At 66.7% G+C, this 114070-nt stretch carries 104 protein-coding genes and 1 riboswitch (2 of these 105 cut by a window edge); of the genes, 47 read left to right on the top strand and 57 right to left on the bottom strand.

Annotation, left to right across the window (positions count from 1 at the left end; genetic code table 11):
- The 3 genes from dcp to arfB form a co-directional block, all read right to left on the bottom strand.
- Positions 1–1060: the beginning of a peptidyl-dipeptidase Dcp gene (gene dcp, locus CR156_RS20780; protein WP_100554398.1), read on the bottom strand. 1097 nt of this gene lie to the left of the window's left edge; only the first 1060 of its 2157 coding nucleotides appear in the window; it begins with the start codon at positions 1058–1060; its stop codon lies off the left edge, out of view.
- Positions 1061–1171: 111 nt separating this feature from the next.
- Positions 1172–1774: a lysophospholipid acyltransferase family protein gene (locus CR156_RS20775; protein WP_100554397.1), complete on the bottom strand. Its 603-nt coding sequence runs from the start codon at positions 1772–1774 to the stop codon at positions 1172–1174.
- Between the two features lie 4 nt (positions 1775–1778).
- On the bottom strand, positions 1779–2210 hold the full coding sequence (gene arfB / locus CR156_RS20770; protein ID WP_089241560.1) for an alternative ribosome rescue aminoacyl-tRNA hydrolase ArfB: 432 nt from the start codon (positions 2208–2210) through the stop codon (positions 1779–1781).
- Between the two features lie 134 nt (positions 2211–2344).
- Here arfB and CR156_RS20765 point away from each other — a divergent pair, with 134 nt between their 5' ends.
- A complete protein-coding gene (locus CR156_RS20765) occupies positions 2345–2863 on the top strand; it encodes a DUF2059 domain-containing protein (protein ID WP_100554396.1) in 519 nt (172 codons plus the stop codon).
- Positions 2864–2947: 84 nt separating this feature from the next.
- Here the strand turns inward: CR156_RS20765 and CR156_RS20760 are convergent, their stop codons facing one another.
- From CR156_RS20760 to CR156_RS20745, 4 genes are all read right to left on the bottom strand, one after another.
- On the bottom strand, positions 2948–3685 hold the full coding sequence (locus CR156_RS20760; protein ID WP_100554395.1) for a pseudouridine synthase: 738 nt from the start codon (positions 3683–3685) through the stop codon (positions 2948–2950).
- Between the two features lie 146 nt (positions 3686–3831).
- Positions 3832–4419, bottom strand: a complete 588-nt coding sequence (locus CR156_RS20755) for an O-methyltransferase (RefSeq protein WP_100554522.1) — start codon at positions 4417–4419, stop codon at positions 3832–3834.
- Positions 4416–6071, bottom strand: a complete 1656-nt coding sequence (gene ubiB / locus CR156_RS20750) for a ubiquinone biosynthesis regulatory protein kinase UbiB (protein ID WP_100461861.1) — start codon at positions 6069–6071, stop codon at positions 4416–4418. Before ubiB ends, CR156_RS20755 begins: the two co-directional genes overlap by 4 nt.
- Positions 6068–6703, bottom strand: a complete 636-nt coding sequence (locus CR156_RS20745; protein WP_100554394.1) for a ubiquinone biosynthesis accessory factor UbiJ — start codon at positions 6701–6703, stop codon at positions 6068–6070. Before CR156_RS20745 ends, ubiB begins: the two co-directional genes overlap by 4 nt.
- Positions 6704–7105: 402 nt before the next feature.
- Between CR156_RS20745 and ddlA the strand changes: the two genes are divergently transcribed.
- The gene (ddlA, locus tag CR156_RS20740) at positions 7106–8203 is read left to right on the top strand and encodes a D-alanine--D-alanine ligase (RefSeq protein ID WP_100554393.1); all 1098 of its coding nucleotides are present in this window, start codon (positions 7106–7108) and stop codon (positions 8201–8203) included.
- Between the two features lie 85 nt (positions 8204–8288).
- Here the strand turns inward: ddlA and CR156_RS20735 are convergent, their stop codons facing one another.
- The 3 genes from CR156_RS20735 to oleC all read right to left on the bottom strand — a co-directional run bounded on the left by CR156_RS20735 (position 8289) and on the right by oleC (position 11207).
- A complete protein-coding gene (locus CR156_RS20735) occupies positions 8289–8444 on the bottom strand; it encodes a DUF1328 domain-containing protein (RefSeq protein ID WP_025875842.1) in 156 nt (51 codons plus the stop codon).
- Positions 8445–8565: 121 nt separating this feature from the next.
- Positions 8566–9552, bottom strand: coding sequence for a 2-alkyl-3-oxoalkanoate reductase (gene oleD / locus CR156_RS20730; protein ID WP_100554392.1), 987 nt, complete (start codon positions 9550–9552; stop codon positions 8566–8568).
- A complete protein-coding gene (gene oleC / locus CR156_RS20725; protein ID WP_100554391.1) occupies positions 9549–11207 on the bottom strand; it encodes an olefin beta-lactone synthetase in 1659 nt (552 codons plus the stop codon). The genes oleD and oleC overlap by 4 nt, the downstream gene beginning before the upstream one ends.
- Before the next feature lie 102 nt (positions 11208–11309).
- Between oleC and CR156_RS20720 the strand changes: the two genes are divergently transcribed.
- Positions 11310–11735: a YkgJ family cysteine cluster protein gene (locus tag CR156_RS20720; protein ID WP_004135417.1), complete on the top strand. Its 426-nt coding sequence runs from the start codon at positions 11310–11312 to the stop codon at positions 11733–11735.
- A gap of 76 nt (positions 11736–11811) precedes the next feature.
- Here CR156_RS20720 and CR156_RS20715 read toward each other — a convergent pair whose 3' ends face one another.
- The 4 genes from CR156_RS20715 to CR156_RS20700 form a co-directional block, all read right to left on the bottom strand.
- Positions 11812–12702 (bottom strand): alpha/beta fold hydrolase, encoded by an 891-nt coding sequence (locus CR156_RS20715; protein ID WP_100554390.1) that lies wholly within the window; start codon positions 12700–12702, stop codon positions 11812–11814.
- Positions 12703–12843: 141 nt separating this feature from the next.
- A complete protein-coding gene (locus tag CR156_RS20710) occupies positions 12844–13860 on the bottom strand; it encodes a 3-oxoacyl-ACP synthase III (RefSeq protein ID WP_100554389.1) in 1017 nt (338 codons plus the stop codon).
- 102 nt (positions 13861–13962) lie between these two features.
- Entirely contained in the window at positions 13963–14280 is a 318-nt protein-coding gene (locus CR156_RS20705; protein ID WP_025875855.1) for a DUF4156 domain-containing protein, read from the bottom strand.
- Between the two features lie 197 nt (positions 14281–14477).
- Positions 14478–17327 carry a M16 family metallopeptidase gene (locus CR156_RS20700; RefSeq protein WP_100554388.1) on the bottom strand — a complete coding sequence of 950 codons (2850 nt, stop codon included), beginning with the start codon at positions 17325–17327 and terminating at the stop codon, positions 14478–14480.
- Between the two features lie 404 nt (positions 17328–17731).
- On the opposite strand from CR156_RS20700, the gene CR156_RS20695 reads away from it, so the two are divergent.
- Together CR156_RS20695 and CR156_RS20690 are read left to right on the top strand one after the other, a co-directional pair.
- Positions 17732–18208 (top strand): XAC0231 family protein, encoded by a 477-nt coding sequence (locus CR156_RS20695; RefSeq protein ID WP_100554387.1) that lies wholly within the window; start codon positions 17732–17734, stop codon positions 18206–18208.
- A 70-nt stretch (positions 18209–18278) separates the two neighbouring features.
- The gene (locus CR156_RS20690) at positions 18279–18758 is read left to right on the top strand and encodes a tRNA (cytidine(34)-2'-O)-methyltransferase (protein WP_100554386.1); all 480 of its coding nucleotides are present in this window, start codon (positions 18279–18281) and stop codon (positions 18756–18758) included.
- Between the two features lie 118 nt (positions 18759–18876).
- On the opposite strand, the gene CR156_RS20685 is transcribed toward CR156_RS20690, so the two are convergent.
- The gene (locus CR156_RS20685) at positions 18877–20040 is read right to left on the bottom strand and encodes an acyl-CoA dehydrogenase family protein (RefSeq protein ID WP_099819554.1); all 1164 of its coding nucleotides are present in this window, start codon (positions 20038–20040) and stop codon (positions 18877–18879) included.
- Positions 20041–20343: 303 nt separating this feature from the next.
- Here CR156_RS20685 and CR156_RS20680 point away from each other — a divergent pair, with 303 nt between their 5' ends.
- On the top strand, positions 20344–22020 hold the full coding sequence (locus CR156_RS20680) for an electron transfer flavoprotein-ubiquinone oxidoreductase (RefSeq protein ID WP_100554385.1): 1677 nt from the start codon (positions 20344–20346) through the stop codon (positions 22018–22020).
- Positions 22021–22085: 65 nt separating this feature from the next.
- The gene (locus tag CR156_RS20675; RefSeq protein ID WP_100554521.1) at positions 22086–22487 is read left to right on the top strand and encodes a c-type cytochrome; all 402 of its coding nucleotides are present in this window, start codon (positions 22086–22088) and stop codon (positions 22485–22487) included.
- Here CR156_RS20675 and CR156_RS20670 read toward each other — a convergent pair.
- Positions 22481–26095 (bottom strand): ATP-binding protein, encoded by a 3615-nt coding sequence (locus tag CR156_RS20670; protein WP_100554384.1) that lies wholly within the window; start codon positions 26093–26095, stop codon positions 22481–22483. The genes CR156_RS20675 and CR156_RS20670 overlap by 7 nt on opposite strands.
- 75 nt (positions 26096–26170) lie before the next feature.
- On the opposite strand from CR156_RS20670, the gene CR156_RS20665 reads away from it, so the two are divergent.
- The 7 genes from CR156_RS20665 to pnuC all read left to right on the top strand — a co-directional run bounded on the left by CR156_RS20665 (position 26171) and on the right by pnuC (position 35076).
- Entirely contained in the window at positions 26171–26809 is a 639-nt protein-coding gene (locus CR156_RS20665) for a response regulator transcription factor (protein WP_100554383.1), read from the top strand.
- 204 nt (positions 26810–27013) lie between these two features.
- Complete coding sequence (locus tag CR156_RS20660; protein WP_191078487.1) at positions 27014–27949, top strand: hypothetical protein; 936 nt, start codon at positions 27014–27016, stop codon at positions 27947–27949.
- Positions 27950–28056: 107 nt separating this feature from the next.
- Positions 28057–30084 carry a peptidoglycan-binding protein gene (locus tag CR156_RS20655; protein WP_100554381.1) on the top strand — a complete coding sequence of 676 codons (2028 nt, stop codon included), beginning with the start codon at positions 28057–28059 and terminating at the stop codon, positions 30082–30084.
- A gap of 244 nt (positions 30085–30328) precedes the next feature.
- Positions 30329–30739, top strand: coding sequence for a glycine zipper 2TM domain-containing protein (locus tag CR156_RS20650; protein WP_059063181.1), 411 nt, complete (start codon positions 30329–30331; stop codon positions 30737–30739).
- Positions 30740–30868: 129 nt separating this feature from the next.
- Complete coding sequence (locus CR156_RS20645; protein ID WP_100554380.1) at positions 30869–31996, top strand: phosphotransferase enzyme family protein; 1128 nt, start codon at positions 30869–30871, stop codon at positions 31994–31996.
- Positions 31997–32151: 155 nt separating this feature from the next.
- Positions 32152–32247: riboswitch (TPP riboswitch) on the top strand.
- A 70-nt stretch (positions 32248–32317) separates the two neighbouring features.
- Positions 32318–34498 carry a TonB-dependent siderophore receptor gene (locus tag CR156_RS20640; RefSeq protein ID WP_100554379.1) on the top strand — a complete coding sequence of 727 codons (2181 nt, stop codon included), beginning with the start codon at positions 32318–32320 and terminating at the stop codon, positions 34496–34498.
- Entirely contained in the window at positions 34495–35076 is a 582-nt protein-coding gene (gene pnuC / locus CR156_RS20635; RefSeq protein WP_100554378.1) for a nicotinamide riboside transporter PnuC, read from the top strand. The genes CR156_RS20640 and pnuC overlap by 4 nt, the downstream gene beginning before the upstream one ends.
- 108 nt (positions 35077–35184) lie before the next feature.
- Here pnuC and CR156_RS20630 read toward each other — a convergent pair whose 3' ends face one another.
- Both CR156_RS20630 and CR156_RS20625 read right to left on the bottom strand, forming a co-directional pair.
- The gene (locus CR156_RS20630) at positions 35185–35604 is read right to left on the bottom strand and encodes an energy transducer TonB (RefSeq protein ID WP_100554520.1); all 420 of its coding nucleotides are present in this window, start codon (positions 35602–35604) and stop codon (positions 35185–35187) included.
- 159 nt (positions 35605–35763) lie between these two features.
- Positions 35764–36738, bottom strand: a complete 975-nt coding sequence (locus CR156_RS20625; protein ID WP_100554377.1) for a Dyp-type peroxidase — start codon at positions 36736–36738, stop codon at positions 35764–35766.
- A gap of 276 nt (positions 36739–37014) precedes the next feature.
- Here CR156_RS20625 and CR156_RS20620 point away from each other — a divergent pair, with 276 nt between their 5' ends.
- A complete protein-coding gene (locus CR156_RS20620) occupies positions 37015–37944 on the top strand; it encodes a DUF6624 domain-containing protein (protein WP_100554376.1) in 930 nt (309 codons plus the stop codon).
- Between the two features lie 18 nt (positions 37945–37962).
- Here CR156_RS20620 and CR156_RS20615 read toward each other — a convergent pair whose 3' ends face one another.
- The 3 genes from CR156_RS20615 to CR156_RS20605 form a co-directional block, all read right to left on the bottom strand.
- Positions 37963–38331 (bottom strand): VOC family protein, encoded by a 369-nt coding sequence (locus CR156_RS20615; protein WP_100554375.1) that lies wholly within the window; start codon positions 38329–38331, stop codon positions 37963–37965.
- A 69-nt stretch (positions 38332–38400) separates the two neighbouring features.
- A complete protein-coding gene (locus tag CR156_RS20610; RefSeq protein ID WP_100554374.1) occupies positions 38401–39168 on the bottom strand; it encodes a DUF6597 domain-containing transcriptional factor in 768 nt (255 codons plus the stop codon).
- Between the two features lie 115 nt (positions 39169–39283).
- Positions 39284–39856 (bottom strand): OmpO family porin, encoded by a 573-nt coding sequence (locus tag CR156_RS20605; RefSeq protein WP_176022450.1) that lies wholly within the window; start codon positions 39854–39856, stop codon positions 39284–39286.
- Positions 39857–40369: 513 nt separating this feature from the next.
- On the opposite strand from CR156_RS20605, the gene CR156_RS20600 reads away from it, so the two are divergent.
- Together CR156_RS20600 and CR156_RS20595 are read left to right on the top strand one after the other, a co-directional pair.
- Positions 40370–40639 carry a hypothetical protein gene (locus CR156_RS20600; protein ID WP_089241667.1) on the top strand — a complete coding sequence of 90 codons (270 nt, stop codon included), beginning with the start codon at positions 40370–40372 and terminating at the stop codon, positions 40637–40639.
- Positions 40640–40795: 156 nt separating this feature from the next.
- Positions 40796–41497: a hypothetical protein gene (locus CR156_RS20595; RefSeq protein WP_100554519.1), complete on the top strand. Its 702-nt coding sequence runs from the start codon at positions 40796–40798 to the stop codon at positions 41495–41497.
- Positions 41498–41552: 55 nt separating this feature from the next.
- On the opposite strand, the gene CR156_RS20590 is transcribed toward CR156_RS20595, so the two are convergent.
- Together CR156_RS20590 and CR156_RS20585 are read right to left on the bottom strand one after the other, a co-directional pair.
- Entirely contained in the window at positions 41553–42749 is a 1197-nt protein-coding gene (locus tag CR156_RS20590; protein WP_100554373.1) for a GAF domain-containing sensor histidine kinase, read from the bottom strand.
- Between the two features lie 243 nt (positions 42750–42992).
- The gene (locus CR156_RS20585; RefSeq protein ID WP_100554372.1) at positions 42993–44540 is read right to left on the bottom strand and encodes an MFS transporter; all 1548 of its coding nucleotides are present in this window, start codon (positions 44538–44540) and stop codon (positions 42993–42995) included.
- A gap of 151 nt (positions 44541–44691) precedes the next feature.
- Between CR156_RS20585 and CR156_RS20580 the strand changes: the two genes are divergently transcribed.
- The 3 genes from CR156_RS20580 to CR156_RS20570 all read left to right on the top strand — a co-directional run bounded on the left by CR156_RS20580 (position 44692) and on the right by CR156_RS20570 (position 46979).
- Positions 44692–45576: a LysR family transcriptional regulator gene (locus CR156_RS20580; protein WP_100554371.1), complete on the top strand. Its 885-nt coding sequence runs from the start codon at positions 44692–44694 to the stop codon at positions 45574–45576.
- 134 nt (positions 45577–45710) lie between these two features.
- Positions 45711–46142, top strand: coding sequence for an HVO_A0114 family putative DNA-binding protein (locus tag CR156_RS23330; RefSeq protein ID WP_207764224.1), 432 nt, complete (start codon positions 45711–45713; stop codon positions 46140–46142).
- 468 nt (positions 46143–46610) lie between these two features.
- Complete coding sequence (locus CR156_RS20570; protein ID WP_100554370.1) at positions 46611–46979, top strand: hypothetical protein; 369 nt, start codon at positions 46611–46613, stop codon at positions 46977–46979.
- Between the two features lie 30 nt (positions 46980–47009).
- Here CR156_RS20570 and CR156_RS20565 read toward each other — a convergent pair whose 3' ends face one another.
- Entirely contained in the window at positions 47010–47681 is a 672-nt protein-coding gene (locus tag CR156_RS20565; protein WP_100554369.1) for a hypothetical protein, read from the bottom strand.
- A gap of 108 nt (positions 47682–47789) precedes the next feature.
- On the opposite strand from CR156_RS20565, the gene CR156_RS20560 reads away from it, so the two are divergent.
- Positions 47790–48266, top strand: a complete 477-nt coding sequence (locus tag CR156_RS20560) for a YybH family protein (protein ID WP_165781030.1) — start codon at positions 47790–47792, stop codon at positions 48264–48266.
- A gap of 96 nt (positions 48267–48362) precedes the next feature.
- On the opposite strand, the gene CR156_RS20555 is transcribed toward CR156_RS20560, so the two are convergent.
- The 5 genes from CR156_RS20555 to CR156_RS20535 form a co-directional block, all read right to left on the bottom strand.
- Positions 48363–49388 carry an NAD(P)H-dependent glycerol-3-phosphate dehydrogenase gene (locus CR156_RS20555; protein ID WP_025875929.1) on the bottom strand — a complete coding sequence of 342 codons (1026 nt, stop codon included), beginning with the start codon at positions 49386–49388 and terminating at the stop codon, positions 48363–48365.
- A 20-nt stretch (positions 49389–49408) separates the two neighbouring features.
- A complete protein-coding gene (gene secB, locus CR156_RS20550) occupies positions 49409–49927 on the bottom strand; it encodes a protein-export chaperone SecB (RefSeq protein WP_025875931.1) in 519 nt (172 codons plus the stop codon).
- A 99-nt stretch (positions 49928–50026) separates the two neighbouring features.
- Positions 50027–50464, bottom strand: a complete 438-nt coding sequence (locus tag CR156_RS20545) for a rhodanese-like domain-containing protein (protein WP_025875933.1) — start codon at positions 50462–50464, stop codon at positions 50027–50029.
- 57 nt (positions 50465–50521) lie between these two features.
- Positions 50522–50953 carry a hypothetical protein gene (locus CR156_RS20540; RefSeq protein WP_100554367.1) on the bottom strand — a complete coding sequence of 144 codons (432 nt, stop codon included), beginning with the start codon at positions 50951–50953 and terminating at the stop codon, positions 50522–50524.
- Between the two features lie 32 nt (positions 50954–50985).
- A complete protein-coding gene (locus CR156_RS20535) occupies positions 50986–51453 on the bottom strand; it encodes a YiiD C-terminal domain-containing protein (RefSeq protein WP_089242022.1) in 468 nt (155 codons plus the stop codon).
- 33 nt (positions 51454–51486) lie between these two features.
- Here CR156_RS20535 and CR156_RS20530 point away from each other — a divergent pair, with 33 nt between their 5' ends.
- From CR156_RS20530 to CR156_RS20520, 3 genes are all read left to right on the top strand, one after another.
- Positions 51487–52275 carry a uroporphyrinogen-III synthase gene (locus CR156_RS20530; RefSeq protein ID WP_100554366.1) on the top strand — a complete coding sequence of 263 codons (789 nt, stop codon included), beginning with the start codon at positions 51487–51489 and terminating at the stop codon, positions 52273–52275.
- 104 nt (positions 52276–52379) lie between these two features.
- Positions 52380–53360: a uroporphyrinogen-III C-methyltransferase gene (locus CR156_RS20525; RefSeq protein WP_100554365.1), complete on the top strand. Its 981-nt coding sequence runs from the start codon at positions 52380–52382 to the stop codon at positions 53358–53360.
- A gap of 6 nt (positions 53361–53366) precedes the next feature.
- Entirely contained in the window at positions 53367–54674 is a 1308-nt protein-coding gene (locus tag CR156_RS20520) for a heme biosynthesis HemY N-terminal domain-containing protein (protein WP_100554364.1), read from the top strand.
- A 157-nt stretch (positions 54675–54831) separates the two neighbouring features.
- Here CR156_RS20520 and CR156_RS20515 read toward each other — a convergent pair whose 3' ends face one another.
- A complete protein-coding gene (locus tag CR156_RS20515; RefSeq protein ID WP_100461806.1) occupies positions 54832–56127 on the bottom strand; it encodes an acetyl-CoA C-acetyltransferase in 1296 nt (431 codons plus the stop codon).
- A gap of 93 nt (positions 56128–56220) precedes the next feature.
- Between CR156_RS20515 and CR156_RS20510 the strand changes: the two genes are divergently transcribed.
- Complete coding sequence (locus tag CR156_RS20510) at positions 56221–57108, top strand: hypothetical protein (protein ID WP_100554363.1); 888 nt, start codon at positions 56221–56223, stop codon at positions 57106–57108.
- Positions 57109–57249: 141 nt separating this feature from the next.
- Here CR156_RS20510 and CR156_RS20505 read toward each other — a convergent pair whose 3' ends face one another.
- The 4 genes from CR156_RS20505 to CR156_RS20490 all read right to left on the bottom strand — a co-directional run bounded on the left by CR156_RS20505 (position 57250) and on the right by CR156_RS20490 (position 61081).
- Positions 57250–57882 carry a superoxide dismutase family protein gene (locus CR156_RS20505; protein WP_100554362.1) on the bottom strand — a complete coding sequence of 211 codons (633 nt, stop codon included), beginning with the start codon at positions 57880–57882 and terminating at the stop codon, positions 57250–57252.
- A 33-nt stretch (positions 57883–57915) separates the two neighbouring features.
- Positions 57916–58485 carry a superoxide dismutase family protein gene (locus CR156_RS20500; RefSeq protein ID WP_100554361.1) on the bottom strand — a complete coding sequence of 190 codons (570 nt, stop codon included), beginning with the start codon at positions 58483–58485 and terminating at the stop codon, positions 57916–57918.
- A 93-nt stretch (positions 58486–58578) separates the two neighbouring features.
- Complete coding sequence (ntrC, locus tag CR156_RS20495; protein WP_100554360.1) at positions 58579–60027, bottom strand: nitrogen regulation protein NR(I); 1449 nt, start codon at positions 60025–60027, stop codon at positions 58579–58581.
- On the bottom strand, positions 60020–61081 hold the full coding sequence (locus CR156_RS20490; protein ID WP_100554517.1) for a two-component system sensor histidine kinase NtrB: 1062 nt from the start codon (positions 61079–61081) through the stop codon (positions 60020–60022). Before CR156_RS20490 ends, ntrC begins: the two co-directional genes overlap by 8 nt.
- 169 nt (positions 61082–61250) lie before the next feature.
- On the opposite strand from CR156_RS20490, the gene CR156_RS20485 reads away from it, so the two are divergent.
- The gene (locus CR156_RS20485) at positions 61251–61547 is read left to right on the top strand and encodes a HigA family addiction module antitoxin (protein ID WP_100554359.1); all 297 of its coding nucleotides are present in this window, start codon (positions 61251–61253) and stop codon (positions 61545–61547) included.
- Positions 61548–61590: 43 nt separating this feature from the next.
- Here CR156_RS20485 and CR156_RS20480 read toward each other — a convergent pair whose 3' ends face one another.
- The 4 genes from CR156_RS20480 to CR156_RS20465 all read right to left on the bottom strand — a co-directional run bounded on the left by CR156_RS20480 (position 61591) and on the right by CR156_RS20465 (position 66864).
- The gene (locus CR156_RS20480) at positions 61591–63636 is read right to left on the bottom strand and encodes a TonB-dependent receptor (protein ID WP_100554358.1); all 2046 of its coding nucleotides are present in this window, start codon (positions 63634–63636) and stop codon (positions 61591–61593) included.
- Between the two features lie 83 nt (positions 63637–63719).
- Complete coding sequence (locus tag CR156_RS20475; protein ID WP_089241703.1) at positions 63720–64022, bottom strand: hypothetical protein; 303 nt, start codon at positions 64020–64022, stop codon at positions 63720–63722.
- A gap of 108 nt (positions 64023–64130) precedes the next feature.
- Positions 64131–65288: a murein transglycosylase A gene (gene mltA, locus CR156_RS20470; RefSeq protein ID WP_100554357.1), complete on the bottom strand. Its 1158-nt coding sequence runs from the start codon at positions 65286–65288 to the stop codon at positions 64131–64133.
- Between the two features lie 67 nt (positions 65289–65355).
- Positions 65356–66864, bottom strand: a complete 1509-nt coding sequence (locus CR156_RS20465) for an alpha/beta hydrolase (RefSeq protein ID WP_100554516.1) — start codon at positions 66862–66864, stop codon at positions 65356–65358.
- Between the two features lie 127 nt (positions 66865–66991).
- Between CR156_RS20465 and CR156_RS20460 the strand changes: the two genes are divergently transcribed.
- On the top strand, positions 66992–68701 hold the full coding sequence (locus tag CR156_RS20460) for a histidine kinase (RefSeq protein WP_100554515.1): 1710 nt from the start codon (positions 66992–66994) through the stop codon (positions 68699–68701).
- Positions 68689–69390, top strand: a complete 702-nt coding sequence (locus tag CR156_RS20455) for a LytR/AlgR family response regulator transcription factor (protein WP_100554356.1) — start codon at positions 68689–68691, stop codon at positions 69388–69390. The genes CR156_RS20460 and CR156_RS20455 overlap by 13 nt, the downstream gene beginning before the upstream one ends.
- 72 nt (positions 69391–69462) lie before the next feature.
- Here the strand turns inward: CR156_RS20455 and CR156_RS20450 are convergent, their stop codons facing one another.
- The 5 genes from CR156_RS20450 to glnA all read right to left on the bottom strand — a co-directional run bounded on the left by CR156_RS20450 (position 69463) and on the right by glnA (position 74568).
- Positions 69463–69993, bottom strand: a complete 531-nt coding sequence (locus CR156_RS20450) for a cytochrome b (protein WP_207764223.1) — start codon at positions 69991–69993, stop codon at positions 69463–69465.
- A gap of 81 nt (positions 69994–70074) precedes the next feature.
- The gene (locus tag CR156_RS20445; RefSeq protein WP_100554354.1) at positions 70075–70821 is read right to left on the bottom strand and encodes an N-acetylmuramoyl-L-alanine amidase; all 747 of its coding nucleotides are present in this window, start codon (positions 70819–70821) and stop codon (positions 70075–70077) included.
- Positions 70822–71017: 196 nt separating this feature from the next.
- Positions 71018–72448: an ammonium transporter gene (locus CR156_RS20440; RefSeq protein WP_100554353.1), complete on the bottom strand. Its 1431-nt coding sequence runs from the start codon at positions 72446–72448 to the stop codon at positions 71018–71020.
- Between the two features lie 22 nt (positions 72449–72470).
- Positions 72471–72809 carry a P-II family nitrogen regulator gene (locus CR156_RS20435; protein ID WP_004134334.1) on the bottom strand — a complete coding sequence of 113 codons (339 nt, stop codon included), beginning with the start codon at positions 72807–72809 and terminating at the stop codon, positions 72471–72473.
- Between the two features lie 349 nt (positions 72810–73158).
- A complete protein-coding gene (gene glnA, locus CR156_RS20430; protein ID WP_089241713.1) occupies positions 73159–74568 on the bottom strand; it encodes a type I glutamate--ammonia ligase in 1410 nt (469 codons plus the stop codon).
- Between the two features lie 219 nt (positions 74569–74787).
- Here glnA and CR156_RS20425 point away from each other — a divergent pair, with 219 nt between their 5' ends.
- From CR156_RS20425 to CR156_RS20415, 3 genes are all read left to right on the top strand, one after another.
- Positions 74788–75582 (top strand): undecaprenyl-diphosphate phosphatase, encoded by a 795-nt coding sequence (locus CR156_RS20425; protein ID WP_100554352.1) that lies wholly within the window; start codon positions 74788–74790, stop codon positions 75580–75582.
- Positions 75583–75655: 73 nt separating this feature from the next.
- Positions 75656–76480 carry an META and DUF4377 domain-containing protein gene (locus CR156_RS20420; RefSeq protein WP_100554351.1) on the top strand — a complete coding sequence of 275 codons (825 nt, stop codon included), beginning with the start codon at positions 75656–75658 and terminating at the stop codon, positions 76478–76480.
- 167 nt (positions 76481–76647) lie between these two features.
- On the top strand, positions 76648–77109 hold the full coding sequence (locus CR156_RS20415; protein WP_100554350.1) for an META domain-containing protein: 462 nt from the start codon (positions 76648–76650) through the stop codon (positions 77107–77109).
- Between the two features lie 110 nt (positions 77110–77219).
- Here the strand turns inward: CR156_RS20415 and CR156_RS20410 are convergent, their stop codons facing one another.
- The 9 genes from CR156_RS20410 to CR156_RS20370 all read right to left on the bottom strand — a co-directional run bounded on the left by CR156_RS20410 (position 77220) and on the right by CR156_RS20370 (position 86188).
- Positions 77220–77831, bottom strand: coding sequence for a YbhB/YbcL family Raf kinase inhibitor-like protein (locus tag CR156_RS20410; RefSeq protein WP_100554349.1), 612 nt, complete (start codon positions 77829–77831; stop codon positions 77220–77222).
- A gap of 10 nt (positions 77832–77841) precedes the next feature.
- Positions 77842–79920 (bottom strand): tetratricopeptide repeat protein, encoded by a 2079-nt coding sequence (locus tag CR156_RS20405; RefSeq protein ID WP_100554348.1) that lies wholly within the window; start codon positions 79918–79920, stop codon positions 77842–77844.
- A 56-nt stretch (positions 79921–79976) separates the two neighbouring features.
- Positions 79977–81011 carry a YheT family hydrolase gene (locus CR156_RS20400; RefSeq protein WP_100554514.1) on the bottom strand — a complete coding sequence of 345 codons (1035 nt, stop codon included), beginning with the start codon at positions 81009–81011 and terminating at the stop codon, positions 79977–79979.
- A 7-nt stretch (positions 81012–81018) separates the two neighbouring features.
- Entirely contained in the window at positions 81019–81810 is a 792-nt protein-coding gene (locus CR156_RS20395; RefSeq protein ID WP_089241724.1) for a lysophospholipid acyltransferase family protein, read from the bottom strand.
- Positions 81811–81929: 119 nt separating this feature from the next.
- Positions 81930–82364 carry a hotdog fold thioesterase gene (locus CR156_RS20390; RefSeq protein WP_100554347.1) on the bottom strand — a complete coding sequence of 145 codons (435 nt, stop codon included), beginning with the start codon at positions 82362–82364 and terminating at the stop codon, positions 81930–81932.
- Positions 82365–82374: 10 nt separating this feature from the next.
- A complete protein-coding gene (locus CR156_RS20385; RefSeq protein WP_100554346.1) occupies positions 82375–84426 on the bottom strand; it encodes a phospholipase D family protein in 2052 nt (683 codons plus the stop codon).
- The gene (locus tag CR156_RS20380; RefSeq protein WP_100554345.1) at positions 84423–85040 is read right to left on the bottom strand and encodes a YceI family protein; all 618 of its coding nucleotides are present in this window, start codon (positions 85038–85040) and stop codon (positions 84423–84425) included. Before CR156_RS20380 ends, CR156_RS20385 begins: the two co-directional genes overlap by 4 nt.
- Before the next feature lie 4 nt (positions 85041–85044).
- A complete protein-coding gene (locus CR156_RS20375; protein WP_032977995.1) occupies positions 85045–85521 on the bottom strand; it encodes a SixA phosphatase family protein in 477 nt (158 codons plus the stop codon).
- A 37-nt stretch (positions 85522–85558) separates the two neighbouring features.
- Positions 85559–86188, bottom strand: a complete 630-nt coding sequence (locus tag CR156_RS20370) for a ParA family protein (RefSeq protein ID WP_100554344.1) — start codon at positions 86186–86188, stop codon at positions 85559–85561.
- A gap of 123 nt (positions 86189–86311) precedes the next feature.
- On the opposite strand from CR156_RS20370, the gene CR156_RS20365 reads away from it, so the two are divergent.
- Positions 86312–87796, top strand: a complete 1485-nt coding sequence (locus CR156_RS20365; protein WP_100554343.1) for an AAA family ATPase — start codon at positions 86312–86314, stop codon at positions 87794–87796.
- Positions 87797–88362: 566 nt separating this feature from the next.
- Here CR156_RS20365 and CR156_RS20360 read toward each other — a convergent pair.
- Positions 88363–88998 carry a tetratricopeptide repeat protein gene (locus CR156_RS20360; RefSeq protein ID WP_100554342.1) on the bottom strand — a complete coding sequence of 212 codons (636 nt, stop codon included), beginning with the start codon at positions 88996–88998 and terminating at the stop codon, positions 88363–88365.
- A gap of 171 nt (positions 88999–89169) precedes the next feature.
- Between CR156_RS20360 and CR156_RS20355 the strand changes: the two genes are divergently transcribed.
- From CR156_RS20355 to CR156_RS20345, 3 genes are all read left to right on the top strand, one after another.
- Positions 89170–92856: an indolepyruvate ferredoxin oxidoreductase family protein gene (locus CR156_RS20355; RefSeq protein WP_100554341.1), complete on the top strand. Its 3687-nt coding sequence runs from the start codon at positions 89170–89172 to the stop codon at positions 92854–92856.
- A gap of 154 nt (positions 92857–93010) precedes the next feature.
- Complete coding sequence (locus CR156_RS20350; protein ID WP_089241740.1) at positions 93011–93268, top strand: helix-turn-helix domain-containing protein; 258 nt, start codon at positions 93011–93013, stop codon at positions 93266–93268.
- Between the two features lie 3 nt (positions 93269–93271).
- Positions 93272–94594: a type II toxin-antitoxin system HipA family toxin gene (locus CR156_RS20345; RefSeq protein WP_100554340.1), complete on the top strand. Its 1323-nt coding sequence runs from the start codon at positions 93272–93274 to the stop codon at positions 94592–94594.
- Here CR156_RS20345 and CR156_RS20340 read toward each other — a convergent pair whose 3' ends face one another.
- Positions 94595–95209, bottom strand: a complete 615-nt coding sequence (locus CR156_RS20340; protein WP_100554339.1) for a DUF938 domain-containing protein — start codon at positions 95207–95209, stop codon at positions 94595–94597.
- Positions 95210–95858: 649 nt separating this feature from the next.
- Here CR156_RS20340 and CR156_RS20335 point away from each other — a divergent pair.
- From CR156_RS20335 to CR156_RS20295, 9 genes are read left to right on the top strand one after another with little or no spacing between them, the layout of a single operon-like run.
- Positions 95859–97490 carry a TldD/PmbA family protein gene (locus tag CR156_RS20335; protein ID WP_165781029.1) on the top strand — a complete coding sequence of 544 codons (1632 nt, stop codon included), beginning with the start codon at positions 95859–95861 and terminating at the stop codon, positions 97488–97490.
- A gap of 27 nt (positions 97491–97517) precedes the next feature.
- Complete coding sequence (locus CR156_RS20330; RefSeq protein ID WP_100554338.1) at positions 97518–99152, top strand: TldD/PmbA family protein; 1635 nt, start codon at positions 97518–97520, stop codon at positions 99150–99152.
- Positions 99153–99173: 21 nt separating this feature from the next.
- A complete protein-coding gene (locus CR156_RS20325) occupies positions 99174–100508 on the top strand; it encodes a TldD/PmbA family protein (protein WP_100554337.1) in 1335 nt (444 codons plus the stop codon).
- Positions 100508–101215 (top strand): DUF4159 domain-containing protein, encoded by a 708-nt coding sequence (locus CR156_RS20320; RefSeq protein WP_025876014.1) that lies wholly within the window; start codon positions 100508–100510, stop codon positions 101213–101215. The genes CR156_RS20325 and CR156_RS20320 overlap by 1 nt, the downstream gene beginning before the upstream one ends.
- A 13-nt stretch (positions 101216–101228) precedes the next feature.
- A complete protein-coding gene (locus CR156_RS20315; protein WP_100554336.1) occupies positions 101229–102212 on the top strand; it encodes an AAA family ATPase in 984 nt (327 codons plus the stop codon).
- Positions 102213–102219: 7 nt separating this feature from the next.
- On the top strand, positions 102220–103116 hold the full coding sequence (locus CR156_RS20310) for a DUF58 domain-containing protein (protein WP_100554335.1): 897 nt from the start codon (positions 102220–102222) through the stop codon (positions 103114–103116).
- Positions 103113–104234 (top strand): BatA domain-containing protein, encoded by a 1122-nt coding sequence (locus CR156_RS20305; RefSeq protein ID WP_100554334.1) that lies wholly within the window; start codon positions 103113–103115, stop codon positions 104232–104234. Before CR156_RS20310 ends, CR156_RS20305 begins: the two co-directional genes overlap by 4 nt.
- Positions 104231–106396 (top strand): hypothetical protein, encoded by a 2166-nt coding sequence (locus CR156_RS20300; protein ID WP_100554333.1) that lies wholly within the window; start codon positions 104231–104233, stop codon positions 106394–106396. Before CR156_RS20305 ends, CR156_RS20300 begins: the two co-directional genes overlap by 4 nt.
- Entirely contained in the window at positions 106393–108198 is a 1806-nt protein-coding gene (locus tag CR156_RS20295) for a hypothetical protein (RefSeq protein ID WP_100554332.1), read from the top strand. Before CR156_RS20300 ends, CR156_RS20295 begins: the two co-directional genes overlap by 4 nt.
- A gap of 72 nt (positions 108199–108270) precedes the next feature.
- On the opposite strand, the gene CR156_RS20290 is transcribed toward CR156_RS20295, so the two are convergent.
- Together CR156_RS20290 and CR156_RS20285 are read right to left on the bottom strand one after the other, a co-directional pair.
- Entirely contained in the window at positions 108271–108945 is a 675-nt protein-coding gene (locus CR156_RS20290) for a hypothetical protein (RefSeq protein ID WP_100554331.1), read from the bottom strand.
- A 37-nt stretch (positions 108946–108982) separates the two neighbouring features.
- Positions 108983–109504 carry a hypothetical protein gene (locus CR156_RS20285; RefSeq protein ID WP_089241765.1) on the bottom strand — a complete coding sequence of 174 codons (522 nt, stop codon included), beginning with the start codon at positions 109502–109504 and terminating at the stop codon, positions 108983–108985.
- 182 nt (positions 109505–109686) lie between these two features.
- On the opposite strand from CR156_RS20285, the gene CR156_RS20280 reads away from it, so the two are divergent.
- Complete coding sequence (locus CR156_RS20280) at positions 109687–112176, top strand: DEAD/DEAH box helicase (protein WP_100554330.1); 2490 nt, start codon at positions 109687–109689, stop codon at positions 112174–112176.
- A complete protein-coding gene (locus tag CR156_RS20275) occupies positions 112173–113192 on the top strand; it encodes a ribonuclease H-like domain-containing protein (protein WP_100554329.1) in 1020 nt (339 codons plus the stop codon). Before CR156_RS20280 ends, CR156_RS20275 begins: the two co-directional genes overlap by 4 nt.
- Before the next feature lie 51 nt (positions 113193–113243).
- On the opposite strand, the gene CR156_RS23075 is transcribed toward CR156_RS20275, so the two are convergent.
- Entirely contained in the window at positions 113244–113798 is a 555-nt protein-coding gene (locus CR156_RS23075) for a hypothetical protein (RefSeq protein ID WP_176429897.1), read from the bottom strand.
- A 191-nt stretch (positions 113799–113989) separates the two neighbouring features.
- Between CR156_RS23075 and CR156_RS20265 the strand changes: the two genes are divergently transcribed.
- A protein-coding gene (locus CR156_RS20265; protein WP_099819484.1) for an I78 family peptidase inhibitor crosses the window boundary here: on the top strand, positions 113990–114070 show its 5' end (the start). The gene runs 243 nt beyond the window's last position; only the first 81 of its 324 coding nucleotides appear in the window; it begins with the start codon at positions 113990–113992; the stop codon falls past the right edge of the window.

The following is a 114070-nucleotide window of genomic DNA, read 5'->3' as shown; positions in this document are numbered from 1 at the left end:
CCTCGGCACGCGCCTTGGCGGTGGCGGCCGGCACGGTGTCGGTCAGCAGCTTCAGCGCGGCCGCCGGGGTCTTGGCCATCTGGTCGCCCAGCTGGTAGTCGGCGAAGGTGTCGAAGCCGAGCAGCTTGGCCTTCTGCGCACGCAGCTGGGCCAGGCGCTGCACGGTCTGCCGGGTGTCATTGGCATCGCCGCGCTCGGCACGGGTTTCCGAAGCCTTCAGCACGGCCGCACGCTGGTCGCGGTCGGTCAGCGAACCGAGCACCGGCTGCTGGGTGGTGTTCTGCAGCGGCAGCAGGAACTTGCCGTCCAGCTTGCGGTCCTTGGCGGCGGCGGCGGCATTGTTGACCGCATCGTCGTCCAGGCCGGCCAGCTTGGCCTTGTCGTCCACCACCACCGCGGCAGCGGCGGTTGCAGCCACCAGACGGGTGTGGAACTGCGTGGACAGCGTGGTTTCTTCCACGTTGAGCTTGCGCAGGCTTGCCTTGTCAGCATCGGACAGCTGTGCGCCCGAGCGCACCAGACCGTCGTAGTAATGCTCGACCAGGCGCTTCTGCACCGGATCCAGGCCCAGCGTCTCGCGCTGGTCGTACAGCGACTTCACGCGCGCGAACAGCTTCGGATCGAGGTTGATCTCGTCCTGGTGCGCGGCCAGCTTCGGTGCCACTTCTTCCTGGATCTTCTGGCGGGCATCGTTGGTATCGGCCTGGACCAGGCCGAAGAAGATGCGCGACACGCGGGTCAGGGTCTCGCCGCTGCGCTCCATCGCCACGATGGTGTTGTCGAAGGTGGCCGGCTCGGCGCTGTCGGCGATCTTGCGCACGTCGGCCAGATGCAGGCGCATGCCTTCTTCGAAGGCCGGCAGGTAATCGCTGTCCTTGATCTTGTCGAACGGCGGTGCCTGGAACGGCAGGCTGCTGGCGGTCAGCAGCGGGTTGGTGGAGGCTTCGGCCGGCTGCTGGGCCGGTGCATTCTGGGCTTCGGACACGGGGGTGGACTCCTTGCCGGAACAGGCCGCCAGCGCCAGGCTAATGGCGGCGGCCAGGACTACGGTACGCGACATGTAAAACGCTCCTTGGGCAGACGGTACGGGATGGCAGCCGTCCACCCTACTCCTGTCACGGGCGCCCGGCATGTGCCGGACGTGGCGTCTACGCTGCCGGCAGCGATCGGCTCAGACCGTGCCGCGGGTCTTGCCGATCCAGGGCCGGTAGAACTCGCGGATGGTCGCCATGTCGGCGACATCATCGCCGGTCGGCATGAACAGCGGACCGATGCCGATGATCTTCTCCGGGTAATGGAAATAGGCCGCCAGGATCGGCACGTCCGCCATCCGCGCGATCTTCAGGAAGCCGGCCTTCCATTCCTTGACGGCCTTGCGGGTGCCTTCCGGAGTGATCGCGAACCACATCTTCTCGTTGTTGCGCAGCAGGTCCACGGCCTGGCCCACGGTGCCCTGCGGCGAGCTGCGGTCCAGCGGGATCACGCCGAGCCTGTGCAGCAGCGGGCCCAGTGGCCACCAGAACAGCGAGGCCTTGCCCAGCACCTTCACTTTCATGCCCAGTGCGATCTTCGCGGCCATGCCCCACAGCCCGTCCCAGTTGGACGAATGCGGGGCGATGATGAAGACCACTTTCGGCACATCCGGCAGGGTGCCGGTCACTTTCCAGCCGCCCATGCGCAGCGTGCAGCGCGCCAGCCAGCGCAGGAAACGGTTGGGCTTGACCTGCGGCATGTTCGGCGGAATGGCCGGCAGCAACGGCGTCGGGTTGTTCAAGCAATCACTCCCAGTCACGTGATGAGCGCCCGCGCTTGATCTGCGCGCGCCCGCGTTTGGCGTCCAGACGACGCAGTTTCGACCCGAAGGTCGGCTTGGTGGCCTTGCGTGGTTTGGGCACGCTCAGCCCGGCCTGGATGAAGGCCGCCAGCCGCTCGCGCGCATCCTCGCGATTGCGATCCTGGGTCCGGAAACGTTGCGCGTCGATGACAAGCACGCCTTCGCCGGTCATGCGCCGGTCGCGCCGCGCCAGCAGGCGCTCGCGCAACGGTTCGGGCAACGAGGGCGAACCGGCCACGTCGAAACGCAGTTCCACCGCGGTGGACACCTTGTTGACGTTCTGGCCGCCGGCGCCACTGGCACGCACGAAACGCTCGACGATCTCGCCGTCGGGGATTTCAAGCTGCGCGCTGATGGTGACCGGTCCGTTGCCCATCCGCGCATTGTAGCGGCAGCCGCGTTGCCGTGGCTGCCATCGCGCACCGTATGCCGCCGATCAGGCACCGAACACGCCGCCTTCGCCTTTGCCGGGGGTATGCTTGCCGTCCCGTGTACTGCAGGACGCTCCGCATGATCCGCTTCGTTCCCTCCGTGTTGCGCCGCGCAACCCTGCTGCTGGTGCTGGCCGCAGCAAGCGCGCCGGTGCTGGCCGCAGCGCCCACCGATGGCGACATCAACCGCCTGCTGTCGGCCTCGCGTGCGCAGAGCATGATCGACACCATGCTGCCGCAGATCGAATCGATGCAGCAGCAGCAGTTCCAGCAGGTGGCCGCACAGCGCCAGCTCAACGCCCAGCAGCAGGAACAGCTGCAGCGCATCCAGGCCCGTACCAGCCAGACCCTGCGCCAGGCACTGTCGTGGCAGCAGCTGCGGCCGATGTACGTGGACCTGTACAAGAAGACCTTCAGCAAGGAAGACGTGCTGGCCATGGCCGAGTTCTACGAGAGCCCGGCTGGCCAGAGCCTGCTCGACAAGACTCCGGCGCTGATGCAGAACGTGATGGTGGCGATCCAGACACGCATGCAGCCGCTGTTCGCCGATCTGCAGAAGGATCTGGAAGCGATCGTCAACGAGCCTGAAAAAAAATGAGGCGGTAGCGCCGGGCCATGCCCGGCGAGCGCGAAGCGCGGCCGTTTCATCGCAGAAGCCGCCGGGCATGGCCCGGCGCTACCGCTACGGCACCTGCCAGCCGAACAGGTCCAGCGCCTTCTGGAACTCACCGTCGACCGGGGCGCGCACGTCCACCATGCCGCCATCCGGATGCGGGAAGCGCAGCCGCTCCGCATGCAGCAGCATGCGGTGCACGCCCTGCATGCGGAAGTTGCGGTTGTGCCGGCCATCACCATGGCTGGTATCGCCGATCAGGTGATGTGACAGGTGCTTCAGATGCCGGCGGATCTGCCGGAAGCGACCCGTCAGCGGCTGGCAGCGCAGCAGCGCATAGCGCGAACTGGCGAACTCCCCCACTGGCACCGACAGTTCGCCGGCCGCCAGGCGCTGGAAGTCGGTCACCGCTGGCTTCTTTACCGGCTTGCCCGGGCCACCATCCAAGTCATGATCGACCTGCCAGGCGTCCTCGGCAGGCCAGCCGCGGCAGATCGCCAGATAGTCCTTGCTCACTTCGCCGCCCATCAGCGCCTTGCCCAGCATGCTGGCAGCGTCGCGGTCGAAGGCCAGCAGCAGGCAGCCACTGGTGGCGCGATCCAGGCGATGGACCAGGAAGATCGGCCGACCCAGCTGCTCGCGCAGGCGATCGGCGAGGAAATCATCTTCGCCACGGGCCAGCTTGCTGTCGTGGACCATCAGCCCGGCCGGCTTGTTGACCACGGCCAGGCGTTCATCCAGGTGCAGCAGCTGCAGGGGCGCGGTTTCAATCTCGACCGCAGCGAGGGTGTCGGGTTCGGTGCTCACCGCGCGATTATCCGGATGACACGCTGAATAGGGTAGTGCCGGCCGCTGGCCGGCAACGTTGAGGTCGCCCGATGAAAGTGGTTGCCGGCCAGCGGCCGGCACTACCGGAGCAGACCAGCGACCGGCGTTGCCGGGGCGACGCCCGGTCAGGCGTTGCGCAGCGCCAGCAGTTCGCCATTGCCCACCGGCACCAGGCTGGTGGTGAACGCCGCGTCGGCGGCCAGCAGGGCGCGCAGCGGCTCCATCTCAGCGGCATGCGAGGTGGCGTTGTCGACCACCAGCAGACCGCCGGGGCGCAGTACACGGCGCAGCTGCGGCCACCAGCCTGCGTACTGCCCGCGATCCGAATCCAGGAACAGCAGGTCGATGCAGCCATCGGCCGCCTGCGCCAGCCACTGCCCGGCATCACCGTGGACCTGTTCGATGCGCTCACCCAATCCACTGCGCGCGAAATTCGCACGGGCCATCGCCACCTTGTCGGCGGCGAACTCCAGCGTGGTCACCCTGCCATCAATGGCAGCGGCGGCCTCGGCCAGCCACAGCGTGGAATAGCCATTGGACGTGCCGATCTCCAGCACGCGACGGGCATTGCCGAACCGCACCAGCACCGACAGCAGTTCACCGGTGTCGGCAGTGATGTTGAGCATGCGCCGGCCACGATCGGTTTCGCGCGCATCGTTGTCACTGCCAAACTGCGCCAGCTCGTGTTTGAGCGCGCTCAGCGCATCACTCATCGCCACCACGCACGCGCCAGTGCGAACACGCCGACGGTACCGGACACCCAGCTCCATGCCGGCACGTCGCCCCAGTACCAGCCCGGCGGCTGCAGCACGTACATCAATGCGGCAATCGCCAGTAGACCAACGCCAGTGATCGCTCCGACCGCGCGCTTCTGCAGCCGCTGCAGGCTGGCATCGAGCGCAACCAAGTCGCGCGAACGCATCGCCAGTTCATGCCGGCCTTCCACCTGCTGGGTCAGCCAGGCATGCACCAGGCGAGGCATGTCCGGCGCATGGGTCATGATTTCCGGCAGGCGCTTGCCGATCTCGCGCACCACGCGGCGCGGGCTGTAGCGCTCGCGCAGGATCTTCGCCAGCACCGGCTTGGCCACCGCCCAGATGTCGATCTGCGGATCGAGCTGGCGGCCGACGCCTTCGATGTTGAGCAGGGTCTTCTGCAGCAGGATCAGCTGCGGCTGCAGGGTCAGCTGGTAACGCTGGGCCACGCGGAACAGCTTCATCAGCACTTCGGCCAGCGAGATCTGCGACAGCGGGCGGGTGAAGTACGGCTCGCACACCGAGCGCACCGCCGCTTCCAGATCATCGATGCGCACGTTGTCGGGCATCCAGCGCGCCTGCACGTGCAGTTCGGCGATGCGGCGGTAGTCGCGGTTGAAGATGGCCATGAAATTCTCGGCCAGGTAGTACTGATCTTCCTGCGAGAGCTGGCCCATGATGCCGAAGTCCAGCGCGATGAAGCGCGGGTTGTCGCGGCGCATCGGATCGATGTCGACCCAGATGTTGCCGGCGTGCGCGTCGGCATGGAAGAAGTTGTCGCGGAACACCTGGGTGTAGAACACCCGCACCCCCTTGGCGGCCAGCGCCTTGCGGTCGATGCCGGCCTTGTCCAGTGCCGCGATGTCATCGGAGGGAATGCCCCATACGCGCTCCAGGGTCAGCGCGCGCTCGGCGGTATGGCTCCAGATCACTTCCGGCACGTACAGGTCGTCGGAGTTCTCCCAGAAACGGCGCAGCACGCTGGCGTTGGCGCCTTCGCGCTGCAGGTCCAGCTCGGCGGCCAAGGTGTTTTCGACCTCGGCCACCACTTCGCGCGGACGGATCTTGTCGGCACGCGGATGGGTGCGCTCGACCAGCGTTGCCAGCGAGTTGAGCAGGGCGATGTCGGCGTCGATCTGCTTCTCGATGCCCGGGCGCAGCACCTTGACCACCACCTGGCGGCCATCGGCCAGGGTGGCCGCGTGTACCTGCGCGATCGACGCCGAGGCCAGCGGTTCGGTATCGAAACTGGCGAAGGCTTCGCTGACCGGCAGGCCGAGCGCTTCCTCGACGATGCGGCGCGCGGCGTCGCCGTCGAAGGGCTTGACCCGGTCCTGCAGCAGGGTCAGCTCATTGGCCACATCCGGCGGCACCAGATCGCGGCGGGTCGACAGGATCTGCCCGAACTTGACGAAGATCGGTCCCAGGTCCTGCAGCGCCAGGCGCAGGCGCGCACCGCGCGACTGTGCGGCGATGTCGGCCGAAGCGCGCGGCACGAACGGCTTGGCCAGGCGCAGCCAGCGCTCTGCAGGCGTGTCCTGCAGCAGGTCGTCAAGGCGGTAACGCAGGATCACCCGGCCGATGCGGCTGGCCCGCAGCAGCGCCTTCATGCGGCACCCCGCAGGCGCTGCACGCGTGCGCCGAGGCGCTCGACATCATCGCGCAGTACGTCCACGTCGTCGTGGAAGGCATCCAGTTCGGCACGTGGCACCACGTCGCGCGATTCCTCGGTGATGAATTCAGCGGCACTGTGGGCCAGGTCGATCGCGCCCTGGCGGGCGTGCTGCAGGGCACTGCGCAGGGTGTTGGCCACCTGCACGCCCAGCACTTCACCGAACACGCTGACGAACGGCTGCTGCCAGTCCGGATCGAAGCCCTTGGCCAGTTGCTGCAGGCGGCGCGCCAGCTCGGCATCGCCGGCCACGCGCACGCGGCCCTTGCCGTTGTCAGCACCTTGGCGGGCGCGCGCCAGCAGCGGCAGCTGCGCCAGCACACCGGCCAGGCTGCTGCGCACGGCCAGGTCGGCTTCCTGCGCATCCACCGGGCCCACCCGCAACTGGGTGCCGTCGACGCTGATGCGCATCGCCAGCGGCGGTGCGTCCAGGGTCAGGTCGATGTGGCGACCGTCGAGGCTGGCCAGTGCATGGCGGGTATCCGGATCCAGCGCCAGCGCGCGGTTCAGGGCGATCTGCAGAGCGCGGCCAGCGACCGGCTTGAGGGACTTGAGCAGGGAAAGAGCCATGTGCGCATTCTACCTGCGTGGGTGGTGAGCTTGGGCCGGGCTGCCGCCCGGCACCCGCAGATGCAAGGTCAACGTCAGAAGCAGTCTGCTGAGGGAGTCGGGGTGGGAGGGGCAGGCGGGACACGCCGTAAACCCATCCATGGGGGCTCGTAGGCGCCATCCATGGCGCCTGCGGTCCCGCCTGCCCCTCCCACCCCGACTTCGACAGTTCCCTGCGACCTGTCGGAACGGCACGGGGTCGGCTGCTGCTGTTGGTGGGTGTCGACCTTGGTCGACACGGTAGATCCAGGCCATGCGTGGATGACACGCGCGACTGGATTTCTGGTTCATCTGTGCCTCACGCGGAAGGCCGATGAAGGTTCATGCTATGCAGCCACGCAACGCACAGGACATCGCACTTCCATGGCACGGACCCGGGTTGGCATCATCTTCGGTGGCAGGTCTTCCGAACACGAAGTTTCGCTGCAGTCGGCGAAGAACATTCTCGATGCGCTGGATCGGGAGCGCTTCGAGCCGGTGCTGGTCGGCATCGACAAGCAGGGCCAGTGGCACCTCAGCCAGCCGGATACCTTCCTGCTCAATGCGGATGATCCGGCGCGCATCGCCCTGCATGCTTCCGGTACTGCGTTGGCGGTGCTGCCCGGCACCGAGCAGGCGCAGCTGCAACCGACCGATGCGGGCAGCGCGCTGGGGCAGATCGATGTGGTGTTGCCGATCGTGCACGGCCCGCTGGGCGAGGACGGTGCGCTGCAGGGGCTGCTGCGCATGGCCAACCTGCCCTTCGTCGGTTCGCCGGTGCTGGGCTCGGCGGTGGCCATGGACAAGGACGTGACCAAGCGCCTGCTGCGTGATGCGGGCCTGCAGGTGGCGCCCTGGGTGTGCATCCGTCGCCATGAAGCCGATGCGGTCGATGTCGCGGCACTGATCGAAGCGCTTGGCCTGCCGCTGTTCGTCAAGCCGGCCAACCAGGGCTCATCGGTGGGCGTGAGCAAGGTCAAGGATGCAGAGGGTTTCGCCGAGGCATTGCAGACCGCGCTGCGCTACGACCATAAGGTACTGGTGGAATCGGCCGTGGTCGGCCGCGAGATCGAATGTGCGGTGCTCGGCAACGAGCGGCCGCAGGCCAGCGTCTGTGGCGAGGTTGTACTGCACGACGAGTTCTACGCCTACGACACCAAGTACATCAACGAAGACGGTGCTGAAGTGGTGGTGCCGGCCGCAATCGATGCGGCAACGCAGGCACGTATCCAGCAGATCGCGTTGCAGGCCTATCAAGCGCTGGAGTGCGCTGGCATGGCGCGGGTCGATGTGTTCCTCGCCGCCGATGGCCAGATCGTCATCAACGAAGTGAACACCCTGCCCGGCTTCACCCGCATCAGCATGTATCCGAAGCTGTGGGGTGCCAGTGGCGTGGACTACACCACGCTGATCACGCGATTGATCGAACTGGCGCTGCAACGGCACGAAGCCGATCGCGGATTGCATAGCGCGGTGCGTTGACCGCGCTTCGGTAGTGCCAGCCGCTGGCCGGCAACCCCGGGTTGTCGAGGTTGCCGGCCAGCGGCCGGCACTACCATTCAAGCGGTCATGTGCGCTTGCGGAACATCGAGATCACGGCCAGCACCAGGAACACCACGAACAGGATCCAGGCAATGTTGCTGGCGGCACCGGCAATGCCGGAGAAGCCGAGCACGGCGGCGATGATGGCGATGACAAAGAAGATGACGGCGTAATGCAGCATGGTGCTCCTCGCAGGTGGTCGGCCGTGGGTGGCGTTGTGTCCATCCTGCGCATCTGCCGGTGTGCAACCGGTGATGGCGATCTCTGCGCGTAATGAAGGCTTCAGCGCGGTGATGCCGCCGTCATGATGCCGCCTTCAGCCGTCGCAGTCCTTCTTCGATGCTGACCTGCGGCACGTAGCCGAAATCACGACGTGCCGGCTCCATGCTGTACCAGTGCGGCGTGCACAGCTGCTCGGCCAGGAAGCGCGTCAGCGGCGGCTCGCCACGCAGGCGCAGCAGCGGCCACAGCCGCTCGCAGATCGCGCCGATGCGATACGCGGTCTTGAAGCTGATCGCCTTCTCCACGGTTGGAGCGCCCACCGCCTGCAGCAGCTTGTTGACCAGCTCGCGCATCGGCAGCGGCTCGCCATTGGAAATGAAGTACGCCTTGCCGGCGCACGCAGCACCCGGTGCCAGTGCCTCGAAGGCAAGGAAATGCGCCAGCGCGGCGTTGTCGATGTAGGTGGTATCGACCTTGTTGTTGCCGTCGCCCACCAGGCGCAGGCGGCCAGCGCGTGCACGCTCGGCCAGGCGCGGCACCAGCTGCTGGTCACCCGGGCCCCAGATCAACCGCGGGCGCAACGCCACCGTCGCCAGCGTGGCGTCATTGGCAGCCAGCACCCGCTGTTCGGCAATCGCCTTGGTCGCCGCATACGGCGCCTGGAAGTCCTCGCCATAGGGCACGTCGTCCGCACCCAGTCCTTCCACCGGGTGCGTGGCGCGATGGGTCACGCTGGGCGTTGAGGTGTAGACCAGCTTGCCGATGCCATGGGCGCGGCAGGCCGCGATGACATTGTCGGTGCCGACCACGTTGGCCTGGTGATAGCTGTCATAGCTGCCCCAGGCGCCGGCCTTGGCACCGTTGTGGAACACCGCATCGACGCCGGCCACCGCATGCAGCACCGCCTGCGGGTCGGCCAGGTCGCCGCGGATCTGGCCCACACCCAGCGCCTGCAGTTCCGGGTAATGGCTGCGGTTGAACGCCAGCACCTGGTGGCCACGTTCGACCAGGCCTCGGCACAGCGCCTGGCCAAGGAAACCACCACCACCGGTGACCAGGATCTTCATGCGCGCTTCTCCAGTTCGGCGCGTGCCCAGACGGCGAGCTTCTCGCGGCCGATCTTGGCGTTGTGACGGATATCGACGGGGAACGCCGGATGCATCAGCACGTGTTCCAGCTTCATCTCGGGCAGACGCGCAGCGGCCGTGGCATGCAGCGCCTCGCGCAAGGCAGGGCTGTCGGACTGGCCACGCTGCAGCTCCACGCACAGCACCGGCACCTGCGCACCGGCTGCGCCGACGCCGACCAGCGCCGTGCGTGCCACCCCGGCCACGGTGTTGAACACCGGCTCGACCTGTTCGGTGTACATCGGCCCGTGCGCGGTTTCCACGCGATGGGTCTTGCGGCCACAGAACCACAGCCGCCCCTGCGCATCGAAGTAGCCGACATCGCCCATGCGATGCACGATGCGGACGCTGCCATCGGCCAGGGTTTCGCTGATCTTCGCCGCTGCCGTCGCCTGCGGGCGGTTGAAATAACTGTCGGTGGCGGTCGGCCCGGCCACGGTGATCTCACCGACTTCGCCCACGGCCAGCACGCGCGCCTGCGACCAGTCCGGCAGCGGCGCGTCGTCGATGGCGATGATGCGCACTTCGTTCGGTGCGACCACACTGCCGACGCAGGTGCCGGCGCCGCCCTCGGTGGCTGCACGCGTACGCTCCAGCTCGCGCCCCTCGACCACTGCCACCGGCAGGCACTCGGTGGCGCCATACGGTGTCCAGAACTGGGCATCGGCCGGCAGCAGGCTGCGGATGGTGGCGACCACGTCCGGCGGCACCGGTGCACCGGCGGAGGTCACCCGGGTCACCGACGGCAGCGGCCGCCCGTGCCGTGCCAGCACCCGCATCAACGCAGGCGAGCCGAACAGCTGGGTCACGCCGAAACGCTGGATGGCGTCATGCAGGCGCGCCGGGTCGGCCTGTGCCGGCCGGGTCGGGTCCATGTCCGGAATCACCGAGGTCAGGCCAAGCGCGGGATCGAACAGCGCAAACGGCGGGAAGGTCGGCAGATCCACCCCGCCCGCCTCCATGCCGAAGGCGCTGCCCAGCAGCTCGATCTGGCCGACGAAGTGGCGGTGGCGGTAGACCACGCCCTTGGGCACGCCGGTGGAGCCACTGGTGAACAGGATTGCCGCGGTGTCCTCGCCATCGGTGTCGGCCAGCATCGCGCCGCTGTTGGCGCCGGCACGCTCCAGTGCGGCCAGGGTGGTGCCACCCCAGCCGAGCCGACGGCCCACCGTGACCAGACGGGTCGCCGAGGGCGCCCAGCGCAGCGCCAGCCGCGCCACGTGGGCCAGCGGGATGCCGATGAAGGCCTGTGGCTGAGCCTCGTCCAGGCACTGCTTCAGCGCGCGCTTGTCGATGCCCGGATCGACCAGCACCGGCACCGCGCCCAGCTTGAACAGGGCGAACATCAACAGGAAGAACTCCGGCGACGGCCGCACCATGACCACCGTACGCACCCCGCGGCCGATCCCGTAGCCGGCCAAGCCGGCCGCCATCGCGTCGCTGCGGGCGTCCAGCTGGCGGTAATCCAGGGTCACGTCGTAGGCCGCCATGCCGTTGCCGGCGCCGCGGCGGCCGGGGCAGCGGATGGCGATCTGGTCGGGGCGTTCACGCGCCAGCTCGGGCAGCCGCGCGGCGATATTGCAGGATCGGTTCATCCGTTCATTGTCGCCGCTTACGGAATTTCTTGCGCGGCGGCCGCCAGCGTGGAAAATCCGCATCCTCGTCCCTTCCCCGATGCCGCCCGAGGCGGCTTGCCCATGCAACATCCCTGCATGACCTGCGGCGCCTGCTGCACCCAATACCGCGTGGCCTTCCACTGGATGGAATCGGACGAGGTCACTCCCGGCGGCGTGCCGCACCAGCTCACCGAAGTGCTCGACCCGCACCGCCTGTGCATGCGCGGCACCCATTCCAAGCCGGTGCGCTGCGTGGCGCTGGACGCGCAGATCGGCGTCTATTCGCGCTGCACGATCCACCCCAACCGCCCCAGCGTGTGCCGCGAGGTGGACGCGTCGTGGGAGTACGGCAAGGCCAGCCCGCAGTGCGACAAGGCCCGTATCGCCTATGGCCTGGATCCGCTGACCCTGGCCGACTGGCGCTGGCGCGATGAAGCAGGCAACGACGACGACCACCCGGACGACAACGGCAACAGCCCCTCGCCACAGGCCCCGATCGCGGCGTAGTCCGGCGTGCCGACCAACGGTCGGCACCTACCCACTCCTTATCCCGGTGGGTGCCGACCGTTGGTCGGCACACCTCTCAGATCGGGTTCTTGTCCAGGAACGCCCGGATCTCCGGCACCAGCACTTCATGCCTGTCTTCCAGCACGTAGTGGCCGGCATCCTCGAAGGCATGTACCTGCGCCTTCGGCAACGCCGCCTGGAAACCCTTCAGGAAGTGGTGGTCGAACACGAAATCGCGCAGGCCCCAGCCGAGGAAGGCCGGCCGATCGGCGAAGGACGGCAGCGCCTTGCCGGCGCGCTCCAGCAGTGACCACGCCTTGTCGGCCGGCGACAGCGGAATGTCCTGCATGAAGCGGATGGTGCTGATGCGGTTGGCGTAGCTGTTGTACGGCGACACGTAGGCGCGACGCACATCGGCCAGCATCTTCCGCTCCACGCCCAGCCACGACGCGCCGGAGGAAAACGCATTGAAGGTGCGGATGATCCACTCGCCGATCTTCCAGTGCCGCCCCAGCGCGATCTGCCACGGCATCTTCTTCGCCGCCGGCATCGGGAACGCGGCGGTGTTGAGCACCACCAGGCGCTTGACCTGATCGTGGTGCGACAGCGCCCAGCCGAAGCCGATCATGCCGCCCCAGTCGTGCACGGCCAGGGTCACCGGGCCGGTGATGCCCAGATGCTTCAGCAGCGCATCCAGATCATCCACGCGCGACTGCAGCGTGTACTCGTAGCGGCTGTCGTCAGGCTTGTCCGACAGGCCCATGCCGATATGGTCCGGCACGATGCAACGGTACCGGTCCGACAGGCCGGCCACCAGCGTGCGCCAGTAATAGCTCCAAGACGGGTTGCCGTGCACCATCACCACCACCTCGCCGTCGCGCGGGCCTTCGTCGAGATAGTTCATCGACAGGCCGGGGCGAACCTCGAAACGCTGCGGGTGGGCGGGGTAACCGGGAAGATCGCGCATGCGGAGCACCTTGGAAGAATCGCGGCGCAGTGTAGAGCCGAGCCGATGCTCGGCTGCTCTCCGGTCAGGCCGCGGAAGAACCGCGCTGCGCGCGTGAGCCGAGCGTGGTCTCGGCTCTACAGGGAGTCTGGCAGAAGGGTCTTACCAGACCACTTCGGCCATCGAGCAGTTCAGGCCCGAACCGATGCCGAGAAGCGCGATGCGATCGCCCTTCTTCAGCTTGCCCAGCTGCTTGAGCTTGCTCAGCACGATCGGCACCGAGGCCGGACCGATGTTGCCGTGCTCGCCGAAGATGGTCATGACCTTCTTCGGGTCGATGCCGAAATTCTTGATGAACGCAGCGGTGTGCGGCTGGCTGACCTGGTGGATGACGAACTGGTCCAGCTCTTCCACCGCCCAGCCCAGTGCGATCTTGGCGGCGGCGAAGGTCTTCTGGGCCAGCTTGATGCCCTCGATCAGCAGCATGCGGGTGTCGGTGACCATGCGGTCCAGGTTGCCCAGGCACAGCTGGTTCCACTCGGTGGCCGAACGGGTCACGCCACCCTTGTAGCGCGGCGCGTCGGGCACCAGCTCCGAACGGGCCATCACCATCGCAGCCGCACCGGAACCGGTGGTCAGCGCCGCCAGCTCGTTGCGGAAGTCGTCGGCGGTGACGTCCGGCGCGGTCATCCGCTCCAGGGTCTTTTCGTACACCAGGTTGGCGGTCTCGCCATCCACCACCAGCGCGTAGTCGATCTCACCGCGCTCGAGCATGCGCGCCGCGATGTCCATGCCGTTGATGAAAGCGAGGCAGGCATTGGCGACGTCGAAGGTCATGCATTCGTCGCTGACACCGAGGTTGCCGGACACGATGGACGCGGTGGACGGTTCCAGGTAGTCACGGCTGACCGAGGTGTTGATCAACAGGCCCACCTGCGTCGCATCGATGCCTGCGTCTTCCAGTGCCTTGCGGCCGGCCATGGTGGCCGCGTCGGACGCCAGCACGCCGTTGTCCCACAGGCGGCGCGCGTGGATGCCGGCGATATCGCCGAGGACATCGGTACGGATACCAAGGCGATCCAGCGTCGGCTGCAGCCGTTCGTTGATTTCCTTGGTCGTCAGCGTGTGCGGCGCATCAACGTGAGCCAGGCCGGCAATCGAGACATTCTTGAAGAGCATCGAGGTTAGCGCCAAGGCTCAGGCAAAGGGGGCGCTATTCTATAACCCCCCGGGCCTTCACCGCATCTTTACGAATTCAGCCTTGGCCGTATGGTGAAGGATTCAGCGCGGCGGGCACTGGAAAGCGGCGAAGCGCTGGCTGCCATCGGCGGGGGCCGCAGCGGCCTGCACGGCGTTGGCGCCGGTGGTCGGAGCTTCATTGCGGGCCAGGGTTTCCAGCTCTTCCTGCACGCGCAGCGGGTTGCGGTTGTAGAAACCGACCTTGCTCTTCACGGTCACCACCACTTCGCCCTTGGAGATGCAGCCGGCCGGTACCGGGCCTGCCGGCAGCACGCGGGTCGCCTTGCCGGCCGGTTCGATCGGCACCCAGGTGCAGGCGGTGACGGTGAGCAACAGGGACGACAGCAGCAGAACGCGCATGGGCAGGATCCTGGAAGGGAATGTCAGGAGTGTGCCTGAACCGTCTGAATCAGGGATAGCCGGGGCGGGGCTGCGGTAGCGCCGGGCCATGCCCGGCGGTTCTACGAAGACGTCCAGATGCCGCGCTACGCGCTCGCCGGGCATGGCCCGGCGCTACCCGCAGCAGGCCTGCCCGCCGGAGCGGGCAGGCCTGTCCCTTATTTCTTGACCGGGTTGCCTTCGGCATCGATCACGGTCACTTCGCCCAGGTTCAAGGAGCGTACGGCCGCTTCGGTCTGCTTGAGGTCACCCACCACCACCCAGGTCAGCGCCTGTGGCTTGATCTCCGCTGCTGCCTGCTGCACCTGTGCCGGGGTCATCGCTTCGATCTCGGCCTTGCGGCGCAGCACGTAGTCATCCGGACGCTTGAACTGCACGATCGTGCCGATGGTCGCGGCCACCGCGCTGGCGGTCTCGTAGGCACCGGGCAGGCTCAGGGTCTGGATGTTGCGGATGCGCGCCACTTCAGCGTCGGTCGCCGGCTTGCTGCCGTTGGCGAACTCGGCGATCTCCTTGCGCATTTCCGCCATGGCCGGGCCGGTCTTGTCGATCTGCACCGGCGCCATCGCCATCCACGGGCGCTGGCCCACGGTGTTGCTGGCGCTGGTGCGGGCGCCGTAGGACCAGTGCTTGTCCTCGCGCAGGTTCATGTTCAAGCGCGACGTGAAGTCGCCACCGATCACACCGTTGGCGATGTCGAAGCGGGTCGAGCTGGCATCGCTGGACGGCGGCACGACCTGGCCGGCGAACAGGTTGGCCTGCACCGCGCCCGGCTGGTCGATCAGGAACACGCGCGGGCTCTTCGGCAGCGCCACGGCGGTGGTGGCCTTGATCGTCGGCGCATCACCGGTGGCCTTCCAGTCACCCAGCTGCTTGTCCAGCAGCGGCACGATCTCGGCCAGGGTGGTATCGCCGACCACGATCAGGGTGCCGTCCTGCGGACGCAGCCAGTCGCGGTGGAAGTCGACCAGGTCCTCGCGACCCAGGCTGCTGATCGCCGCTTCATCACCGCTGCCGGTGAACGGAATCGCGTAGGGGTGGCCCTTGCCGTACAGCAGCGGCGGCAGCACGCGCATCGCCACCGCACCCGGATTGACCTTCTCCTGCTGGATGCCGGCGATCCAGGTCGCCTTGACCCGGTCGATCTCGCTCTGCTCGAAGCGCGGCTCGCGCAGCAGGCTGGCATACAGCGCCAGCGACGGCACCAGGTTCTCCTTCAGCGCGGACAGTTCAACGTCCACCGAATCCAGGCCGGCGGAAGCATCCAGGTCCGCACCCAGCGCATCGGCCGCATCGGCGAAGGCCAGCGAACCCAGCTTGCCGGCGCCTTCGGTCATCAGGCTCATGGTGAAGTTGGCGGTGCCCGGCTTGCGGCCCTGGTCAGCGGTGAAGCCGCCCGGGAACTGGTAGCTGAACTGCACCACCGGAATTTCATGGCGCTCGGCCAGCACCACCTGGGTGCCGTTCTTCAGCGTGGCGCGCTGCAGTGCCGGGAACTTCAACTGCGGGAACTCGCGGGTCTGCGGCACGCCGGCCTTGCGGTCCACCTGCTCGGGCAGGGTGCTGTACTTGCTGTCCACCGCCGGCACGTTGAACGGCTTCGGCGCCTGCGACGGATCTTCCTTCAGCGCAACGCGTTCACCCGGCTCGACCACCAGGGTGTGGCTGCCCTTGTCCAGCCACTGCGCGCCCAGGCGCTTGAGGTCGGCAGCGGTGGCCTTGTCGATGTTGGCCAGCGAGGTGCGGAAGCAACCCGGGTCGCCGGTGTACACCGTGCATTCGGCCAGCGCGTCGGCCTTGCCGCCGAAGCCGCCGATGCGCTCGATACCGCGGATGAAACCGGCACGGGAGCCGGTCTTGGCGCGTGCCAGTTCTTCGGCGGTCGGGCCATCCTTGAGCAGGCGCTCGATTTCCTCATCGATGATCTTTTCGACCTTGGCCGGATCCTGGCCCTGCTTCACCGTGGCCATCACCATGAAGTTGGAACCCAGCTGCGAGGCGTAGGCGCCGGCGCTGATGTTGTCCACCAGCTTGTCCTGGTGCTGCAGGCGCTGGCTCAGGCGCGAAGACTTGGCGCCGCCGAGCACATAGGCCAGCAGCTGCAGCTGGTCGACGTCGGTGGTGCCAACCTGGGCCACGTTCCAGGCGCGGTAGATGCGCGCCTGCGGCACCTTGTCGGTCATCACCTCGCGGGTGTCGGCCGGGCGCTTGGCAACGTCGACCTTCGGCTGCGCCATCGTCGGGCCAGCCGGGATGCTGCCGAAGTACTTGGCGGCCTTTTCCTTTGCCGTGGCCAGATCGATGTCACCGGCCAGCACCAGCACTGCGTTGTTCGGGCCATACCAGGTGCGGAACCAGGTCTTGACGTCATCCAGCGAGGCGGCGTTGAGATCGTTCATCGAGCCGATCACGCTGTGGTGGTACGGATGGCCCACCGCGTACAGCGCGCGGTTGAGCTGTTCCCACACCTGGCCATAGGGCTGGTTCTCGCCCTGGCGCTTCTCGTTCTGCACCACGCCACGCTGCTCATCCAGCGCGGCCTGGTCGATCGCGCCAACCAGATGGCCCATGCGGTCCGATTCCATCCACAGCGCCATGTCCAGCGCGGTGGTCGGCACGTTCTCGAAGTAATTGGTGCGGTCGGTATTGGTGGTGCCGTTCTGGCCGGTGGCGCCCACCTGCTTGAAGGGCTCGAAGTACTCGCCGTCGTGGTTCTCGCTGCTCTGGAACATCAGGTGTTCAAACAGATGCGCGAAGCCGGTACGGCCGGCGGGCTCGTCCTTGCTGCCGACGTGGTACCAGATGTTGACCGCGACGATCGGTGCCTTGCGATCGGTATGCACCACCACCCGCAGGCCGTTGGGCAGGGTGAACTGCTCGAACGGGATGTCGACCTTGCTGGTCGCGGCCGGCTTGGCCGCCAGCGCGTAGGTCGGCGCGAGCGTGCCGAGAGCAGTACTGAGAGCAACAGCGAGCAGCGCGGCGCGCGGGCGCAGGGTGAGCGACATATCCGGGTCCTTGGTCACATAGGTGAATCCCGATCCTAGCGCGGGCGTGCGGCCACCGGTATCGGCCACCAGTCACTGGGGGTGATCGGCCACATCGGCCATCGCGATCGGCTTTTCGGGGTCACGAACGGCGGTGATTCACGTCCGGACAGTGTCCGCGGCACCCCGAATGGACAGGTGTCCGCCCAGCGGACACTTTTCAGGCCACATAAAACCCTTATGAATCAATGAGTAAAAGTTGGCACGGGGATTGCTTTGTCTTTCCTGCGCCAGCAAGGGCTTCAGACAAAACCTGACTGAAGACTGAACAAAAGCAGGAAATCGAAAATTCCGCTTGCATCCCCAGAACTGGTGTTCTACCTTACTACCACACCACTGCTCACCAACACTAAACAGGCCCCGTCATGAACGCCAAGACCATTGCCATCGCCATCGCCCTGATCGCCGGCACCGCGGTTGTTTCGTCGGTGCAGGCCTCCGAATCCATCAAGACCCTGTCCACCGTGCAGGTCCGCCCGGCCGCCGACCAGCTGGTCCAGCAGGCCTGGGAACAGGCCAGCGGCATCCGCACCCTGGCCACCGTTGAAGTGCGCCCGAGCAGCGACCAGCTGGCCGAGCGCGACGGCTTCATCGCCACCCCGGTCGCCGCCGCGCTGCCGATCACCACCCTGGCCTCGGTTGAAGTGCGCCCGAGCCTGGAGCAGCGTGTCGCCTTGGCGGCCGAGCAGGAAGCCCAGCGCTACGCCGCCACCCTGGCCGCCGCCGCCACCAGCGTCGCCAACCAGGTGATCGTCAACCTGCCGGCCCTGCAGGTGCGTCCGAGCGCCGCCCAGCTGCAGGCCTTCGCTGCCGAAACCGCCCAGGTCCTGCTGCGCCCGTAAGCGACGTCCGCCTTGCCCAACGCAGGGCGTGCGTCGTAAAGGCGGCGGCCGTCGCAGGTACACTGCGCCGATGAATGCCGCGCCCCAGTTCCACGTGATCCTGTTCCAACCGGAAATCCCGCCCAACACGGGCAATGTGATCCGGCTCTGCGCCAACACCGGCGCGCAGCTGCACCTGGTCGAGCCGCTCGGCTTCGCACTGGAAGACAAGCAGCTCAAGCGCGCCGGCCTGGACTACCACGAGTACTCGCGCCTGCAGGTGCATCCCGACCTGGACACTGCGCTGGCACGGATCGCACCGAAGCGGTTGTTCGCCCTGAGTACGCGTGCCAGCGTCCGCTATGACAGCGTGGCGTTCGAAGACGGTGATGCCTTCCTGTTCGGCCCGGAAAGTCGTGGCCTGCCGCAGGACGTGCTCGATGCCCTGCCCGATGGTTGTCGCCTGCGCCTGCCGATGCGGCCGGACAATCGCAGCCTCAACCTGTCAAACACCGTTGCGGTGGTGATGTACGAAGCGTGGCGCCAGCGCGGGTTTGCCGGCGGCCAGTAGATCCACGCCACGCGTGGATGATCGTCTGGTAGATGCCGACCTTGGTCGGCACGGGAGCGCCAACCAAGGTTGGCGACTACCGCCATCCCGGTAGATCCACGCCATGCGTGGATCGCTTTCAGAACGCGTTGATGCCGGTCAGCTCGCGGCCGATCACCAGCTGGTGCACGGTCTCGGTGCCTTCATAGGTGATCACCGACTCCAGGTTCAGCGCATGGCGGATCGCCACGTGCTCGGTGGTGATGCCGGCGCCACCCAGCAGATCGCGACACTCGCGGGCGATGTCGATCGCCATGCGGCAGTTGTTCCACTTGGCCAGGCTGACCTGCTGCGGCTGCACCTGCCCGGCCTCCTTCAGTCGGCCGAGCTGCAGCGCCAGCAGCTGCGCCATGGTGATGCGCCGGGCCATCTCGGCCAGCTTGATCTGCGCGCTCTGCGTGGCGGCCAACGGACGGCCGAACAGCACGCGCTCCTTGGCATAACCCAGCGCTTCATCCAGGCAGGCGATGGCCGAGCCGATCGGGCCCCAGCTGATGCCGAAACGCGCCTGGGTCAGGCAGCCCAGCGGACCCTTCAGCCCCTTCACGTTCGGCAGGCGATGGCTGTCAGGCACGCGCACGTCGTCGAAGAACAGCGCACCGGTCAGCGACGCGCGCAGGCTCATCTTGTGCTTGATTTCCTGCGTGGTGAAGCCGGCCATGCCCTTTTCCAGCACGAAGCCCTGGATGCCGTCTTCGGTCTGCGCCCAGATGATGGCCAGGTCGGCCACCGGGCCGCTGGTGATCCACATCTTGCTGCCGCTGATGCGCCAGTCGCTGCCATCGCGCACCGCGCGGGTCTTCATGCTGGCCGGATCGGAACCGCCGTGCGCCTCGGTCAGGCCGAAGCAACCGATCAGTTCGCCGCGCGCCATTGCCGGCAGCCACTGCCGGCGCTGTTCTTCACTGCCGTACGCGTAGATGGGATACATGCACAGCGAGCTCTGCACCGACACGAAGCTGCGCAGGCCCGAATCACCGCGCTCCAGCTCCTGGCAGATCAGGCCGTAACTGACCGCGCCCAGATCGCCGCCGCCGTACTCGGCCGGCAGCGTGGCGCCGAGCAGGCCAAGCGAGGCGATCTCCGGCACCAGTTCCGACGGGAAGCGCGCCTGGTCGAAGGCATCGCCGATGATCGGCAGCACGCGCTCGTTGGTGAAGCGGGCCACGCTTTCCTGGACTGCGCGCTCTTCCTCGCTGAGCAGGGAACGGACATCGAACAGGTCGTACGGATCCAAAGCCATGGCACTCACACGCAGACGGGACCTGGCCATTGTCGGTCATCCGGGTGGGTTTGGTGTGCCGGTAGAGGCCGACCCTGGTCGGCGCTGGGGTTTCCGCAGACGCCAACCCAGGTGGGCGGCTACCGACGCTGCGTACGCTGCACTGCAGCAATCGCGGTGTGAACATCGGCGATCTAGCTCGATCACGCGCAGCCCGGTACCCTGACAACATTCAAACAACCGTTTCGCCCGTGGCTGCACGCGCGATTCCCAGGCAACCGCCGGTGGCCCCGATGCCGGCACTACCCACGAGTCATGCAATCGATGAGTGCTGAAGCCAACGCCCTGCCCCCGCGTGAAGTCATGGAATTCGACGTGGTCATCGTCGGTGCCGGCCCGGCCGGCCTGGCAACCGCGATCCGTCTGCGCCAACGCGCGATCGAAGCCGGTCGTGAACTGTCGGTCTGTGTGCTGGAGAAGGGTTCCGAGCCTGGCGCGCACGTGCTGTCCGGTGCGGTGATGGACCCGCGCGCGCTGACCGAACTGTTCCCGGACTGGGCCGAGCGCGGCGCACCGCTGAAGCAGAAGGTCACCCGCGACGAGTTCCTGTTCCTCAGCGAGACCGGCGCGCGCACCACCCCGCACGCGCTGCTGCCCAAGTGCTTCCACAACGAAGGCAACTACATCATCAGCCTGGGCGAGGTCACCCGCTGGCTGGCGCAGCAGGCCGAAGCGCTGGAAGTGGCGATCTTCCCGGGCTTCGCCGCCGCCGAAGTGCTGTACGGCGATGATGGCGCAGTGATCGGCGTCGCCACCGGCGACATGGGCATCGAAAAGGACGGCAGCATCGGCCCGGCGTTCGAACGCGGCATGGCGCTGCAGGCGAAGTACACGATCTTCGCCGAAGGCGCGCGCGGCCACCTCGGCCGCCAGCTGATCAGCCGTTTCAAGCTGGACGAAGGCAAGGATCCGCAGGCCTACGGCATCGGCATCAAGGAACTGTGGCAGATCGACCCGGCCAAGCATGAGCCGGGCCTGGTGGTGCACGCTGCCGGCTGGCCGTTGGACACCGATACTTACGGCGGTGCGTTCCTGTACCACGCCGACGGCGGCAAGGTCGCCATCGGCTACGTGGTCGGCCTGGATTACAGAAACCCGTGGCTGAGCCCGTTCGAGGAGTTCCAGCGCTTCAAGACCCATCCGTCGATCCGCAAGCACCTGGAAGGTGGCACCCGCATCGGCTACGGCGCGCGTGCGATCACCGCCGGCGGGCTGATGTCGCTGCCGAAGACCGTGTTCCCCGGCGGTGCACTGGTCGGCTGCGAGGCCGGCTACCTCAACGTCAGCCGCATCAAGGGCAGCCACGCGGCGATCAAGACCGGCATGCTGTGCGCCGATGCCGCCTTCGACGCGCTGGTGTCCGATCGCCAGCACGACGAACTCAGCGCCTACCCGGCCGCCTTTGAAACCAGCTGGCTGCACGACGAACTGAAGCTGTCGAAGAACTTCAAGCAGTGGTTCAAGAAGGGCCAGACCGTGGCCACGCTGATGACCGGCATCGAGCAGTGGCTGCTGCCGAAGCTGGGCGTGCGCAATCCGCCGTGGACCCTGCGCCACAGCATTCCGGACCATGCCTGCCTGGAGCCGGCTTCGAAGCACGCGCGCATTGCCTATCCCAAGCCCGATGGCGTGCTGACCTTCGACCGCCTCAGCTCGGTGTTCCTCAGCAGCACCAACCACGACGAGAACCAGCCCAGCCACCTGACATTGAAGGATGCGAGCATCCCGGTGAAGGTGAATCTGGCCGAGTACGCTGGCCCGGAAGCACGCTACTGCCCGGCGGGTGTGTACGAATTCGTCGGCGACGGCAACGATGCGCGGCTGCAGATCAACGCGCAGAACTGCGTGCACTGCAAGACCTGCGACATCAAGGACCCGACCCAGAACATCGTCTGGGTGACCCCGCAGGGCGGCGGCGGACCGAACTACTCCGGCATGTGACCGGTGATGGGGCTGCGACCGCCGGTCGCAGCTCCACGTGGCGTGCGACCGTTATCCTGCCCGCCATGCGCGCCTTTCATCTGCTTCTTGTTGTTGCCATGACCCTGGCCGCCAGCGCGTGCCAGCGCCAACCGGCTGTGCCCAGCACGCCGGAACAGGCACGCCAGCAGGCGATGCAGCAGGCATTCGAACTGTGTGCCGGCTGCCACACCGTCAAGGCCGGCGGCATCCACCGCTTCGGACCCAACCTGCATGGGGTGATCGGCCGTCGTGCGGGCAGCCTGCCCGACTACGGATACTCGCAAGGCATGCGCCGCGCCGACTTCGTGTGGAGTGCGCAGACTCTGGACACCTTCCTGCAGTCGCCCACCCATCTGGTGCCCGGCACGCGCATGTACAACGCCTTCCCGAGCGCGGAGCGTCGCGCACTGGTGATCGCCTACCTGCAGGAATACGCGGCTCAGTGAGCCAGGTGCTGCAGCTGGTGCTGCAGATGCTCCACGAACTGTCCGGCATCAGCGATCGCCGCTGCGATCTCGGCATCACCTGCGGCCTGCAACCGTTCCACCAGCACGTTGGCGCGATCGGCCAGGCCCCGTGCACCCACCGCGCCCAGCGCACCGGCCTGCCGGTGCAGATGCAGCGCGGCCGTCACCCGGTCGCCTTCCTGCAGCGCGCGCTGCAGGGTCGCGATGTCCTCGTTGCTGGCCTTGATCATGCTGTCGTGCAGCTGCTGGGCGATCTCGCGCGAACCGAAGCGCCGCTGCAGGGTCGCCAGGTCGGGCAGGCCCTCGTCGCCATCGGGTTCATCGTCGCTGTCCACTGCAGTCTGGTCATCCTCCACACCGTCCGCGCGCGGCAGCCAGCGCAGCAGCGCCTGTCGCAGCGTCGCCAACGACAACGGTTTGGCCAGCACGTCATCCATGCCGGCTTCGCGGCAGCGGCGTGCGTCGTCGTCAAGCACGCTGGCGGTCAGCGCCAGTACCGGCATCCGCGGCTGGCCGTTGCGGCCCTCGCGCTCGCGCAGCAGGCGGGTGAAGCCGAATCCATCCAACACCGGCATGCGGCAATCGGTGATGACCAGATCGAAGGATTCCGATTCCTCCGCCAGCCGGTCCAGGGCCTGCTGCCCGTCATCGACCAGCACATGCGGCACACCCAGCTGCTGCAGGCGCCAGGCCATCATCGCCTGGTTGGTGGGATGGTCTTCAATGACCATCACCCGTGCCTGGCGCAGATCAGGGGGCAGCAACGCGATCTGCTGATGCTCGGCCTGCAGCGCCATCACATCCTCGCTGCGCGCCTCCACCAGCGACAGCAGCACTTCCACCCGCGTCCCTTCGCCCAGCGTGCTTTCCAGCTTCATTTCGCCGTCCATCTTCTGCACCAAGCGCCGGCAGATGCTCAGGCCCAGCCCGGCACCACCATGGTCGCGCTGGATGTACGCGCCGGCCTGGGTGAAGGGTTCGAACAGGGTCGGCAACTGCTCCGGCGCAATGCCGATGCCGGTATCGGTGACACTCAGGCGCAGCGGCTGGCTGCCATCCTCCGCAGTGGGTCCCAGCACCTCCAGCTGCAGCCGCACCGAGCCCTTCACGGTGAACTTGATGGCATTGCTGACCAGGTTGAACACGATCTGTCGAAAACGCACGCCATCCACTTCATGGGCCTGGGCCAGCTGTTCGTCGATGTCCAGCTGCAGGTCCAGGCCGCGCGCCGTGGCCTGCGGCAACAACAATCGATGCACCCCTTCCAGCAGGGGCCGCACCGGCAGCGGTACCGGCTCCAGTCGCAGCGCGCCCGCTTCCATCCGCGAATAGTCGAGGATGTCGTCCAGGATCTGCCGCAGCATCTGCGCCGAGTCTTCGATCACGCCGAGGATGCGTTGCTGTTCGGCGTCCAACGGCGAATGCGCCAGCACTTCCAGCATGCCCAGCACACCACTCATCGGCGTGCGGATTTCATGGCTCATGGTGGCCAGGAAGCGCGACTTCGCTGCCGCCGCCTGTTCGGCTTCGACCATCGCCGCCGCCAGCGCGTCGGCCTGCGCGCGCGCCTGGCTCACGTCCACCCAGTAACCACTCCAGGTCACCGCGCCCGCTTCGGTTGAATACGGATGGGCCTGGCTGCGCACCCAGCAGGGCACGCCTCCGTCACGATGGATACGGAACTCGAAGGAAAGCGGCGCGAAATTGCGCGCCGCCAGTTCCATCGCACGCAACACCTTTTCACGGTCATCGGCATCGATGCACGCCAGCAACGCCTGCCCATCCGCTTCCGCCTGCTGCCGGCTGATGCCGAACATCGACTGCACATCGCCGGCAATGAAGGGAAAGCTCAAGGTGCCGTCCGCTTCGCGGCGGGCCTGGTAGACGATGGCAGGCAGGTTGTCGGTCACCTCGGCCAGGCGCTGCTCCAGCTCACGGCGGCCGGCCACTTCGCGGCGCAACCGCCAGTGCCCCAACCCGTGCACCGCCACCGCGGTGGCCAGCACCAGCAGCAGGGGAAGGCCCCAACGCAGGAGCGTGCGCCAGTCCACCCCATCGCGATATTCCACCGCCAGCCAATCGCCGCGCAGGGCCTCGCGCTGGCGTGGCCCCATCTGCAGCAGCAGGCGGTCGAAGGTGGTGGCCAAGGCCGCATGGCGGCGCTCCACCGCCAGCGCCAGCTGGTCGTTGAACCCGGCTGGCGCAGCCAGTTGCAGGCGCCCCGGAAAGCGGTTGCGCAGCAGCTGGTCGACCAGCGCCAGGTTGCCAACGTAGGCATCGGCCTCGCCATCCGCAAGACGTTGCAGGGCCTGCTCGGCACTGCGCGCGGCGACGATCTTCACCGACGGCGCCTGCTGCTGCACGTAGCCGCGGATGCGCTCCGGATCGGACAGCAGCACGCGTTTGCCGTCCAGGTCCGACAAGCCCAGCATCGACGGACCATCCGTGCGGGTGACGATCACGTTGGGCACGGTGATGAAGGGCTGGCTGAACACCCATTCCGGCCCCAGATAGCGCGAATCGGAAGGAATGCCGATCACCGCCTGCAGTTCCCCGCGACGCGCCTTCTCGCGCACCTCGTACCAGTCATGGCTGTTTTCAACCCGCAGGTTGGCGCCGGCCTGCAGCAGGCGCTGCAGGTATTCATTGGTCAGGCCACTGGGCTTGCCATTCCTGTCGGCGAACGACAGCGGTGCGGCGTTGGGCGCAAAGCCGATCTTCAATGGCTGCTGCAGCACGCGTTTCTCGGCCTGGCTCAATGCCAGCTGCGCCGACGCCGACCACTGCGGCGGTGGCAGCCAGCGCTGCGCGAGGGTGTCGCGCTGAGCTTCGCTGACAGCGGCAAGCGCCAGATCCAGTGCTTCGGACAACGGTTGTTTGCTGTTGGGCACACCGAAATGCAACTGCTCGGGGGGCAGATCGCTGGGCCGCAGCAACACCACACCCTTCAACTTGGCGGCGGCGATCAGTTCCGTTGCCACGTAGGCATTACCGATGAAAATGTCGGCTTTGTCGTCTCTGACCATATTCAAGGCGGTCAGCGTGTTGTCTGCGACAAGTTGTCGTGCCCGTGGGAATCGCGCACGCACCTGCGGCCCGGTCATGAAGTCCTGCTCGACCACAACGCGCAGGCCATCCAGATCGGGTGCCTCCGAAGCACGCAGGTCCTGGGGACGCCCGACCATGGCCAGCGGTGCTTCGGCATAGGCGGCGGTGTAGACCATGCAACGGGTGCGCTCGGCGCTGAGCGCGATGTTCATTACCACGTCGATCTCGCCGCGACATGCCGCATCCAGCACCGAGGGCCAGTCTGCAAAGCGGCGCGTCTCCACCTTCAGTCCAAGCTGACGGGCCGAAAGCGTCAGGTAGTCCGGGCCGAGGCCCACCTGCTTCCCGTCCTGGATCGACTCAAAAGGGGGCCAGCCACTGTCATACTGTCCAACAACGACAACAGGGTGTGCGGCCAGGTATTCGCGCTGCAGGGGACTGAGCGGCAACGGTCCCGGCGCGGACGCGGACTGGGCCAGCGCCGGCAGAGCCAGCAGGGTCGTCAACAGGATCAGTCCACGAGCCGCCCAGCTGCGCATCTGCAACGATCTCCTGGAAGTCCTGCCAAGGACCGCGATAGTCGCGGTCCGGCGTGCCGGTGGCCATACTAGAGCATGACCTTGCGCATCATCATCGCAGACGATCACCCCGTGGTCCGCATCGGTACCCGCGCCGTCATCGAGTCCAGCGGCGTTGGCAAAGTCGTTGGCGAGGCCGACAACGCCCAGGCGCTGATGACCCTGCTGACCACCCAGCCCTGCGACCTGCTGGTCACCGACTATTCGATGCCCGGCAGCCCCCAGGCCGATGGCTTCGCCATGATCGGCATGATCCGCCGCCGCCATCCCGACCTGCCGGTGCTCATGCTCAGCGTTTCCAACAACCTGGCGATCCTGCGCATGGTGCTCGACAGCGGCGTGCTCGGCCTGGTCGACAAGAGTTCGTCGATGGATGAACTGCCGCAGGCGATCCAGGCGGTCTATCGCGGCCAGTCCTACATCAGCCGCAGCCTGCGTGAGCGGGTGGAGGAAGCCGGCAGCTGGCGCATGCGCGAGGGCGATGGCAAGCCGTTGTCACCGCGCGAAGTGGAGGTGCTGCGCCTGCTCGGCACCGGCATGACGGTGAAGGAAATCTCGCTGCAGCTGCACAAGAGCGTCAGCACCATCAGCCGTCAGAAGGGCGATGCCATGCTCAAGCTGGGGCTGAAGGGCGACGCGGAACTGTTCGACTACCTGCGCGACGGCAGGATCTGAGACACCGTTCACAGCTCTTTGGGGGAGCCTCCCCCCTGCCCCCTGTGATCATCGTCGCATCTGTGCCATCATCGGCCCTGATGGGTTTTCCTATGCGAGGTCGAAGGAATCGACCGGCTCATCACGACGTTCCCCCCTCACTTGGGGTGGGGCGTGTTCTGCGTTGGCCTTCCTGCCCGACGCCCGCAAACCATGGAGAGGTGCATGAAGATCCTTCCGGAATCCCGCTTGGCCCGTGTCCGCCCACGTCTGTGTGCGACGTTCGCCGGCCTGCTCGTAGCGTTGCTTGCCAGCGCCTGCACCCCCTCGACTTCGACCGCGTCACCACAGGGCGCCACCGCGCCACGACAGGATGTTGCCCCGATGCAGAGCTCCGCCACACCCGCCACCACGGCCACCGCCACGCCCCCCGATGCCGGCAGCGTGCTGTATTTCATCTACGACGTCGACGGCGATGGCGCCGTTTCGTATGAAGTAGCCAATGGCAGTGTCGCCACCTTCTGGTTCGGCCATGCCTTCGAAGTGGCCGGCACCCGCTATTACACCGGCTTTGCCTGGAACACGCCGCAGAAGTACGGCAAGCCCGGCGAGGACGACGTCGGTCCGGACAGCCAGGTCACGCTCACCGAGGCCACCTTCACCCTGACCGGCGACAAGCCGGATCGGCCGTGGGTGTTCAAGGGCGCCGAACCGTGGATCGGCACCGTCGGCGCCAACGGCACCGCGCCGGACATCGACAGCAAGCGCAAGCCGCTGGAGTACCGCACCCCGGCCGGCAAGCTGGTACTGGCGGTGCCGACCAGCACCTTCGCCACCGGCACCAGCATCGAAAGCTACGCCGTGCTGGTGTTCAACCCGGACTACGAGAAATCCGAAGACGGCCAGGTCTGGGCAAGCCTGGGCACGGTGATCACCGGCGAAGACAATTCGGCCGCCTGCGACGACGGTCAGGTGATGCCGTGCGTCAGCAACCAGGGCGTTCTGGCCTTCAACGCCGTCGCCGGCAGCGACCTGCCCACCATCAGTGTCACCGCCACCGGCACCACCATTTCCGGCCCGGGCCAGACCCGTGCGCTGGGTGCGGCCGATGCACGCCAGTACCACTACGACGCCGCCCGCAAGGCCTACGTCGAAAAGTAAGACGCAACACCCCGCAGCACCTGTTGACCGACATGTTGAAGACTCACGGATGAGTCCGGTTGGCGTATCGCGGCAAAGGCCGCACCATCAACCCCAGAGGAAGTGTCATGGCACAACGTGACTACAGCAGAAAGGAAGTTCTCGACATCATCGAGCAGGTTGCACAGCGCAAGGGCATCGCCAGCGAAGACTTCCTGCGCTTTGCCCACATCGAGACCGGTGGCCGCTTCAACGAACGCGCGCACAACGACAAGACCGATGCCAAGGGCCTGTTCCAGTTCCTGCCGTCGTCGGCCAAGCAGTACGGCCTGACCGGCCACGAGTACGACCCGACCCGCAACACCGAAGCGGCAGCGGAGATGTTCAAGCGCAACCTGGTGGACATGGAAAAGCGCCATGACCGCACCGGCCACCCGTACCTGTCCGGTGATGACAAGCCGAGCGGCCTGGACCTGTATCTGGCACACCAGCAGGGTGCGGCCGGCTACGGTTCGATCCAGACCGCGATCGCCACCGGCACGTTCGGCCTGGTGCGTGATGGCCACGGCGATCCGATCAACATGCGCCCGCGCATCATGGGCCAGATCGGTGGCGACGTGGAAGCGCTGACCGGGCACACGCGCACCGAGATGCGCACGATGAATGATCGTGACCTGGCCAGCACCTTCGCCCAGTACTACGACCGCAAGTACGACGCGATCAGCATCCCGGAAAAGAACATCGCACCGATCACCGAGGCCCAGGCACGTCCCGCACCGGTGCAGGCCGCACCGACGCAGACCGTGACCCCGGCCGCGCAGGCCGCTGTTGCGGCCGGTGCCGCGACCATCGCTGCCACCGCCACGGCTGCCGCAGCCAAGCCGGATGCACCCGGCATTTCGCTGGATGCGGCCTACAACGCCGGCGTGAAGTACGACAACGTCAAGTACGCGATCAACATCGAATCCAGCCAGTACTACCGTGGCAAGGGTGTCACCGGCAAGAACGTCGAGCAGGGCTACATCGACTGCTCCGGCTGGGTCGGCACGATGCTCAACAAGACCCAGGACGAGATCAACCAGAAGGCCGGCCACGCGGTGTTCGCCGACGCCGACAAGATCAAGCTGGGCTTCGCCGGCTCCGGCGGGATCGTGCACGAGGCCTACAAGGACTCGGGCGTGCTGCTCAAGCGCGACGACATCCTCAAGCCGGGTGCGCTGAAGGAAGGCATGGTGATCGGCCTGGATACGGCCAAGACCAAGCACGAGCACTGGAATGGCATCGACCACATCGTGATGGTGGTGCGTGACCCGAACACCGACAAGCTGCTGATCAGCCAGTCCACCGGCAAGCTGGGTGTGCACACGATGCCGGTGGAGGATTACCTCAAGCAGGTGAAGGACCACCCGAACTGGAAGCTGTTCGCCTCTGATCCGCTGCACCAGGCACGCGACCTGCTGGAGAACCGCAGCCAGACGCATGAGCAGGCGCAGGCCAAGAGCGCGTCCGAGCCGAAGCCGGCAGCGCCGGAAAAGCCGCAGACCAGCAACGAAGTACATAAGCAGGGTGCGCACGGCGAAGGTGTGCGCAGGGCGCAGGAACAGCTGGGCCACCTGGGATATGTGGGCGCCGACGGCAAACCGCTGGTCGAAGATGGAAAGTTCGGTCGCAACACCGAGGCTGCCGTGCGCCAGCTGCAGAAGGACAACGGTCTGGCAGTGGACGGCATCATCGGCCCGAAGACGCTGGATGCGATCAAGGACGCGCGCGAGCGTCCGCTGCTCAATGACGAGCGCCATCCGCAGAACCCGATGTACAACCAGGCCGTGAAGGGCATGGAAGGCCTGCCGGCAGGCACCTTCAAGGACCGCCATGCACTGGAGGCCGCCGCCGCTGCACTGACCAAGGAAGCGCAGGCCAGCGGCATGCAGCGCATCGATTCGGTGGTGCCCAGCACCAACGGCGAGCGCATGTTTGCCGTACAGGGCACCGCCGGCGACCCGGCCGCCTGCCGCGCGGCGGTGGAAACCCGCGCTGCCAGCGAGCAGAGCATGGCGCTCAGCAGTGGTGCGGTGCACGGTGCACCGAATGTCCTGCAGCAGCAGGACGCCCAGCAGGAGCAGGTGAAGCAGGCCCAGCGCGCCATGGGCCACTGAGCCAGGCAGGCGGAGACCAGGGGAAGGGCCGCGTACTGCGGCCCTTTTCCTTTCTGGCAGCTGAGCGGCCGCAGCGCTTTCAGCCTCGCTTCATGCCGCCTGACGCTAGATGAATGCGCAAGCCGCACGGGGATCGCGCGCAATGTTCCGGCAATGTCCGGGCACCAGCGTGGTCCCTACGGCAGCCGGGGCGCCCAGCGCCCTCCCTGCCCACCGTGGCATGCACCTCACAGGAGAACCCAACATGCTCAGCACTTCCGCACTCAGCTTCCGTGGTCTGGCGATGGCCCTGGCACTTCTTGCCGGCGTGGCCGTGGTCAGTGATGCCAGCGCGATGTCGAGGAAGGACAAGCGCACCGTGGTCGGTGCCGTGGTCGGCGGCGTGGCGGGTCACCTGATCTCCAACGGCGACCCGGCCGCCACCGTCGGCGGCGCGGTTGCCGGCGGCGCCATCGGCAACCTGACCACCTCCGACCGCCATGATCGCCGCTACGACGGGCGCTATGACCGCCGTTACGACCGTGGCTACGACCGCCGTTATGACCGGGGCTACAACCGCGGCTATGGCTACGACCGCCGCGATGACCGTCGCTGGCAGCGCGAGCGCCATGACAACCGTTACTACCACGACCGCGGCCGCCATCGCGGCTGGTAAGCGCGCCGGCCACAGGCCGCACATGATGTCCCTGACGGGCGGGTCGATGACCCGCCCGTTTGCGTCTGTGGCGTCCATGGCGTTGAATGCGCAGCCTTGGATGTTCCTTTACTCACCAGCGGCCGTGGCATGACTTCTTCCCCCCATCGCGTGCAGGGCCTCAACAACGACGAGGTCGCCGCCGACTGGCCAGCGATCGACGCGCAGGAGATCACCTGGCTGCATGGCCACTTTCCGCAGCTGGGCGCGGACAGCACGCTGCGCTGGCACAGCCCGCGTCCGTTGTCGGCCGCGGCCATCGTCGACGGCACGGGCGGTCCGCTCTTCATCAAGCGCCACCATCACAGTGTGCGCAGCGCTGGAAGCCTGGAGGAAGAACACCGTTTCATCGCACATCTGGCGACTGCCGGCATGCCGGTGGTGCAGGTGCTGGCCAGCAACGATGGCCGCACCGCACTCGAACACGACCAGTGGACCTACGAACTGCATGCGGTGGGCACCGGCAAGGACCTGTATCGCGAACTGCCTTCGTGGTCGCCGTTGACCGACGTCGCCCAGGCCCGCGAGGCAGGGCGCATGCTGGCCACGCTGCACCGCGCCGCGGCCAGCTACCACGCCCCGCAACGCAGTACCCATCTGCTGGTGGCACGCGACGACCTGATCCGCGCCGATGACCCGATCGCCGCGCTGAAGGCCGACCTCGGCAACCGCCCCGGGTTGGCCCGCTACCTGGCGCGCATTCCCTGGGAAGAACAGCTGCACCGCGACGTCCTGCCCTGGCACCACGGCCTGGCCGCGCGCCTGCAGGACGAACCACGGCTGTGGGCGCACAACGACTGGCACGTCTCCAACCTGCTGTGGAACGACGACGGCACGATTGCCACGGTGCTCGATTTCGGTCTGGCCTCGCCGACCAGCGCGCTGTTCGACCTGGCCACCGCGATCGAACGCAACGCGGTGGCCTGGCTGCAGCTGGAGCGCGGCACCGACGCGGTACGCATCGATATCGCCCTGGCCCTGCTGGACGGCTACCGGCAGGAATTGCCGCTGTCGCCCACGCGCGTGCACCTGCTGGCCGACCTGCTGCCGATGGTGCATTTCGACTTCGCTCTGTCCGAAGTGGAGTACTTCGAGGGCGTCACCGGCTCCACCGCGAATGCCGACGTCGCCTGGCAGCCGTTCATGCTCGGGCATCCGGCCTGGTTCGCCACGGCCCCCGGCCAGGCCCTGCTGGCGGCCCTGCACGCCGCCGCGTAAGCCGCGAGCCACCCAACACGCTGGGTACCCGGTAGATCGACGCCATGCGTCGATGATGCGCTCGGCCGGGGTCAGATCCCTTTCCGCTGGAAAGGGATCTGACCGCGGCTGAAGGGAGGTAGCTCGCAAATCCGTACCATTTGTAGTGAAATGGTCACCTGAAGCGGGGGTGCCTGGATCTGCCAGGCTGAGAGAGTCCCTTGGAACCTGATCCGGTTTGCACCGGCGTAGGGAGCTTTGAGCCGCAGCCACACCCCCGTCATGGGCCGGTGCACCTGCGCGCCGTCGCTTCGTCTCCCTTGTTGTCTGAAGACGAATCGAATGAACCGCTGCCTGCGCCCCACCCTGCTCGCCCTTGCCCTCTGCGCTGCCCTGCCGCTGTACGCCAGCGAGGCAGGCGCCGACGCCGTTGATGCTCCGCCGTCCTCGCCCACCGAACTGGCGGCAGTGCGCGTGCAGGCCGGCAAACCGAAGGCCGATACCTCGCGCGTCAACGCATTCGGCGGCGGCTCCTGGAAGGACACGCCCGCCTCGGTCAACGTGCTGGAGCGCGACTACCTCGACCGTCGCCAGGTACGTTCGCTGTCCGAGCTGGCCAGCAATGACGCCTCACTGGGCGATGCCTATGCGCCGGTGGGCTACTACCAGAGCATCGCCATCCGCGGCTTCGCGCTGGATGCGGCCACCGGCTACCGCTTCAACGGCATGTCCATCGCCGGCGAACAGCGCCTGGCGCTGGAGAACATCCAGGAAGTGCAGATCCTGAAGGGCGAAGCCGGCTTGGCGGCTGGCGTGATGGCGCCCGGCGGCATCATCAACTACGTGGGCAAGCGCCCGGCCGAAGTACGCACGGTCACCCTGGGCACCGATTCGGAGGGCTCGCGCTATGCCGCCGTGGATGTCGGCCACTGGCTGACCCCGCGCTTCGGCGTCCGTTTCAATGCCGCCTGGGATGCCAGTGATTCCTACGTCGAGCATGCCGACGGTCGCCGCAACTTCTATTCGCTGGCCACCGACTGGCTGATCGGCGAACACGGCAAGCTGGAAGTGGATGCCAACTACCAGACCAGCTCGCAGCGCTCGGTGTCCGGCTTCCAGCTGCTGGGCGCGCGCGAGCTGCCGCGCGGCGTCGACCGCGAGCGCCTGCTCGGCTACCAGCCGTGGCAGCGGCCGGTGGACATCGCCAGCACCAACATCACCGCCCTGCACACCTACGACTTCAACGACGCCTGGCAGTCGCGGCTGTCGATCGGTCACAGCCGCTCGGTGATCGATGACAACGTCGCCTTCGCCTACGGCTGCTACTACACCGCAGGGTGCGCAGACGGCAGCGTGCCGGGCAACTATTTCGCCCCCAACGGCGACTACGACATCTACGACTACCGCAGCCCGGATGACACCCGCCGTAACCAGCAGGCGCGTGCCGAACTGCGCGGCAGCTTCGACACCGGCAGCGTCGGCCACCAGCTGAGCATCGGCGCCGACTACTTCCGCCGCACCGTCGACAAGCGCCCGAGCGTCAACGAGTACGTCGGCACCAGCAACATCCACGATGCGCAGGTGCCGGTGTTCGAGCCCTCGCCGAAGATGCCGGGTGCATCGGCACGGCGCCTGGACAGCCGCCAGACCGCGTTCTTCGCGCTGGACCGGATGAGCTTCGGCGATGACTGGCAGTGGCTGGCGGGCGGCCGCTTCGTGCGCCTCGACGAGCGCGCCTACGACAAGCGCGGCACGCCGCAGCGCCACAGCCGCCTGTCGCGCTTCCTGCCGCAGACCGCGCTGGTGTGGAAGGCCACCGACCAGCTCAACGCCTACGCCAGCTACGTGCGCGGCATTTCGCTGGGCCAGGAAGCACCGTTCTGGACGTCCAACGCCGATACCTTCCTGCCGTCGATGCAGTCACGGCAGCTGGAAGTGGGTGTGAAGTACGTGCCGGTGGACGCCCTCACCCTGGGCGCCGCGGTGTTCCGCACTACCCAGCCCTACCAGTACGCAAAGCCGGACGGCAGTGATGCCGGCTACACCTTCGTCGAAGAAGGCAAGCAGACCCATACCGGCCTGGAACTGACCGCCAACGGCCAGCTGACCGACGCCCTGCAGATCGTCGCCAGCGCCAGCGTGCTGCAGGCGCGCGCACGCGACAGCGGTACTCCGGCCTACGAAGGCCATCAGCTGGTGAACGTGCCGAAGGTGCGCGCCAGCGTGCATCTGGCCTATGCACTGCCGTTCGCCGAGGGCTTGGACGTGACCGGTGGTTGGCGCTATGCCGCCGCCAACGTCGCCCGCGCCGATGGCGGTGTACGCGCACCGGACTACTCGGTGTTCGACGCTGGCCTGCGCTTCCAGCACCGCCTGCACGAGCGTGCCGTGACCTGGAACCTGTCGGTGGACAACCTGTTCAACCGCTTCTACTGGCGCGACACCGGCAGCAGCGGCGGTGACTACTACCTGTTCCCGGGCGCACCGCGACAGGCACGCCTGTCGGTGACGTTCGCGCTGTGAGCGGCGTCGCGCTCGAGTGGACTGCAGCCCTCTTCAGCATCCTCGGGGTGTGGCTGATGGCGAAGCGACGGCTGGCCGCGTGGCCGGTCGGCCTGCTGTCGGTCGCGCTGTACGGCGCGGTGTTCGCCGAGGCCAAGCTGTACTCGGACACGCTGCTGCAGGTCGCCTTCGGTGGTTTCCTGGTCTACGGCTGGATCAACTGGCGCCAGCACGCGGCCGATGAGGGCAGCATCCGCATCGTGCCGCTGGCGCGCGGCACGCTGCTGCGCGACCTCGCCATCGGCCTGTGCGCCGGCGTCGCGCTTGGCGCCGGCATGCACACCTTCACCGATGCGGCGCTGCCATGGCTGGACGCGATGCTGACCGCGTTGAGCCTGGTCGGGCAGTGGTGGCAGGCACGCCGACACGCCGCCTGCTGGTGGGTGTGGATCGTGGTGGACGTGGTCTACGTGGGCGCGTACCTGTTCAAGTCGCTGCACGTGACTGCTGCGTTGTACGTGTTCTTCCTGGGCCTGGCATTGTTCGGGCTGCGGGCGTGGCGTGCAGCCGCACGTGAACCGCAGCTGGCAACGCGGTAGAGCCACGCCATGCGTGGCTGGCGGGCACCGGTAGACGCCAACCTTGGTTGGCGCTCACGTGCCGACCAAGGTCGGCATCTACCAAACGCAGCCACGCATGGCGCGGCTCTACCTGGGTTGCAGCACCAGCCCCAACCGCAGCGGCTGGCGCATGTCCTTCGGCGGCGCCGCCGGCAACGCCGTGGCCTGCAGCGTCGCACGCAGATCGGCATCCACCTGGGCATCACCCAAGCTGTCGAATTCCAGTTTGGAGATCGCGCCATCGCGGGCGATCCACACGCTCACCACCAGCGGTGTCGGCGTATCGGGATACTCCTGCAGCCAGGCCAGCAGGCGCTGGGCGCGTGGATCCTGTTCCTGCTGGAGGCGCTGCTGCAGTTCGCCGCTGACGGAGGCGGCATAGGCCATCCAATGCGCAGGCGCGTCCTGTGCGGACACGCTGGCGCTGCCCAGCGCCAGCAGGCCCAGCAACCATGCCAACGGGCGCCAGCCACGGCGCGTGGTGCGCCTGTTGCCTGCAGAATTCATCACCCACGCCTCCACTGCCGTCCAACGCGCCATGGTCGGTGCTGCAGATGACAGGCAGATGGCGGCGCAGTAGAGCCACGCCATGCGTGGCTGTTCTGGGCAACCGGTTGATCCATCCACGCATGGCGTGGATCTACCTGGCTGCCCCACCCGGCGTGATCAGTCGCCCAGGTCGGCCAGCACCTTGCGCGAGGGGGCGAAGAAGGTGACGCCGGTGGTCGCGGTGGAGAAATCGAGAATGCGATCGTGCAGCGGCGCGGGATTGCCGATGAACATCCGCTCCAGCATCTTCTCGATCACCCACAGCCGACGCGTGTAGCCGATGAAGTAGGTGCCGTACTCGCCGCGCCCCGGATTGGCGAACGGCATGTTGTCGCGCAGGATCTCGTGCTCGCCGTCGGCATCCTCGATGGTGCACAGCGTCTTGTGCGACTTCTGCGCGTCGGCCGGCGCGTCATCCAGCTCGATGTTGTCGTGCTTGGTGCGGCCGATGATTGCTTCCTGCGCTTCGGTCTTCTGCGCACGCCAGGCATCGAGGTTGTGCAGGTACTTCTGCACCACCACGTAGCTGCCACCGGCATGGTCGGGATCTTCGTCGCCGACGATGGTCGCCTCCGGCAGCGACAGCCCCTCCGGGTTGGCGGTACCGTCGACGAAATCGAGCAGGTCGCGGCCGTCGAAGTAACGGAAACCGGCCACGTCATCCACCGCTTCCACGGCATCGCCGAAGGCCAGCAGAAGATTCTTCTCGAACGCCACGATCAGGTCCATCGTGCGTGCACGGATGTGGTACAGCAGGTCGCCCGGCGTGGACACGGCAGTGTGGGCAGCACCCTTCACTTCCTGGAACGGCTTCAACTCGCGCGGCGGCGTGCTGCCCACCAGCGGCGCCCACACGCGGTGGCCGATGGCCACGTTGCAGGTGAAGGTGCGCTCGATCTCGCGGATGGCGGTGTTCTTGATCAGGTCATCGGTGCTGGCCAGCACCTCGCGCACTTTCGCCAGCGACGCCTCATCGTCCTTCACCGTCAGCACCAGGAACGCGGCCGAATGGGTCAGCGGTGCGGTGATCTGCTGCGGCTCGTTGTCGAGCGTGTGGTTGAGGGCGGTGATGGGGGCGGGCTGGGCGTTCACGGCAGTTCCTGCTGGCTTGAGGCGGGCAAATCGCATGGGGCGATGTGCGGGCGATCATAGCGGAACGGCCTTGCGGGCGACGGAGCGGTTCTCAGTTCGCGGCGAGCGTAAGCCATCCGCTGGCAAGCGCGTGCGCCTGTTGCTCAGTGTCGGTGATCGAATGCTCCGGCTGCTCTGGCCGCCTGTCAATTTGAGGCCTCGCCATGACACTGCTAGCCTGCAGACATGCGGCCTGCAAGGGCTCGCCATCCACGCACTTCACGGAGGAAGCAGCCGATGTTCCGTTCACTGATGCGATGGCCGCATGTGCCCGTTGCCGTAGCACTGGCATTGCTGCTGGCCATCCCGATGCAGATTCGAGCCTCCAACGAAGGCCCCTTCTTCAGCGCGCTCGAACGCTATGGCGCCGATGACTTCAGCGGATGTGCGCAGTTGCTGGATGATCTTTTGCAACGTGGAGGCCGTTTTCCCGAGGGTGGCGAACTGCTGCTGGTTGAATGCACGGCAGCGGCCGGCGAGCGGGTAAAGGCGATGAACTACGTGACCACCTTGCTCCCCAGCGGCAGGCTGTCGTTCGATGACCTGCTGCACAAGGACCGGCCGGGATTGAATGCACTGCGCAACGACCCGGCGTGGCCGGACTTGCACAAACAGGTGCTGGCCGCCGAGCAGCGGCGCCTCGCATTGGTGGACGCGCCCCTGCGCAGGGAACTGCTGGAGCGCGCCGAGCTCGACCAGGTGGCACAGCACGCGGCTGTCGACGCTGGCGGTGGCGAGGCATTCAAAGCAACAGCTCCAGTGATCAAGGCCAACGCCGACTGGCTGAAATCGGTGGTAGCTGACAAGGGTTGGCCGACGTATGCCCTGGCTGGACATGATGGTGCCAAAGCCGCGTGGCTGCTGGTCCAGCACGCCGATCACGATCCCGTGTTCCAGGCCGATATGTTGCCGTTGATCGAGAAGGCCGCCAAAGCCGGTGAAGCTGATTCTGCAGATCTGGCACTACTGACTGATCGCGTGCTGCTGGCGCAGGGCAAACCGCAGCGCTATGGCAGCCAGTTCACACAGGCCGATGATGGCGCGATGGAACTCCGCCCCACCGAAGACATGGAAGGCCTGGATGCGCGCCGCGAGGCGATGGGGCTGCAGCCACTGGCGCAGTACAAGGCCACGCTCGCAGAGATGTACCGCAGGCCGGTCCGCTAGCACCGGGGCAACCAAGGCTCAGCCTTGGTCGCTCCATACTGCCAGCACGTAGCCGTCCAGATCGCGGAAGTGGAAGCGACGGCCACCGGGGAAAGCAAACACGTCCTGCACGATTTCGCCGCCGGCCGCGACGATGCGCTGCTGTGCATCTGCCAGATCCGAACAGTAGAGAATCACCAGCGCACCTCCCGTGGCTGCCACCGCCTCGTCAGCGACGAAACCCCCTTTGAGGCGGCCATCATCGAACTCGGTATAGGCCGGACCGTAGTCGGTGAAGGACCAGCCGAAGACCTGCCCATAGAACCGCTTGCTGCGGGCGATGTCGGCGACGTTGAATTCGATGTTGTCGATGCGGCGTTCGGCAGCAGTGGTGTCTGCGTGACTCATGGGGCGGCTCCGTGGTTGGAGCGCACAGCATCGGTCAGCGTTGAGCAGGCGTCTTGAACGAAACGGCCATCAACGCGCCCACTCCTGGCGCAGCGCACTGGCGGTCAGGCCGGACAGCTCGCGGGACTCGCGGCTGAGGTGCGCCTGGTCGGCATAGCCCGCCTCGGCGGCCAGCATCGCCAGACTGTGCGCGGGCTGTGCCTGGCTGCAGCGCAGGAACCGCTGCAGGCGCAGGATCCGCTCCAGCGACTTTGCACCGTAACCGAACTGCGCCTGGCTGAAGCGGCGCAGGGTGCGCGGGCTCATCGCCAGGTGGGTGGCGAGTGCATCGACGCTGACGTCGCCCTTGGCAGCGTGCGCGAACAGCACATGCGCACGTTTCGTGTGTTCGTCCACCACGGCCGCAGGCATGTTCTGTTGCAGGCAATCGGCCAGACGTTGCAGACGCTGCTCAGGCGCGGCATCACCAATCGAGGCCGCAACCTGCGTTGCCCATCGGGCATTGAATTCAATCAGCGGCACGGCCTGACCGACGATCTCAGACAAGTCGATGCCAAGTGCCGCCGATGCCTGCCCGGGCCGGAAACGCGCGCCCAACACCTGCGCACCAGGCGCCAGTTGCGGGTGTGCGGCGGTCCGGTCCGGCCCCACCACGAACAGGGCACCCTCACGCCAGAGGATATCCACGCAGCCATCGGGCAGCACGGTGATGCTGCCGCTGGCGTCGGCCGACAACTGGCTCTGCCAGAGCTGGCCGAACTGGCCACGCAGCAGCGCAGGCGCCAGGTGTTCCTGGTAGGCCGTGCCGGTGCCAGCGAGAGTGGAAGGTTCGCCCATGCCCCATTGTGGCAAAGCGAAACCGGAAAAAGAGAAGCCCGGCACGAGGCCGGGCTTCACTGGCGTATGGGAGAGAGGTCACACGCCAGTTACACGCACTAACGACAGGCGTTTGTTACCAGCTGAAGCGCGGGCCCACGAACCACTCGCGGTCGCCGGCCTTGGCCAGCTTCACTTCGCCACTCAGGCCCCAGTTCTGGTTGAACTTGGCGGTGGCGCCGACGCGGCCGTAGAACTCGCCGTCCGGGTTGATACCGTGCTTCTTGCTGTAATCCTCGTAACCGGCCAGCGCATAGCCTTCCAGGTACGGGTTGAACGCGGTGCGCACGCCCACTTCAGTGGAGTAGCCGTTGAAGTCCAGGCCGTGCTTCATATCAAACTTCTGGTACGCAACACGAGCCACCAGGTCGGTGTTCGGTGCGATGCCGTAGTTGTAGCCGGCACCGATGCGCCACTGGGCGACATCATTCTTGAAGGTGTCGGTTTCCTGCTTGCTGTAATCACCGAAGACATGGAAGTTCGGGTGCACGGCAACCGAGCCCTTCACGCCCCAGCCATCAGCGTCGCCGCCCTTGGCATCGGTGTTCACATAGCCGCCTTCAACGTAGTTGTACGACAGACCATCGGCAGCCGATGCGGCGAACGGCAGCGCGGCCAACAGACCCAGGGCAAGCAGCGAATTCTTGATCATCGGGATACACCTTTAATTATTTTGGTTTCGTCGAACGCCCCTCGGGAGGGGAGGGATAAGGGGCGTTCGACAGGTGTGAATTATCCGTTTGTTGATGAAATCAGCCCTGAATATTGAACTGACCGGTACATGAATGAGGTTCCTGTTCAGGGAACTCTCGATACGTCATGTAGTAGCCGTCGGGCGCAGGACGAAGGGCATGACCGCTTCGTGCATCTGAGAACTGCACGTGTAGCAGTGAGGTGCGGGCGTAGCTGTTGCGCGACGCTCATCTGCGCCCATTCATTAGGACAGCGTGAGCCCGCTTCATCCTGATGAATTGGCTGTATCGAAGCGGCGCAAGGGCATCGACCGATGCAGCACAGCTCGCTTGTTCCCGCTTGTTAAGGTTGGCTGCTTGCCGCACCTTCACGGCCCATCCACGTCTTCCAACTGCAGCTGAAAGCACTTCGCAGCGCCGGGAACAAACGCCGCTATATTCCAGACTCCCCAGACGAAGGAGGGAGTGGAATGTTCCTGACCAAGCAGCAAATCAACGCGGCACGTGCCGTCACCGTAGCCATCGTTGCTACCGTAAGCCTCGGTGCTTGCGCCACCTACAAAGACGAATTCGCTTCGATCAACTCACGTCTCGACCAGCTCGACGTGAAGGTGCAAGGCGCGGCGCAGAGCGCCGAATCCGCCAACCAGTCCGCACAGCAGGCCAACCAGCGTCTGGATCAGATTGAAGGCCGCGTCCAGCAGCTCGAAAGGGTCCCGGGCCGCAAGCCGCGCGGGTAACCGCTCTCCCACCCACTTTGATGAACGCTTGAACCAGACACCAGTGGCCTTCGCCGGCCACTGGTGTCTTTCAACCTCTCGGTCTTCATCCGAAGGAGCCGTCCCATTCGTACGTACTCATTCCCTGCACGCCGGGCCGTGTCGGCCGCGCTGACCATCGCGCTGGCATTGGCAGGCACCAGCGTGGCCAGTGCCAAGAATGGCAAGGAAGCAAAAGAAGCACCTGCCGCGGAAACGGCGAACGCCGCCGATGAACTTCCGCAGGGCCAGGAAGTATCCGAGACCGTCATTGCACTGGCCGGCTGGGTAGTCGCCAGCAAGGACAACCAGGGCTATCCGTTCGCGATCATGGACAAGGCCGCTGCGCAGGTCCTGGTCTTCGGCGGTGACGGCAAGCTGCGTGGCGCGGCGCCGGCATTGTTTGGTTCGGCCATCGGCGATCACTCGGCGCCCGGCGTCGCCAAGCTCGCGCTGAGCGCGATTCCAGGCCACGACCGCACCACCCCGGCCGGCCGTTTCATTGGTGGCTATGGCCCGTCCGAGGACGCCGGACGCGTGCTGTGGGTGGACTACGATTCCGCCGTGTCGATGCACCCGCTCCCCCCGGGCACCCCGAAAGAGAAGCGCAGCGAACGACTGGCATCCGCCACGCCGGACGACAACCGCGTCACCCACGGTTGCATCAACGTCTCACCCGGGTTCTACGAGCAGATCGTGAACCCCACGTTCGAGAAGGGCGGTGTGTTCTACGTGCTGCCGGACAAGGACTCGATCGAGGAAACGTTCCCAGAGTTTGCGCAGAGTCGCGCGGCTGCGAAGGGCGTGGATGAAAAAGACGCGCGACACGCCCGCAAGTGAAGGACGTTGAGGGCTGAAGACGCAGTCAGGGCGGAGCGCAGCGAGACCTGCCTCTCTACGCAAGTTCCAGCCGCGGCATCTTGAACGTGAACAAGGTGCCGGTGGCCGCGCTGGACTGCACCTCCAGCGTGCCGCCATGAGCGCGCGCAATCTCCGACGCAATGTAGATGCCGAGGCCGAGGCCGGGCCGTGGCTGCTCACTCTTCTCGCGAGAGAACGGACTGAATATGGCGTCCATCCTCTCTGATGGAATGTGTCCGTCGTTGTGTACTTCGAGCGTAAGCATTTCGGGCGTGGCGTTGACGGTCAGCGCAATTGGCGACGAGCGCGCTCCGTGTTCGGCTGCATTGGTGAGCAGGTTGGCCAGGAGCTGCGCCAATCTGCTCGGATCACAGACCACGTTGTCGTCCATCTGCATGCGGACCTTGATGTCCTGGCGGCCAGTGGCGATGGCCACCTCTTCCACAACCTTTTTCAGGTCTTCTTCCAGCGTGCTGGTCAGCTGCAGCGCGATGGGAATACCGCCGCCCAGACGCCCCCTGGCGAAATCAAGCACGTCGTTGATCAGTCCATCCATTCTGGCAACGCCTGAGGCGATGTGCGCGAGCATTCGTTGCTGACCTTCAGCGTTCAGCTCACATGCCAGCGAATCCGCGGCGATGCTGATTGCCTGCAGAGGACTGCGCAGGTCATGACCCAGCACGGCAATGAACTGGTCGCGCAGGTCGGCGACGCGGTGCGCGTCGGAGAGCGCAGTTTCCGCTCGCTCGAGGCGATCTTCCTTGTCGAGGTAGCTTCCTACCAGATCGGCCAGCAGCTCCATGGATCTCTGCACGTGGGCCACGTCGAAGCTGGCCGGTGCCGAGTCAATCGCGCAGAGTGTGCCGAAGAAACTTCCGTCCGGCCGATGGATGGGAACGGACGCATAACTCTCGAGCCCGTAGATCCGCGGCGTGTGATGCGTGGCGTAAACCGGGTGCTTGCTCGCATGCGCAAATACCACCGACGTTGCCGACTGCCTGATCTCATCGCAGATGGTTGTCTCGAGCACCAGTTGGCCACCCGGAACAAGCCCAAACCCCAGGGTGTCGAACGTGGCGCACGCGGTCCAGGTGGTCTGGGTCACGCGGGCAATGGCGGTGAAGCGCGAGCCCGTGATGTGGGCTACGGTCTCCAGGATGCGCGGCACGGCCTGGATTCGACCAATCTCGGCGATGTCGTCCAGCAGATGGGGGTCCGTCAGCTTCTGCATGGTCGTTCGTCCGGTGGGCAGCGCATCATCCCATGGAACCCGGGCGAAGGCTGATGCGAGGGCGATTGCCGCCTTTTCAGGCCAAGCCGTGGCGGGCCCCTGAGGCTGTCGCCTGAGGTAAACGAGCGGTTCTAGCTGGAAGCGGTCCCTGGGTGCCTCCCCCCAAAGACCGTAGCGCTTCAGCGCAGACCTTTTGCGCCCAGGCTACGCTGCTACGAACGTTCCGCTCGTTCCCCAGGCACCTCACAGCACTTTCGATTCGTTGGTGGACGACGCCATGGAGTGACGACTGCCCCGGAACGCAAGCGCACTGGCAACTGCCAGGACACAGGCACATGCGCCCGAGTAAGCCATGGCGAGTCGATAGCCGAAAAGCAGAGACTGATGCGCGACGTCACTGGACACAACCTGGCCAGTGGCCGCCAATTCATCCAGACGCGCAGTACCCGCGGACAAGCCCTCCGCAAGCGATCGCAGATGCGAAGGGTCGCCCCAGGGCAGGTTCGTTCCAAGTGCGTAGTCGGTACCTTTCACCAGGATCAACCCCACTACGGCGATGTTGATGGCGAGGCTGATGAATCTGGCGCTGGTATCCATGCCGGACGCCATGCCGGCACGATCGCTGGGCACCGAGTTGGTCGTTGTGTTGGTGATGGGCGTATTGATCACGCCCAGGCCTGAGCCTGCAAGAACACAGCCTGGCAGCATCGTCAGCCAGCTCGCGTTGTCCGCGCCTGCACCGATCGCCATCATGAGCATTCCGCCACCCATGACAGACATCCCGACAGGGATCACACGCTCGGGCCCGAAGCGCACAGCGAGACGCTCGCCATAAGGCGGAAGCAGCAGCGACGGCAATGTGTATGCCAGCACGGATAGGCCGGTCGCGATGTTCGAGTAGCCCAGTCCGTGCTGGAAGAACAATGGCAGGTACACCATAAGTGGCCAGAAACTGAAGTTCATGCCCATCGAGCCCAGCAATGCGCCCGAAAAGCGCCGGTTGCCAAAGATGGAAAAATCGAACATCGGGTCCGGCGCCCTGCGCTCGACCGCGATGAATACCGCCAGGCTGATGCCAGCAACCAGGGCGGCCGCCATGGAAGAGCCGCTTGCCAGGCCTGCAGGAATGCCCTGAGTGATGTACCAGGTGAAAGAGAAGACGGCCACCGAGAGCGAGACGATCCCCGCAAGGTCCAGTTTGCGGCGACTTGGCGCTCGGGATTCCCTGAAGCCCAGCGCGGCAAGAACCGTCGCGCCAATTGCCAAGGGCGCATGCACCAGAAACACCCAACTCCAGTTGCTGATGGCCACGACGCCAGCCCCAATGACCGGGCCGAAACCCAGTCCCACGCCAAAGACCACGCCCCAGATACCAAATGCCTTGGCTCGCTGTGCGGAATCACTGAACTGGTGGGAAAGCACCGTAAACACGCAGACCAGCATTGCGCCTCCCGCCGCGCCCTGCAGCGATCGAGCCACGATCAAGGCTGGCCCGCTGCGCGCAAGGCCGCAGGCCAAGGATGTGATACCGAACAGCAGCAGGCTGACCACGAATACACGCTTGCGCCCATAGCGATCCGCCAGTGCACCAGCCGCCATCAGCACCGTCGTGCAGGCCAGGGTGTAGGCATTCATGATCCACTGCAGGCCACTGAAGCTGCTACCCAGCTCTGCCTCCAGTATCGGCAGGATGACCGGCACGCTCGAGATTTCCAGCCCGAACATCAGGGATGCCACGCATGCCGCTGAAAGCGTCAGGCGGTCTCGAGCAGCAGGTGAAAGGGAAGTCATGGGTCTCCTCAGGCAGGTCCGGGATCTGGCACGCAGCAGCGTCGAATGAAGCTGCGCGTGTCGAATGAGCTGCCATCTTGGGGAAACCTCAAAGATGATAAAAATGATTTGATTTAATAGAATTGATCAATCTTCATCATGGATCGCTCCGGTGTTCTTTGACCCCGACCTGCTACGCGCCTTTGTCGCCGTCGTAGAGACAGGTGGCTTCACCAAGGCGGGTGAGCGCATGAGCCTTAGCCAATCCGCCATCAGCCACCAGATCCGGAAGCTGGAAGAGCAGGCGGGCAGCGCCTTGCTGAAGCGGACCACGAGAAGCGTGACACTCACCGAAGACGGCGAGGACTTCCTGCGTCATGCGGAGCAGATCCTTGCTGCCCAGAGCCTGCTGGTTCGCCGATTCCAGAAGGCTCCCGTTACCGGCGCAGTGCGCCTTGGCGTGCCCGAGACCTATGCCGGCGATCTGTTGACCGCAATGCTGTCGCGCTTCTCCCGCAGATTTCCGGCGGTGCGGTTGGATGTAACCGTGGAGCCCTACGGAGCGCTGAACGAGCAGATACATGCAGGAACACTCGATCTGGCGGTGAACCTGTTTCTGCGGGAGGACGTTGACTGGCCGCTTCTGAGGCGAACGCGTTTCGTCTGGGCCATCGGTTCGGGGTACGAGCATGAACCGGAGAAGGCGCTGCCACTCGCCCTCGCGCCCAGTCCGTGCATGCACCGGGACGTGTGCGTTGAAGCACTTGTTGAAGCCGGCCTCGAGTGGCGCGTCGCCTTCAGCTCGGCGAGCCAGCAGGGCTTGCGATCGGCTGCAAAGTCGGGGCTCGCCATCACTATCGCGCTTGAGGATGACATCCAGGATGGCTTGGTCATTGCCGGCGATGGCTTGGGACTTCCCGCGCTCCCCGCAGCGAGCTTTCGGCTGATGCGTAGTGCGGCCGCCGGCACACCCGCGGTAGAGGCACTGGAAGAGCAGTTGATTGGCACAGGCGACGTCGCGTCTTCGATTCGTACGCTCGCTCAGCGCAGCGGCTGAAACCCAGCGAGTGACCGGTAGGCTTGTTGATGGCCGGAAATGGATATCAGCGTGAGATCAGCGTTGTTGATCGGGAGCCGGGCGGAAGTCCGCTCCTGGCCCGAAGCTGACACGGTCCTGCAGGCGCGCCCTACATGCGCCGTTTGTTCAATGCAACTCGTGCTCAGCCAGACATGATCTATCGGTCCCAATGCAATCTCGCACCGATGACAGATTCCGACACGCGCCGTTCGCCAGTCCAAAGTACCTTCCGACGTTGTGTCATCGGCGGAGAACGAAGGGACAGATCGGCCCCACCGCAGGTAACGGATGGGGCGATAGCCTTCTCGACCCTGTCTTCCCTGGCCGCAGTATTGAGCGATGAGAACCGCCGGCTGTTGCGACTGCTGCGCGAACTTCAACCCAGGTCCCTCACCCAGCTGTCTGAGCAATGCGGGCGTAAGGTTCCAAGCCTTTCTCGTACCCTTCGGATGATGGAAGGCTATGGACTGGTTGAACTGAAGCGGGTCGGGGCGTCTGTCGTGCCATCTGCCATGGCCACGCGCTTTCTCATAGAGCTCGATTAGAACCACGTTGTGCCGCCCAATCGCGGAGTTCTGTCGTCATTGCCTCGCTGAGGCGACAGCACACTACGCAGGCAACCACGACGCATGTCGCATATTCCTCTATCGCTTAGGGCCCTTGCGCCATCGGCGTTTGGGGCGGCTTAACAGCATGCAAGAATGCCGAAAGCGTCTTGCATCAAGCGTTGAATGCAACTCTTCTGATTGGCGCTACGCGTCGGCACAGGTACAGATGACGAGCCACCTCATCTGGGGTGGCCGGGCCTCGAAAACCCGTATCGACAATGAAGTGATTGCGCTTGCCGGCCGGCGTCACCTCGCGTGGCGCCGGTCGGCAATCCGTCTGCCGGCTACGGCGGGCGGAGCGTGGAGGCCCTGTGCCTGCCGGTTCATTGTCCCGGTTTTCGAGCCACGTCTCCGCCCGCCACCTTTGTGTGGCGGCTACCGTCTGTCCTGCACGGAGCCCCAGCCATGACTACACCGGAATTCCCTCGCCCCCACCCCTATCGCGTTGCGGGCGATGAGGTATCAGAGCAACCACCTGCGCTCGACCCCACGGCTTTCATTGCCACCCTGACGCGGATCGGCAACGGCGCAGCCGCCGACGGCCAGCCGTGGCCGGAGCGTCATCAGATGCCGGGCCGTCGCATGGCACTGGCCGATGCGGACTGCGCACTGGCAGGCCTGCGCATCGCGCTGGAGATGCTGCTGGCGGCCGAGCGCGTCCGCCAGAACGGCCCGGACGACGAATACGTGGGCGATCGGGTGATGGAGGGTTTGATGATGGCGTGCCTGGCGCTGACCGCGCAGGTCAGTGCGCGGATGCGACCGGAGGAATAACGCCGGAACCTCTTCCGGCGTTAGCGCCCATCACTCGCAGGAATCGCCTTCTTCCTTCAGCATCGCTTCGTCCACCGGCCGCTCGCGATCGATCAGGGCACGCTGCTCCGCGTTCGGCTCGCCCAGCCACCACACCTTGCAGCGGGCCGTAAGGCGGCCGACCATCTTCGACTGCGTCGGCGAGTACAGCATCGCCAACGCGGTGGTCGGGCACTGGTGCGCCTGGCAGGCGGTGTAGAGCCACCACGGCTCGCCCTGCAGCACCATCAGTTCGCCAGGCCCGCTGGGACCACTCAGCAGGCGTTCACGCAGGGAGGGGATGCTCTTGTCGGGCGATTCGGCCGCCGCAGTGTTCTTCATCAGGGCATTGAACGCGGCCAGCACCTTCGGGTCCTTGCGGCCGCAGTCGTCCACGGTGTTGCCGCCGACCAGGGTGAAGAAATAGGTGGCCAGCGGATTGTCCTTGCAGGTGAGCTCCGCGCCGGGGGTCTCGCCTTCCGGCTCACCTTCGTTGTCCCACACCGAAGGGTCCACGCCGTCTTCGATGGACGGCTCGTTTTCGACCACTGTAGCGGTGGCGGCTGGAGCTTCTGTCGCCGGTGCGGCGGCAGCGGTGCCTGCGTCCGGTGCGGGTGCCGGTGTCTGCGTGCAGGCGGCCAGCAACGCGACCATCGCCGCCATTCCAATCATTCGAGACGTCATTCCCTGTCCTGTGTGCATTCGCCCAGCTGGCGCCCGCGTGATTCTACCCGCCAGCCAAGACGGATACTCTGGCAGTCATGCTTTCCATCACCGCCAGGATGCAGACGCATGCACCGTTCAAGACTTGCCGTGATTGTTCTCAGTGGCCTGTTGCTGGCCGGGCCTGTTGTTGCGCAGGAATCGGCTGCCCCCTCGCCCGCCGCACGTGTTGCCGATGTCGCCCTGCCCGCTGCGCTGGATCGGGTGCTGCGCGATTACGAACAGGCGTGGCGCACGGGTGATGCGAAGGCATTGGCGGGGCTGTTCGCCAAGGACGGTTTCATCCTGCAGAGCAACCAGCCGCCTGTGCGCGGGCGCGCGGCAATCGAGGCAGCGTATGCCGGCCAGGGAAGCAGCCCGTTGCGACTGCGCGCGCTGGCCTATGCCGCCGAGGAAACCACCGGTTACATCATCGGCGCCTACACCTACGGCAACAACGTGGGCGATACCGGGAAGTTCACGCTGACGTTGAAGCGGGTAGCGGGTGGGCCGTGGATGATCTTTTCGGACATGGACAATACCAACGCACCGCCGCGGCCGCGATGATGGGCGTTACGGGTTCCACAGCAGATCCACGCCATGCGTGGATGGGGTTCGCGCACGCACAAAAAAAACCCCGGCGCTGGGCCGGGGTTTTTCGATTCACTTGAACAGCGTGTCCGGATACTCCGGTTTCTGTTCGCGTGCCAACAGCGCACGCAATCCTTCTTCCGGGGTCTGCTCGCCATGCAGCACGGCGCGCACGCGGTCGGAGATGGGCAGGTCGATGCCATGACGGCGCGCCTGTCGCATCACTTCGTCGGCGGTCTGCACCGACTCGACCACCTGGCCGATTTCGCGGATGGCGTCCTGCAGCGTCTGCCCGCGGCCCAGGGCCAGGCCCAGGCGGCGGTTGCGCGACAGGTCGCCGGTACAGGTCAGCACCAGGTCGCCCAGGCCAGCAAGGCCCATCAGCGTTTCCGGCTTGGCGCCGATTGCTGCGGCCAGGCGAAGCATTTCGTTGAGGCCGCGGGTGATCAGGCCGGCACGGGCGTTCAGGCCCAGCTGCATGCCATCGGCCACGCCGGTGGCCACGGCCAGCACGTTCTTCATCGCACCGCCCAGCTCGGCACCGACCATGTCGTCGCCGGTGTAGGCGCGGAACGCCGGACCATGCATCGCCTCGGCCACCGTCTGCGCGAACTCGGGCACGTCGCCGTGCACGGTGATCGCGGTCGGCAGGCCCAGGGTTACTTCCTTGGCGAACGACGGCCCGGTGACAACGGCCAGCGGCACGTCCTCGCCCAGCACTTCGCGCGCCACTTCATGCAGGAAGCGGCCAGAGCCGGGCTCGAAGCCCTTGGTCGCCCAGGCCACGCCGGCACCGGCCGGACGCAGCGGCGCCAGCGCGCGCACGGTTTCACCGAATGCGTGCGACGGGGTCACCACCAGGATCCAGGCGGCACCCTCCACCGCCGACGCCAGGTCGGTGGTGGCGCGCAGCGATTCCGGCAACGGAATGCCCGGCAGGTAGCGCGGATTCTCGTGGCGCTGGTCGATGGCTTCAACCACGGCGGCATCGCGCCCCCACAGCACGGTCTGGCGACCGTGCCGGGCGAGCAGCGTAGCCAGCGCGGTTCCCCAGGAACCGGCGCCGAGTACGGCAATCTTGTCAGCGGTAGTGCTCATCCGTGACGTCGCGGCCGGGATCAGGCGTTGCCGGCCGGCTCGGAGTCAGCCAGCGACGGTGCGTCGCCCTGCTCCTGGCGCTGGCGCAGGGTTTCTGCGTACAGGCCTTCGAAGTTGATCGGCTGCAGGAAGAACGGCGGGAAGCCGCCGGCCTGGATCAGGTCGCTGACCAGCTGGCGCACGTACGGGAACAGGATGTTCGGGCACTGGGTGCCGAGCAGCACGTCGATCGACTGCGGGTCCAGGCCGACCAGGCCGAACACGCCGGCCTGCTTCACTTCGGCCACGTACGCGGTGCGCTCGCCGGCCTGGCAGGTCAGGGTCACGGCCAGCACGACTTCAAAGGCATTCTCGCCCAGACGCTGGACCTGCTGGTTCAGGTTGAGCTGCAGTTCCGGCTGCACCTGGTCGTTGAAGATCGACGGAGCATTCGGCGACTCGAAGGAAACGTCCTTGACGTAGATCTTCTCGACGGTGAACGCGGGGCCGGTGGCGGCATCGACCGGCGCGACAGCGCCGTTGGTGGTCTCTTCGGACATTTCCAGTAACTCCAGTGAATGCAATGAAAACGATGGTCGAATTACTGCGATGGGGGCGGCGGAGGGCGCAAACAAGGCCACTTCCGCCACCGCCTGCGATCAGTTGCGGCCCTTGACCAGCGGCAGTTCTGCCTGCTGCCACGCGGGGATGCCGCCGTCGAGCACGAAGACCTTCTCGAAGCCGGCCTTCTTCAACGCCTTGGCGGCGGTCTCGGACGCGTTGCCGCTGCGGCACACCAATACCACCGGGGCCTGCTTGGCGTTGGCCACCAGCTTGTGCTCGGGGCCGAACGCGCTGGCCTGGGCACTGCGGCTGCCGGCGATATGGCCCTTTTCGAAATCGGCGCTGGGCGACAGATCCACCACCACCGTGCCGCCCGCATTGATCAGCTGGGTCAGTTCGGCGGGCTTGATGCCCTTGAAGCCCCGGAACAGGCGGCGGATTTCGGTGACGATGAGGGCCACGGTCAGGCCGACCAGGGCCGCGGACAGCATCGGGTTTCGGCCTGCGAAGGCCAGCAACTCTTCGTAATTCACTCAGGTCACGGGTCGATTAAGCGGGCGCCGATTGTCGCACAAGCCGGACGCGACCCGTCACTGCCCCTGCCAGAGGTCCGGCAGGCCCGCGCTTTGCCACCAGCGCTTGGCTTCCGGATCCCAGCGCCAGCGCTCGGTCACCACCACGGTGCGCTCGGCCTGGGTGTTCTGGTTGATCACCCCGATTTCCACCCGGCGCTCGACCAGGCCGCCATCCAGCGCTGCCGTGCTGCGCTCGCGGTAGGACGACACGCGCAGCTGGGCATAGCGGTTGAGTTCGAATTCGGTCGGCGGCTTGGACTTGCGCAGCTGCGGGTCCAGATAGGCGATGGCGTCGTCCATGCTGCCCCAGCGGATGGTGGCGCCGTAGGCGATCTGGGTCTCTTCCAGCAGCTTGCGCTGCTTGCGGCTGAGGTCGTCGGCGGCAGCGCCGGCGGCGGCGCTGAGCAGCAGCAGGGAACACAGGAGGATCTGGATGAGGCGGCGCATCGGTGGGTTCCGCAGGGCGTCAGCCTGCCATCCTACCCTTTGGCGAAGGCAACGAAACGACCACTGAATTCGGCCGCGGCCTTGCCATCGGCGCCCGGCTGGGTCGCGACAATGCTGATGCGGGCCTTGCCGCGCTGGCGGAACGTGGCCAGGAAGGTGTCCCAGGCGCCGCTTCCGGTGGCTTCGGCGTGGGCGTGCAGGTCTTCATAGACCGGCGCCAGGTAGCGCAGGTTGCTGTCGGCCACGTAGACCTCGGCGTCGTGGCCGGCCAGGCGCAGGCGCAGGCTGACCAGCGCCCAGCCGGACAGGGTCAGCACCGAGGCCAGGCTGCCGCCGAACGCGTTGCCCTTGTCGTTGACGTTGGCCACCAGCGGCGCGGTGATGCGCAGCACGCCGTCGGCATAGCCATCCAGGCGGATCTGCATCGCGCGGACCGCCGGCATGCAGTCCAGCACGTCCTGCAGGGCAGCCAGCGAAGAGGTCAGGGCATCAACAGCCATCAGCAGCAACCACGACAACAAAGGGCCCGCATAATGACGGGAATGGCCAACCATACGATACCCACTGGCTGGACCCTGATCTCACTGCGCCCGCAGGGTCAGCAGGCGGCGCTGCGCCACGCCGCAGCAGCGCTGGGAGGCCGTACCGTCGCGCTTTCGCCCTGGCGGCTGCAACGTCTGCAGGACATTGCCGCATTGCAGCAATTACAACGGGCGCTGACCAGCGATCGGGTGGTGTTCACCAGCCCGGCCGCTGTCGCGGCGGCGGCCAGCCTGCTACCGCTGGCGGCAGCGCAACGCAGCCCGTGGCTGACCGTGGGTGAAGGCACCGCGCGCGCGCTGCTGGCGCACGGCGTCGCCGACGTCCATGCGCCCCAGCGGATGGACAGCGAGGGCCTGCTGGCGATGCCGGTGCTGGGCGATGTACGCGGCATGCAGATCGGGCTGGTGACCGCACCGGGCGGGCGTGGGCTGATTGCCGCCGAACTGCAGGCCGCAGGCGCACAGATCATCCGCGCCGATGTTTACCGACGGCTGCCGCTGCGCTTGTCGCGGCGCATGCTGGCGCGTTTGGCCCGTTCTCCGACGCCCTGGCTGCTGGCAGTCAGCAGTGGCGAGGCATTGCAGCGTTTCTGGCAGCAGTTGCCTGCACACTGGCAGCAGCGGCTGCAGGCGAACGCGATCGCACTGGTGGCCAGCGAGCGACTGGGCGCGCAGGCGCAGGCACTGGGGCTGACCCGGGTGGTGCGCAGCGAAGGCCCCACCCATCTTCAGTTGATCGCCGCTGCACACACGGCGCTCACCGGCCCGGCAGCGACCTGAACAGGCACCCGGCAGTGGCTTGCCGGTGTCGTTGGCAACAGTGATGCTGTGCACAACGCTGCCTGCCGGATCTGTTCCGGCGTTGCCGCCGACAAGGAAGCCCGATGAACGACACTCTGCCGCCCGCTCCATCGCCCCATCGCCCCGTGCGCTGGCTGCTGCCGCTTGCCGTGCTGGCGGTGCTGGGCGCGGGCGGCTATGCCGGTTACCACTATTGGCAGAAGCAGCAGAGCGACCAGCTGGCACAGGCACAGACCACCGCCGTGCAGCTGAAGGGACTGGAGGCCACGGTCGAGGCTTTGCGCCGCGACCAGCGCGCTGCCAGCCAGCGCCTGCAGGATGCGGCCACCACCAATCGGGTGCTGCGCGATGAAATGCTGGGCCTGTCGCAGCGCAGTGCCTTGCTGGAAGAAAACCTGGCCAAGCTGGCCGACAGCGCCAACCAGGGCCGCCAGGCGGTGCAGCGCGATGAGGCCGAACTGCTGCTGACCCAGGCCGCGCAGCGTCTGGCGTTCGCCGATGACGTGGATGGCTCGCGCCGGCTGTATGCGCTGGCCGCCACTGCACTGGCCGATCTTCCCGACAGCGACGGCCTGAACCTGCGCCAGGCACTGGTGCAGGAACGCAACGCGCTGGATGCGTTGGGCGCGGGCCCTCGCGTGCAGTCGCTGCAACGCCTGGACGCGCTGGGCAAGGCCCTGCAGGGCCTGCCTTCGCAGATCGCGCAGACGCCCGCCGACAACACCGCGAAACCGTGGTGGCAGGCCGCGCTGGCGCCCTTCGTGGACATCACCCCGAGCCGTCTGAACGGTCCGCTGACCACGGCCGAGCGCACCACCATCGACACGGCGCTGCAGCTGGAACTGACCCTGGCCCGCGCCGCGATCGAGCGCGGCGATGGCAGCGGCCGCGATGCCGCGCTGAACAGAATCGATCTCTGGGCGCAGCGGCGCTGGCCGGATTCACCGGACCTGCGCGCGCAACGTGCTGAACTCCATGCCCTGCGCACGCTGCCATTGCAGGCCGATGACACCGTGCTTGGCAGCACCCTGCAACAACTGCGTACCCAGACCGACCGGAGGTAAGCCCCTATGAAACCCCTGCAATCACTGGTCGTGCTGTTACTGGCAGTGGCGATTGGCGTGGTTGCCGCGCAATGGCTCGGCACCGATGACCTGAACCGCTACGGCGAAGTGACCCTGCGCTACGCCGGCTACGACTACCACAGCAACCTGCCGAAGGTGGCACTGCTGTCGGTGATCGGCGTGCTGGTGCTGTGGCTGCTGTGGAGCCTGATCGCCGCACCGTTCCGTGCCTGGGGCCGCTACCGCCGCAAGCAGGGCCGGGTACGCCTGATCGATGGCCTTCTGGCCTACGAGCATGGCCAGTGGCAGCGCGCCGAGAAGCTGCTGGACGGCGCCGCCAAGGATCCGGAAGTGAGTGGCGTTGCGCTGGCCAATGCCGTGCGCAGTGCGCAGGTCCGCGCCGATGCACCCGCTGCCGAGGCGCTGCTGCAGCGTCTGGGCGAAAGCGATGCGACGTTGCAGGCGCTGCTGCGCGCCGAACAGCTGCTGGCCAACGATCTGCCGGTGGATGCGATCAACGCACTGGATGTGGCGGCGATCCAGCCGCTGCCGCCGCGCGGTCTGTGGCTGCGTACTGAAGCGCTGGCCCGTGCTGGCCGCGCGCATGAGGCTTACGGCCAGCTGGGCGCACTGCGCCAGACCAAGGTGCTGCCGGCCGAGGCCAGCAGCGAACTGGAAGCCCGCCTGGCCGCGCAGGCACTGCTGGAAGCCGGCGACGTCAACGCACTGGCTACGCAATGGGAAGCCACGCCGAAGGCGCTGCGACCGACCCCGGACGTGGTTGCCGCCTACGCCACCCGTGCGGTTGCACTGGACTGGGACGAACCGGCACTGCTGGCGCTTGAGCAGGCGCTGGACCATCGCTGGGATGACGAACTGGCGGCGCTGTATGGCCGTCTGCCGGCCGAACGTCTGGCTACACGCCAGGCCAACCTGCAGCGCTGGCGCAACGTGCACGACGATTCGGCCGCCCTGCGCCTGGCCCAGGGCCGCATCGCGCTGGCGCAGCAGCAATGGGATGCCGCCGACGCGTTCCTGCATGAAGCCATCGCCGCTGGTGCCGGCGCCCCTGCATGGGAAGCGCTGGGCGAAGCCTTCGCACAGCGTGGCGAGCACGTGCTGGCCGCGCAGTGCCTGACCAACGCACTGCGCCTGCAGCGCGGCGAGGACAGCGTGGCGCTGGTACGGGCATCGGCAGCGGCCACTGAAACGCCGCTGCATGCGACCGTCGAAGAGCAGTCGATTGCACCGTTGCCGCCGGTGTATGACGCCAACGAAGAGCGCGACGAGTTCGGCAACCCGCGGTTGCCGTAGCCCGCTTCGGTAGACGCCAACCTTGGTTGGCGTGTGGCCGCACCGGGATCACAAGAACGCCGCCCATCGGGCGGCGTTCTTGTGTGTAGATCCACGCCATGCGTGGATGCTCATCGAGCAGTGCCAAGCGAGCTTGGCATCTACCAGAGCAGTCGCATCAACGTTCGACGATCGCCACCACGCCCATGCCGCCGGCGGTGCAGATCGACACCAGCGCACGGCCACCGCCGCGCTCGGCCAGCTGCTTGGCCGCCGTGGCGATCACGCGTGCACCGGTGGCGGCGAACGGGTGGCCGGTGGCCAGCGACGAACCCAGCAGGTTGATCTTGTCCGGGTCGATACGCCCCATCGGTGCATCCAGGCCCAGGCGGTTGCGGCAGTAATCCTCGCTCTCCCACGCACGCAGGGTGCACAGCACCTGTGCGGCGAAGGCTTCGTGGATCTCGTAGATGTCGAAGTCCTGCAGGGTCAGGCCGTTGCGCTTGAGCATCTCCGGCACGGCCACGGTCGGTGCCATCAACAGGCCTTCGCCGTGCACGAAATCGACGGCCGACACGTGTGCATCGCGCAGGTAGGCCTGCGGCTCGTGGCCATGCGCCCGCGCCCACTCCTCACTGGCCAGCAGCACGGCGGCGGCGCCATCGGTCAGCGGGGTGGAGTTGGCAGCAGTCAGGGTGCCGCGGCCGGACACCTTGTCGAATGCCGGCTTCAGCGTCGCCAGCTTTTCCAGCGAGGTGTCGGCGCGCAGGATGTTGTCGCGCTCGACGCCGCGGAACGGTGCGATCAGGTCGTTGAAGAAGCCACGCTCATAGGCGGCAGCCAGCTTCTTGTGCGAGGACACCGCCCACTCGTCCTGCGAGTCGCGCGAGATGTTCCACTCCTTGGCCATGTCTTCGCAGTGGTCGCCCATGCTCTTGCCGGTACGCGGCTCGGCCACGCCCGGGAACTCCGGCTTGAGCTCGGCGAACTTGAAGCCGGAGGTCAGCGCGCGGATCTTGTCGCCGGTGGTCTTGGCTCGGTTGGCGGCCAGCAGTCGCGCGCGCAGCTTCTTGCCGTACACGATCGGCACATCGGAAGTGGTATCCGAACCGCCGCCGATGCCGGACTCGATCTGGCCCAGCGCAATCTTGTTGGCAACCGTGATGATGCTGTCCAGCGAGGTGCCGCAGGCACGCTGCAGGGTGATGCCGGGGGTCAATGGCGACAGACCCGAGGACAGCGTGGCTTCGCGGCCCAGGTTCCAGTCGCTGGAGTGCTTGATGACCGCACCCATCGCCACTTCACCCAGCTGCTGGCCGTGCAGGCCGAAGCGCTCGACCAGCGCTCCCAGCGTGCGCACCGACATGCCGAGGTTGCCGACATCCGAATACGCGGTGTTCTGGCGGCAGAACGGAATGCGGACGCCACCGAGGATGGCGACGGGACGAGCGTTGGGCATGGAGATACCTGGCATGGATGAGGGTGTCTGCAACATGGCCTGCACGACAGAGCAGGCATAATGGGGCCAAGTGTAGCTGCCGCCCTGTGATGGGCCAACCGTGGAACCATGAGCAAACCCGACCCTGCGATGAATGCCCTTGGCGTGCTGGCCCTGGAACTGGCCGGCGGCGAAATCCCCCGCCAGGCGGTGCTCAGCGCTGAACAGGCCGGTGAACTGGCCGAACGCGTCGGCCGCGACCTGTCCAAGCTGGTGCCACAGGTGGCCGAGCTGGACCTGGTGTTCGCCGCCGCCCATTTCGATCCGGCCGAAGTGCTTCGCCCGGGCTGGCCGATCCATCGCCGCCTGGAAGAACTGCAGATGCGCGCGCCCGGCCGCAACCAGGGCCCGCGCGTGCTGGCCTTCGGCGCCGATGCCAGCGGTGATGTACCGCTGCCATTCCAGGCCGACGCCACCCTGGTAGGCGGTGGCCTGCGGGTGGTGCCGTTCCTGCTGACCGGCAGTGACGTGGCAACCACGGCGGCCGTGGCCGATGCACTGGAAGAGGTGCTGCTGGCCAATGGCATGGCCCATGCCGACACCGCGCTGATGGCACAGAACACGTTCGGTGCACGCGTCGAGCACGCACGCTATTTCACCGTGAACGACCTGGCCGCGATGATGTCGATGCAGTACGACAACCAGGGTCTGGCCGCGCTGTGGCCGCTGATTGAAACCGCGATCATGGCTCCGGGCCAGGACGAGTGGCTGAGTGACGCGCCCGAGCCGTTGCTGCGCTATACGCAGGGTGAAGCGCGCATGGCGCTGTTCGATCCGGCCGGCTGGTGCGCGCATTACAACCACGGCAAGGGTGACTGCGAACGCCTGCAGGGCATCTACGAGCAGTTCCTGATGCGCCAGCGGCAGATGGCCGCAGTGCTGGAAGCGCACGGTGTGCCGGTGCTGTTCGTGCATTGCGAAGCTGGGCAGGACGCGCGCGAACTGCTGGCGCGCTGATAGGAAACGGTGGCCGCGACGTGTTGTAGAGCAGAGCCCATGTTCGGCTCAGGGCCCCGGAAGAGCAGCCGAGCGTGGGCTCGGCTCTACAGGAAGCAGTGCAAAGAAAAACGCCGGCTTGCGCCGGCGTTTTTTCATTTCTTACGGGGCCTTGCTGATCACCGCGCACGCCAGTCGCGCACCGGCGTTGCCGGTCGGCTGGGTCTTGTAGTCGTCCGCGTCGGCGTGGACGATCAGACCGCGGCCGATGATGTCGAAATCATCACCCTTGCCGATGTTGACGTTGCTCGACACCGGGCTGTCGATGGTGGCTACGCCCTTGTCGTCGGCCTTGATGTTGGGCATGTCGCCACCGTGGTGCGGGTCGGTGGCCACGTTGCCGTGGTCCTGCTTGCCCGGGTTGAAGTGGCCGCCGGCGCTCATGCCGTCCGGCGCGCTGCAGTCACCCTTCTCGTGGATGTGGAAGCCGTGCTCGCTGCCCGGCTTCAGGCCGGTGATCTGGCCGGACGCGTGAACCTTGCCGTCGACCAGCTTGAAGGTGATCGAACCCTTGGTTTCATTGCCCTGGGTCGGTGCCAGCTCGGCAGTGGCCGAGGTATTGGCTGCCGGGGCCGCTGCGGTAGCCGGTGCAGTGGCCGGATCGGCCGGTGCTGCCGAACCTTCGGCCGGGGTGGTGGCCGGGGCTTCGGCGGCCGGTGCGGCCGGTTGCTGGTTGCAGGCGGCCAGGCCCAGTGCAGCGATGGCGGCGAACAGCGAAGTGTGGATCAGACGCATGGAAACTCTCCTTGGAAAATGCCGGGGGCGTGATCAGCGGGTTACCCGGATCACGCCGCAGGCGATGCGGACGCCGGCATTGCCGGCGGGCTGGCTGCGATAGTCGTCGGCCCTGGCATGCACCACCAGTGCACGTCCGGCGATATCCGTGGCGGCGCCTCCACCCAGAGTAACGCCCTTCAGATGCACATCGATGTTGGCACGACCCTGCGCATCGGCCTGCAGGTTGTCGATGTCGCCCAGGTGGTGCTTGCCGCTGCCGGCACGACCGTGCGCGACACCGGCAGGATTGAAGTGGTTGCCGGCGCTGCTGGCATCCACCGCGCTGCAGTCGCCGCGCTCGTGGATGTGGAAACCGGCCTGCTGCATCGGCTGCAGGCCTCCCACCAGACCGGTGAGGTGCACGCCGCCCGGTTCCACCATCAACGCCAGGCGGCCACTGACGATGCTGGCCGAGGCAGGCGCCAGGTTGGCTTCGGCCTGCTTGGCGGTGCTGACCACCGTTGCCGGAGGCGGTGTGGGCTGCGGCTTCTTCGGCGCGCTGCCACAAGCGGACAGGAGCACGGCGGCGGACAAGGGCAGAAGGGCGAAGGACAAACGCATCGAGGACTCCTTGCAGGTAACACTACGGACGGCATCGTCCATGGAGGATCAACAGTTCGGCAAGCGGGTGCGAGGATCGCGTGCAGGCACCGTTCAATGGCCACCGCGGCGGCGACCGGCGCCCAGCTTGCGGGTAAGCGTATTGCGGCCGAGGCCCAGACGCGCGGCGGCTTCGGCGCGACGGCCGTGGGTGATCTGCAGCGCGGCCTCCAGCAGGGCGTGGTCGACCCGTTCGCGTACCTGTGCGTGCAGGCCCTCGGTGCCTTCGGCCAGCTGCCGGCGTGCCCATTCGGACAGCAGCGCTTCCCATTGGCCCGGATCACCAGCGGCCGTGCTGCTGCGCCGGCTGCGGGTGCGGTTGAGCGCGGTATCGACATCGGCCACGCCAATCGTGTCTGCAGCAGCCAGTGCAGCCATGCGCCAGCACACGTTTTCCAGTTCGCGGACGTTGCCCGGCCAGTCGTGCTCGCGCAGCGCCTGCAATGCGGCTGCGGTCAAGCGCTTGGGCGGCGTATCGAGCTTGCGTGCGGCCGCGGCCAGGAAGGTGGTGGCCAGCTGCGCGATGTCCTCGCGGCGCTCGCGCAGCGGCGGCAGCTGCAGACGCACCACGTCGAGGCGATGCAGCAGGTCGGCACGGAATTTTCCCTGCGCGACCAGGCCTTCCAGATCCTGATGGGTGGCGGCGACCACGCGTACATCGACGCGGATCAGTTCGCGTCCACCCACGCGGAAGAATTCGCCCTGCGCGAGCACACGCAACAGGCGCGTCTGCAGCGGCAACGGCATGTCGCCGATTTCATCGAGGAACAGGGTGCCGCCGTTGGCCTGCTCGAAGCGGCCGATGTGGCGCCGCTGCGCGCCGGTGAACGCACCCGCTTCGTGGCCGAACAGCTCGCTTTCCAGCAGTTCGGCGGGAATCGCGGCGGTGTTCAGTGCGACGAACGGATGCTGCGCACGTGGTGATTCGCGGTGCAGCGCATTGGCCACCAGTTCCTTGCCGGTGCCGGTCTCGCCGATGATCAGCACCGCCAGCGGCGCCTGCGCGAGGCGGCCGATGGCGCGGAACAGCGCGCGCATCGGTGGCGTGTCGCCCACCAGCTGCGGCGGCTGGTCGCTGGGTGCGTCTGCGGCAGGAGTGGGCGCGGCCATGGCCGGCGCCACTGCAGGCAGCACGCGCTGGGCCAGCGCCACCGCATCGTCCAGGTCGAACGGTTTGGACAGGAACTCGTGCGCACCGCCGCGGAACGCACCGGCGGTACTGGCGACATCGGTGTAGGCCGACATCACCACCACCGGCAACTGCGGCAGCGCGGCCTTCAGCTTGTCCAGGAGCACCAGGCCATCGTCGCCGGGCATGCGTACGTCGGTGAACAGCAGCGCAGGCGGCGGGCTTTCGGCCAGCGCTTTCAATGCGGGTGCGGCGCTGTCGAAGTCGACCACCTGGTAGCCGGCCTCGCGCAGCGCGGTGCACAGTACGAAGCGCACGGCGCGGTCATCGTCGACGACCCAGATGCACGGCGCGGACGAGGAAGACTCAGACATCGCGCGGGGCCTCCTCGGCGGTGGCAGTGCCGTTGCCGATCGGCAGCAGCAGGGTGAATACGGTATGGCCCGGACGTGACCGGTAGGTCAGCGTGCCGCGATGCTCGCGCGCGACCTGCTGGGCCAGCGCCAGGCCCAGGCCAGTGCCTTCGGCACGACCACTGACCAACGGCAGGAACAGGTGTTCGGCCAGTTCTTCGGGCACGCCACGGCCGTCGTCGGCGATTTCCAGGCGCAATGCCAGGGTGTGCAGCTGTTCGGCGATGCGCACCCCGTGTTCAACGCGGGTGCGCAGGGTGATGTTGCCGGCGCCGGCCTGGATGGCATTGCGCACCAGGTTCCATACCGCCTGGGTGAGGCGGTCGGCGTCGCCGTCGAATTCGGGGATGCTGGGGTCGTAGTCGCGCTGCAGGCGCACCGCCCAGCCGGCTTCGTTCTCGGCCAGACGCAGCACGCGCTCCAACGCGGCGTGGATGTTCAGCGGCGCATGCGGCGCGGCCGGCGCCGGTGACAGCAGTTGCTCCAGCAGGCCATTGAGCCGCTCGATCTCCGAGCCGATCAGATCGATCAGCTCGCGTTCGCTGGCGTCGCGCTGGGCCGCGCGGCGGGCCAGCAGCTGTGCGGCGCCCTTCAACCCGGCCAGCGGATTGCGCAGCTCATGCGCCAGACCCTTCAGCGCCGCACTGAGCGCGCTGGGCAGGGCCTGGGTCGGGTCGAGTCCGGGAAACTCATCGACCGGATGCGCCTCCAGCAGCCAGCCGCCATCGTCGCGGCGGCTCATCCAGCCTTCGGCAAAGCGCGCGCCCTCACCGGGCAAGGCCAGCGCCAGCCGGTTCAGGCGCAGGCTGTCGCGCTCGTCGCGGGCCAGGAAATGGGCCAGCGCCTCGCCCTGCACTTCCAGCGCGGCCAACGGCTGGCCGAGCAGGCGCCGGCCGCTGACGCCCAGCCAGCGCGCGAAAGCCGGGTTGCAGCCGGCGATGCGGCCATCGGGCCCGGCCCAGGCCAGCGGCGTGCCGAGGGCATCGAGGGACGGCGGGGGCGCGGGGTCGGACATTGCACCAATGTAGTGCAAAACAGGGGCACGGGGTCAGCGCCCTTTCCGGTCGGAAAGGGATCTGACCCCTCGGACCAAATGCGTCGAAGCCGGTCGCGGATGGCGATTCCCGCAGCGTCGTGCCGTTGCCACACTGCCCGCAACGTCATTCTTTCGGGCAGGCCACTCCATGCGAACCGTTCCCTACCCCGCTCCCGGCGAGATCCTGATGCACGAATTCCTGGAGCCCCTGGGCATCACCCGGTACCGCCTGGCCAAGGCGATCGGCGTGTCACAGCGCCGGATCGGCGAGATCGTCACTGGCCATCGTGCCGTGACGGCGGATACCGGGCTGCGCCTGTCCCGCTACTTCGGTGTGTCCGACAAGTTCTGGATCGGCCTGCAGGCCGATTTCGATGCTGCGATGACCAAGGAGAGACTGGCCGACGTGCTGGCCCGCATCGAACCGTACAACGCGGTGGCGTGAGTCCGCGCGGGTCGAGCAAGCTCGACCGCTACCGGCGTTGCGGTTACAGCTTCATGTTGAGGCCGACGAAGACCGCACGGCCCGGGGCAGGCGAGAACATCGGTCGGGCGCTGTCCCAGAAGAAGCTGTCGTACCACGCGTAGGTGTACTCACGGCCGGTGACGTTCTTCAGCTGCAGGTCGACGCTCCAGGCCGGGGTGATCTGGTACCTGGCGCTGAGGTCGAGCACGGCGAAGCCACCGAACTTGCCAGTGACGTTGCGCTCTTCCAGGTAGTAATCGCCCTGCGCGCGCGCCTGCAGACCCAACTGCAGGGCATCGCTGGCCTGGTAGTCCAGGCCGAGGTTGCTGATGTGGCGCGGCGTGGCCGCCACTTCGCGGCCCTGCAGGGACACGCCGGGGGCGCGGTCGTCGCGGGTGATCTTGGCCTCCTGGTAGGCATGCGAGGCCCACAGGGTCCACGCGTCTCCCAGCTGCGCGCTGATCTGCGCATCCACACCGCGGCGGCGGGTCTTGCCCAGCGTGACCGTGGTGCCGGTGGCCGGCATGTTGGACACCTCGTTTTCCGCATCCTGCTGCCATACCGCCAAGCGGGCCTGGCTGCCGGCAAAGGGCTGGAATTTCAGGCCCAGCTCCATGCCCGTGTTGGTGGAGGGCTGCATCGGTGCCTGCCCCGGGGTGAGGTAAGCCGGCGCGGTGGAACCGGTCAGCACCTGGAACGTGCGCCCCCAGTTGGCGTAGACGTGGGTGTGCTCACCCAGGCTGTGGATGACGCTCAGCTTGGGCTGGCCGATGCTGCCGTAATCCTGCAGGCGGCCGGTGGTGCCGTTCATCAGCCGGGTGTGGCCGCTGAAACGGTCCACACGGTAGGCCGGCACGATCTTCCATGCGTCGGCGGGCTGGTAGATCGCCTGCACGTACGCGCCCCAGTTGTCGAAGCTGTGGCGGTCGTTGTTCTGCACGCGTGCCGGCGGACGGCTGAAATCGGTGGGTTCGGCGTAGGCGTAGCGCTCGCGGACGTAGCCGTTGTCCTGCTGCTCGTAGTTCAGCCCGCCCTCCACGGTGAGCGTGGGGCTGGCCTGCCAGGTGAGCGTGCTGAGCAGGCCGGTCTGGCGCTCGTCCCACACACGGCGCTGGCGCGGCAGATTGCCGGTGGGCAGATCGCTGAAAGTCACCCGGCGGTCGTCTTCATAGCGGTTGTAGTACAGCCGCGTGCCGAAGGTCACCGCGTCGGTCAGCTTCATGTCCAGGTGCGCGGCGAACTGGCGCATGTCGCGGTCATCGCCGTCGTTGGCGTTGCGCAGGTCGCTGCGGCGGCGGCCGGCGTGCAGCTCTTCGGCTGTCATGAAACCGGGTTCGTCGGCCTCATGGTGGTAGGCGCGCGCGGTCAAGCCGATGCGCAGCCCGTCCTCCAGCGAACCGAAGAACCACTTGCCGCCCAGTGAGTACTTCTTCGAGCTGTCGTGGTCGCGGTAGCCGTCGCTGGCCTGGGAGCCGACGAAGTAGTTCTGCGCGAAGCCGTTGGCTTCGCGACCCACTGCCAGCTGCGCATCGCGGGTGTTGTAGCTGCCGTAGGCCAGGCGCGCGTCGGTGTAGGTGCCGCCCTGGCGCGTACCGAAGTTCACGTTGCCACCGATGTTGTGCAGGCCGTAGCGCGGGTCGTTGGTACCGCGCACGACTTCGATGTAGCTGATTTCCAGCGGAAACAGCATGTCGATGAAACGCTGGTTGCCGCTGTTGACGTTGCTGGGGATGCCGTCGATCAGCGTCTTGATGGCATTGAGGTAGCCCTCGCCGTTGAAGGCGCGGAAGCTGATCTTGCCCGACTCTGCGCCCTGCCGGGTTTCGGTCAGCTGGATGCCGGGCATCTGCCCGAGCAGTTCCCAGCTGTGTGACACGTTGCGGCTTTCGATCTGGTCCGCGCCCAGCACGTCCACCGAGGTCAGCACCTGGTGCGCGCTCAGTTGTCCCTCGCTGTGCTGGTGCACATCGACCTTGCCCAGGGTGAGCGCGGCGTCGGCAGACTGGGCGAATGCTTCAGGGGCGAACGGGGCGGCCGCGAGCGCGGCCACCAGCGTGGGAGTCTTCATCGGGAAGGGGGTGGGAGGCTGGAAATGAAACTTTATAACATTTCAATTTCGCCAGCCATCCGATGATTGCAGGCCCCTCGACCTTAAACGGGGTAGCCGGTGGCTTCCCGGGCCTTCTTCCAGGCGATCTCAAACTCGCGTGCGCTGATCTCGTCGTCTTCGTCGAAATCCATGAACGACACCGGCTGGTCAGCCAGCAGGAAACGATCATCGCTGTGGGCATGCTCATCGGCCCAGACCATCTTGGTGCCGTAGATTTCGACCTGGCGCACGATCTTCTCGCCACGGGCTTCCATCAGCACGTTGCCCTTGCCCAGGCCCGACTCGGCCCAGTGCTTGTAGTACTTCTTCGTGTTGGATTTTGCGTTGTTCTTTGCGTATTTCATTGCATTTGTCCTGGCCGCAGGTGCGGCCGGAGAGATCGGAAGGGCGCCATTATCAGGCATATGGGGTCAGATCCCTTTCCTGCGGAAGGGGATCTGACCCCTGCTGACCTACTGCGGCAGCGCCACGCCCTTCGGCCACAGCATCCAGATATTGCCCTTCTGCTTCATGTCGCCGGCCAGCTTGCCGGCGGCATCGCCGCTGCCCCAGTACAGATCGGCGCGTACCTCGCCGGCAATGGCGCCACCGGTATCCTGCGCGGCCACCGGGCGCACCACCGGCGTGCCATCCGGGCGCGTGGTCGACAGCCACAGCAGGCTGCCCAGCGGTACCACGGTGCGATCCACTGCCACGCTGTAGCCGGCGGTCAGCGGCACGTTCAATGAACCACGCGGACCTTCCGGGCTGTCCGCGCTGCGCACGAAGAACACGTAGCTGGGATTGCTGCGCAGCAGCTCCGGTACGCGTGCCGGATGTGCCTTCGCCCACGCGCGGATCGTGTCCATGGTGACGTCTTCCTTCTTCAGCTCGCCCTGCTCCACCAGCCAGCGGCCGATCGCGCGATAGGGATGGCCGTTCTGTTCGGCATAGGCCAACCGCACCTGCCTGCCATCGGCCAGGCGCACGCGGCCCGAGCCCTGGATCTGCAGCAGCTGCAGGTCCATCGGATCGGTCAGCCAGGCCAGCACCGGCGCCTTGGCCCCCTTGCTGGCGATGCTGCCGGCATCGTCGTAGGGCTTCAGCACCTTGCCCTCCACGCGGCCGCGCAGGCGCTTGCCCTTCAATTCAGGGTAGAGACTCTCCAACTGCACCACCACCAGATCATCGGGTGTGCCATAGACCGGCACCGTGGCCTTGTCGGTGCGGGTGAGGCTGCCGGGGTAGATGGGCTCGTAATAGCCGGTGATCAGGCCGTCGGCGCGATGACCACCGGCGCGCAGGGAATAGACATCGAGATCGCGTTGCAGGAATGCGCGGATCGCGCCGGCGTCCTTGTCGGATACGGTGCTGGCGGTCGCGCAGGGCCTGGCCCAGGTCGCATCGTTCTTCAGCCGGGTGCAGCTGCTGCGCCAGGCGGCAAAGCCTGCCTGCAGGTCGGCATCGGATACGGCCGGCAACGTGTTCCAGTCGACCTTGGCGTAGGTGGCGGCAGGCGTTGCTGCGGCAGGGGCTTCGGGACGGGTGCCGGTGGTGGAACAGCCAGCAAGCACGGCAAGCGCAAGAAGGCTCCAGCACGTGCGGTTGAAGGGGGCGATGAGGTCAGTCATTGCCCCAATGTAGTGCAATCGGGCGTGGCGCAGGACCGGGATCGCATCCTGCGCCACACGATGGACCCTATCGCTTGCCGCCCAGCAACTCACTGCTGCGGGTGGCGAACACCGGCGGCGGCACGTCCAGCACGGTATCGCGCACGACGCGACCGGCGAGGAAGCCGACGATGCTGCGGGCGATGGCCGGGTTGCCTGTCCACAACTCGTTGTGATGGCTTGCGTTGCGCACCAGCAGCGAGTGGCCGTTGCTGAAGCCCGGCCGCAGTGCCTCGGCGTTGGCCGGGGGCGTACGCCCATCCAGCGTACCGCTGATGAACAGCACCGGCACCTCGCTGTGCAGCGGGCCGCGGAAGCCCTCACCCAGATCGGCCAGGCCGAGGCCATCGCCGATGGCCGGGAACGGGAAGTTCAGCCCGTCGCCGAACAGGCTCTGGCGGGCCTGTGCTTCGGCCAGCGCCCGGCGCTGCGGGCTCTGCCCGGAGGCGATGTCCATCGCCAGACCCATGGCCGGGAACTTCGCGAACTGGGCGCGCCCGATCAGCACCATATCTGCCAGCGGGTCGTAGTTGCCCGTCTCGGCCTCGCGCAGCACCAACGGCAGCCATTGCTGGGGGATGCGTTGCCCCAGCATGTTGGCGATGACGATCTGCGCGTCGTACAGGCCGATGCTGACCTGGCGGCCCTCATGCATGTGGCTGCGGCCCTGCCGCGGCTGTTCACGCAGCGCCTGCAGCACGCGGGTGACCGATCCGGCGAGATCGTCGAAGCCATCCTTGCGGGCAAGCACCGCCAGCTCCTGCAGCAGCGCGTCGCTGCTCAGCGGCAGCTTCAGCGTGTCGTCGGGACCTTCGGATCCCATCAGCACCACGCGCTCAAGACCGGCACCGTGCAGGCGCACCGTGGCCAGGGCCAGATGGGTGCCATAGCTCATGCCCCACAGGCTGATCTTCGGTACGTCCAGCGCGCGCCGCAGGTCGTCGAGGTCACCGGCACTCTCTGCCGTGGTGTAAGCGCCGAGATCGACACCGGCCTGACGCCAGAACGCTACGCACTTCGCCGCCGTGGCCTGCACTGCGGCCAGGGCCGTATCGCGCTGCAGCGGTTGGGCGTCGTCGAATCGTGTTTCATGCGGACATTCCGGCGGCGGCTCGGACTGGCCGGCGCCGCGCTGGTCGAGCAGCAGCACGTCCGTCTCGCGCCGCACCTGGTCGAACACCGGCCAGCGTGGACCACGCGCGGTATCGATTCCAGAACCACCCGGACCACCGGCCAGGTAGACCACCGGTGCGGCGCGGCCATTGCCGGCCGTTGCGCGCAGGCGCACCACCTTCAGGTGCAGGCGCGGACCGTCCGGCTCGCTGTGCCGTCGCGGCACCTCCAGCGTGGCGATCTCGGCAGCAATATCGCCATGGCCCTTGGTCTGCAGCGTGTAGGGCTCGAAGGCCAGCGCCGCCGGACCGGCCTGCGCGGGAATGGCGGCGGCGAGGGCCAGGCAGAGCGCGGCGAGGGCGACGGCCACGACGGGGCGACGAACCTGGAAACTGCCGGAAGACGTAGAGGCGCTGCGGGTCATGTTGGGCTCCGATGGAAGGATGTGCGCCGCCAGCATCTGCTCCCGCGGAGCGCTGCGGACGCGTCCATCTGCCGAACGTCTCCAGACGCCGGTCCAATGTCTCCACGCAACCGATACGATGGCCGCCATGCAGATCCCACGAACCCTGGCTGTCCTTGCTGTACTGCTTGCGGCCGTGGCTGCGTGGCTGATCGTGTCGACGCCGCCACCGGAAATGAGGGTTGTGCAGGGAGCACAGATGGCACCTGCGAATGTCGGGGTATCCGGCGGTCTGCCAACGCACCCACCGCAGCACCTGGCTTGGCGGCCGCTGGACCAGCAGCAGCTGGCGGAGTGGCGTGGCCCGTACTGGCTGCGCTGGCAGGTGCCAGCGCCGGAAAGCGGTGACGATCATGGACGTACAGTGAGGCTGTCGTTGCGCGCTGCCAGCCAGCTGTACTGGAACGGGATGCCATGGATCAGCAATGGCGCTGTTGGTCGCACGCCGGAAGAAGAGAAGCCGGGGCGCGTAGACGTCGTGCGCGTGCTACCGCCGCCGTCGGGCAACGCCACCGATGAACTGCTGGTGCTTGCATCCAGCCAGCAGCAGCGTTTCGCCCTGCATGGCGCGGATGCGATGGTGCTGATCGCGCCAGCCCCCGTGCTGTACGGGCAGATCATCCTGCCATGGCTGATTGCGGCCTTCGCCACCGGTGCGCTGGCAGCCGCATGCCTGTATTTCCTGGCGGTACTGCGTGGGCAGACACGCACGCCCGGCGCGCGCCTGCTGCTGGCACTGGGTGTGGTGGGGCTGGCGCTGCCCGCGGTCGAGGCGTGGCGATCATTGCTGGGCTACACCTATCCTTGGCATGGTGTTCGCCTGGTCGCGCTGCTGGCCCTGCATGTGGCCGCTGCAGTGCTGCTACCGGCATATCTCGCGCGTCGCTTCGAGGTTCCCGTGCCGAGGGCTGGCTGTTTCATCTATCTGGCGCTGATCATGGCAGCGGCCATCGCGCTGCCCGGCTTCGACACCCGCTCAGCGGCGGTGCTGCTGTTGAGCCTGCTCGCCTCGGCGTGGGTGCTGATGCGCGCGCCCGCCGACCAGGAAGACCGATGGCCGATCCTGGCGCTGCTGTCTGCGGGCCTGCTGGCGCTGCTGGTCGCACGCGGCGCCTTCCTTGATGGCCCTTACTTCCTGCTGCTGGCGGTGCTGATGGTGTTCCTTCTGCTGCGCCACGCTGCCCAGTTGCAGGCGCTCGACCGCCACAACGCCTGGCTGCGCGAAGAGCGCGCACGGCTTTCGTTGCAGTTGTTGCAACGGGGTATCCAGCCGCACTGGCTGATGAACACGCTGACCTGCCTGCAGGAACTGATCGAGCAGTCGCCGATGCGCGCCAGCCGCCTGGTGGAGTCGCTGGCCGATCAGTTCGATCGCCTGCGCGACAGCAGCAGCCGCCAGAGCATTCCCCTGCAGGATGAGTTGGCCTTGTGCCGCAGCCACCTGGATATCGTCGGCCTTGCCCTGGACCGGCGCATGGTGCTGGAGGTCGATGGCGGGGATGCGGCGATTTCGCTGCCGCCAGGCATCCTGCACGCACAGGTTGAAAATGCACTGACCCATGCCGGCGCTGTTGCCTGTGCACTGCACCCTTTCCGCCTGCACGTGCAGCGCGACAACGCGCGCTGGATACTGGAACTGCGCAGTGCGCGAGGCTCGGCCCCGCACCGCGGCCGTGGCACCGGTACACGTTACATCGAGGCCAGCCTGGCGGCGGCCAGCCCCACCGGCTGGAGCTTCGTGCAGGGCATCGACGGTGACCATTGGTGTGGCCGGATCGAGCTGACATGCGCATCCTGATCGTCGAGGACGAACCCCTGGTGCGACAGCGCCTGCTGCGCATGTGCAGCGAGTTGGCCGGTGCACGCGCGCGTTTCGATGCAGTGGCCGATCTGGAAGCGGCCGGCGACCGCTTGCAGCGCAGCGTCTATGACGGCCTGCTGCTGGACCTCAACCTTGGCGGCGACGATGGCTTCGAGCTGCTGCGCCGCGCTGTTGCCGGGCGCTACCAGTGCGTGGTGGTGTCGGCACACCGCGAACGCGCATTGCAGGCGTTCGAGCACGGCGTGCTCGACTTCGTGCCCAAGCCCTTCTCACGCGAGCGCCTCGCCCAGGCGCTGAAACGGCTGCTCGACGCAAGCCGCTACCGGCCCGGCTGCGCCCGCTATCTCGGCATCTGGCGTGCGCAGGGGACTACGCTGGTCGAACTGGCCGACGTGCAGTGGATCCGAGCGGACGGCGACTACAGTGAGCTGCGCATGCGCGATGGACGTAGCGAACTGCATGACAAATCGCTTGCCGGCCTGGGGCCATTACTGCCGCCGGAGTTCGTGCGTTGCCACCGCTCCCATGTCGTCAACCTGCGGCATGTCCGCAGCCTGCATGCCGCATCAGGCAGTCGTTACTGGGTCGTACTCAGCGACGGTACGGAGCTGCCCGTGGGCCGCGCGCATGTCGCGGCACTGCGCACTGAACTCAATCTGGACTGAGCCTGCGGCCCGCCCCCTCAGGGAGCTGCGACGACGGATGCGGGGCGCTGCGGCGAGCTTGCATTCCGACGGCTACCAGCGCATCCGCTTCAGGACCGGATTGCCCGAGGCATGGTGCTTGATCACCGCAGCGATGTGCAGGACAAGCAGGCCGGCAAGCACCATGCAGGCGTATTTGTGGGCCGCGTTGAACGCCGACGTCAGCTGAACGTCGATGAGCGGCGGTGGAAGGGTCAGCACGTTGAAGACGTTGATGTCCCTGTCCATCATCAGCACGCCGGTTATCAGCACCACGATCGTGGTCAGATAGATCGCGAAGTGTGCAAGGCGGGCAGCCCACCCCTCCGTACTCGTCGGTTGCACTGCACTTGCCCGCAGCACTGCCAGCAGCACGCGAAGGGCGAAGAACGGAATCAGCGTAAAGGTCAGCGAGACGTTGAGGAAGCCGATGGCATGCCGGGTAGCGTCCGCGACATCGAACAACGCCACGTAGAAGCCACTGAGGGTTGCCCACAGAATGATGATGGCTGAGAACCAGTGCAGCAGCACCTGGATTCTGGTGTAGGTCATTGAATATTGCTCGCCGGTAAGGCCGAGCGACATTAGGGGTTTACCTATCCAGTTTGAATCGGACAGCTTGCAAAACGCAGGGTGAGCGTTCGATTCGGTGAACCTGATCCGCTTTCAGGGCGTCTGCAGCAACAGCGAATGCAGGATGCGCGCGTCTTCGGCGTCGAGTGTTTTCGGCAGGGTGTCGCTACCCCGGAAACGGCGGTGGAACGCCCGTACCGCTGCTTCGCGGTTGTCGAGTGGATAGCCGAAGCGCCCCAACGCAGCCCATGCATCGAAGCCTTCCGGCGCAGCACCGTCGGCAGCGCGCGGCCACACGCCGAAACCAGCTTCAGCCAGCTGCTGCCACGGGAAGAAGCGACTGGGATCTTCCTTGCGCGTCGGCGCCAGGTCGGCGTGGCCGATCACCTGCCGCGGTGGGATGTTCAGCCGTTCAGTGAGATCGCGCAGCAGCACGATCAGTGATTCGATCTGCGCGGGGCTGAAGGGCGTACGGCCGTCATTGTCCAGCTCGATGCCGATGGACGCGGAGTTGAGGTCGGTGATGGTGCCCCAGCGCCCGGAGCCGGCGTGCCAGGCGCGGCGCTCATCGGCCACCAGCTGGTAGCGATGGCCATCGGCGCCGATCAGATAGTGCGCGCTGACCCGCCCGCCACTGTTGGCGGTACGCAGCGTGTGCAGGCTCTGCTGCACCGATTTCTGCTCGGTGTGGTGGATGACGATGATCACCGGCGTGCGCGCGTTCTGGTTCGGCGACGGCACCCAGGTGGCAAGCGGGTTGCGGATTTCCTGCGGCGTGGAGGCGCAGGCGGCCAGCAGCAGGCAGGCCGAGAGCATCAGGGAAGTGCGGATCGGGTGCATGCCCTGATTGTGCGTGATAAGCGCGGACGATGCAGTAGAGCCACGCCATGCGTGGCTGGGCCACCGACCGTGCCGACCAGCGGTCGGCATCCACCAGGGCAGAGCAGTCCGGAGCAGGAGCAGTGCCAAGCAAGCTTGGCACCTACCAGAGCAGGTGCAGTGCCGACCAACGGTCGGCACCCACCATGTAGATGCATCAGGCCTCGTAGGCCGATTCACCGTGCGAGGTCACATCCAGGCCGGTACGCTCGGCCTCCTCGGTCACCCGCAGGCCGACCACCACCTTGACCAGCAGCAGGATGGCTGCGGTCACCACCGCCGACCAGACCACGGTGAGGCCGACGCTGACCACCTGCACCCACACCTGGTGGCCGATATCCAGATCGGCCTTGGTGCCGCCCAGCGACTGCGCGCTGAACACACCGGTGAGGATTGCGCCGACGATGCCGCCCACGCCATGCACACCGAACACGTCGGCGGTGTCGTCCACCTTCAGCAGGCGCTTGAGGCCGGTCACGCCCCACACGCAGACCACGCCAGCAACCAGGCCGATGACGATCGCGCCGAGCGGGCCAACAGTGCCGCACGCCGGGGTGATGCCGACCAGACCCGCCACCGCACCTGAGGCTGCGCCCAGTGCCGACGGCTTGCCTTTGCTGATGGCTTCAACCAGCGTCCAACCCAGCACCGCTGCGGCCGTGGCCAGCACAGTGTTGAGGAAGGCCAGCGAGGCGACGGTGTCGGCGGCAGCGGCCGAACCGGCATTGAAGCCGAACCAGCCGACCCACAGCAGCATCGCGCCGATATAGGTGAACGGCACGTTGTGCGGCTTCAGTGCGGTCTGCCCGTAGCCCAGGCGCTTGCCGACGAACCATGCAGCCACCAGACCGGCCACGCCGGCGTTGATGTGCACCACGGTGCCACCAGCGAAATCGATCGCGCCCATCTCACCCAGGTAACCACCACCCCAGACGATGTGCGCCATCGGGATGTAGCTGAGGGTGAACCACAGCGCCGAGAACAGCAGCACCGCGCGGAACTTGATGCGCTCGGCGAAGGCACCGACGATCAGCGCCGTGGTGATGCCGGCGAAGGTCGACTGGAAGGCGACGAACAGGTAGTCCGGCAGGCCCTTGATCGGCGTGTTGCCCACAGACTCCGGGGTGAAGCCCTTGAGGAAGGCGAATTCGGTGAATGAGCCGAAGAACGGATTGCCGGCGCTGAACACTGCGCTGTAGCCATAGGCCACCCACAGCAGCAGCACCAGCGAGAACACCACGAGGATCTGGCTGAGCACCGACAGCACGTTCTTCGAGCGCACCAGGCCGCCGTAGAACAGGGCCAGGCCCGGCACCACCATCAACAGCACCAGCAGGGTGGAGGTGAGCATCCAGGCAACGTCGCCATGGTCGTAGGCGGGCGCAGCCACCGCTTCGGCAGCAGCCGGCGCAACGGCGGTCGGGTCCTGCAGGGGCTCGACGGCCACGGCCTCGCTCTGCAGCGGCGTGACCTGGGCCTGGGCATGTGCACTGCCGGGCCAGATACCGGCGGCCAGCGCGCTGAGCAGCATCAGCAGGCACACCAGATGGAACCGGGCTTGCCACCCGGTGAGAAGGCGCATCTTCATGGGGGAGTCTCCGGAAGGGGGTTTACAGCGCGTCAGCGCCGATTTCGCCGGTGCGGATGCGGATGACCTGCTCGACAGCGGTCACGAAGATCTTGCCGTCGCCGATCTTGCCGGTGCCTGCAGACGACTGGATCGCTTCGATCACGGCGTCGGCACGCTCGTCGGTGACGACGGTTTCGATCTTGATCTTGGGCAGGAAGTCGACAACGTACTCGGCACCGCGATACAGCTCGGTGTGGCCCTTCTGGCGGCCGAAGCCTTTCACTTCGGTCACGGTGATGCCCGACACGCCGGCATCGGACAGGGCCTCGCGGACCTCGTCGAGCTTGAACGGTCGGATGATGGCGGAGATCAGTTTCATGCGCATGTCCCGATGGTGGATGGGGCCAGCGCGCCAACGCGCGATGGCATCAGGCAACCACGGGCCATCGTGGTGATGGCCGTGGCTGTTGCACCGGACACGAACCGGGCCGGGACAGCCGTGCCTCTCTCCTTGCACGGCCGACGCGGGAGGGAGGGCGGCCCATGTCGCGTATCCGGTCTCTCTCTTGCCCCTGGATCGGGGGTCCTTGGCGTGGGGTCAGAGCCCTTTCATGCATGAAAGGGATCCGACCCCGTGCAACGACCCCGATCTGACCGCGGCTCCCCAGCCGCGAAGACGGATGCGATGGCGGCGGGTGGGAGGGGTTACCCACCGCCATCGCAACCGGTCAGCTGGCGTAGTACAACTGGTATTCCAGCGGGTGGGTCGCCGCGCGGAACTTGGTCACTTCCTGCATCTTCAGCGCGATGTAGCCGTCGATGAAGTCATCGCTCATCACGCCACCGGCCTTGAGGAACTCACGGTCCTTGTCCAGCGCTTCCAGGGCCTGGTCCAGCGAGGAGCAGACCTGCGGGATCAGCTTCTCTTCTTCCGGCGGCAGGTCGTACAGATCCTTGTCGCTCGGTGCGCCCGGGTCGATCTGGTTCTTGATGCCGTCCAGGCCGGCCATCATCAGCGCGGTGAAGGTCAGGTAGCCCGACTGGATCGGATCGGGGAAGCGCATTTCGATGCGACGCGCCTTCGGGTTGGACACCCACGGAATGCGGCACGAGGCCGAACGGTTGCGCGCCGAGTAGGCCAGCATCACCGGGGCTTCGTAACCCGGCACCAGGCGCTTGTAGCTGTTGGTACCCGAGTTGGCGAAGGCGTTGATGGCCTTGGCGTGCTTGAAGATGCCGCCGATGTACCACAGCGCCATCTGGCTCAGGCCGCCGTAGCCGTCACCGGAGAACAGGTTGGTGCCGCCCTTGGACAGCGACTGGTGCACGTGCATGCCGCTGCCGTTGTCGCCGACGATCGGCTTGGGCATGAAGGTGACGGTCTTGCCGTTGCGGTGGGCGACGTTCTTGATGACGTACTTCATCCGCAGCAGTTCGTCGGCCTTCTGCACCAGGGTGCTGAACTTGGTGCCGATCTCGCACTGGCCGGCGGTGGCCACTTCGTGGTGCTGCACTTCCACTTCGATGCCGACCTGTTCCAGGGTCTTGCACATCTCCGCACGCAGGTCATGCAGGGTGTCGGTCGGCGGCACCGGGAAGTAACCGCCCTTCACGCCCGGACGGTAGCCGCTGTTGGCGCCGTCGTACTTTGCGCCGCTGTTCCACGCCGCTTCTTCCGAATCGACCTGGAAGAAGGTGTGGCCCATTTCATTGGCGAAGCGCACCGAATCGAAGATGAAGAACTCCGGCTCCGGGCCGAAGAACGCGGTTTCGGCAATGCCCGAGGACTTCAGGTAGGACTCGGCACGCTTGGCGATGCCGCGCGGGCAACGGCCATACGGCTGCATGGTGGCCGGATCGAGGATGTCGCAGCTGATCACGATGGTCGGATCGGCGTAGAACGGGTCGACGTAGGCGCTGGCGGTATCCGGCAGCAGCACCATGTCCGATTCGGCGATGCCCTTCCAGCCGGCGATCGAGCTGCCATCGAACATCTTGCCTTCTTCGAACAGCGACGGCTCGACGATGCTGACCGGGAAGGTCACGTGCTGTTCGACACCACGCATGTCGACGAAGCGCAGATCGACGAACTCGATCTGGTTGTCCTTGATCAGCTTCTCTACGGTTTCCACGGACATCGGTACGACCTCGGATGGGGATGAATGCCTGCTGAGGTACAGCAATGACCGTGCCAACTTTTCGGCTTTCACAAGTCGTTGATTTCAAAGCCGCTGCCCCAACTGGGTGCAGAACCAGGTGCACCAAACGGGTGCGTCGATCACCGGACGCACCCGTTTGGTGCGGCATGGATCGTCTATTCTTTCGAGCTTCTTCCGCCGCCAGCGCCCGCACCGTCCATGTCCGATCTGCTCTCCGCCCTGCTGCTGGGCATCCTCGAAGGCTTGACCGAATTCCTGCCGATCTCCAGCACCGGCCACCTGCTGATCGCCCAGCACTGGCTGGGCGCGCGATCGGATTTCTTCAACATCATCATCCAGGCCGGTGCGATCCTGGCCGTGGTGCTGGTGTTCCGCCAGCGCCTGCTGCAGCTGGCCACCGGCTTCGGCCAGCGCGAGAACCGCGAGTACGTGTTCAAGCTCGGCGCGGCCTTCCTGGTGACCGCCGTGGTCGGCCTGGTGGTGCGCAAGGCCGGCTGGTCGCTGCCGGAAACCGTCAGCCCGGTGGCCTGGGCCCTGATCATCGGTGGCATCTGGATGCTGCTGGTGGAGGCCTATACCGCGCGCCTGCCCGACCGTGACCAGGTGACCTGGACGGTGGCCATCGGTGTCGGCCTGGCGCAGGTGGTGGCCGGTGTGTTCCCGGGTACCTCGCGCTCGGCCTCGGCGATCTTCCTGGCCATGCTGCTGGGCCTGAGCCGCCGCGCGGCCGCCGCCGAGTTCGTGTTCCTGGTCGGCATCCCCACCATGTTCGCCGCCAGCGCCTACACCTTCCTGGAACTGGCCAAGGAAGGAAACCTGGCCAGCGAGAACTGGACCGACGTCGGTGTCGCCTTCGTTGCCGCCGCCATCACCGGCTTCGTCGTAGTGAAGTGGCTGATGGGCTACATCAAGTCGCACCGCTTCACGGCCTTCGCCTTTTACCGCATCGCCCTGGGCGCTGCGTTGCTGCTGTGGTTGCCCTCCGGCAGCTGAACAGCGCCGGGGCACGGTAACCCCGTTGCCGGCCCCGATCCGTTTCCCCCTCGGTTCCCCAAGGAGAATCACCATGAACCGCAAGCTCACCCTGCTCCTCCCGCTGGCCCTGCTGGCCGCCTGCAGCCAGACCCCCGCCCCCGCCGGTACCGGTGGTGACGACCTGGCCCCGGCTGCGGCCAAGGCCGGCGACCAGAAGGCGCTGGCACACCTGGATGCGCAGCGCCTGCAGAGCCAGCACTGGCTGCTGCAGCAGGCCACCGCGGCCGATGGCAAGCGCATCGATGCGCTGTTCGCCCGCGAAGACAAGCCGGTCACCCTGGACTTCGTTGATGGCCGCCTGTCGGTCAGCAACACCTGCAACCGCATGGGCGGCGGTTACACCCTGGCCGACGGCAAGCTGAGCGTGAGCGCGATGGCCTCGACCATGATGGCCTGCACCGACAAGGCGCTGATGGCGCTGGACGAAGCCGTCTCCAGCCGTCTGCAGGGCGAACTGAAGGCCGAACAGGACGCCAACGGCGTGCTGACCCTGACCACCGCCAAGGGCGACGTGCTGGTGTTCAACCCGGAACCGACCGCTGAAACCCGTTATGGCGGCGCCGGCGAGACCGTGTTCCTGGAAGTGGCGGCGAAGACCGAGAAGTGCTCGCACCCGCTGATCCCGGATTACCAGTGCCTGCAGGTGCGCGAAGTGAAGTTCGACGACAAGGGCCTGAAGCAGGGTGAGCCGGGCGCGTTCGAGAACTTCTACGGCAGCATCGAGGGCTACACCCACGAAGACGGCGTGCGCAACGTGGTGCGTGTGAAGCGCTACGAAGTGAAGAACCCGCCGGCCGATGCGCCGTCGCAGGCGTACGTGCTGGACATGGTGGTCGAGTCGGCCATCGAGAAGTGATGTAGAGCCGACTGTTAGTCGGCTGGCTCTTGAAGGGCGGCCGCGAGGTCGCCCTTCTTCGTTGTGGGTAGAGCCGGCCGCTGGCCGGCTGCTGCACACAGCTCCGGCGACATACGGAATATGCCGGCCAGCGGCCGGCACTACCTATATGCATCAAGGAGACCGACATGAAACGGACGTACATGCTCGCACTGGCCTTGCTGGCCATCGGTAGTGGCAGCAGTGCATACGCCGCCAGCACACCCACCACCGACCAGCTTGAAGCCCATCTGTGGCAACTCGCGCGCGCCACCGACGCGCAGGGCAAGCGCATCGACGCGTTGTTCGTCAGGGGCCGTGAGCCGTACACCCTGCGCTTCCAACCCGGCTACATGAGCGAGTTGAACCTGTGCAACTACGCAAGCAGCCAGTATCAGCTGCAGGGCGACCGGCTGATTCTGGAGAACGGGGTTGTTACCACAGCTGGCTGCATACGCGCCGAGGTTGCCGAGCAGCAACGGCGTGCCAGCACACTGGTCAATGGCCGGCCGGCCCCGACGCTCGCACTGGACGACAACGGCAGCCTGGTCCTGCGCAACGTGCATGGCGACACGGCGATATTCACCCCCGCGCCGCTGCCGGTGAAATGAAAAGGGCGGCCTTGGGCCGCCCTTCCTCGTTGACTGGCAAAGCCGGCCGCTGGCCGGCTGCCATCTACAGCGGATGCCGGCCAGCGGCCGGCACTACCCGAAGCCTGGTATCAGGCCAACGCCGGGTTCAATGTGTAGGTGCCGTGCAACGCTGCTTCGGCCAGCACGTGGCCGTGCATGGCTCGGAACGCATCGGCGGCGGTGAAGCGCTCGGGCAGCGGCAGCGAGGCGATGTCCAGCGCGAACACGCGGAAGAAGTAGCGATGCACGCGCTCGTCGTTGAACGGCGGGTACGGACCGTCGTAGCCGAGGTAGTCACCGGCCATGTCCGGATTGCCGGCGAACCAGCCGGTGAAATCGTTCAGGCCCTGGCGGCTGCCGGCCGGGCCGGCCGGCGCGGTCTTGCCCTTCACGACGAAGCCATCGCTGCAGCTGCCCGCGGCGATCTCCTGCACCGAGGCCGGGATGTCGGCCATCACCCAGTGCACGAAATCGCAGCGCGGCTGATCGCGCGGCACGCTCATGTCATCGCGGCCAACCGTCTCCGGCACTGTCGGTACGTCCGGGTCCACGCATACCAGCAGGAACGAGCGGGTGCCGTCGGGCACGCCGCTCCAGGCCAGGTGCGGGTTGCGGTCGGGGGCGAAGCCGTCGGCATCGCCGGCGGCGAACTCACGGTCGATCGGCGCGGCGTTGACCAGGCTGTGACTGCTCAGTTGCATCTGATGCTCCTCACTCTTCCGGGTAACCCAATCGCACCGCGACCGGGGTGAGCTGGGCGAAGGCGGCGCCCATCACGTCGCGATACCTGCGCCAGTGGCCGGCAGGCAGGCGCGGCGCGCCCAGCTGTGCAGCCGGCGGCATCGGACGTCCGAACACGCGGCCCAGCAGGTCGGCCATCGCATGTGCATCGTTGCCGATCTCGTCGATGCGCAGCAGCACGTGCGGATACAGATCCTCCTCGTGCAGTGCGGCGATCTGGGTCAGCGAACGCACCAGCCACTGGCCGGCTTCGGCCATCGAGGTCATCGCCAGCGGTGCAGCGGCACCATAGGCGACCCAGTCCAGCAGCATGTCGCGCGGGTCGCGCAGCACCAGCAGCAGGCGGCCCTGCGGCAGCTGCGGGCGCAATGCCCACAACAGCGCGTTGTCCCACCACAGCAGCCAGTCGATCACGGTGTCGCTTTCCAGACCGCGGGCTGGCAGGTTCTCGCGCCAACGCTCGACCAGGCGTTCCGGGCTCAGCACGCCCGACGCCAGGTCCTGCAGCGTGTTGTAGTTCTGGAAGGCATCGTCGGGTGGATTGGCGGTGTAACGGTCGCTGCGCAGTACCGGGCTGGCAGCGGCCAGGCCGGTTGCCACCCGCTCCACGCCCGAGCCCGGGGCGCCCCACAGGAAGATCGGTGCCGAGCCGCTGTCGCGCGTCGCTTCGTCGATGCTGGCCATCTCCGGCCAGCTCGGCGGTGCCTTGGCCTGCGGCGGCAGCGGCAGCCGCTGCGAGGCCTGGTCGGTCTGCAGCGCCATCCACGTACGCAGCGCTTCTTCCGGCTGCCCGGCGCGATCCTGGATTTCGCCCAGCCAGGTCCGCAGGTCGGCGCGGTGTCCCTCCGGTGCCTGCGCGATCAAGGCCTGCACGCGCTCCACGGCGGCGGCCGGGTCACGCTGCAGCAGACCCTCGACACGACGGCTTTCACCGCTGACGCGGCCCGGTTCCAGGGTGATGATGCGCTCGGCGATGGCTTCGCCCTGCTCGTGTTCACCGGCCATGTCATGCAGGCGCATGCGCGCTTCCAGCGCCGGCAGGTGGCCGGGCATCGCTGCCATCCAGCGCTCCACGGTGGCTACGGCGCCGGCACTGCCGACGTCTTCCACGGCCAGTCGTGCCAGCCACAGGTCATGCAGCTGGTCATTGCTTTCCAGAGCCTCATCCAGGCGTGCACGGGCTTCATCTTCGCGGCCCAGGCGCTGCCAGGACATCAGCAGCAGCTGCAGCACCTGGCGCTCACCCTGCAGCGATTGCAGCAGCGGCAGCAGGTGCTCCAGCGCCTGCAGCGGCTGGCCACTGCGCAGTGCCAGCTCGCCGGCCAGGCGGCGCATCGGCGGTACATCCAGCTCCGGCTGCTGCAGCGCCTGCTGCATTGCCTCGGCGGCGGCCTCGACGTTGCCCTGGCGCAATGCCAGCTGCACCACCATGCCGTGCAGCGAGGACATCTTCGGGTTCAACGCCAGCACGCGACGGAACGCCTGCTCGGCGAAGGCCAGCATGTCCTTGCCCAGATAGGCAAAGCCCAGTGCGTACAGCACGCGGGTATCGTCCGGCAGCGCCTGGCTGGCCGCCGACAGCAGGGCCAGCGCGCGGTCGGCGTCGCCACGACGCAGCGCGACCATGCCATCGATGGTCAGCAGTTCCGGATGGTCCGGCTCCAGCCGCGATGCCAGGGTCGACAGCCGCTGGGCCTCGTCGAAATCGTTGCGGCCCACCGCCAGGTGCGCCTGCATCAGGTAGGCGGGGAAGGCGTTGGGGTCCAGCCCGGTGGTGCGCAGCAGGGCTTCATCGGCGCCGTCGAACTGGCGCAGTGCCAGCAGCAGGCCGGCGTGCTGCAGGTGCAGCTGCGCGTCATCGGGCGCCAGCTGCAGCGCCTGCTGCAGCGCCTCCATTGCGGCCTCGGCCTGGCCCTGCTGCTGCAGCGCAAGCGCCAGCCAGCGGTGGGCCTCGGCCTTGCCGGGTTCGTCACGGGTCCACGCCTGGGCCAGCTGCACGGCCTGGCCGGCATCGTTCTGGCGCAACGCTTGGAGGATCTGGTCTTGCATGGCCGTCCGGTTCAAGGTCAAACCCGCATTGTAGCGGGCCGCGCGCCGGTGCCGGTTCAGCCCGGCAGGACCCGCCGCAGACGCTGTGCGACCCAGCGTTCGGAGAAACCATCGCCGCGCCAGTTTTCCAGGAAGCCACAGTGGCCGCCCCAGCAGGCGGTTTCCAGCCGCGCCTGCTGCGGCAGCTGCCAATCGCGGAAGGTCGCGTAGGGGATCACCGGATCGTCCTGCGCCATCAGGATGTCGGCAGGTACCTGCAGCGTGGACAGGCGGTTGCCGGCGATGGAATAGCCATCGAAATAGGCCTGCAACGAACCAAACGTGGTGTGCCGTTCGACCAGCCAGGCGGTCAGCGAACGGATGTCCATGTTCAGCACGCGGTCGTCGCAGTCGCTCAGTTCGGGGAACAGATCGCGCTTGCGACGCAGCGAGCCGGCCCACTTGCGGCGGAAATACCAGTCGTACATCGCCGGGCCGTTCTCGATGTTCTCCATGGTCAGCCCCGGGTCCAGCACCGGGCAGACGGCGGCCACGTGCTGCAGCGGCACGCCCGCGGCCGGCGCGCGCAGGGCCAGCCGCAGCACGAAGTTGCCACCCAGCGAATAGCCGGCCGCAACCAGCGGCAGATCGGGCCAGCGCTGGGCGACATCGCCTGCGGCATGCACCACTTCGTCGATGAGGTTGGAGTGGAAGATGCCGGGATTGAGATGATGGGTGTTGCCGTGGTCGCGGAAGTTCAGCCGCACCACGTCGAACCCCTGCTCGAGCATGCGGGCAGCGGCCATGCGCATGTAGCTGGATTCGGCGCTGCCTTCCCAGCCGTGCAGCAGCAGGGCGATGCCGCGTGGTTCGCGCCCTTCGACATGGCTGTGCCAGCCCTGCAGACGCACACCCTCGCCACCATCGAGGATCAGCTCCTCGCTGACCGCGCCGGTTGCAGCCAGCAGCAGCAGACCGCGCTGCAGGCGCATGCGGCTGGAACTGAGCATCGACTGCAGGTGCGGATTGCGCAGCCAGCGCGGCGGCTGATAGTCGGACGCGGTGAGCATCGGCGCATCAGCGTCGAGGGTCGGTGGCGGAAAAACGGCCACCATGGCCTCAGTCCCCGCTCATGGCCGCCACGATGCGCGCGCGCGAGGTCTCCGCGATGCGCCGACGGCCTTCCAGGTCCTGGGTGCCGATCGGCTCCAGGAAATGCACTTCGGTATGCCGCGCCGGCTCACCGAGCAGGCGCAGGAAATTGGCGAAGAAACTCTCGCCCGGGCCGAAGGCCACGATGGTCTGTGCATCGCCGCGCACGCCATAGACCAACGCCACCGGCTGCACCGGTACGCTGGTTTCGACTGCCGCCTGGAAGATGCGCGCGTGGAACGGGCCAACGTCGTGGCCACCACGGGTACGCCCTTCCGGGAATACGCCCACGGCCTTGCCGGCGCGCAGACGGTCGGCCATCACCTGCATCACCCCACCGAGCGATTCGGTGTTGCCACGCTGATGGAAAATGGTCTGGCCGCGCGCGGCAAGCCAACCCACCACCGGCCAGCTGGCGATCTCACGCTTGGCGACAAAGCCCATCATGCGCTGGCTGTGCAGGATGGAGATGTCGACCCAGCTGACATGGTTGGCAACGAACAGCACCGCGCCTGGCAGCGGCTGGCCGACACGCGACAGGCGGAAGCCGAAGATCCACATCAGCCCGCCCTGCCACCAGTTCACCACCTTGGCGCCGAAGGTATCGTCGCCCACACGCAGCTCGCCCCATGGCGGAAGCATGCCGATCAGGATCAGCGGCAGGAACACGGTGATGTGGACCAACAGCAGCGGTACGCGGTACAGGTAACGGCACACACGCGCCACGCCGCCGCGGGGGGCCGGAGTGGGGGAAGTCATCCGCGCACGATACCGGAGGGCTGCCATCGCTGCCAGCCGAATTCGGCCATAAGTCTCATTGACGGCGGCCATCGGCGGGGAACGCTGGGTTCCGCCGCCGTCACTGCTGCCGCCAGGGCTCAACCGTGCCCGGCCGCCACCACGGCCAGGGTCAGCCGCGAGATGCAGACCAGCCGGCCCTGCTCGTCCTCGATGCGGATTTCCCACAGCTGGGTGCTGCGGCCCACGTGCACCGCGCGCGCGGTACCGGTGACCGTCCCCGAACGCACGGCGCGTACGTGGTTGGCGTTGATCTCCAGGCCCACGCAGATCTGCTTGGCGGTATCCACGCAGAGGTTGCCGGCGCTGCTGCCCAGGGTCTCGGCCAGCACCACCGAAGCACCGCCGTGCAGGATGCCGTACGGCTGGCGGGTGCGCTCGTCCACCGGCATGGTTGCCTGCAGCCAGTCTTCGCCAGTGGCACTGAAGACGATGCCCAGGGTGCTGATGGCGGTGTTCTGGCTGAGTGCGTTGAGCTGCTCGATGGAAACGGCTTCGCGGAATACCTGGGTCATGCGGCTACCTTCAGAGGATGGGAACGAGGCCGGCGCCGAATGCGGTCAGCATGCGTACCAGCAGCCACTTCGGCCCGACATTGACCTCGGGGAAGTCGCCCACCGCGACATAGCAGCGATGGAAATCAGCGCTCTGCCGCGGCAGTGGCTGCGGACACTCCGGGCCCGGCTTGAACTCGTAGTCGGTGGCGTAGCGCCATGGCCAGAAGTCGAGGATCGGCAGCGCCTCGGACGCCTTGCCGACGCTGTAGTTCAGGCCGGACAGGACTGGCGGCTTGGCACGCGGCGCCACCGTCCAGGAGTTCTGCGGATGGGTATCGCGCAGGATGCTCTGGGCCAGCTGCTCGGCGAAGGCCGGATCGTCGATGATCACCGCGCCTTCGGTGTTGTAGTTCTCGCTGCGCGGATCGAAGTTGTGGGTACCGACCACGCCGATACGGCGGTCGACCACCAGCGACTTGGCATGCAGGCCCATGCGCGCGCCCTTGCGGGTGACCGGCAGCGGTTTGTTGACCGCCTTGCTGCCCAGGAACGACGGGCGCGTTTCGGTACGCAGCAGGCGGGTCTCGACTTCGCTGCCGGCGGCACGCCGGCGCGCACGACCGTTCTCATAGGCGCTGCCGGTACGCGGATGGATCACCCGCGGCTGCGGGTCATCCACGTCCGCAGTAGCCACCACGTCACCGCCGCCACCGGCATTGCTGCCTGCTGCGCTGCCACCGATCAGCGGATTGCGTCCGGTATCGCTGCCCGGCGCCGCGATCGGGTCGGGCAGCAGGTTGCGGTAATCGACCGGAGCATCCAGCGGGAACGGCTTGAATTCAAAAATGTTGAAGCCCAGCTCGCGCATGTTGCGCCGCTTGTACTTGTACGACAGCGCATACACGATCGGGTTGTCGGTGGCGGCCAGACTGTTGCTGGACACCACCACGCGCGGTGGCTGCGGGCGCTTGCGCAGCTCGCGGAACAGCTTCTGTGCCGGCTTGGACAGCACCAGGTAGGGCGTCTGCAGGATCACTTCGTGCTGCGCACTGGAGATCAGTGCATCCAGCTGCGGCTCGGTGACATGCTGCCCGGCCAAGGGTGCGTCGGCGCGCTCGCGGCGATGCTTGCGCGGCAGATCGGCCACATAGCGCACCGAGGCGACCGGCAAGGCGGTGTCCACGAACGAACGGGTGACGAAGTCGACGTCGTTGGCTTCCTCGCTGACCCGCTCCACCCGCTCGGGCCTGCGGAACTGCGCGGGCGGCAACACCGGAACGCCCTGCTTGAGCAGGGTACGGCCGACATCGTTCAGGCGCTCGGCCGGTACGCTGCGCTGCGCGCGCCAGAAGGCATCGAAGTTGGCCGCCATCGCGCGTGCTTCGGGGCCGGCGATCAGCACGTCCCGGTCGCGGAAGTTGTATTCGCGGTCCCAGTCGTAATAGTCGTCCTGGTAGTTGCGCCCACCGACCACGCCGATCGCATCGTCAACCACCAGCAGCTTGTTGTGCATGCGCTGGTTGAAGCGGCGGAAGCAGCACAGCACGCTGCCGGCATAGTCGAAATAGTTCAGCCGGGCCTTGCCGAACGTCGGGTTGTAGACCCGCAGCTGGAAGTTCTGGTGGGCGCCGGCCAGTGCGCCGAGGATCTGCAGGTCGGAGATCGCCGAAAGCTGGTCGATCAGCAGCCGTACCTTCACCCCGCGCCGCGACGCCGCCAGCAGCTCGTCGATGACCAGGCGGGCGCTGTCGTCCTTGTCGAAGATGTAGGTCTGCAGGTCGATGCTGCGGGTGGCGCTGCGCAGCAGGTTCAGGCGCGCGACCAGCGCGCCTTCGCCCTCGTCCAGCAGGGTGGCATAGTGCCGCGGCTGTTCCGGGGTCGATTCGCTGAACGCCCGGCCGGCCAGGGCCCGCAGGGGCGAGTCCAGCGCGCAGCGGTCGGCCTGCTGGCAATCCACCTGGGTCGAGCGCGCCTGTACGGCGATCGCCTCGGCGCGATCACGCTGGGCATGCGACAGCGACGCGCAGCCGCTGCCCAGCAACACGGTTGCCAGCACCAGTACACGCAGCAATGGATTCACGGTTTCGACGCCTCGCTGAGACGTGCACGCAGTACGAAAGTCACTCGGTCACTCAAGGCAAGCTGCCAGCTGTCCATGCCGTACCGGCCTCGTTGCACGGTACCGCGGCTGACGACGTCGCAATCATAGCCGGGTCGGGCACATTCCGCTTTCTCGACCTTGAGCGTCTCCGGATGGCTGACGCCGCGCAGGGTCAGCCGGCCATCGATGTCGCCACCGTCGGCGACCGTCTCCGGCCAGTACGGCAGCGAGTCGAACTCGACGAAGGGGTAACGACCGGCGTCGAAGAACTCGGGGCCGCGCATCCAGCCGGTATAGCGTTCCTTGCCGGGGATCTCCACGGTGCGGGTGAACATCTTCAGGTGGACCTGGTGACGGCCATCGGACAGCACCTCGATGCGCCCCTCGAACCGCGGGAACACGCCCTCGATACGCTGGCCGAAGCGGGTGCGGACTTCAAAGCCGATCTGCGAGCGCACCACATCCAGCTGCAGCGTACGCGGCGACTCGGCCACGACCGCCGGCAGCGCGGTCGGTGGCGGTGCAGCGGCCCAGGCCGGGCCGATCGCCAGAACGACTGGCAGCAGGCAGCGGCCCGGCAACGCCAACCTCATCGGCTCACGGCCACCAGAAGGCATTCAGGCTGGCCACGCCCGGCTCGATCGTTGCCTCGCGGGCGAAACCGAGCACGGCCACGCCGCCGGGCGGCATGCCGCGGTAATCACTGCTGGTGCCATCGGTCATCAACGCCACCAGCTGCTCCAGCCCGGGGTTGTGGCCGACGATCAGCACCCGGTCCAGGTCACGGCGCTCGTCCACCAGCGCCGCCAGGGTGCCGGGGGTGGCCTCGTAGATGCGGTCTTCCAGGCGCTTTTCGACATAGCCGATGGCCGCCATCACCGCTTCCAGGGTTTCGCGGGTCCGTCGCGAGGGGGAACACAGCACGCAGTCCGGCAGCAGGTTGTTCTCCTTCAGCCACTTGCCGGCGGCTTCGGCTTCGGCGAGCCCCACCGGCGACAACGGCCGGTCGAGGTCGGCCTGGCCGGTAGTGGCAGGTTCGGCGTGGGCGTGGCGGAGCAGGATCAGTTCGCGCATTGCGGGATTCCAATAAAGGGATGGAGACCTACGGCTCTTACAGTTTCAGCCAGGACAACAGGGGTTCCCAGTCGGCCTGGTGCTCGCGCACCTGGGCGGAGCGGTAATCGAAAAGACTGCGACCCAGGCCGGTCATGACCACATAGCTCTGGCTGTCGCGCAGTTGGGCGACCACCGGATAGGGCCAGTCACCCAGCATCTGCAGGGCCTGCTGCGAGGTCTGGGTCCAGGGCTTGGTGCGGTTCAGCACCAGCCCGACCGGCAGCTTGCGGCTGTGCACGCGGGGTACCTGGGCGAGGCTGTTGAGGAAGCCAACGATGGCTTCGATGTCCAGTGCCGAGGGCAGCACCGGCACCACCACGGCATCGGCAGCGTCGAGGAAATGCGGGATATCGTCGGCCAGTGCGCCGGCCGGTGCATCGATCACCACGGTATCGGTACCGTCGGGCAGCTTCTGCACCCATTGCTTCTTGCGGTACACATCGATCGGCAGCACCGCGCTTTCCAGCCCGGCCCGGCGCTGTGCCCAGCGCGTGCTGGAGCCCTGCGGGTCGGCATCGGCGATCACCGTGGCCTTGCCTTGCAATGCCGCGTACGCGGCCAGGTGGGTGGCGATGGTGGTCTTGCCCACCCCGCCCTTGGAACCGGCCACCAGGATCGTCTTCATGCCAGCCTCGCTTCCGGGTACGTGCCCCGAGCGTACACCGCCGATGGTGACGGAAGGTAGAGCCGTGCTGAACCAGCGCCCCCGGCCTTTGCTATCGTGGCGCCCCCGAAGGACCGAACCGCCATGAGCGAACTGCAGGACCTGAGCGCACTGATCCGCGCCAACACGCCGTTGATCGTGGTCGAGACCCAGGATGAGGGTCGCATCGTCGAGCTGTTCCGGCAGACGCTGATGCATGTCTGGCGGGCCCTGCACCGCTGGTCGATCACCGAGGGCCTGCGCCGCATCGACCTGGAGCGCGAGGACGAGCCGGTCGGCCCGCCCGACGCCAGCGCCGCACTGCAGATGATCCGCCAGGCCGACCAGCGCGGGGTGTACCTGCTGCTCGATTTCCACCCCTACCTGGGCTATGCCAGCCACCAGCGCGCGCTGCGTGACCTGATCCAGCGCCGCCACAGCGAACCGCACGTACTGGTGCTGATCGGCGCCAAGGTGGAACTGCCGGCCGAACTGGAAGCGCTGGCGGTGCGCTTCAACCCGCGCCTGCCCGACGCCAATGCACTGCTGAAGATGCTGCGCGAAGAAGCCGATGCCTATGCACGCGAACACGGCGGGCGCCGGGTGGAAGTGGACAGCGAGGCGGTCAAGAAGATCCTGAAGAACCTGCAAGGCCTGAGCCTGGTCGATGCGCGGCGCATCGCGCGGCAGCTGATCTATGCCGATGGCGCGCTGCGCGACGACGACCTGCCACAGCTGGCGCGGCTGAAGTTCGAGCTGCTCAACCGCAGCGGCCACCTGTTCTTCGAGCACGACAGCGCCCGTTTCGGCGACGTGGCCGGGGCCAACCGGCTGAAGCGCTGGATCAACCAGCGTCGCGTCGCCTTCATCGCCGGCTCGGCACCGGCCGGGCTGGACCCGCCACGCGGCATGCTGCTGCTGGGCGTGCAGGGCTGCGGCAAATCGATGCTGGCCAAGGCCACCGCCGCCGGCTTTGGCGTGCCGCTGCTGCGTCTGGACGTGGGCGCGCTGTACAACAAGTACCACGGCGAGACCGAAGCCAACCTGCGCCAGGCGCTGGCCTCGGCCGAGCAGCTGGCGCCATGCGTGCTGTGGATGGATGAGATCGAAAAGGGCCTGGCCACCGGCACCGAGGATGGCGGCGTGTCGCGCCGCGTGCTCGGCTACCTGCTGACCTGGATGGCCGAGCGCAAGGCGCCGGTGTTCATCGTGGCCACCGCCAACCAGGTACACGAGCTGCCGGCCGAGCTGCTGCGCAAGGGCCGCTTCGACGAGATCTTCTTCGTCGACCTGCCCTCGGCCGATGTGCGCGTGGAACTGCTGCGGCTGCATCTGGGGCGGCGCCAGCTCAATGCCGACGACTTCGCGCTGCCGGCACTGGCAGCGGCGGCCAACGGGTTTTCCGGTGCGGAGATCGAGCAGGCGATCGTGGCGGGGCTGTATTCGGCGCATGCCGAAGGCCGGCCACTGGATACCGAGCTGCTGATGGGCGAGATACGCACGTCGCGGCCGTTGTCGGTGTTGATGGCCGAGCAGGTGGCGGCGTTGCGGGAGTGGGCGTCGGGGCGCACGGTGTCCGCGGACGACTGAGGGTTTCCTGCGAACGGCACAGCCCCTCGTGGGTGGTCGCTGAAGGCGCCAGCTGTGGGTTGGCCGGGCGGATAGGCTGCGCAGGGGTCGCTGCAAGTACGTCCATGTAAGCTCGGTCGCCGCATCCATGCGGCTCACGCCCCTGCGCAGCCTACCCGCCCGGCCACGGACAGTTTCCGTGGGCGGCCAGCCACGGAAAAGAAAAAAGAAGAGCAAAAGCAAAAGCGGTTGGCTGGCCACTTTTTGTAGCGCCGAGCCCACGCTCGGCCGCATTCCGATCAGATATCGATCATTCGATTCCAATGCATATTCATCCACGCATGGCGTGGATCTGCGTGTCGACCAAGGTCGACACCTACCAACAGCACCAGGAACCTGTCGAAGGTGGGGCACTGTGGGCTTGCGGGGTGTGAGCGCCATGGATGGCGCGACCAAGCCCCCATGGATGGGTTCACGGCGGCCCCGCAAACCCACAGTGCCCCGCCATCCCCCAGCAAACCGCTTTGGCTTTGGGCTTTGGCAGTTGCCTCTGCAGGTGCCGGGTGCAACCCGGCCGAACCCCAACCTCAGGGCCAGGCCGGTGGCACGGCCGCCCAGGCCTGCTGTACTTCGGCCAACGTCGCGCGTTCGTCATCGCGCCAGCCCGGCAACAGCTGCGCGTAACGACTGCTGTCGCGCCATTGCCCCGGCTCGGTCCGTACGGCAGCGGCGTACCACTTCACCGCCTCCTGCTGCTGTCCGGCCCGCCACAGCGCCAGCGCATAGCTCGGCGGCACCCAGCCGGGATTGCTGCGCAGGGTGCCGGCAGCGGCCTGCCACTGCTCCAGCGCGGCCAACGCCTGGCCCTGCCGCAACAGGTCCCAGCCATAGTTCCAGCGTACGCTGCGGCCCAGCGCGCTCTGCACCGGCGCTTCGGCCAACGCCTCGCGATAGAGCTTGTCGCCCAGTTCCGCGCGCCCCTGCGCAATGGCCACCGACGCCAGCTGCGCCGTAGCTTCCAGCCCCTTGCGGCCACGCTCGCGGTGCTTCAGCAGCTGTGCCACCAGGTCTTCGCCTTCACCCTGCACCACTATGATCGGCGCGGCGGCGGCGTCGCTGTCGAAATAGAACTCCTGCGGTGCCGGCAATGCCGGCGCGGCCCACGCAGTGGCCGCTCCCGAGACCAGCAACACGCCGGCCAGGAACTGTCCTGCAACTGACATCCAGATTCCCCCAAGGTTGAAACACCAACCCTCCCTCTCTCACCCCGATCCTAACCCCAGCACGTCCTTGGCGCGAGTGCCGGGGCTTTTGCCCCCCACTGTTACAATTCGCGCCTTTCCCGCCGCGTGTACCTGCGCGGCCGGTGCCAGCCGATCCTGACCAGGCCAGCCATGACCAGTACCGCGCAACTCACCTCACCCGCCTCCGCCGACCTGCTCGACCGTGATTACACGCTCGACCACAAGTACACCCGCAACGAAGGACGGATCTACCTGAGTGGCGTGCAGGCGCTGGTGCGGCTGCCGCTGATGCAGCGCCTGCGCGACGAAGCCACCGGCATCGACAGCGCCGGTTTCATCAGCGGTTATCGTGGCAGCCCGCTGGGCGGCTTCGACCTGGAGCTGTGGCGAGCGCGCAAGCACCTGGAAGCGGCCAAGGTGAAGTTCACCCCCGGCCTCAACGAGGACCTGGGCGCGACCATGGTGTGGGGCACCCAGCAGACCAACCTGTTCCCCGGCGCCAACGTGCAGGGCGTGTTCGGCATGTGGTACGGCAAGGGCCCGGGCGTGGACCGCTGCGGCGACGTGTTCAAGCACGCCAATGCCGCCGGCGCCTCGCGCCATGGCGGCGTGCTGGCACTGGCTGCCGATGACCACGCCTGCCGCAGCTCGACGTTGCCGCATGGCAGCGAAGACGAATTCGTCAGCGCGATGATGCCGGTGCTGAACCCGGCCGGCGTGCAGGACATCCTCGACATGGGCCTGCTCGGCTGGGCGATGAGCCGTTACACCGGGCGCTGGGTCGGTTTCAAGACGATCGCCGAGACGGTGGAATCGTCGGCCTCGGTCGAGGTCGATCCACTGGCTCGGCGCATCGTGCTGCCGGAGGACTTCGACATGCCTGTCGGTGGCCTCAACATCCGCTGGCCCGATCCGCCGCTGGACCAGGAGATGCGCCTGCACCGCTACGCGGTGAAAGCCGCGCAGGCCTTCGCACGTGCCAACGGCATCGACAAGGTGGTGATGGATGCACCGCGTGCGCGGCTGGGCATCGTCACCACCGGCAAGAGCTACCTGGACGTGCTGCAGGCGCTGGAATACCTGGGCCTGGACGAGCAGGCCTGCGCCGACATCGGCATCCGCGTGTACAAGGTCGGCATGACCTGGCCGCTGGAACCGGAAGGCATTGCACGCTTCGCGCAGGGCCTGGAAGACATCATCGTGGTGGAGGAGAAGCGTGCCTTCATCGAGCGCCAGATGAAGGAGCAGTTCTTCAACTGGCCGGCCAGCTGGGGCCAGCGCCCGTCCATCGTCGGCAAGTACGACGAGGCCGGCGAGTGGATCCTGCCGTCCACCGGCGAACTGACCCCGGCCACCATCGCCGGCGTGATCGGTCGCCGCATCCAGAAGTTCTTCAACAACGACTCCATCGAGCAGCGCCTGCAGTGGATGCAGGAAAAGGAAGCCGAGCTTGCGTTGCCACGCGCCAGCTTCCCGCGCGTACCGCACTACTGCTCCGGCTGCCCACACAACACCTCCACCACCGTGCCTGAAGGTTCGCGCGCGCTGGCCGGCATCGGTTGCCATTACATGGTGACCTGGATGGACCGCAGCACCGACACCTTCACCCACATGGGTGGCGAAGGCGTGACGTGGGCCGGGCAGGCCGCGTTCACCGATACCCAGCACGTGTTCCAGAACCTGGGCGACGGCACCTATTTCCACAGCGGATCGCTGGCGATCCGCCAGGCGATCGCGGCAGGCGTCAACATCACCTACAAGATCCTCTACAACGACGCGGTGGCGATGACCGGCGGGCAGCCGGTGGACGGTCCGCTGAGCGTGCCGGACATCGCAAAGCAGATGCGTGCCGAGGGCATCCACACCATCATGGTGCTGTCGGACAACATCACCAAGTGGACGCGCCAGCGCGAGCATTTCCCCAGCGACGTGGAGTTCCATGACCGCAGCGAGCTGGACGCGGTGCAGAAGCGCCTGCGCGAAGTGAAGGGTGTTTCGATCCTGATCTACGAACAGACCTGCGCCACCGAGAAGCGCCGTCGCCGCAAGCGCGGCAAGCTGGAAGATCCGCAGAAGCGGGTGATGATCAATTCGCTGGTCTGCGAAGGCTGTGGCGACTGCGGCAAGAAGAGCTTCTGCGTGTCGGTGCTGCCAAAGGAAACCGAGTTCGGGCGCAAGCGCGACATCGACCAGTCCAACTGCAACAAGGACTATTCCTGCGTCAACGGCTTCTGCCCGAGCTTCGTCACCGTGCACGGTGGCCAGCCGCGCAAGGGCAGCAAGCGCGATGCCTCCACGCTGCTGGACAACCTGCCGGCACCGGTGGTGCGCGGCACCTTGGAGCAGCCCTGGAACATCCTGATCACCGGCGTTGGCGGCACCGGCGTGGTGACCATCGGCGCCCTGCTGGGCATGGCCGGTCACCTTGAGGGCAAGGGCGCCTCGGTGCTCGACCAGACCGGCCTGGCGCAGAAGGGTGGCGCGGTGACCACGCACATCCGCATCGCCCGTCGCCCCGAGGATATCCACGCCGTGCGCATTGCCGCTGGCGAAGCCGACCTGGTGCTGGGCTGCGACATGGTGGTGGTGAACGACTATTGGGCACTGTCGAAGGTGCGTGCCGGCCGTTCGCAGGTGGTGCTCAACACCTATGAAGCGATGCCGGGCACATTCACCACGCGACCGGACATGCAGTTCCCCGCCGCCGATATCATCGCCGGCGTGCGCGTGGCTTTGGGTGGCGAAGAGCCGCTGCTGCTGGACGCAACCCAGCTGGCTACCGCATTGCTCGGTGATGCGATTGCCGCCAACCTGTTCATCCTCGGCTACGCTTGGCAGCAGGGCCTGGTGCCGCTGTCGTTCGAGTCGTTGATGCGTGCCATCGAACTCAACGGCGCGGCCGTGGCGATGAACCAGCAGGCCTTCGCCTGGGGCCGCCTGGCCGCGGTCGATCCGCAGGCCGTGCAGCAGGCGGCAGGCGTGGTGCGCAACCGCCATACCGACACCGAAAATACCCCAGGCCCGCTGCATGCACTGCCGCCGGGCGAATGGGAAGGCAACGAGTGGGGCGCTACCGCCGCACCGCGCAACACCGGCGACGAGCGCGAGCTGCGTGGGTTGCCGACCCATGGTGGCGATGTCGCCTTCCTGCCGTTGGACGACGCGCGCCTGTCGCGCTCGCTGGACGAGATGATCGAGCGCCGCTCGGCATTCCTGACCGACTACCAGGATACCGCCTACGCCAACCGCTACCGCACGCTGGTCGAACGCGTGCGCGCGACCGAAGCCGAGCGCATCGGTGGGTCCACCGCATTGACCGAAACCGTGGCCCGCTACCTGTTCAAGCTGATGGCGTACAAGGACGAGTACGAAGTGGCCCGCCTTTACACCAGCGGCGATTTCCAGCGCCGCCTGCAGCAGCAGTTCGAGGGCGATTACCAGCTGCGCTTCCATCTGGCACCGCCGCTGTTCGCGAAGAAGGACGAGCAGGGCCGGCTGCTGAAGAAGGAATACGGCCCGTGGATGTTCAAGGCGTTCGGCCTGCTCGCGAAGCTGAAGTTCCTGCGTGGCGGCCGCCTGGATGTGTTTGGCCGCACCGAGGAACGCCGCATGGAGCGCCAGCTGATCACCGATTACGAGGCGACCGTGCAGGTGCTGCTGGACGGCCTGGATGATGACCGCCTGGCGCTGGCGGTGGAGATCGCCAGCGTGCCCGAGCACATCCGCGGCTTCGGCCACGTCAAGGAAGCCCATTTCGAGAAGGCCAAGGCCCGCGAAGCGGTGCTGCTGGCGCAGTGGCGCAACCCGAAGGCACTGCATATCGTGCAGGTGGCGTAGTAGCACACCGCAAAAAGAAACCTATTGATTGCCTTTTGAGAATGCAATCAATAGGTTGCCTGTGCCGCAGGAAAGAGATAGGTTGCGTGTCGTAAAGCAACCTATCCTTTGCGTACGTGATGGCGTACGGTCATCTTTCCCGAGGACTGCCGGTATGGACAGGCCGCCGCATACGGTGAGAACACCGCAGCAACTTGCGCCGCTGATGCGCGCGTTCAGACGCCAGGCCGGGCTGAGTCAAGCACAGCTTGCCGAGCGACTGGGCATCTCCCGCCAGGCAGTCGGCGCATTGGAACGCGATCCAGCGTCTGCCAGCTTCGAGCGATTGATGCGAGTCTGGGCCGTGTTGGGCCTGGAAATCAGCCTGCAGCAGCGAAGTCCCCGGGAAAACACGTCGACTTCGGAGTGGTAAGCCATGGGTACGTTGCGGGTCTGGATGAATGGTGTCGAGGTAGCGCTCTGGGATGATGCGCGGAACCGGGCATCCCGCCTTTCCTACATCAGCCAATGGATTGGTTCGACGCAGTCGCGACCGCTGTCCCTTTCGCTCCCCCTGCTGCCCGACGGTGAAAGCCATCAAGGTCAGGTCGTCAACGACTACTTCGACAATCTTCTCCCCGATAACGTCACCATCCGCAACCGGATCCGCGACCGGTTCGCCACGCGCAGCAGCAATACGTTCGATCTGCTTGAAGCCATTGGCCGGGATTGTGTGGGCGCGGTGCAGCTGTTGCCACATTCGCGCACACCGGATGCCATCCAGCGGATAACGTTCGAACCATTGAATGACTCAGGCGTCGCTGAAGTCCTGCGCCAGGTCACAACAAGTGCATTGCCTGGCACTTCTTCCAGCGACGATGCGTTCCGCATTTCCATCGCTGGAGCGCAGGAAAAGACCGGCCTGCTGCTGCACGATGGTCAATGGTGCATTCCTACCGGAAGTACGCCGTCCACGCACATCTTCAAGCTGCCGTTGGGTATCGTCGGCAACATGCGTGCGGACATGCACCAGTCCGTGGAGAACGAGTGGCTGTGCATGCACCTGCTGGCAGCCTTTGGTATTCCCGTCGCGGATACGCAGATGGGGCGTTTTGAAGATCAAGGTGCACTGATCGTCGAACGTTTCGACCGGCGACTGGCCGCGGATCGCACGTGGTGGCTTCGCTTGCCGCAGGAAGATATGTGTCAGGTCTTTGGCCTCCCCGCTGCCCGAAAGTACGAATCCGATGGCGGCCCCGGCATCGTGGCCATCATGGATCTGCTTCGGCAATCCGAGCAGCCTGAGGATCGAGCAACCTTCTTCAAGACGCAGATCCTGTTCTGGATGCTTGCCGCGACCGACGGCCACGCAAAGAACTTCAGCGTCCACATCGACGCGGGTGGGCGCTTCCGTCTGACTCCTGTCTACGACGTGCTGTCGGTATATCCCATCCTCGGCCGGGGGCCCAATCAACTCGATCCGCACAACGCGCAGCTTGCCATGGCGGTAGAGGGCAAGAACCGCCATCGAAAACTGCATCTTGTGCGACGCCGGCACTGGAACGAAACCGCACGCGCCTGTGGCGTAGCCGATGGCGCAGAACCATGGATCGAGACATTGCTGGAGACCGTGGAACCTGCCATCGAACAGGTCACACGCCAGCTTCCAAGCGGCTTCCCTTCGACCGTGTCCGAACCTGTTTTCAAGGGACTGCGTGCTGCGGCGACCCGCCTTTCCAGCATGGCCCCCGACGCCTGATCACCCCAGGCGCCACAACAACACTCGGTTGTTGGCCGGCATGGCCAGATCACCCAACCGGGTGAATCCGTTGTCCGCCGCCAGCGCCTGCACGGCTTCGGCATCACGGATGCCGCTACGCGGATCACGCGCTTTCAGCCAGCCATCGAATTGCGCGTTACTGTCGCTGCTGTAACGGCCGCCGTAATTGAAGGGGCCATACACCGCCAGCAGCGCGCCATGGCGCAGCAGGGGTGGAAGTGCGGCAAACAGGGCCTGCACGTGTTCCCAGCTCATGATGTGCAGGGTGTTGGCAGTGAATGCAGCATCGAACGTGCTGCCTTCCGGCAGGCTCAGGCCGGTCGCCGGTGGCAGCTCGACCTGCAGCGCCACCGGCGGCAGCAGGTTCAACAGCGCCGCCTCCGCGCGCCAGGCCTCGATCCCTTGAAGATGATCCGGATGGTCGCTGGGCTGCCAGCGCAGCCATGGCCAGCGCTCGGCGAAGAAGGCCGCATGCTGGCCGGTACCACTGCCGATCTCCAGCACCCGGTGGCGGTCGCCCATCCACGGGTCGAGCGCAGCGGCGATGGGTTCGCGATTGCGCTCGCAGGCTTCTGAATACGGCTTGCTCGACATCGAGACGGCGTCCAGGCGGGGTCGACTCATTGTGCACGAGGGGGTTACTGAGCAGGGCTGCGCCCTGCACCCGCAGAGGCAACGGCAACGGCCGAAGCAACAGCCCAAGCAACAGCAAAAGCTGGTTTCCTGTGGGTTGGCGGGGTGGGTCCGGTTGAGGGGGACGCCGTAAACCCATCCATGGGGGCTTGGTCGCGGCATCCATGCCGCTCACACCCCCTCAACCGGACCCACCCCGCCTTCGACAAATTTTCGCGATCTGTCGGAAGGGATCTGACCCCGGATTCATTTCGATATCTGGCAGATGTGTCGACCAAGGTCGACACCTACCAACAGCCGCAGGAATCTGTCAGAGGCGGGGCGGTGTCGGATTGCGGGGTGTCCGCGGCATGGATGCCGCGGCCAAGCCCCCAGGGATGGGTTTACGGCGTCCCCGCAATCCGACACCACCCCGCCAACCCACGGATAGCCAGCTTCTGCCGTTGACGTTGACGTTGATTCGGCAGGTGCAGGGCTGCAAGCCCTGCCGAAACCCACCCCTACCATGACTGCAGTCACTTGCCCGAATGGCCGCCGCTGGCGAAAGTCGAGGAGTTGACGTGATCGGATCGGTCCTTTGCCGGCCGCACGGAAGTGAGAGAGAGACGCAGTGCAACGACGTGAGTTCCTGGCATTTTCCGGTCTGGGCCTGGCGGGCCTGGTCCTGCCGCATTCGCGGCTGATCGCCGCCGAGCAGTTGCTGGCCCCGGTCGACCCGGCCAAGCGCCGACGCCTGGCCGAGGTCGCCCTTGCCGCCGCGCGCGCGGCCAAGGCCAGCTACTGCGACGTGCGCATCGGTCGCTACCTCAACCAGTCGGTGATCACCCGCGAACACCAGGTCGGCAACGTGACCAACCGCGAGTCGTCCGGTGTGGGCGTGCGGGTGATCGTCAACGGTGCCTGGGGTTTCGCCGCCACCCACCAGCAGACCGAAGCGGCGGTGCGCACCGCCGTCGAGCAGGCCACGGCCATTGCCCGCGCCAATGCCAGCATCCAGACCCGGCCGGTGCAGCTGGCGCCCACTCCCTCGGTAGGCGAGGTGCGTTGGCAGACACCGATCCGCCGCAATGCGATGGAAGTGCCGATTCAGGACAAGGTCGAACTGCTGCTGGCACTCAATGCGGCCGCGCTGAATGCGGGCGCTGACTACATCAATTCCACCCTGTTCCTGGTCAACGAGCAGAAGTACTTCGCTTCCAGCGACGGCTCGTTCATCGACCAGGACATCCACCGCATCTGGCTGCCGTTCACCGCCACCGCCATCGACAAGGCCAGCGGCAAGTTCCGCACCCGCGCCGGCCTGTCCTCGCCGATGGGCATGGGCTACGAATTCCTCGACGGGGACGCGCGTGGCAAGGTGCAGCTGCCCGGTGGCATCACCGCCTATCGCGATTCCTACGACCCGGTCGAGGACGCCATCGCCGCCGCCCGCCAGGCGCGCGAGAAGCTGAAGGCGCCCTCGGTGAAACCCGGCAAGTACGACCTGGTGCTGGATCCGTCCAACCTGTTCCTGACCATCCACGAGAACGTCGGCCATCCGCTGGAGCTGGACCGCGTGCTCGGCTACGAAGCCAACTACGCCGGCACCAGCTTCGCCACCCTGGACAAGCGCGATGCCGGTTTCCGCTGGGGCAGCGACATCGTCACCTTCTTCGCCGACAAGACCCAGCCGGGCAGCCTTGGTGCGGTCGGCTACGACGACGAAGGGGTGAAGACCCAGCGCTGGGACCTGGTGCGCGACGGCATCCTGGTCGACTACCAGGCTACCCGCGATGAGGCGCACATCCTGGGCCGCGACGCCTCGCATGGCTGCAGCTATGCCGACTCGTGGTCCAGCGTGCAGTTCCAGCGCATGGCCAATGTCTCGCTGGCACCGGGCAGGAAACCGCTCAGCGTCGAAGACATGGTCAAGGACGTGGAGAACGGCATCTACATCCACGGCCGTGGCTCCTATTCCATCGACCAGCAGCGCTACAACGCGCAGTTCGGCGGCCAGCTGTACTACCAGATCAAGAACGGAAAGATCACCGGCATGGTCGAGGATGCGGCCTACCAGATCCGCACGCCGGAGTTCTGGAACGCCTGCACCGCCATCTGCGATGAACGCGATTTCCGCCTCGGCGGTTCGTTCTTCGACGGCAAGGGCCAGCCCGGCCAGGTGTCAGCGGTCTCGCATGGTTCGTCCACCACCCGTTTCAACGGCATCAACATCATCAACACCGCGCGCAGTCTCGGCGCTTGAGCCACCCGTCCTTCATGGAGAGCAGCCTTGCACAGACGTGACTTCCTGGCCCTGACCGGGCTTACCGCTGGCGGCCTGATCGTGCCGTCGTTCTTCGGCAAGGCGATCGCCGCCGAGCACCTGCAGTCCAGCCTCGACCCTGCGCTGAAAAAACGCCTGGCCGACGCCGCCCTGCAGGCCGCACGCAGCGCCGGCGCCACCTACTGCGACGTGCGCATCGGCCGCTACCTGCGGCAGTTCGTGATCACCCGCGAAGACAAGGTGCAGAACGTGGTCAACACCGAGTCCACCGGTGTGGGCATCCGCGTGATCGTCAACGGCGCCTGGGGCTTTGCCGCCACCAATGCACTCAGCACCGCCGACGTGGCTCGTGCGGCACAGCAGGCGGCGGCGATCGCCAAGGCCAACGCGGGCGTGCAGACCGCGCCGGTGCAGCTGGCCAAGGCGCCGGGCGTGGGCGAGGTCAGCTGGAAGACGCCGATCCGCAAGAATGCGATGGAGGTACCGATCAAGGAGAAGGTCGACCTGCTGCTGGACGTCAACGCCGCGGCGATGGGCGCCGGCGCCAGCTTCGTCAATTCGATGCTGTTCCTGGTGAACGAGCAGAAGTACTTCGCCTCCACCGACGGCTCCTACATCGACCAGGACGTGCACCGCATCTGGGCACCGATGACGATCACCGCCATCGACAAGGCCAGCGGCAAGTTCCGCACCCGCGAAGGCCTGTCCGCGCCGATGGGCCTGGGCTACGAGTACCTGGATGGCGCCGCTGCCGGCAAGGTGCTGACGCCCAATGGCGTGGTCAACTACGGTTCGTCCTACGACATGAAGGAAGATGCCATCGCGGCGGCCAAGCAGGCGCAGGAGAAGCTGAAGGCGCCGTCGGTGAAGCCTGGCAAGTACGACCTGATCCTGGATCCGTCGCATACCTGGCTGACCATCCACGAGTCGATCGGCCACCCGCTGGAACTGGACCGCGTGCTCGGCTACGAAGCCAACTACGCCGGCACCAGCTTCGCCACCCTGGACAAGCGTGAGCAGCATTTCCAGTACGGCAGCGAGCACGTCAACATCTTCGCCGACAAGACCCAGCCGGGCAGCCTCGGCGCGGTGGCGTACGACGACGAAGGCGTGAAGTGCAAGCGCTGGGACCTGATCAGCAACGGCAAGCTGGTGGACTACCAGACCATCCGCGACCAGGCCCACATCCTCGGCAAGACCGAATCCGATGGCTGCTGCTACGCCGACTCGTGGTCCAGCGTGCAGTTCCAGCGCATGGCCAACGTGTCGATGGCGCCGGGCAAGTCGCCGCTGAGCGTGTCGGACATGATCAAGGACGTGGAGAACGGCATCTACATCATCGGTGACGGTTCGTTCTCGATCGACCAGCAGCGCTACAACGCGCAGTTCGGCGGCCAGCTGTTCTACGAGATCAAGAACGGAAAGATCACCCGCATGCTTGAAGACGTGGCCTACCAGATCCGCACGCCGGAGTTCTGGAACGCCTGCAGCGCCGTCGCCGACGAGCGCGATTACCGCCTGGGCGGTTCGTTCTTCGACGGCAAGGGCCAGCCCGGCCAGGTCTCGGCGGTCTCGCACGGGTCTTCGACCGCGCGCTTCAACGGCATCAACGTCATCAACACCGCACGCAGCCTCGGCTGACCGGTCAGGAGCCCTTACACCATGAGTATCTTCACCGAAGCCCAGGCCAAGGCCATCCTCGACAAGGTCATCGCCCTGTCCAAGGCCGATGAGTGCACCGCCGTACTGGCGGGGTCGATCAACGGCAACATCCGTTTCGCCCTGAACAACGTGTCCACCAGTGGCATCGTCGACAACACCGAACTGGCCGTTACCGTGGCTTTCGGCAAGCGCGTGGGTACCGCTTCGATCAACGAGTTCGACGACGCCGCGCTGCAGCGCGTGGTCCGTCGCGCCGAAGACCTGGCCCGCCTTGCCCCGGAGAACCCGGAGTTCATGCCGGCCATCGGCAAGCAGAGCTACCGCGCCAGCCCGACCTTCAGCGAATCCACTGCCGCCATCGATCCGGCCTTCCGTGCCAAGGTCGCCGCCGATTCGATCGCGCCGTGCCGTGGCAACGGGCTGATCGCCGCCGGCTTCCTGGAAGACGGCCAGGGCTTCTACGCCACGGCCAACAGCAACGGCAACTTCGGTTACCAGCGCAGCACCAACTTCGACTACACCTGCACCGTGCGCACCGAAGACGGCCGTGGCTCGGGCTGGGTGGGTCGCAACCTGAAGGACGCGGCCGACTTCAAGGCCGACCAGGACATCCGCATCGCGATGCGCAAGGCGACCGAGTCGCAGGAAGCCAAGGCGCTGGAACCCGGCAAGTACACGGTGATCCTGGAACCGGCGGCGGCCGCGGGCCTGATCAGCTTCATGATGAACTTCTTCAGTGCTCGCTCGGCTGACGAAGGCCGCAGCTTCCTGTCGAAGAAGGGCGGCGGCAACAAGCTGGGCGAGCAGGTCTACGATCCGCGCGTGAACATGCACGCCGACCCGTGGCATCCGGATGCGCCGGTGCTGCCGTGGGATGGCGAAGGCATGCCGCGCGAGCGCATCGCCATCATCGAGAACGGCAAGGTCGCCAACCTCGACTACTCGCGCTTCTGGGCACAGAAGCAGGGCAAGACCGCCAAGGCCACGCCCGGCAACCTGCTGATGAGTGGTGGCGAGAAGAACACCGCCGAGCTGGTGCGCGGCACCCAGAAGGGCATCCTGGTCACCCGCACCTGGTACATCCGCATGGTCGACCCGCAGACCGTGCTGCTGACCGGCCTGACCCGCGATGGCACCTTCTACATCGAGAACGGACAGATCAAGCACCCGGTGAAGAATTTCCGCTTCAACGAGTCGCCGGTGATCATGCTCAACAACATCGAAGAGCTGGGCAAGCCGGTGCGCGTGGCCGGTGACGAATCCAGCTTCGTGATGATGATTCCGCCGATGAAGCTGCGCGATTTCACCTTTACGTCGTTGTCCGACGCGGTCTGATGGATCGCCGGGCCTGCCTGCGCTGGTTGGCCGCTGCCGCTTCGGCGGCGGCGCTGCCGGCATGGGCACAGGCAGGCCCGCGCAGTTCGCGCTACGACTTCTGGTTCACCCGCCTGCAGTACGACTCCGGTGACTGGGACGTGGACGCGCGCATGCCGTCCAACCTGATCACCTCGCTGATCGACTACACCTCCCTGCGGGTGGACCCGCAGGAACGCGTGGTGGCGTTGGCCGACCCGCGCATGCTGGAGGCGCCATTCTGCTACCTGGCCGGGCACACCCTGGTCGAGTTCAACGCCGCCGAACGGCAGAACTTCGTGCGCTACGTGCGCAATGGTGGCTTTGTTTTCGTCGATGACTGCAACCACGATATCGATGGCCTGTTTGCCACCTCGTTCGAAGCGCAGATGGGCCGGCTGTTCGGGCCGAAGGCGCTGCAGAAGCTGCCCAACAGCCACGCGCTGTACCGCAGCTTCTTCCGCTTCCCCGACGGCCCTCCCGCAACCAGCTTCGAGCTCAACGGGTGGGGCGATGACCTGGTGCACGACTACCTGAAAGGCATCGAAGTCGACGGTCGGCTGGGGCTGCTCTACAGCAACAAGGACTACGGCTGCGAGTGGGACTACGACTGGCGCAACAAGCGTTTCCTGGCCGAAGACAACACCCGCTTCGGCGTCAACATCGTGATGTATGCATTGAACAATTGAACGGACCACGCCCATGACTTCCCCCGACCTCGATACCCTGCTGCCGCGCCTGCACGATCTGCGCGCTGCGCTCGCCCACGCCGTGGTCGGCCAGCACACGGTGGTCGAGCAGTTGCTGATCGGCCTGCTGGCCGGTGGCCACTGCCTGCTGGAAGGCGCGCCGGGGCTGGGCAAGACCCTGCTGGTTCGCTCGCTGGGGCAGGCACTGGAACTGCAGTTCCGGCGCGTGCAGTTCACCCCGGACCTGATGCCCAGCGACATCCTCGGCACCGAACTGCTGGAAGAAGACCACGGTACCGGCCATCGCCATTTCCGCTTCCAGCAGGGCCCTATCTTCACCAACCTGCTGCTGGCCGACGAGCTCAACCGCACCCCGCCCAAGACGCAGGCCGCGCTGCTGGAAGCGATGCAGGAACGCACCGTCAGCTACGCCGGCACGACCTACACGTTGCCGGCGCCGTTCTTCGTGCTGGCCACGCAGAATCCGATCGAACAGGCCGGTACCTATCCATTGCCCGAAGCGCAGCTGGATCGCTTCCTGCTGCACGTGCTGGTCGATTACCCCAGCGAGGAAGAAGAGCGGCAGATCCTGGAACAGACCACCGGTAGCGCCACTGGAAGCGTGCCGAAGGTGATGGATGCCGACGCGGTGATCGCGCTGCAGGCAGCGGTGCGCCAGGTGCATGTCAGCCCCGACGTGCTGGCCTGGATCACCCGCTTGGTGCGCGCCAGCCGTCCCGGCGAGGGCGCACCGGCGGCAATCAACCAGTGGGTGAAATGGGGTGCAGGCCCGCGTGCCGGGCAGTCGCTGGTGCTGGCCGCCAAGGCCCGCGCACTGCTGCAGGGACGTTTCGCCGCCACCCGCGAGGATGTGCAGGCGCTGGCCGCACCGGTCATGCGTCATCGCCTGCTGCTGTCCTTCGCCGCCGAGGCCGAGCAGAAGCGGGCTGACGATGTGGTCGCCGCACTGCTGCAGGCCGTTCCATTCCCCGGTTGATCCACTGGTGACTGCCGGCACGCCGCTGCTGCTGCCACCCGACCTGCGTGCGCGACTGCGTGCGCTGCGGCTGTGGCCACGCCTGGCCAGCGGCGCGAGCGGCATTGGTCAACATGCCAGCCGCAGCCGCGGCGCCGGCCTGGAATTCGCCCAGTACCGCGCCTACGAGCCCGGCGACGAACTGCGCCAGATCGACTGGAAGCTTTACGCGCGCTCGGACCGCTTCTTCGTGCGTGAATCCGAGCGCGAAAGCCCGATCACCGTGTGGTTGCTGCTCGATGCCACCGCCTCGGCGGGCCAGGCCGACCGCGCGGCACCTGGACGCAGCCGCCTGGATCACATGCGGCAACTGGCAGCCTGCGTGGTCGAGCTGGCACTGCAGCAAGGTGATCGCTTCGGCCTGCTGGCCATCGACGGCGAAGGCCTGCAGCTGGTGCCGGCCGCACATGGCGCGCGCCAGCGTGACCGCGTGCACCTGCAACTGCATGCCCTGCAGGCGCGTGGCGGATGGCCGACCGCCGAGCGCCTGCGGCCGCTGTGGGAGCGCGTGCGCCCTGGCGATCTGCTGCTGGCCATCGGCGATGGTTTTGATGACGCAGGCATCGTGCTGCTGGAGCAGTTGGCCAGCGCGCGCCGCGAGGTGATGCTGCTGCAGGTGCTGACCGCCGACGAACGCGATTTCCCGTTCGACGCAGGTCATCGTTTCCGCGACCCGGAAACGGGCGATGAACTTCTCGGCGATGGCGCCGCGATCCGTGCCGACTACCTGCAGCGCTTCGCCGAGGCCCATGCCGCGCTGCAGGCGCGGTTGCAGTCCAGTGGCATCGCCACCGCCACCGGTTGGCTCGACCAGCCGCTGGACCAGCCGCTGCAGGCGCTGTTCGGCCGCAGGGGCGGCGCATGAGCCTGCTGTTCCCGCTGGGCCTGGCGGCGCTGGCTGCATGGCTGTTGCCACTGCTGATCCACCTCGCCCGTCGTCATCCCTATACGCCGCTGGATTTCGCTGCGCTGCGCTGGCTGCGCGCCCAGATACGACCGCGCCAGCGCATCCGCTTCGATGATTGGCCACTGTTGCTGGCGCGCCTGCTGTTGCTGGCCGCATTGGCCCTGCTGCTGGCGCGCCCGGCGCTGACCGGTCCTGCACCGGTGCCAGCGGCGTGGACGGTGGTGGCACCGGGCCTGGACGCGAACGCACTGCGCGGCAACGCCGATGCACGCAACTGGCATTGGCTGGCGCCGGGCTTTCCGCCCATCGACCAGCCCACGCCGGTGGACGCTGCTTCCCTGCCCAGTCTGCTGCGCGAGCTGGATGCGCAGCTGCCGGCCGGCACCGCGCTGACCGTACACGTACCCGATCCCTTGCCCGGCCTTGATGGCGCCCGCCTGCAGTTGTCGCGCGAGGTGCAATGGCAGCCACACGCGCTGGCCGTCACCGCAGCGCCGCACGCCTCCGTGGCACCACGCCTGCGTACGCGCAGCGATGCCCCGGCGGCAGCGCTGCAATGGCTGGGCGCGTTGCAGCGCGCATGGAGCACGCAAGCGCTTGCGGCTCCCCTGGCCGACGATGCGTTGCCGGGCCGCGGTGAGATCGGCGTGTGGACCGGCACCGATGTACTGCCTGGCACCTGGCAGAGCTGGCTGCAGCAGGGCGGCACGGTGCTGACCGCTGCCAAGCCGCCAGCGGGCGCAGCCGTCCTGCTGCGTGATGCAGACAATGTGCCGCTGCTATGGCTGCAGCGCATCGGCCAAGGCCGCCTGCTGCATCTGCGCGGCGAATGGAACGCGGCCCGCAACAGTGCACTCCGCGATGACAGCCTGCCCCGCGACCTGCTGCAGGCCCTGCAACCGCCATCGACCCCGCACCTGGGTGACGCGCAGGACCAGGCGCCACGTCGCGCGACGCTGCCAGCGGCAACGCCGCCCCTGCGTGAACCGACCTCCTGGCTGCTGCTGATGATCGTGCTTCTGTTCGCGCTTGAGCGCTGGATGGCGAGCAGCGCGCGACGCAGGGCTGCACCATGAAGACGCTGCAACAGGCATGGCAGCGCGCACGCCGGCGCCGCGCCGCGGTCACTCTGCTGCTGGGCCTGCCATGGGCGTTGGCGGCGGCGGCACTGGCGCTGCGCCTGTCGGGTTTTGATATCGCCTGCGTCGTGGCGACCGTGGCCCTGCTCCTCATTGCGGCCGTGGCAACCACGCGCGCCCGGCAGCTGGACCGGCGCTGGCTGCAGCGCAGGCTGGATGCCAGTGGTGCCAGCGAGGACAGCGCCGACCTGCTGTTCGCCAACGCCGCCACACTCAATCCACTGCAGCAACGCCAGCGCACGCACGTGCTGGCGGCGCTTGAACGCAATCTCCCCGAGCTGCGACCACGCTGGCCGCGCAGGGCGGTGGCGCTGTGCTGGATCGGCGGCATCGCCGTCGCTGGGCTGGCACTGGGCTGGCCGCACAACGCCGCACCGCGCACCGCCGCCCTTGCGACACCGCAAAGCAGCAGCCAGGCCGGTCCACTGCGTCTTCAGTCCACCCGCCTGCACATCGATGCACCGGCCTACACCGGCCAACCCACGCGTACACAGAACGCACTCGACGCCAAAGTCGCCGCCGACAGTCGCGTGTTCTGGTCGCTGCGCTTCGACCGTGCACCCAGCAAGGCCTGGCTGCAGTTCCACGATGGCCGTCGCCTGCCATTGCACGAGCACGACGGTGAGTGGCAGGCGCAGGATGTGGCGCGCACCCCGGTGCTGTATCGCGTGGTCAGCGAACCGGCGCTGGCCGACACCCGCCTGCATCGGCTCGACGTGGTCGCCGACCGTGCGCCCACGGTGCGCGTGATCGACCCTGCTGCCAGCCTGGTGTTGGGCAGCCCCGGGCAGCGGCAGTGGACGCTGCGCTTCGAGGCCAGCGACGATCATGGCGTCCTCCCGCAGGCGACGCTGTCGATCACCACCACCCAAGGCAGCGGTGAGAACATCACTTTCGTCCGGCGCAGCGTGACCCTCAACGGCAGCGGCGAGGCGACGGCACGGCGCTTTGCCCACACCCTCGACCTGGCCGCTCTGGGCGCACAGCCCGGCAACGATGTGATCGCCCAACTGGAAGTGCGCGACAATCACGCGCCGACAGCACAGGTCGGCCGCAGCAGCAGCGTGATCCTGCGCCTGCCCAGCACCGAAGCCGTGCTCGGTGCCGAACTGGAAGGCCGCATCAAGAAGACCCTGCCTGCGTACTTCCGCAGCCAGCGGCAGATCATCATCGATGCCGAGGCGTTGATCCGCGAACGCCGGGGCGTTGCCGCCGATACCTTCATCAAGCGCAGCGATGCCATCGGCGTCGACCAGCGAATCCTGCGCCTGCGCTACGGCCAGTTCCTGGGCGAGGAAAGCGAGGGCGCGCCGAAGCCACCGCCGACCAGCGACCTGCCCACCAGCGATACCCCCGCGGCCGACGCGCACGATGACGATCATGAGCACGATCACGAGGCGCAGGCAGGCGCACATGACGAGCACGGCCACGACCACGGCGGTGCGGCCAACGGCAGCGACACGCCGCCGGTGTTCGGCAGTGCCACCGACGTGCTGTCCGAGTACGGGCATACCCACGACCACGCCGAGGCGGCGACACTGCTTGACCCGCAGACGCGCGCCACACTGAAGGCAGCACTGGACCAGATGTGGTCGGCCGAAGGCGAGCTGCGCCAGGGGCGCCCCGAGCAGGCCCTGCCGTTTGCCTACAAAGCGCTGGCATTCATCAAGCAGGTGCAGCAGGCCGAGCGCATCTACCTCGCCCGCGTCGGCCCGGAGCTGCCGCCGATCGACGAGGGCCGACGCTTGAGTGGCGACCGTGCCGGGTTGGCCAGCCGCGCACTGCCGCTGGCCGCGCGCACGCCCCTTGACCCAGCCGTCGTCGAGGCCTGGCAGCGATTGGGCGACGAGGGCGGTACGCCCGACCTGAACATGCTGGCCGCTTGGCAGCAGCGCAACAGCGCCTTCCTGCCCGACGCACTGGACCTGGCTGCCGCCATCGAGCAACTGCGCATCGAACCCGGCTGCACCGAGTGCCGACAGCGCCTGCGTGCGCAGCTGTGGCGCGCACTGCAGCGGCCACTGCCGCAGGTGATGCGACGCAGTGCAGCCGATGCCATGGGGCAGCGCTACCTCGACGCGCTGGAGGCCCAGCCATGAGCACATCGGCATTGAATGTGTGGATCGCGCTCGTGCTGGGGCTGATCGTGCTCGTCGCCAGTGCCCGCCAGCTGCGTTCGCCCACGCGGGGTCGCGGCCGTCTGATCGCCGTACTCACGCTGCAGGCCGCCGCCGCTGCGCTGCTGTACGTCTGCCTGCTGCCGCCATCACAACGCGTTGCCCCGACCGGCCTGGTGGTGATCGGCGCCGAGGCCGACAAGGCGGGTGCGCTGCCGGCCGGCGCAACCCGGGTTCTGCTGCCGGAAGCAACGGCCATGGCCGGTGCAGCGCGCGTGCCGGACCTGGCCACCGCATTGCGCCGCTATCCGTCCTCTACGGTGACCCTGGTCGGAGCCGGTCTGGCCGCGCGTGATCGCGATGCCGGACTGCCCACCGATACGCGCTGGCAGGCAGCGCCTGCACTCAACGGTTGGATCACGCTGCAGCCGCCTGCGGACGCAGCTCCCGGTGCCCGCTTCGATGTGCACGCACAGGCACGCGGCGTGGAACGCGCGCAGGCCGAACTGCTGGACCCGGCTGGCGCCGTGGTCGATCGTGCGCCGCTGGCAGCCGATGGCCGTGTGCAGCTCAGCGGCATCGCCCGCGCCGAAGGCCGTAGCGTGTTCCAGCTGCGCCTGCTGGATGCGCAGGGCCATGTGGCCGACAGCGTGCCGGTGCCGCAGCAGACGCTGGCCGCCGCTCCGCTGCGCCTGCTGGTGCGCGCTGCTGCACCGGGCGCCGAACTGAAGTACCTGCGCCGCTGGGCCACCGATGCCGGCATCCGCGTGCAGGTACAGGCCGAGACCGGCGCAGGTCTCAGCGTGGGCGATGGCAGCGTGGCGTTGGACGCAGCCACGCTGGCGCGCAGCGACCTGCTGCTGCTCGACGAACGCAGCCTGGCCGCACTCGGCGCCGGTCAGATGGCGGCCGTGCGCCAGGCCGTGCGCGACGGCCTTGGCCTGCTGGTGCGCAGTACCGGCGCGCCATCGGCCAGCGCACGGCAACGCCTGCGCGATCTTGGCCTGCCGTTGCAGGGCGATGCCGGCAGCCAGATCGCGGCGAAGCCCGGCGAGGGTGACGCCACGATGCTGCAGGCACGTCGCGGGCCCCTTGCCGCCGGCACCCTGCCCACCGGTGATGGCGAAGAAGCGGACCGCGCGTCGCACGCAGCAGCGCTGCCGGCGCTGGAGTACCTGGCACTGCAGGCCGACGGCAGCCGCGCCCTGCTGCGGGATCGCGACGGCAAGCCCATCGGCGGTTGGCGCGCCGTCGGCAAGGGTCGCATCGGCATGCTGCCGATCACTGACAGCTGGCGCTGGGTACTGGCCGGTCGCGAGGATCGCCACGGCGAGTTGTGGAGCTCAGTGTTCGCCACCCTGGCACGCGCGCAGGCTGGTACCGAAGGCCCATGGTCGCCACAGGCACTGGCCTGGGCCGGCGAACGCCAGTCGCTGTGTGGCATGCAGGCACCGCTGCAAGCCTTCGACACACACGGCAAGGGCGTACCGCTGATCGTCGACGGCAGCACCGGCGCGGCGCGATGTGCGGGCTGGTGGCCGCGCCAGGCCGGTTGGCAGCGCCTGCAGCAAGGCGACCGCGTGCATTGGCGCTACGTGTTCGATCCGCAGCAGGCCTCGGCGCTGCACCGACAGGCGATGATCGATGCCACCGCGCAGCGGCTGGCTACATCCGCACCGGCTACCTCGCAGGCGGACCAGCGCGTTCCGGGGCCGCGCTGGCCGTGGTGGTTGGCGTTCGTGCTGTGCGCATCGCTGCTGTGGTGGCTTGAGCGACGGCGCTGATTGGAACGCAAGCACCATCCACGCATGGCGTGGATCTACTGACGCCATGCGTGAATCGACGGAATGCGCCGTTCAACGTTTCCCGGCGCGCCGGTACACGCCGTTGAAGCGCACGTTCATGCCGCCGCACTCGCTGTTGTCGGCCACGATCAGCACGTCCCCCAGCAGCTGCGCGTGCACCGTGCAGGTGTCTTCCACGAAGTCGACCTGGGCGCCACGCGGCGCCGCCTGTGCACTCACCGCGCCGATGTTCGGGCCGCCCGGGCGTTCGGCCGGCGTCGGGTTGGCCGAGGGCCAGTAGGCATCGCCTTCCACGTGCAGCTGGCCGTCACGCACGCGGATCTGCAGGCCGTTGTCACTGTCCTTCCAGTCTCCCGACCAGGCCTGCAGCGTAGGGGTGGGAACCGGCAACGCCTGCAGCTTGCTGCGATCCACCCAGCCTGCGCTGCCACCGACCTTGTTCGGGAAGAAGGCGCAGCGGTAACCGCCAAGATCGCGCCCGGTCACCACCGTATCGCCGCTCACCACGTAGCTGCGCTGGCGGCAGGCGGGTTCGCCTTTCGCGGGGCAGCCGTCCATGTCGCCGAGCAGGTACAGGCGCGGCGTGCCGACCACCTTGGCCAGGGCAAAGCCCGATTGCTCCGAAGGAAACGCGCCATTGCGGCAGGAGCCACCATCGGTCAGCTCGCTGGCGGACACGGCAAGCGGGCTCAGCGTCGCAAGCAGGAACAGGGTACGTAGCAGCATCCAGGCAGCCTCGAAGGGAAGGTCCGCAGGATACCGCCTACTTCTGAGGCGGTGCCCCGCAACCGTCCTGCTGCGCGCAGAACTGCAGTGCGCGCCGTTGCTGCTCGGCGCTCAGTTCCGGTGGCGGCCGCGCGATGGCCGACTGGATCTGGTCCGGGCCACCGGTGAGCTTGTTCACTCCCTTTGCGGCCGCCATCACGCCCTTGACCACGCCCATCATGATGTAGCCCCCGGCCATGCTGACCTGTTCGGGCGACGGCGGCTCGCTCCAGTTGCGGCTGAAGCGGTTGTTCTCGGCCTTCAGCGGATTCTTGAAGCGGTACAGGTCCAGCGGCTGGTCGTCTTCAGGCTTGAGCGCACGCACTTCACCGAGGGTGGTGACGTTGTCCTGCGGCAGGGTGCTGGAAACCGGCGCGGTGATTGCTGCCGGTGCGTCCGCAGGGGGAGCAGGCGCAGGGTCGGGCACTGTCACCGGCGCGGCCTGCTGCGCCTGCGCGATGCCGGTCAGCAGCAGGCTGGCCAGAAGTGCTCCCTGCGTTCCACGTCGTGCCACAGCCATCCACCCTGTTGGTTGCGTCCAGCGACCAAGGATACGGATGCGGGCTTCAGATTTCGTTGGCGGTGGCACGGGCGTTCAGCGCACAGCGCGCCGCACTGAATGATTCACTCCCTCCCGTCACGGTGTCTCACATGCTGAGACCCATCTGTGGTGCCATGTGACCCCCTGAAAATCCTCTTCCCATGGCCTACGAACTCGCCAAGCGCACCGCCGATGCGGAGCAGCAGCTCGCTACCCGCGATGGCCTGCCCGCCCGCGATGGCGCCCTGCTCAGTGCACGCCTGCAGCGCCGCTACCAGGATCGCATCACCGGCAGTTTCGCCATTCCCGGCCGCGAAGGCCGCTACGCGCCGATTCCCGATTCCGTGCCACCGGCCCTGGCTGCGGCACTGAAGGCACGCGGCATCGAGCAGCTCTATAGCCACCAGGCCGAGGCCTGGGACGCCAGCCAGCGTGGCGAGCACGTGGCCATCGTCACCCCCACTGCCAGCGGCAAGTCGCTGTGCTACACCCTGCCGGTGGTCAGCGCCGCCATGCAGGACAAGGCCAAGGCGCTGTACCTGTTCCCGACCAAGGCACTGGCCCAGGACCAGGTGGCCGAACTGCTGGAGCTCAACCGCGCCGGCGACCTCGGGGTGAAGGCCTTCACCTTCGATGGCGACACCCCCGGCGATGCCCGCCAGGCGATCCGCCTGCATGGCGACATCGTGGTTTCCAACCCGGACATGCTGCACCAGGCGATCCTGCCGCATCACACCAAGTGGGCGCAGTTCTTCGAGAACCTGCGCTACATCGTCATCGACGAAGTGCACACCTATCGCGGCGTGTTCGGCAGCCACGTCACCAACGTGCTGCGCCGGCTCAAGCGCATCTGCGCGTTCTACGGGGTGCAACCGCAGTTCATCCTGTGCTCGGCCACCATCGGCAACCCGCAGGCGCATGCCGAGGCGCTGATCGAAGCGCCGGTCACCGCCATCACCGAATCCGGCGCGCCCAGCGGGCCGAAGCAGGTGCTGCTGTGGAACCCGCCGGTGATCAACCCGGACCTGGGCCTGCGTGCCTCGGCGCGCTCGCAGAGCAACCGCATCGCCCGCATCGCGATCAAGTCCGGGCTGAAGACGCTGGTGTTCGCGCAGACCCGGCTGATGGTGGAGGTGCTGACCAAGTACCTGAAGGACATCTTCGACCACGACCCGCGCAAGCCACCGCGCATCCGCGCCTACCGCGGCGGCTACCTGCCCACCGAGCGCCGCGAGACCGAGCGTGCGATGCGTGCCGGCAACATCGACGGCATCGTCAGCACCTCGGCGCTGGAACTGGGCGTGGACATCGGCAGCCTGGACGTGGTGATCCTAAACGGCTATCCCGGCAGCGTGGCCGCCACCTGGCAGCGCTTCGGCCGCGCCGGCCGCCGCCAGCAGCCCGCACTCGGGGTGATGGTGGCCAGCTCGCAGCCGCTGGACCAGTACGTGGTGCGCCATCCGGACTTCTTCGCCGAGGCCTCGCCCGAACACGCGCGCATCGCGCCCGACCAGCCGTTGATCCTGTTCGATCACATCCGATGCGCGGCATTCGAACTGCCGTTCCGGGTCGGCGATGGCTTCGGCCCGATCGACCCGGAAGTGTTCCTGGAAGCACTGGCCGAAACCGAGGTGATCCACCGCGAAGGCGAGCGCTGGGAATGGATCGCCGACAGCTACCCGGCCAACGCGGTCAGCCTGCGTGCGGTGGCCGATGGCAACTTCGTGGTGGTCGACCGCAGCGATGGCCGCCAGCAGATCATCGCCGAGGTCGACTATTCGGCTGCCGCGCTCACCCTGTACGAAGGCGCCATCCACATGGTGCAGTCCACCCCCTACCAGGTGGAAACCTTGGACTGGGAAGGCCGCAAGGCCTATGTCACCCGCACCCACGTGGACTACTACACCGACAGCATCGACTTCACCAAGCTCAAGGTGCTGGACCGTTTCGATGGTGGCGTGGCCGGCCGTGGTGATTCGCACCATGGCGAAGTACACGTGGTGCGCCGCGTGGCCGGCTACAAGAAGATCCGCTACTACACCCACGAGAACATCGGCTACGGTCCGGTCAACCTGCCCGACCAGGAACTGCACACCACCGCAGTGTGGTGGCAGCTGCCGCAGGCGCTGCTGCTGCGCGCCTTCGCCAGCAAGCAGGATGCGCTGGATGGGTTCCTCGGCGCCGCCTATGCGCTGCACATCGTCGCCACGGTGGCGGTGATGGCCGATGCGCGCGACCTGCAGAAGTCGGTGGGCAACGGCGATGGCACCTGGATCGCGATTGCCGACCAGAGCGGGCGCGGCCAGCTGCGTGGCAGCGATGGCGAGCCGGGCGCGGTGGAACTGCTGCAGGAGTTCGTGCCGACCGTGTACCTGTACGACAACTTCCCCGGTGGCGTCGGTCTGAGCGAGCCGTTGTGGCAGCGCCAGGCCGAGCTGGTACAGCGCGCGCGCGAACTGGTACAGCGCTGCGACTGCAGGGCGGGTTGTCCGGCCTGCGTTGGCCCGGTGCTGGCCGCGCAGGAACAGGATGAAACCTCACCGCGTGCGCTGGCGCTGCGCGTACTCGACCTGTTCGATGCCGATGCCTGCCAGCACGTCGCCGACGTGGTGGTGAGCACGCGCGACCCGATGGAGCTGATCGCCCCGTGAGCCTGAGCCTGGACAAGCTGCGCCTGCTGCGGAAGCAGGCCGGTGACCCGAAAGCAGCCACGCCTGCCCCGCCGGCGCAGGACACGCCACCGGTGCTGGTGGCCGCCAACGATGCGCGGCAGCCACCGGCCGAGCGTTCGGTGTTTGCCTGGGTGGAACAGGAGATCCGCCACAAGCCGACCGGCCCGGCCACCTCCGCGCCTGCGCCGGCAACACTGCGACGGCCCGAGGTCGGCAGCCTGCATCGCCTGCTCGGCATGCGCTCGCGTGGCGGCCCGGCGCCGGCACGCGCCAATGCGCAGGACCGCCAGCTGCCCGGCGAAGAGATCGCGCCCGGCCTGTTCCTGATCGAGTCGTTGCTGCCGCAGCCGATTCCCGCCATGCCGCTGTCGCTGGCGTTCGCCAAGCGCGAAGGCCAGCACGTGGCCGCACGCGACCTGCTGTTCTTCGATACCGAGACCACCGGCCTGGCCGGTGGCACCGGCACCCGCGCCTTCATGATCGGCGCCGCCGACTGGCACGTGTGCCCACAGCGCGGCGAGGGCTTGCGCATCCGCCAGTTGCTGATCTCCACGATGGCCGCTGAAGAAGCCATGCTGGCCACCTTCGCCCGCTGGCTGCAGCCGCATACCGTGTTCTGCAGCTACAACGGCCGCAGCTACGACGCACCACTGCTGAAGACGCGTTACCGGCTGGCCAGGCAGGCCGATCCCATCACTGCGCTGGACCACGTCGACCTGCTGTATCCCACCCGCCGTCGTTATCGCGGTACGTGGGAAAACTGCAAGCTGTCCACCATCGAGCGGCAGCTGCTGCGCGTGGTGCGCGAGGATGATCTGCCCGGCTCGGAAGCCCCTGCTGCGTGGCTGCGTTTCCTGCGCGGTGGCGATGCGGTGAATCTGCGCCGGGTGGCCGACCACAACCACCAGGACGTGGTGACCCTGGCGCTGCTGCTGCAGCGGCTGGTGCGGGAAGAGCAGCGCGAACGGGAGACGCTGGCGCTGGTAAGCGGATGATCGTGTGCAGTGCAACGCACCGCAGCTCCGCTGCGGCTTTTCCCTGGCGCTTCAGCCTGTAAACAGATTCCGCAGGCGTCCAACAAATCCACCTTGCGCAGGCGCGGTGCCTGGGTTGGACGTCTGGCCCGCCGCTGCGGTGATCCGTTCGGCAATGGCGTAGTGGTCCAGAGTCGACGCCAGGTGCGCGGCCAGTTCGTCCACGGCAACCAACAGCCGTTCCATGTCCTGTTCCGGGTCTGCATGGAACCAGTCGATGGTGAACTTCAGCGTTTCGCCGAACTGCTGCTCCAGCGGCGGCAGTGCCAGGCTGCGCAGCTGCATCAGCGAACCACTCCTCGCAGCATCGCGCACCCACCAGGACAAGAACTCAAGCGCTAGCCACCCTTCCGCGCCATCGTTCAGGTCGAACTCGATACCGATCAGCAGCTCATGGGGCAAGCTGCCTTCGCTACGCCGCAGCACGGCCAGCGGCAGGTCTGCATAGGGCAATTGCGACAGTTCGCCTACGGCCATCTCCGACAGATCATGCTTGGTCACCGACGCGCTGCGCACGCCAGGAATAGACGACACCACATCGGCCAATCGCTGGACACGCTCAACCATGGGTTTGCACCTCGGATTTCCTGGGGGGGGGAAGACACTAACCGCTGCCCGCACAGGCTTCAATCAGATCGGTCGTGGGCACGGTGGCGTGCGTTGCGGTGCTTGCGCGGTACGGATTCAGGCCGCGTTGACACCACTGACACACGTCCCGGCGACACTGCCGCTACCGAACGTCACCCAGGAGTATTCCCATGCGTCGATCCTCCCTGTTGCTGCTTGCGGCCATCCTGCCGCTGGCGGCCTGCAGCCATGCCGGTGGCAACGCCCCCGCC

The organism is Stenotrophomonas lactitubi, assembly GCF_002803515.1.
In the GTDB taxonomy this organism is placed as follows: Bacteria; Pseudomonadota; Gammaproteobacteria; order Xanthomonadales; family Xanthomonadaceae; genus Stenotrophomonas; species Stenotrophomonas lactitubi.
This window is presented reverse-complemented; position numbering and strand designations above follow the sequence as displayed.

Coding starts and splice junctions, on each gene's coding strand:
- arfB (WP_089241560.1), bottom strand. CDS start 2,210: ATGGGCAACGGACCGGTCACCATCAGCGCGCAGCTTGAAATCCCCGAC.
- CR156_RS20765 (WP_100554396.1), top strand. CDS start 2,345: ATGATCCGCTTCGTTCCCTCCGTGTTGCGCCGCGCAACCCTGCTGCTG.
- CR156_RS20755 (WP_100554522.1), bottom strand. CDS start 4,419: ATGAGTGATGCGCTGAGCGCGCTCAAACACGAGCTGGCGCAGTTTGGC.
- ubiB (WP_100461861.1), bottom strand. CDS start 6,071: ATGAAGGCGCTGCTGCGGGCCAGCCGCATCGGCCGGGTGATCCTGCGT.
- CR156_RS20745 (WP_100554394.1), bottom strand. CDS start 6,703: ATGGCTCTTTCCCTGCTCAAGTCCCTCAAGCCGGTCGCTGGCCGCGCT.
- ddlA (WP_100554393.1), top strand. CDS start 7,106: ATGGCACGGACCCGGGTTGGCATCATCTTCGGTGGCAGGTCTTCCGAA.
- CR156_RS20735 (WP_025875842.1), bottom strand. CDS start 8,444: ATGCTGCATTACGCCGTCATCTTCTTTGTCATCGCCATCATCGCCGCC.
- oleD (WP_100554392.1), bottom strand. CDS start 9,552: ATGAAGATCCTGGTCACCGGTGGTGGTGGTTTCCTTGGCCAGGCGCTG.
- oleC (WP_100554391.1), bottom strand. CDS start 11,207: ATGAACCGATCCTGCAATATCGCCGCGCGGCTGCCCGAGCTGGCGCGT.
- CR156_RS20720 (WP_004135417.1), top strand. CDS start 11,310: ATGCAACATCCCTGCATGACCTGCGGCGCCTGCTGCACCCAATACCGC.
- CR156_RS20715 (WP_100554390.1), bottom strand. CDS start 12,702: ATGCGCGATCTTCCCGGTTACCCCGCCCACCCGCAGCGTTTCGAGGTT.
- CR156_RS20710 (WP_100554389.1), bottom strand. CDS start 13,860: ATGCTCTTCAAGAATGTCTCGATTGCCGGCCTGGCTCACGTTGATGCG.
- CR156_RS20705 (WP_025875855.1), bottom strand. CDS start 14,280: ATGCGCGTTCTGCTGCTGTCGTCCCTGTTGCTCACCGTCACCGCCTGC.
- CR156_RS20700 (WP_100554388.1), bottom strand. CDS start 17,327: ATGTCGCTCACCCTGCGCCCGCGCGCCGCGCTGCTCGCTGTTGCTCTC.
- CR156_RS20695 (WP_100554387.1), top strand. CDS start 17,732: ATGAACGCCAAGACCATTGCCATCGCCATCGCCCTGATCGCCGGCACC.
- CR156_RS20690 (WP_100554386.1), top strand. CDS start 18,279: ATGAATGCCGCGCCCCAGTTCCACGTGATCCTGTTCCAACCGGAAATC.
- CR156_RS20685 (WP_099819554.1), bottom strand. CDS start 20,040: ATGGCTTTGGATCCGTACGACCTGTTCGATGTCCGTTCCCTGCTCAGC.
- CR156_RS20680 (WP_100554385.1), top strand. CDS start 20,344: ATGAGTGCTGAAGCCAACGCCCTGCCCCCGCGTGAAGTCATGGAATTC.
- CR156_RS20675 (WP_100554521.1), top strand. CDS start 22,086: ATGCGCGCCTTTCATCTGCTTCTTGTTGTTGCCATGACCCTGGCCGCC.
- CR156_RS20670 (WP_100554384.1), bottom strand. CDS start 26,095: ATGCGCAGCTGGGCGGCTCGTGGACTGATCCTGTTGACGACCCTGCTG.
- CR156_RS20665 (WP_100554383.1), top strand. CDS start 26,171: ATGACCTTGCGCATCATCATCGCAGACGATCACCCCGTGGTCCGCATC.
- CR156_RS20660 (WP_191078487.1), top strand. CDS start 27,014: ATGAAGATCCTTCCGGAATCCCGCTTGGCCCGTGTCCGCCCACGTCTG.
- CR156_RS20655 (WP_100554381.1), top strand. CDS start 28,057: ATGGCACAACGTGACTACAGCAGAAAGGAAGTTCTCGACATCATCGAG.
- CR156_RS20650 (WP_059063181.1), top strand. CDS start 30,329: ATGCTCAGCACTTCCGCACTCAGCTTCCGTGGTCTGGCGATGGCCCTG.
- CR156_RS20645 (WP_100554380.1), top strand. CDS start 30,869: ATGACTTCTTCCCCCCATCGCGTGCAGGGCCTCAACAACGACGAGGTC.
- CR156_RS20640 (WP_100554379.1), top strand. CDS start 32,318: ATGAACCGCTGCCTGCGCCCCACCCTGCTCGCCCTTGCCCTCTGCGCT.
- CR156_RS20630 (WP_100554520.1), bottom strand. CDS start 35,604: ATGAATTCTGCAGGCAACAGGCGCACCACGCGCCGTGGCTGGCGCCCG.
- CR156_RS20620 (WP_100554376.1), top strand. CDS start 37,015: ATGTTCCGTTCACTGATGCGATGGCCGCATGTGCCCGTTGCCGTAGCA.
- CR156_RS20615 (WP_100554375.1), bottom strand. CDS start 38,331: ATGAGTCACGCAGACACCACTGCTGCCGAACGCCGCATCGACAACATC.
- CR156_RS20610 (WP_100554374.1), bottom strand. CDS start 39,168: ATGGGCGAACCTTCCACTCTCGCTGGCACCGGCACGGCCTACCAGGAA.
- CR156_RS20600 (WP_089241667.1), top strand. CDS start 40,370: ATGTTCCTGACCAAGCAGCAAATCAACGCGGCACGTGCCGTCACCGTA.
- CR156_RS20590 (WP_100554373.1), bottom strand. CDS start 42,749: ATGCAGAAGCTGACGGACCCCCATCTGCTGGACGACATCGCCGAGATT.
- CR156_RS20585 (WP_100554372.1), bottom strand. CDS start 44,540: ATGACTTCCCTTTCACCTGCTGCTCGAGACCGCCTGACGCTTTCAGCG.
- CR156_RS23330 (WP_207764224.1), top strand. CDS start 45,711: ATGCGCCGTTTGTTCAATGCAACTCGTGCTCAGCCAGACATGATCTAT.
- CR156_RS20570 (WP_100554370.1), top strand. CDS start 46,611: ATGACTACACCGGAATTCCCTCGCCCCCACCCCTATCGCGTTGCGGGC.
- CR156_RS20565 (WP_100554369.1), bottom strand. CDS start 47,681: ATGACGTCTCGAATGATTGGAATGGCGGCGATGGTCGCGTTGCTGGCC.
- CR156_RS20560 (WP_165781030.1), top strand. CDS start 47,790: ATGCACCGTTCAAGACTTGCCGTGATTGTTCTCAGTGGCCTGTTGCTG.
- CR156_RS20555 (WP_025875929.1), bottom strand. CDS start 49,388: ATGAGCACTACCGCTGACAAGATTGCCGTACTCGGCGCCGGTTCCTGG.
- secB (WP_025875931.1), bottom strand. CDS start 49,927: ATGTCCGAAGAGACCACCAACGGCGCTGTCGCGCCGGTCGATGCCGCC.
- CR156_RS20540 (WP_100554367.1), bottom strand. CDS start 50,953: ATGCGCCGCCTCATCCAGATCCTCCTGTGTTCCCTGCTGCTGCTCAGC.
- CR156_RS20535 (WP_089242022.1), bottom strand. CDS start 51,453: ATGGCTGTTGATGCCCTGACCTCTTCGCTGGCTGCCCTGCAGGACGTG.
- CR156_RS20530 (WP_100554366.1), top strand. CDS start 51,487: ATGACGGGAATGGCCAACCATACGATACCCACTGGCTGGACCCTGATC.
- CR156_RS20525 (WP_100554365.1), top strand. CDS start 52,380: ATGAACGACACTCTGCCGCCCGCTCCATCGCCCCATCGCCCCGTGCGC.
- CR156_RS20520 (WP_100554364.1), top strand. CDS start 53,367: ATGAAACCCCTGCAATCACTGGTCGTGCTGTTACTGGCAGTGGCGATT.
- CR156_RS20515 (WP_100461806.1), bottom strand. CDS start 56,127: ATGCCAGGTATCTCCATGCCCAACGCTCGTCCCGTCGCCATCCTCGGT.
- CR156_RS20510 (WP_100554363.1), top strand. CDS start 56,221: ATGAGCAAACCCGACCCTGCGATGAATGCCCTTGGCGTGCTGGCCCTG.
- CR156_RS20505 (WP_100554362.1), bottom strand. CDS start 57,882: ATGCGTCTGATCCACACTTCGCTGTTCGCCGCCATCGCTGCACTGGGC.
- CR156_RS20500 (WP_100554361.1), bottom strand. CDS start 58,485: ATGCGTTTGTCCTTCGCCCTTCTGCCCTTGTCCGCCGCCGTGCTCCTG.
- ntrC (WP_100554360.1), bottom strand. CDS start 60,027: ATGTCTGAGTCTTCCTCGTCCGCGCCGTGCATCTGGGTCGTCGACGAT.
- CR156_RS20490 (WP_100554517.1), bottom strand. CDS start 61,081: ATGTCCGACCCCGCGCCCCCGCCGTCCCTCGATGCCCTCGGCACGCCG.
- CR156_RS20485 (WP_100554359.1), top strand. CDS start 61,251: ATGCGAACCGTTCCCTACCCCGCTCCCGGCGAGATCCTGATGCACGAA.
- CR156_RS20480 (WP_100554358.1), bottom strand. CDS start 63,636: ATGAAGACTCCCACGCTGGTGGCCGCGCTCGCGGCCGCCCCGTTCGCC.
- CR156_RS20475 (WP_089241703.1), bottom strand. CDS start 64,022: ATGAAATACGCAAAGAACAACGCAAAATCCAACACGAAGAAGTACTAC.
- mltA (WP_100554357.1), bottom strand. CDS start 65,288: ATGACTGACCTCATCGCCCCCTTCAACCGCACGTGCTGGAGCCTTCTT.
- CR156_RS20465 (WP_100554516.1), bottom strand. CDS start 66,864: ATGACCCGCAGCGCCTCTACGTCTTCCGGCAGTTTCCAGGTTCGTCGC.
- CR156_RS20460 (WP_100554515.1), top strand. CDS start 66,992: ATGCAGATCCCACGAACCCTGGCTGTCCTTGCTGTACTGCTTGCGGCC.
- CR156_RS20455 (WP_100554356.1), top strand. CDS start 68,689: ATGCGCATCCTGATCGTCGAGGACGAACCCCTGGTGCGACAGCGCCTG.
- CR156_RS20450 (WP_207764223.1), bottom strand. CDS start 69,993: ATGTCGCTCGGCCTTACCGGCGAGCAATATTCAATGACCTACACCAGA.
- CR156_RS20445 (WP_100554354.1), bottom strand. CDS start 70,821: ATGCACCCGATCCGCACTTCCCTGATGCTCTCGGCCTGCCTGCTGCTG.
- CR156_RS20440 (WP_100554353.1), bottom strand. CDS start 72,448: ATGAAGATGCGCCTTCTCACCGGGTGGCAAGCCCGGTTCCATCTGGTG.
- CR156_RS20435 (WP_004134334.1), bottom strand. CDS start 72,809: ATGAAACTGATCTCCGCCATCATCCGACCGTTCAAGCTCGACGAGGTC.
- glnA (WP_089241713.1), bottom strand. CDS start 74,568: ATGTCCGTGGAAACCGTAGAGAAGCTGATCAAGGACAACCAGATCGAG.
- CR156_RS20425 (WP_100554352.1), top strand. CDS start 74,788: ATGTCCGATCTGCTCTCCGCCCTGCTGCTGGGCATCCTCGAAGGCTTG.
- CR156_RS20420 (WP_100554351.1), top strand. CDS start 75,656: ATGAACCGCAAGCTCACCCTGCTCCTCCCGCTGGCCCTGCTGGCCGCC.
- CR156_RS20415 (WP_100554350.1), top strand. CDS start 76,648: ATGAAACGGACGTACATGCTCGCACTGGCCTTGCTGGCCATCGGTAGT.
- CR156_RS20410 (WP_100554349.1), bottom strand. CDS start 77,831: ATGCAACTGAGCAGTCACAGCCTGGTCAACGCCGCGCCGATCGACCGT.
- CR156_RS20405 (WP_100554348.1), bottom strand. CDS start 79,920: ATGCAAGACCAGATCCTCCAAGCGTTGCGCCAGAACGATGCCGGCCAG.
- CR156_RS20395 (WP_089241724.1), bottom strand. CDS start 81,810: ATGACTTCCCCCACTCCGGCCCCCCGCGGCGGCGTGGCGCGTGTGTGC.
- CR156_RS20390 (WP_100554347.1), bottom strand. CDS start 82,364: ATGACCCAGGTATTCCGCGAAGCCGTTTCCATCGAGCAGCTCAACGCA.
- CR156_RS20380 (WP_100554345.1), bottom strand. CDS start 85,040: ATGAGGTTGGCGTTGCCGGGCCGCTGCCTGCTGCCAGTCGTTCTGGCG.
- CR156_RS20375 (WP_032977995.1), bottom strand. CDS start 85,521: ATGCGCGAACTGATCCTGCTCCGCCACGCCCACGCCGAACCTGCCACT.
- CR156_RS20370 (WP_100554344.1), bottom strand. CDS start 86,188: ATGAAGACGATCCTGGTGGCCGGTTCCAAGGGCGGGGTGGGCAAGACC.
- CR156_RS20365 (WP_100554343.1), top strand. CDS start 86,312: ATGAGCGAACTGCAGGACCTGAGCGCACTGATCCGCGCCAACACGCCG.
- CR156_RS20360 (WP_100554342.1), bottom strand. CDS start 88,998: ATGTCAGTTGCAGGACAGTTCCTGGCCGGCGTGTTGCTGGTCTCGGGA.
- CR156_RS20355 (WP_100554341.1), top strand. CDS start 89,170: ATGACCAGTACCGCGCAACTCACCTCACCCGCCTCCGCCGACCTGCTC.
- CR156_RS20350 (WP_089241740.1), top strand. CDS start 93,011: ATGGACAGGCCGCCGCATACGGTGAGAACACCGCAGCAACTTGCGCCG.
- CR156_RS20345 (WP_100554340.1), top strand. CDS start 93,272: ATGGGTACGTTGCGGGTCTGGATGAATGGTGTCGAGGTAGCGCTCTGG.
- CR156_RS20340 (WP_100554339.1), bottom strand. CDS start 95,209: ATGTCGAGCAAGCCGTATTCAGAAGCCTGCGAGCGCAATCGCGAACCC.
- CR156_RS20325 (WP_100554337.1), top strand. CDS start 99,174: ATGAGTATCTTCACCGAAGCCCAGGCCAAGGCCATCCTCGACAAGGTC.
- CR156_RS20320 (WP_025876014.1), top strand. CDS start 100,508: ATGGATCGCCGGGCCTGCCTGCGCTGGTTGGCCGCTGCCGCTTCGGCG.
- CR156_RS20315 (WP_100554336.1), top strand. CDS start 101,229: ATGACTTCCCCCGACCTCGATACCCTGCTGCCGCGCCTGCACGATCTG.
- CR156_RS20305 (WP_100554334.1), top strand. CDS start 103,113: ATGAGCCTGCTGTTCCCGCTGGGCCTGGCGGCGCTGGCTGCATGGCTG.
- CR156_RS20300 (WP_100554333.1), top strand. CDS start 104,231: ATGAAGACGCTGCAACAGGCATGGCAGCGCGCACGCCGGCGCCGCGCC.
- CR156_RS20295 (WP_100554332.1), top strand. CDS start 106,393: ATGAGCACATCGGCATTGAATGTGTGGATCGCGCTCGTGCTGGGGCTG.
- CR156_RS20290 (WP_100554331.1), bottom strand. CDS start 108,945: ATGCTGCTACGTACCCTGTTCCTGCTTGCGACGCTGAGCCCGCTTGCC.
- CR156_RS20285 (WP_089241765.1), bottom strand. CDS start 109,504: ATGGCTGTGGCACGACGTGGAACGCAGGGAGCACTTCTGGCCAGCCTG.
- CR156_RS20280 (WP_100554330.1), top strand. CDS start 109,687: ATGGCCTACGAACTCGCCAAGCGCACCGCCGATGCGGAGCAGCAGCTC.
- CR156_RS23075 (WP_176429897.1), bottom strand. CDS start 113,798: ATGGTTGAGCGTGTCCAGCGATTGGCCGATGTGGTGTCGTCTATTCCT.